Source organism: Paenibacillus sp. Y568, assembly GCF_059445545.1.
The window spans coordinates 173,015-265,714 of the sequence record NZ_JCAIUM010000007.1; the positions used below are offsets into that span (position 1 = coordinate 173,015).

Here is a 92,700-nt window from a genome sequence, read left to right on the forward strand (position 1 = left end):
AGCCCAGGTGCAATGTTCCAACCTACCATCGCCGCCTCGACTAAGAGTGTACCTGAACCGCAACATGGGTCATAGAAAGGTCTGGACGGGTTCCAACGGCTTAATTGAATAAGAGCTGATGCCATTGTCTCTTTCAATGGTGCCTCTGTTACGAGCTTACGATAGCCACGCTTATGAAGACCAGATCCTGTCGTATCTAGCGTGATCAAGGCAACATCATTTAACATAATGACCTCAACAACATAACGGGGTCCATCTTCAGGGAACCATTCCGTATGGTAAGTCTGATTTAATTTGTCGACGATCGCCTTTTTAACGATCTTTTGACAAGCAGGTACGCTACTTAATTGTGACTTAAGTGAACGTCCTTCAACTGGGAATTCACCATTCTGTGGAATGACATCCTGCCATGGTAAAGCCTTGACACCTTCAAACAATTCATCGAAAGTGAGGGCAGTGAATTCGCCCATCAAAATCAACACACGGTCTGAGGTACGAAGCCACAAATTACAACGACATATATCGATTAAGTCACCACTAAAGATGACACGTCCATTCTCGACCGTTAAATCATGATACCCCAGATCTTTTAATTCACGAGCAACAATTGATTCTAATCCCATTGGTGCAGTAGCAATAAGTTGCAAATTAGCCATGCTTTACAATTCAACCCCATCCGGCCAGTCCTGTAGCCATATGGCCACATTAGGAGACCTATAAATTTAACGAGCCTTGCCGGTTTTCGACAAAACACATACAATAATTACATTAGTCACACATAACGATACAACCAAACATCCATTATAAAACAAATAGGCTTATATGGAAAGTTAGTTCGAGGAGGAAAAGGCAGTGAATCTCACCCCTGATGAATATGTTAACCAATTGTACGAAGAAGATGAGCAATTAAACCGTGTGAAAGAAAGTATTAGAGAAAAGGACATGCCTGAAGTGTCCGTAGCGCCAGCCTATGGTAGACTTTTAACCTTATTGGTTCAGACGTCCCGTGCTGAGAGCGCACTTGAAATAGGTGCTCTAGGTGGATATAGCGGAATATGCCTAGCTAGAGGACTCCCTGCCAATGGACAATTACTCTCACTGGAGTTGAAGGAAGAGTATGCGGAATTAGCGAAGGGTAATCTTGAATCTGCTGGTTTTGGAAATTGCGTGAATTATATGATCGGGCCAGCACTTGATAGTCTGGAGGAACTTAAACAGTCTGGAAGAACATTTGATTTCTTTTTTATTGATGCGGATAAAGAGAACTACCCCTTGTATTTAGATTATGCCATTCAGTTATCCAAGCCGGGATCATTGATTGTAGGGGATAACTGCTTCTTGCGCGGGCGCACTTTGAACTCGGATAAGAATGGTCCTGGGGTGCAAGGGATGCGCAGGTTCAATGAGCAAGTGGCTTCGGATGAACGGCTTGTTAGCACATTACTTCCAGACTATGATGGATTATCCATCTCTCGGGTGAAATAAAAAAAGATCTACGCTTAATGAAAAAGAGACTATCCGTTAGGGTCTAATATGGACCTTAGGGGGTAGTCTCTTTTTTTTCTCTGGAACGCTCGTTCTAATGGAATTGACGTTGTTTATCATTGTGGGCATAGAGCTTAAATCTGACCCACACCATATTCAGAAGTAGTAAGCAACCGGATGTAATAAACAAGCCTTCAATTCCAATAAACCCAGATAGGAGTCCTCCAATAACGGCCCCAAGCATATTACCTAAAGCAAGCGTACTGCTGTTGAAACCGAAGGAACGACTCTCCATCCCATCAGGAGTATAGGAGCGGATGAGTGCATTTACACTCGGTAATAAACCTCCCATAAAGATACCCATGAGGAACCGGACCGTGATGAGCTGCCATACACTTTGGACGAAGGCTTGAGGGATCAACGTTAGGGCTGTGCCTATTAATGCATAGGTAAGGATACGGTGTGCACCAATTTTATCACTTATCTTACCAAGTATAGGGGAGGAGATCATATTGGATACACCTGTTACTGCTATAACTGCACCTGCCCAAAAAGCAATGTCTACTGTAGAATTATGGAGTTTTTGTACATACAACGGTAACAATGACATGGGACTTACCATTGCGAATTGTAAGAGAAATGTCACTGCAAATAAAGCGGGTAGCTGAGGGATGTTCGATAGCTCTTTAAGACCCTGCAGGACAGTTACCTGTGGGACATGCGATGCTTCTTCGCGATTAAAGTTTTCTTTGACTAAGAATAGGGCAAGGAAAGAGGCAATAAGAATTAAAGTTCCTGTGATATAGAAAATAGGACGAAATCCTACGAAATCTGCCAAACTACCGCCAATTAATGGCCCTAGAATGGTACCTGCTACTACGCCGGATTGCATCATTCCCATAGCAAATCCCATTCGGGCTTTAGGAGATGTACCGGATACAAGTGAGATCGCAGCGGGATTGAAGCCAGATATAGTACCGTTTAATAGACGAAGCAACAGCAATTCCCAAGGGTTTCGTGCGAAGCCCATAAGTACAATCACAATGGCCATACCAAAACCAGATCGTAACAACATAATTTTACGTCCATATTTGTCAGCCAATTTACCCCAAATAGGTTGAAAAATAAAGGATGTCAAGAAATTCGCAGCAAATATGAGTCCAGCCCAAATTCCAATTTCATGTTCTCCTTGAACTCCTAAATCTTGAGAGAGGTATAAAGCCAAAAAGGGTGTAATCATCGTTGTGCCAGCATTGACGAGAAATTGCCCAATCCACAGGACAATCAGGTTTAATTTCCATGTTTTCAAAAGTGGTGCACTTCCTTTCTAAGTTGCCATGATAATCCATCTTCAAAGAAATAGTTATATAGTATATCACATCTTGATTTGTCTCTTCTGATAGGAATGTCATAGTATTGTCATGACATCACACGCTGTGAGAGTTGTTACTTACTTTTAAAAAGGGCATAATATATATAAAGGGAAACTAACTATACTGGGGGCCTATGAATGACCTACAATGATACTTTTATAAGAGCTTGTTATAAGCAAGATGTAAACCACGTACCTGTCTGGTATATGAGACAAGCGGGGCGTTACGACCCTGAATACCGTAAAATTAAGGAGAAATATAGTCTTCTTGAAATATGTCGTCAACCTGAACTTGCGGCGCAAATCACGATGATGCCTGTCCACAAATTAGGTGTTGATGCAGCTATTCTATACTCTGATATTATGAATCCCGTAGCTTCGCTTGGTGTGGATTTCGATATTGTTAAGAATATTGGCCCTGTCATTGAAAATCCGATTCGCTCGGCAGCTGATATTGAAGGTCTTCGTCCTATTGATGTAGATAAAGATCTAAGTCATATCATGGAGACGATTCGTATTCTTGATAAAGAATTAAACGTACCTCTTATTACTTTTGCAGGTGCGCCATTCACGATTGCAAGTTATCTTATTGAAGGTCGCCCTTCTAAAAACTATATCCTTACCAAGACGATGATGTATAGTGAGCCACATCTTTGGTCAGCTTTAATGGACAAGCTTGGAGATATGGTTATTACATATGTTAGGGCTCATATTGCCAATGGTGGGAAAGCCTTTCAACTATTTGACAGTTGGGTAGGGGCACTTGCTCCTAAGGATTTCGAGAAGTATGTGCTTCCAACAGTTACTCGTATCTTTGCCGAAATTTCTGATTTGAATGTACCCAAAATTTATTTTCCTGGTGTAAGTTCTGGAGAACTCTTACCTGTGCTTAACAAGGTCCAATGTGATGTAATTGGGCTTGATTGGAGAGTGTCTATTTCTGAAGGACGACGAAGAACAGGTGGTCGATTTGCTATGCAAGGCAATCTTGATCCATATATCTTGACGGCTCCTATGAATGTTATTAAACAATATGCCAAAGAAATTATCGATAACGGCATTCAGGAACCTGGGTATATATTTAATCTTGGACATGGATTGTTTCCAGAAGCATCCATTGATAAATTAGCCGAGCTAACACAATTTATTCAAGAATATTCGGCTTCTCAATTGAAATCTTAACGATCAAAGACAACATTACATTTTGACATAGGGGTGAACTGTTCGTGAAATCAAAAGTAGGCGTCTTAGTTATGTCATATGGAACACCGGAAAGCCTAGAAGGAATAGAAACGTACTATACACATATCCGCAGAGGGAATGCTCCAACTCCGGAACAGCTTCAAGATTTAGTGAGTCGTTATGAAGCTATTGTTGGAGGAGTATTCCCCCTACGTGAGAATACTAACCAACAAGTAAGCACGCTGGAAGCGACGCTTAATCAAAATGGTGATCAAGCCGAGAATGAGTTCGTATGTTACCAAGGATTGAAGCATGCTGCACCCTTCATCGAAGACGGTATAGAACAAATGGCTAAAGATGGCATTAAACGTGCTGTTGGTATTGTATTGGCACCACATTATTCCGTTATGAGTGTAGGGTCTTACATTAAACGTGCTCAAGCGAAAGCAACAGAGCTAGGTATAGATATGTCCTTCGTGGAGCATTATCATCTCCATCCCAAATTGATCCAGGCTCTGAGCCAACGTGTAAGTGCGAAGTTAGATCAGTTTGAGGAAGCGGGAGCTAATCGAGAAGATGTACGGGTACTTTTTAGTGCACATAGCTTACCTAAACGAATTGTTGAGATGGGAGATCCTTACCCGGATCAATTACTAGAGACCTCACGCGCTATTGCAGAGCAGACAGGAGTTACCTCTTGGCAATTCTCATGGCAAAGTGCTGGACGCACAGCAGAGCCATGGCTAGGTCCAGACATTCTCGATACACTTCAGGAACTTAGTGCCGAGCAAATTGAGAATGTGTTAGTAGCACCTGTAGGTTTTGTATCGGACCATTTGGAAGTATTGTATGACTTGGACATAGAGGCTCAAGCCATCTCTAAGGAACTTGATATGCGCTTAATGCGTATTGATTCGTTAAATAGCGATCCTCTCTATATGGAAACACTTCGTGATGAGATACTGAACCGTTTAGCGAAAAGCGATGAATCATGACAGGTGCAGTTATGAGGGATAGGACTTCCTGGCTGTATTAAACAGGCCAAAGAGGTAGCCACTCGGATGGCTTCAACAACGTATGCCTAAAGAGATATGGTATTCAATAGAACTCCCGACGATTCGGGGGTTCTATTTGTTTAACTGAACCTGATATAATGAACACTAATACTAGTTTATACATTTTTACAGATGTAAGAAGGAGTGAATAATGTATCCACCACGTTCCGAAAAGGGAAAGGCTGCAAGAAGAGTAAAGAAGATGCGTTTTCGTAAGTTACGGACATTACTTAATTTATTTTTATTTTCCTTGATTGTAGTATTATTCTCTTATTACTTGATAACTAAGGATGATAAACTAGCTGAACCATTGCATGTAACAGACACTATTGTAACTGGGAATTCATCAACAGAAGGTAGCGACCTGGTGGACGCAGATCGTTCTCTTGATGCTAATCTAGAGGCAGAACAATCTAGTCCAGAAGAGACTCTGAAACAAACAGGAGTAGTAGCGAAGATTACAGAACCAACAAAGGTTGCTGAAACAGATATTGAACAGATTAAGAACACGGTTAAGGATACTCCCAAAGAATCACCAAAAGCTGAAGAGCGTAAGGAATCTACAAATCCTGTAAAACAAACGCTAAAGGATCAATCGAATGATGCCAGCGAGATCGTTCCTAATGCAGATACGATTCTTTCGTTTCACTTTGTCGGGGATATGATATTTTCGGGAAAAGTGGAGGGGATCCTAAGTCAGAAAGGGTATGATTATCCTTTTAAATACGTAGAGGAACTCTTTAAAAAGGACGATTTAACCTTCGCTAACTTAGAAACGCCAGTAACGACAGCAGGGGTTGGAGCAACAAATAAACAGTATGTATTTAAGTCCTCTCCTAAGGCTCTAGATGCTTTGAAAAAGGCAGGGATGGATGGTGTAAGTCTAGCAAACAATCATATCCTAGATCAGGGTGTTTCAGGATTGTTGGATACGTTAACCCATTTAGATGAGAGTAAGATTAAGTATGCAGGTGCGGGAAAGAATGCAGATGAAGCTTACGCACCAGAATATTTCACACGTCAAGGGATAAAAATTGCTCTTGTGGCCGTTAGTCGAGTTGCACCAGATACAGATTGGTTCGCTGAAAAGGGGAAACCAGGTGTAGCACAAGTATATAGTCCTGAAGTTGCTTTGAAGTCGATTAAAACAGCTCGTAAAAATGCAGACATTGTTATCGTCATGGCACATTGGGGAGAAGAGCGAGCTTTGCTTCCTAATGTGAAACAGACACAGCTTGCTCACCAATTTGTGGATGCGGGTGCAGACCTTGTTATTGGATCACATCCTCATGTCCTTCAAGGACTTGAGCAATATAAGGGTAAATGGATCGCTTATAGTACAGGGAATTTCATATTTACGAAATCGGCCACACCAGCGACTTGGAAGACAGCAGTCTTTGCAACAACCTGTACACCTAAGGGAGAGTGCAAGATAAAACTTATTCCTTACCACGCTGAGCTGGGTCAACCGGTACCTATGTCAGAACAAGACGGACAACGACTGTTTCAAGAAATGCAGGAATTGTCTATAGGTGGTGTGACCATTCATAAAGACGGTACAGTTGTTAAACCTAAATCATGATTCTCGTTAGTCTGTTTGGGAGGTTAAAGAAGAGTTGTGAATAATTTATGCGTAGCCCATAGAGGGTTTTCATACAAAGCTCCTGAGAATACAATGGCAGCAATAAGAATGGCTATGGCAGAGTCTTTTGTGCAATGGGTTGAAATCGACACACAACTATCGATGGATGGAGTACCCGTCGTCATTCATGATTTCAAGCTGAATCGGACGACAAATGGTAAGGGTAAGGTGAAAGATTACACGTGGGAACAATTGCAGCAATTAGATGCGGGGAGTTGGAAGGGAAGTGCTTTTAAAGGAGAAGTAATCCCTTCTCTAGATGATGTACTTAAACGATGTTGTGGGCGTCTTCGCCTGAATATTGAGCTTAAGACGCTGGGCGATATGTACCCAGGTCTTGAGCAAGCGGTTATAGATCGAGTTCGGTATTATAATATGGAGCATGATGTAGTACTAACCTCATTTGATAGTGATGCATTAAAAAGAGTGAAAGAGATCAATCCTGATATGAAAACGGGGCTGATCATTGATGCAAGACCTCTGGACTTGCTGGATCGACTTCAAACATTGCAATGTACCTTTCTGTCCATCGGAGCTTCGCATTTGGATAATACACTTGTATCTATGCTTGTCACTCAAGGGATTACAGTCATGGCATGGACTGTGGATGATGTTAGGAGTATGAAACGGCTGGCATCCATCGATTCAGAGATCATGATCTGTACCAATCGTCCTAATGTATGGAGCGAAACCTTTCTAGAACGTAAACAATCATTTTGGCAATGGAAATTCAAAAAAAAGGACTGATATAACTCATGAATTCAACCCTTCGTAATGTTTATTGTGTTGGTCGTAACTACAGATTGCATGCAGCAGAACTTGGTAATGATGTACCAAAGGAACCGATGATATTCATGAAACCTTCTCATGCGGTTATCCCACTAGATCAAAGTGTTATTACTTTGCCTAAGGATCAAGGTGAAGTACATTATGAAGGAGAACTTGTTATCCATATTGAGCGGGATTATGAACAAGGGGTTAGTGTCAACGACTTAGTGGATGTCATGGCATTAGGGATTGATTTCACTTTGCGTGATGTGCAGCAAGTGATTAAGGAAAAGGGACACCCATGGACAGCAGCTAAAGGGTTCAAGTCGTCTGCACCTCTGACCTCATTTGTCCCTTTCCCAGGGACGGATGAACTAACGTCGCAGGATTTCACGGTTGTTAAGAATAAAGTTGAAGTACAGCGTGGTAATGCGAGCGATATGATTTTTTCACTACAAAATATTGTGGATTTCATTGGCCTACATTATGGATTAGGTAAAGGTGATATCATCTTCACAGGGACTCCAGCAGGTGTTGGACCTGTGTCTTCTGGAGATCAATTTGAACTTTCGTGGGGAGATCAGCAGCTGGGAAGCTGTGTTATTGGTTAACTCATGCTGTGGATTGTGGGTAGTATATGCGCCATGATCGTGTCTGTTCTGGCTTATTGGAAGAAATCACTGGCAGTGTCAGGAGCCGTTGCAGCAACCATCATGGGAACAGTTTACTTTGCGGCAGGAGGCTTATTCTGGTTCGGTATTTTACTGGTATTCTTTGTCTCTTCCTCCGTGTTATCCAAGTTCCGGCAGAGCCATAAAGCTGAGATGGAGAAATCTTATGCAAAGACCGGACGACGTGACGCAGGGCAAGTACTAGCTAATGGTGGAATAGGAATGGTGCTATGTATTCTAAATGCGATATGGCCACATGTTGAATGGATGTATTTATTTATAGGTATTATGGCAACAGTGACTGCCGATACATGGGCAACAGAGATCGGAAGTCTAAGTTCTAAATCTCCACGATCTGTTCTGAATGGGAAGGTATTGACGGTTGGAACTTCGGGTGGCGTATCTCTCTTAGGGAGCACTGCAGCAGCTGTCGCTGGAGTTATGATCGGAGGAATGGCTTGGTTTCTACAAGTCTTAACTGGATCTTTAGATATTCAATTACATGGACTTTTGATATGGGTACTCATTGGATTAGTTGCTGGATGGGTGGGAGCATTTACAGACTCCATATTAGGCGCATCTATTCAAGTCATGTACAAGTGTCGTGTGTGTGGTAGAGAAGTTGAAGTATTACATCATTGCAGCCAACCAACAGAACATATACGTGGGTGGCTCAGAATGAATAATGATGCGGTAAACATATGGAGTTCGATCTTCGGAGGATTGGTAGGATATCTCATTGGCATTGCGATGGGGTTATAAATGAGGGTCTATAAGTGCTACAATAGAGAAGAACGCCAAGAACGATCAAATAAGAAAAGTTAGTAGGGAAAATTAAAGATGAATATATTGACTGTTGAACATATAAGTAAAAGTTACGGAGAAAAAGTGCTATTCCAAGATGCTTCATTTGGTATGGAAGACCAAGATAAGATAGGAATTGTAGGTGTGAACGGGACGGGGAAGTCAACCTTCTTACGCATTATTGCGGGATTAGAGAAGGCAGATGAAGGTCAGATTTCTATTGGGAATGCGGTTAGAATCAGAACGCTAGCTCAGAATCCTGACTTCGATCCAGAGATGAACGTTCTACAGCAAGTGTTTCAAGGTAATGATCCACAAATGAAGGTCGTACGTGATTATACCGAAACGATGGACTTATTAGAACTTGATCCTACCAATGAAACAGTGTTGGAGAGACTTCTAGATCTTAATCAAGAGATGGATACTCTTCAGGCTTGGCAACTTGAAAGCGAAGCGAAGACCATTCTGAATAAACTCGGTATTACACAGTTTGATGCTTTGATGGGTACGTTGTCTGGTGGACAACGGAAGCGTGTAGCTTTAGCTAGTGCATTGATTCAACCTTGCGAGTTGCTAATTCTAGATGAACCTACGAACCATATCGATACAGATTCGGTGGCATGGTTAGAGCAATATTTACAGAAGCGACGCGGTGCTTTGCTCATGATTACCCATGATCGTTATTTCCTCGACCGGGTGGCTAACGTTATGTTGGAGTTAGATTATGGGCGACTATTTCGATATCAAGCCAATTACTCAGCATTCTTGGAACTGAAAGCGGATCGCGAAGAGAGAGAGGCTTCAACAGAACATAAGAGACAGAATTTGCTTCGTACGGAGCTTGCCTGGATGCGTCGGGGAGCCAAAGCGAGAACTACCAAACAGAAGGCACGGATTGATCGATATGAAGAATTGAAAGATCAACAAGGCGTACAGCGTGCTGGAGCCATGGACATGTCGGTAGCTTCTAGTCGTCTTGGTCGCAAAATATTAGAAATTGACCATTTGAGTAAGACGAGTAATGGCATGACCCTAATAAAAGATCTTACTTATATTGCAGTGCCAGAGGACCGAGTAGGGATTGTTGGACCCAACGGAAGCGGGAAGTCAACCTTACTGAATCTTATCGCGGGTAGACTTCAGCCCGATGGCGGGGAACTAAGTCTTGGTACTACGGTGAAGATTGGTTACTTTACGCAAGAACATCAAGAGATGAATGAGAAGCAAAGAGTAATTGAATATATCAAAGAAGAGGCGGAAATTATCCGCACATCTGATGGAAGTACCATTACTGCGGGACAAATGTTGGAACGGTTTCTGTTTCCACCAACACTTCAATGGACACCGATCGCGAAATTATCCGGTGGAGAGAAGAGACGTCTATATTTGCTAAGAGTTCTCATGGGAGCTCCGAATGTTCTTTTACTGGATGAGCCGACCAATGATCTGGATATCCAGACGCTAGCAGTCTTGGAGCAATATTTGGATGAGTTTCCTGGCGTCGTATTCTCCGTATCCCATGATCGATATTTCTTAGATCGTACGGTAGATAAGATTGTTGCTTTTGAAGGAGATGGGAATCTCAGAGTTCATGTAGGGTCTTATAGCGAATATGAGGAATGGTTGGCTAAGAACGTGTCCAAAGGATCGGTTCCACAAAGCGTTAATCAACCTTCCGAACCCGTAATTAAATCCAAACCTGAGCCTGAGCTCAAACCTGAACCTCTAAAACCAACGGGATCCGTATTGTCAACGGAGAAAATTAAGTTCAGTTTCAAAGAACAACGTGAATATGAACAGATTGATAGTCTTATTCAGACGGCTGAACAGAATATCGTGGATATCAATCGTAAGATGGAGGAAGCGTATAGTGATTCTGCCCTTCTTCAGGAACTTATGTTGAAGCAACAGAAAGCACAACAAGAGCTTGAACTTCTGATGGAGCGTTGGACCTATTTAAATGAATTAGCAGAGAAGATGTAAGGGACTGACCACTTATTAATGATTTGTATCAAAAAAAGGCGCAGTGCTCAAGAGCACTGTGCCTTTTTATAATGTATGGAATTGTATCTGATTATTTCAAGTAAGCTGCAAGTAATTTCATGGTATTGATAACTGCTTGCTTATGTGTACGTTCCATAGCATGAGAAGCATGTACGCCTGGACCGATTAGAGCAGCACGAATGTTAGCTCCGGCTCTTAGTGCTGCAGAGGCATCTGATCCATAGTGTGGATACACATCGATAGCATATGGAATGTTCTCAGATTCAGCTAGTTCTATTAGACGGCTTGTCATATCATAATCGTAAGGTCCGGAAGAGTCCTTAGCACAGATCGATACATCGGTTTCTTTACAACTTAGATCATCACCGATACATCCCATATCTACTGCAATCATTTCCTGGATATCTTCAGGAATAAAGGCAGCACCGTGTCCAACTTCTTCATAATTAGAGATAAGAATCTTAACCGTATGGCGTGGTTTCCAATTCTCACGTTTCATGGATTCAAGTAATCCGAATAGAGCAGCAACACTAGCTTTATCATCAAGATGACGAGATTTAATATATCCACTGTCTGTGATGATAGCTCTTGGATCAAACGATATGAAGTCACCTACAGCAATTCCTAATTTCTTCACATCTTCTTTGGATTCTACAAGTTCGTCAATACGAACTTCCATATGTTCTTCTTGGCGTTTGAAATCGCGGGCATCGCTATAAACATGAACAGAAGGATGGATACTTAATATCGTTCCGGTATAAGTCTTACCACTACGTGTATGTATGGTGCAGTATTCGTTCTCGATAGCTTGAAGCATGAAGCCACCGACTAATGTAAGTCGAAGCGTCCCTTCAGACTTAATTGCACGAACCATTGCGCCTAAGGTGTCCACATGGGCACTCAGACCTATCGCACGGCTGTCATCATGTCCTGGGATGGTTAATATAGCTCCACCTTTATGATTCCATGTGAGGGGCACCTCAAGGGCCGTAGCTTCTTCTTCGATCCATTTCATGACTTGAGCGGTATAACCGCTCGGACTAGGCGTGTTTAGTAACTTCTGAAGGAAACTCAGAATATATTTCTCATTGGGTTGGATTGACAAGGGGTTCAGCCTCCTTATGATTTTCGTTATTGGGTGATGTAGTGGATGATTCGTTGGAATATCCCGTTTCTGTGATAACATGATTTAACTCATTAGATAAACGTTTGATTTCTCTTTGCAACTTATACTGCCTGAAGATCCCATATGAACCAACGATGATACCGCCTATGAGCGTACATCCCAGAATGAGCAGAATTAAAGGGATATTTACCACGTTGAAATAGAAATTAACTTCAACAGGATTAACATTAATGACTGCGAACAAAGCTGTTAATAGCGCAAACACAAGTCCAGCAATCAATGACCATTGCATTTTCATCATAACACCTCCTAAAATTTTTTTGTAGCATCACTCACAGTTAATCATCGTAAAAAAATTGCATCGAAAGCATAACCTCGGAAGCATAACCTCGGAAGCGTAGACTAAAGTTTTTTGTAGCGTAGCCCTTCAATGACAGTATAAAATCCCTTGACCTAATGGACAAGGGATTTTATAACAATAGATTATATTACTTCGTTAATTGCTCCATTTGCGTAATTAATTCTCCGAATACACTCATGGCTTCTCGGATTGGTTGAGGTGAGGACATATCCACACCTGCCTTCTCAAGAATGTTTATGGAGTAGTCACTGCCACCACTCTTAAGGAATCCAAGGTAACGATCAACCGCGGGTTGCCCTTCCTCCAAGATCTGTTTGGAGAAGCTAGTCGCTGCAGAGAATCCTGTTGCATATTTATATACATAGAAGCTGTTATAGAAGTGAGGAATACGCGCCCATTCCATACCAATCTCTTTATCTACAGCCATGTCTGGACCATGATATTTAACGTTCAGGTCATAGTAAATGTCGGTTAAGGCTTGAGGAGTAAGAGATTCACCTTGCTCAGCATGCTCATGTATGATCTTCTCGAATTCAGCAAACATCGTTTGTCTAAATACGGTTGTACGGAACTGGTCCGCATAGTAAGTTAACAGATACATTTTTTCTTTAGGATCTGTCGATTTCTTTAATAAGTAATCCATCAATAGAGCTTCATTCGTCGTAGAGGCCACTTCAGCTAAGAAAATAGTGTATTGGGCATCACGGTAATTCAACGTATTATCTGAATAATATGAGTGTAATGCATGACCCATCTCATGGGCTAACGTGAACATACTATTTAAATTTTCTTTGTGGTTCAGTAGGACGTAAGGATGAGTACCATAAGCTCCCCAACTGTAAGCGCCAGTTCGTTTACCCTCATTCTCATAGACGTCAATCCATCCGTTATCATAGCCATCTTGTAATGCAGTTAAATAATCTTCTCCAAGTGGTTTCAGACCTTCTTTAACTGTCTTCTTAGCTTCTTCATAGGTAATGTCCATTTTGTACTCATCCACAAGTGGAGCAAACAGATCATACATATGTAATTCATCGACGCCAAGTAGTTTCTTACGAAGTTTCATATAGCGATGTAGTAAAGGTAAGCTTTCATGGATCGTATCGACTAGATTCGTATAGACTTCCTTCGGAATGTTATCCCCATATAGAGACATTTCAAGCACAGAAGGGTACTTACGAACACGGGAGTAGAAAATATTCTTATTGACGTTAGCGCTTAATGTTGCAGCGATTGTATTCTTTTGTTTACCATAAGTTTCATATACCGCCTTGAATGCACGACTACGAACTTCACGGTTAGGGCTTTCAAGATACTGAATATAGCTACCGTGTGTAAGCTCAACTTCTTTGCCGTTCTCATCTTTAATCTTAGGGAATTTCATGTCCGCATTGTTAAGCATGCCGAAGATATCCTTTGGTGCTTGAGATAAATTTCCAACTTGTGCAAGAAGGGCTTCTTCAGTCTTTGTTAGTACATGAGCTTTTTCACGTTTCATTTCTTGAAGTGTGAATTTATATTCGCTTAAAGCTGGATCAGCAATGAATGCATCAAGTGTAGCATCTGGAAGTGCCAGAAGTTCTGGTGTTACGAAAGATAATGCTTCGCTTGCATTAACGCTTAATTTTTTTGCCTTTTCAGTTAGTGCTTGGTATGTAGGGTTAGTTGTATCCTCATCAAGATGCATATGGGCATATACATAAAGACGTTCCACGTGGTAGGAAATATCGTCGTCTAAGGCAAAGCATTCTTTTACGGATTGAACTGACTCTAGCTTACCTTGATAGTCAGATGCTTTGGTAATTTTCTTCTTCACTTCATTGTAAATTTGGTCCCAAGCTGCTTGGTCTTTAAATAAATCATCTAATTTCCATTGATTATCCTTAGATACTTCTGAGCGTTTCAATAATTGGTCCATGGGAATCCTCCTTAAGTGTGTGTTTAAAGGTTGGGCTCCTTGTAAAGCTTCAATTGATGAAGAAAAGGGACTGGACAAAATACTAAGGGCCATGATGAGCGATACAGACTTGGTTGAAATAGCCAAAGTTGTACCTCCTTTACATATGCGATCAGCCCATAGTATATCCAGTCCTACCCATGTTTATTAATATTTTCTCATCAATTTAGGAACCCATGTTTAGAAAACTGAATATTATTAAGATAAAGGCAATGAGGATCATGACGATGGCAGTAAGAGCCATCCAACGCCTTAATGAAGGCGGGACGGAGTTCTTGCCCATGACTAGGACAGCACCTAAAGCAAAAGCTACAATGATAAAGATGAGAGTATCACTTGAATCCATTGATAACTATACTCCTTTAAAAGCAGCCATGATCTCGCGCCACTCATCTTCTTTATCCTTATACTCTTCTTTAGGAAAACGATTGTTAGCCCAATGCATTAGCGCAGGCCGACTAAGAAACGTTTGCGTTTCTTCTCCCCATTGATCTGAGATCTCGCGAAGGACAATATACTTTCCTTGAACTTCGATGGTCATCATATTCCAGTTGTCTTTTTTGTATATTTCATGTTTTTTTATCATATGCACATATCTCCGTTTGCTCTTTTGATAAAATGATAACGCAGACCTACTTATAAAAGCAAATAAAAACGGAGATATCATAATATTGGTTGCGAAAACAATGATAAAAATCATGAGGTATCATTTTCACAATCGCTTTCATTGGCGGTATTTTTAGGAGGTTGTTCATTTGAAGGGAACAGTTAAATGGTTTAATGCGGAAAAAGGGTATGGTTTTATTCAGGTGGAAGGTGGCGAGGATGTATTTGTTCACTTTTCTGCCATTCAAGGTGAGGGTTTCAAGACGCTAGATGAGGGTCAATCGGTTGAATTCGAAGTCACTGAAGGCAATCGAGGACCTCAAGCAGCTAACGTGATCAAATTATAACAATCAAATCTGATGTTTCGAATGATATAATATCGGTAGTTTGCACAATTTTCTTCATTGAGAATTGTGCTTTTTTGTTGCTTTTAGTGGGAAAGGTATCAATCCTACTTTGACCGATTCTACAACAGAATGATACACTGTAAGGGATGAAACATACAATTTTATAGGGAGCGCTACCGTTATGAAGTTTAAATTATTTAAAGATCGCAAAGGGAAAGCAGATCAGGCTAAGAATAATAAATTCGTAAAGCTTGGCCGTGAAATTTATGTACAAGCACGTAAGGGTGGGCCTAATCCAGAAGCCAATTTCGGATTGAAGACAGCTATCCATAATGCACGTCAGATTAATATGCCTGTTGATAACATTGAACGTGCTATCAAAAAAGCTACGGGAAATGGTGACAACGTAGAGTATGACGAAATTTATTATGAAGGTTACGGCCCCGGCGGTGTAGCAATCATGGTGAAATGTCTAACAGACAACCGTAATCGTACGGCTGCTGATGTAAGATCGATTTTTAATAAGCGTGGTGGAAACATGGGTGAGTCGGGTTGTGTATCATACATGTTTGACCAAAAAGGTATGCTTGTTATTGACCGTGAGAAATTTGAAGATCTAGATGAAGATACACTTATGTTGCAAGCGATTGATGCTGGAGCAGAAGACGTAATCACCAATGAAGAGAGCTTTGAAGTGTTAACTCATCCTCATGAGTTTGAAGCGATCAAGGGTGTTTTGGAAGGGGCTAATCTTGAATTTAGTAGCTCTGAAGTACGTTGGATTCCACAGAACACCATTGATGTGGAAGGCGAGAATGCGGAGAAATTGCTACGTATGATGGATGCTTTTGAAGATAACGATGATGTACAAGATGTTTATACGAACTTCGAAATCAGTGAAGCAGAGATTGAACGTATTGGATAAGGATTTTTTTAAGATTACAACAAATGCACTGACCCTTGAGAATGAAAAGGTCAGTGCATTGTTGTGTCTTCTAATGATGCTTTAACGTGTGTCGTTTGTGATTTAGGGAAGGCTCTCTGCTAGAACGTCGTATAACGATCCACACGATGGACAATTCTGCGAGTAATCCTAAGGATTGCGATATTGCGCCGACCATTCCATTCCATCCTGGAGAGAAAAATACGAGAATACATAAGACAATAATTGTACATATAGCATTAGCTGTCTGAGAACGGAACATCGTCTTTGTCTGTCCTCGAAGGAGAATTAGCCCATTCCCATAGTCAAGCCACGGCATGACCAGTGGATATAACACAAAGGCACGCAAGGTAAGAAGACTTTCAGTGAGCAGATCACCGGTCACATTCATCAAATGTTCTAACACCCAAGGACCAAGAGGGGTATAAGCGGTACTTACTAGTAAGAAGAATGGAATAAATCCTATGCTAAGCGCGAACTTCTTCACCAGAGCAGGATTATTATAATGGAAATTGAGTACGATTTGATGAATATAAGTGAAGAAACTCAGCATTAATTGCATCAAACTACTAGCAACGGTAAATGCAGATATGGCCAAAATAATACCTGTTGTTTTTCCAAGCATGATATTAATAACAGGGCCAATAAACATAGCAATGAAAGATGATAGCAGCAAAGGTTTATAGAAATCGAAGACGTGACCTTTGGTCTCTATAGGATGATCTACCTGCTTCTTTGGCATTTTGCGTACGATATGATGGCCTTCCCAATAGCTAACAGCGGCTTCAATGATCATACCTGCTAAGAAGATAATAGCTCCAACACGTCCACTAGAAATATTATCCGAAAGAACAAAATATAAAGATAAAATATACATAACAGAAAGGCGAATAGCCATCCCGATCGTTAGCCATTTTGTGCGATTATGGGTTATTATAACACCTTGATAAATATTACGAATAACAGAGAAGACACTAACAAACATAAGAATCTGATACACATCGATCACAGAGGATAAGAGACTAGGGTCCACTCCAAATAAATATTTAAAAATACCATGTCCAACAGGGCTATAAACGATAATGAATCCTATAAGCATAACAAAGGCTAAGAATGCTTTGGTTATATAGTTCACGGCTTGGAAGGATATACGATCTCTTACAAGTGCTGAACAAGTCTGCCTTAACAATGTAGATGGACGTTCAGTTATCGTTAAAAGGCTGCTGGCGATGGCATAACTCGCTATAACGGTTTCTGGATTTGCAGCTCGAGCGAGAGTACCATTAATGATGACATGTGATATGGTTACAAGTGATGCTGATATCCCAAGGGGTATAAAAAATGTGAACAACCGCCTCCAAGAGAGTGGTTCGTCAATCGACATAGGAATAAACTCCTTAAAGTTGTAGTTATAAAGTAGCGATAGTATATCATATTCATGAAAAAATGGATGTGATTTACTGGATTTCGACAAAATTCTGAATCTATAATAATAAAATGTGAAATGGTGATTTGGTTTATTTGTACAAAATGACGGTACATATTATAATAATGATGATTTATAGGACTAAGTAGATAAATAATGTGGAGGCACCGTCATTGAAAGATAATGAGCAACGCCTAAATCAAGTTCCTCGTAATCCATTAAGTCTAATGAGTCGGGTATATAAGCATATTTTACCAGAGGTGCGTAAGGAATTAAGTGCTTGGCGTCATACGGCAAGCGAGATACCGGATCCAGAACTACGGACTCAGGCACTAGCTAGCATTGATACGAAACAGTTTCATTGCCAAGGTGGTGCAGTGTATGCAACGATTGACTTACCCGATAGGAACGTACTAATACGTCTCATTGTGTCTTTTCAGACGATTAGTGATTATCTTGATAACTTATGTGACCGAAGTACATCCATGGACGCAGAAGATTTCAGGTTATTACATCAGTCCATGTTAGATGCTGTTAATCCTGATGCTAAGCAACATGATTATTATGCTTTGCACAAGGAATTAAATGATGGAGGTTACCTATCTGACCTAGTGGAGACTTGCCAGAACTGTGTACGAATTCTTCCAAGCTATGCCGTTGTAATGCCATATATAATCGATTTGGTAAGCCTATATACGGATTTACAAGTGTACAAGCATATCCACCCGGATGATCGAGAGGATGCACTATTGAATTGGTGGTCGATACACAAACACCGCACTCCTCATTTGGAGTGGCAGGAATTCGCTGCTGCTACAGGGTCGACGTTAGCTGTTTTTATGCTGTTTCTTGCTGCAACTGATACCGGATTATCCGATGATGGAGCAGCTTCCATTCATAAATCTTATTTTCCACATGTATGCTGCCTACATATTATGTTGGATTATTTAATTGACCAGGAAGAGGATCAATCGGGCGGAGATCTTAATTTCTGTAATTATTATAAAGATACAGAAATGTTGCTAGAACGGATCACCATGATTGCAGAGTCTGCAAGAAGGGACGTTACAGCAATTCCTTCTTCTCCGTTTCATCGGATGATTATTGAGGGACTATTGGCCCTCTACTTATCTGATCCTAAAGTTAGTGAGCAACAGGAAGTTATTTTTGCCTCAAGACAATTGATGAAGGGGAGTCCGCTTACCCGGATATTCTTTTTCATGAATAGTCGCTGGATTCGTAAACGTTTATAAAGATAAAAGGAGGAGAGAGAAATCATGTCAGTAAAAAAAATAGCAGTATTAACAAGTGGTGGCGATTCTCAAGGGATGAACGCAGCAGTGCGTTCAGTTGTGCGTAGTGGATTGTATTATGGTCTAGAGGTGTATGGTGTTCAACGAGGTTATCAAGGACTACTAAATGATGATATATTCTCGATGGATCTACGTAGTGTAGGGGATATCATTCAACGTGGGGGAACGGTTCTTCAGTCCGCTCGATGTAAAGAATTTATGACACCTGAAGGTCAGCAAAAGGGTGCAGATATTCTTCGTAACCGTGGGATTGACGGCCTCGTAGTTATCGGTGGTGATGGTTCGTATCATGGTGCTAATAAGTTGAGTAAACTTGGAATCAACACAATGGCTCTACCAGGCACCATTGATAACGATATTTCTTTTACAGATTTCACAATCGGCTTTGATACATCAGTAAGTATTGTAGTGGATGCAATTAATAAACTAAGAGATACGATGTCTTCTCATGAGCGTTCGTCCATTGTGGAAGTTATGGGTAGACATTGTGGAGATATCGCGTTACATGCGGGTCTTGCATCAGGAGCAGAGACGATCATTGTTCCTGAGGTACCTTTCGACATGGATGAAATTGCTGAGCGTATGAAGCAGAATTTCGCGCATGGTAAACGCCACAGTATCGTAATCGTTGCTGAGGGTGCAGGTACTGGTGAGGATGTAGCTAGACAACTAGTAGAGCGTTGCCCAACATTGGAACCGAGAGTTACAGTACTTGGTCACATTCAACGTGGAGGTACGCCAACACCTGCAGATAGAAACCTTGCGAGTCGTTTAGGAGATTTCGCTGTGCGTATGCTTATTGCCGGCGAATCGGATAAAGCTTGTGGTATTATTAGAAATGAATTAGTTCTTACTGATATTGATAAGGTTGTTAACAGTAAAAAAGATTTCAATATCGAATTGTATGAACTAGCAGCACGTTTATCTCAATAATTTGTACTAAGAGTGTTAGACGGAATGGAAATGGCAGACCAAGATGTTATCTTGGTCTGCCATTTTTTGTATGCATTATTTTGATATCGTAGTCTCAAGTATAGGTATAGCAATGGTACTCAAGATACAGTGACTGTATCACGACGCTGAATATAGATAAGCCTTCTAAGGAGAAGGGTCGCTCCAATCGCCAATCCAGTGATCAAGCCCAACCAATAGCCGTCTGCTCCAAGAGATGCATAATTAGCTAATACATAGCCAACAGGAAGACCGATCACCCAGTAAGAGATAAAGGCAATAATGAAAGCAGGAGTTACATCTTTATAACCACGTAATACCCCCTGTGTGGGTGTCGCAATCGCATCTGATATTTGGAAGAAGATCGCATAGATTAAGAAATGTTGAATGAGTTCAATGATATGACTTTCATCTGAATAGAGAAAGGCTACCTGTTTACTAGCAAAGATAAGTATAACGGCGGTTACAAGGGATAGAACAACAGCGCTGCCGATTCCAAGAAACGCATATTGTTTGGCATCTTTAGTTCGCCCCGCACCTTTTTCAAATCCGACCAAAATAGTAAGACTCATACATATACTTAAAGGAATCATGTATAACGTCGTCGCGAAATTCAGTGCGGCCTGATGTGCCGCAATCGTAGCCGTATTAAATTGACTCATTAATAAGGTTACTGCAGCAAAGACAGCTGTTTCAAAAAAGATGGAGAATCCGATAGGTACACCTATCTTTAATAATTCTCTCCAGGCTTTTAGAGATATTCTATGGAATTTGTGAAATATGCCTAAGGAAGCAAATGATTGTTTACGATGAACAAGCCAGATCGCAATGATAAATATACACCAATACGTAATACCTGAAGCGATACCTGCTCCTGCACCACCAAGACGAGGAAAGCCCCATTTACCGAAGATCAATAGATAATTAAGGCTGACGTTAATAGGTAATGCAATAAGCGTAATGGTCATTGATATGCGGGTCTCGCCTAGTGCATCAATTAAGCTTCGTAATACTGTGTACCCGAACAAAGGGATAATTCCAATAGAGATACCTATGAGGAATCGAAAAGCAATATCGCGTACACCGGATTCTAAGTTCATCGCATGCAGCACGGGTGAAATGAGGGATCCTCCGATGAGTAATACGAGTATACCGAGAAAAATAGAGAGCCAAAGGGCTTGTATAACTTGATAGGAAACTCTATTCGATTGGTGGTTTCCTATTAGTTGAGACACGATGGGGGTTAGTCCCATGAGAATTCCGCTAAGTCCAACTTGAATAGGTACCCAGAGACTAGAACCAATGGCAACCCCAGCAAGATCAATGGAGCTAGACTTACCTGACATATTCGTGTCAAAGAAAGTGATAGCTGATAATGTAATTTGTGTAATTAAAATAGGTATTAGGATGACTAGAAATTGTTTGAATTTCTCTTTTATTGTTAAGGTTGGTTTCATACGTATCCCTTTCTAGATTACCAAGCTAATGAACTTGTAATACGTTAGATATATTCATATGCAAAAGGCCCAGGTTAGAATAACCGGGCCTTTTTGGCAAAGATTACGGCACATGTAAACTATTTGTAAGTTACACCCTTACTATATCTATTATTAGCATTCCATAAAAGATATTCGTTCACATTCATTTCTTTCATTGCGCGAATTTGCTCTTCAACTTCATGTTTACCATATTTGCTATAGTGTCCACTTCCGAGCCAACTAGCGGTGAAATCTTGAATCCAAGGTCGAATAATCGGTTTCTGCTCTCCGAGCGTCTCTAATTTCTTATGAGTGTCGACCATCGAACCTTTGATAGTCTTATAAGGTTCTTTATCTGGATTTGTAGCACCAAACCAACCTGTGGAATAATGACTTGGGTATACCATAGGTGCAATGACATCGACATTTCCTGAAATTTTGACCATATCTTGTCCAATTCCTTCAGCAGCAGGAACGGATGCAGCATACCCAAAAATATCAACCGACACACGAATGCCGAGCGGAGCCAATTCTTGGCGTGCATATTTTACGAATTCAGTGATGATATCGACACGAGATGCATCATTTTTAACATAAGTCATGGAGTCGGCACGTTTCTCAAATCCTTCTGGAAAACGAACGTAGTCAAATTGGATCTCCTTGAATCCTAGCTTTGCTGCCTCTTTAGCTAGTTCGATGTTGTAATCCCATACTTCCTTGCTATAGGGATTGACAAACGCGTCTCCGTTTCCATTCTTCCATAGTGTTCCATCCTTTTTCACAAATGAAAGTTCTGGATTCTTCGTAGCAAGGATCGTGTCCTTAAATACGACAATGCGTGCAATAGGATATACTTTATGTTTCTCTAACCGCACCATAAGTTTCTGAATATCACCAATGAAAGGTTGAGGTTTACCCAGTTCTTGAAGGATTGGGTTTTCGGTCTTATACGTTATGTATCCAGCATCATCTTTAAGGTCAATAACCATGGCATTGAGTTCAGTTGAATCAATCAGATCAAGTAACTCGGTCATTCGTGATCCACCAGCACTATAAGCTGTGACATAAATCCCCTTAACAATAGGAGCATCCGTCTGCGGGTCAACTTTGACAGTTGGTTTAGATGGATCAATTGTACCTAAGGTTGTTTCGGTCCCTTTACCTTGTGCTGCAGCTACAACGGAATGAATAGATGATTGCAACGTACTTAATGAGCCCGGGTTCTCTGCTTGCTGACCCGTCGTACTTCCCATTAATAAAACCATTAAAGCCCAAATGATGTTCATTATGTATCTCTCCCTTGGCGTATGCGTTCTCACTTTTATGATTATATAGAAATCGTGAGTAATTAAAAACAACATCTTTGTAACATTCAGTAATCTAAAACAACCTATTGTCGTTTTTAACCGTAAATGCAAGAAATAAAACAAAGATAAAAGATAAAATGCCGCCTATTCCGCCAAAAATGGGGAAGAGACGGCATGAATAACTAACTAACTTCTGTTAATGAAGATGTGCAAGATTCTGGTGTTCACAAATACTAATTTGAATAATCTCCATAGCATCATGGGGTTCAAGAATACTTAGTCCGTCTCGTAACATAATGAGGGAGTTAAGTTCTTTTTGTTTTAAGAAAGGTAACATATCAGGATACCAGCGCTTAACAATCTGAGACAGTTTGACCGATTCCATTTCCACAAAAATCACCCTTTCTCCTTTGAATTCTTACCATCAAATTTCTTGAGTAGCGAATAGGAAAAATCTTTCGACCTTAGCTGTAAGGGGTGAATCAGAATCATGGATATGAACGGAAATAGCGCATCTCTAATATACCACATTATGTGAAGACATCATATGGCATTCCGTAAAAATCATCTCCTGCGGAATGATCCCATAATGCCTACCGTTTCTACAATATTAACAAAAGCATTCGGATCTGATTGTTTGATAATTCGTTTCAGTTCTGCTAGCTCGTACTGAGTTGTAACGGTCATCAGCATATCTCGGGGTTCATGAGAGAATGCACCCTCCGTCTTGATCTTGGTAACACCACGTGGAATTTTAAGTAATTTAGAAAGTAGATCTTCGGTCTGATTGGTCACAATATATACTGTTACTTTGATGTGACTAATGTGGATGAGATCCAATACCTTACCACTGATGTAAATGGAAGCCATAGAAGCTAAGGCAACATTCCAATTGTCATTTAAATATCCTGCCGCAAGAATGACCATGCCATTCATTCCAACGATAATATTTCCAACTGGGAAATCCCTGTAACGTGTGACAAGCGAGCCAATGATGTCAAATCCTCCTGAAGATCCTCCTACTCGGAAGGACACGCCGCTTCCTAAACCAACGAGAACCCCTCCAAATACACTAGCGAGAAGATAATCCGTTACAATAAGCTTCACTGGAATAAGGGTTAGGAACCATGTGGTTGCCGCAACGGAAAGAATACTGAGACCAATGAAACGTTTGCCCAATTTAAACCAACCTGCAATAAGAATAGGGATATTGATCACTAAGTACAAGGTACTTAGACTGAAATCACTGAAATAACTGATTAGTAAGGATACTCCAGAAACACCACCACTTAATAATTGGTGCGGAATAAGAAATAAATTAAAACCGCATGCTATAGCTACGGCGCCGAGAATAACAACAAATGCATTCCAACCATCTTTTAACAAAATAAACCACCTCTTAATGTCAGCTTTATGCTAAATTTTTAAAAAACAGAGTAACTTAGTAGTAATAACAATTTGTTTTGTGATATAATGTATTGGATGTTCTTGAGTAGGGTTGTACAATAGTATTATTTTTGCATTATTTCGGCTAAATAATAACCGAATAGTCATTTAAAAGGTTAAAAATCCGGATAAAAGGTATGAACATTCAACCATTCGTTCATACAATATTTACGGCATGTATGGCTACCCTATACGTATGCCGCTACTTAAGAATACAGAGATGAATGTGGAATGTCTACTTGAACGACAAAGTGGAATGTCCACTATATAGAAGGAGCATGAATATATTTGAAAACATTTGCAGAATTTGGCTTGGAGCCTAAGATCCTCCAAGCAATTACGGAGCTTGGATTTGAAGAATCTACGCCAATTCAAGACCAAGCTATTCCTATCGCTATGTCAGGAAGAGATCTGATCGGTCAAGCACAGACAGGTACCGGAAAGACAGCAGCATTTGGTTTACCTTTGATTTCCAAAATCCCTAAAGAAGAAGAAAGAATTATGGCGTTGATCATGACCCCAACTCGTGAGCTTGCAATTCAAGTAGCAGAAGAAATCGGTAAGCTTTCTCGCTTCAAAGGAATTCGTTCATTAGCTATTTACGGTGGTCAAGATATTAGCCGTCAGATTCGTTCCCTTAAGAACAAACCTCAGGTTATCATTGGAACACCTGGACGTCTTCTTGATCATATTAACCGTAAAACAATTAAATTGACTGATGTTCAAACTGTTGTATTGGATGAAGCAGATGAAATGCTTGATATGGGTTTCATGGATGATATCCAATCCATTCTGAAGTTGGTTCCAGCAGAACGCCAAACGATGTTATTCTCTGCAACGATGCCTGCTAACATTCAGAAGCTTGCTCAGCAGTTCTTGAATAACCCTGAACACGTATCTGTTATTCCTAAGCACGTAAGTGCTCCACTTATCGATCAAGCGTACATTGAAGTTCCAGAACGTCAAAAATTCGAAGCACTTAGCCGTCTAATTGACATGGAATCTCCTGAACTTGCTATCGTATTTGGACGTACTAAACGTCGTGTTGATGAATTGTCTGAAGCTTTACAGAAACGTGGATATTCAGCAGACGGACTACATGGTGATTTGTCACAGAATCAACGTGACGCAGTAATGCGTAAGTTCCGTGATGGAAGTATTGATGTTCTTGTTGCTACAGACGTTGCAGCACGTGGACTTGATGTTTCGGGTGTAACACATGTTATTAACTTCGATCTACCTCAAGATCCAGAAAGTTATGTACACCGTATCGGTCGTACGGGTCGTGCCGGTAAAGAAGGAACGGCTTGGTCGTTCGTAACACCACGTGAAATGGATCATTTCCACTTCATCGAGCGTGTTACTCGTCACCGCATTACACGTAAACCACTTCCAACAATGGCTGAGGCTATTGAAGGTAAACAACGCGTTACAGCTGAAAGATTGCTTGAAACGTTGGAGAATGGTGATTTGAACGAGTACAAAGGCATTGCAATTCAATTGTTGGAACAATATGATTCCGTTCAATTGTTAACTGCAGCTATGAAATTATTGACTGGTGAGAAAAAGGATACAGATATCCATTTGACTCCAGAAGATCCAATGCGTGCGAAACGTCGTAAACCAGACATTCGTAACGGTCGTAAACCATCAGGTAGCTACGGTGGTTCACGTAATGGATCAGGTTCAGGTGGTAGCGGTAGTGGTAATTATCGCCGTGATCGTGATAGCAGTGGTGGCGGAAGTCGCGGTGGATACGCAGGTAAAAGCAGCTACAACAAAGATGGTGGAGCTAGTCGTGATTCTTCTGCACGTACGAACAAACCACGTCCAAGCAGTAGCAACACTAGCCGTCCAGCTAAACGTCCTGACAGTTCTTTCGAATAATAGGATGATCATAAATAAAAGACGAAGAGTATTATACACTTCGTCTTTTTCTTTATGCTCAATAATTACATGAGATAGCATATACATAACTAGAAATTGGGAGATCTAAAGTACCTAACGTATCTTTTGAAATTAGACACTGGTATTGTTCATACTAAATACGGTATATTATTATGTACAAGCTTGTTTACTGAGGAGGAGAATTCTTGGAATTTAAAGGAACCATGGGAGGAATCTATAAATTAACAGAATGGATTACGAGGATTGCGTATAGTAACATTCTGTGGCTAGTCTGTTCGTCGCCATTTCTACTTGTATTATTACTTAAATTTATTATGCTTCAGCAGACGGAAGCGACGGCAAATGATCACGTATTGTTAAATTGGGTTATGGGTATCTTGGCACCGTTTACATTGTTCCCGGCCATTTCTGCTTTATTTAATGTCGTACGTAAATGGGTAATGGGTGATTCAGATGTGCCAATCTTTCGTACCTTTTTTAAGGGGTATAAAGATAATTATAAACAATCGATGATTGGTGGTATCTTTTATACATTACTAGTAGTGATTATGTGGGTAGATTATAAGGTTTATATGACCATGGATAACCTGCAGTTAATTGGTGGAGTCATGCTCCTTCTGTTATTTGTACTACTTGTATCCATGTTTAATTTCTTCTCTATGGTTGTCCATTATCACATGGGTATTTTACTTATTATTAAAAATGCTGTTCTTCTAACGATTATTCGTCCATTTCGAATGATTGCTACGGTATTGGGGACAGGGTTATTGTTATACATTTCTTCAATGTACCCAGTAGTAATCATCTTCTTCAGTATCACGATCATCGCTTTGTGGGCGTTCTTTAATTTCCATGGATCTTTCCTGAAGATGCAGGAGCAAGCAGAACGTTTGAGATTGTTGGAAGAAGAGAAACAAGAAAAGATTGCCGAAGAGAATGAAATAGAAGTATCTTCTATTGAAGAAAATATGACTGGACATAAATCATAAACAGCGAAATGAAGTTGTAATAAAATGGATTGAGAAAACGGCTTCATTTGAGTTTACTTTTATATTCATTGGGATTATAATAAAATCACATCCTGCGATGTTCGCCACGGTTAATCGTTATTTTGAACCAATGATGATGTCTAGGGAGATCAATAAGAAGCGTAGCTGAAACGCCCTGTCTATATGACATGGGGACTTCAAAAACATTTCTGCGGTCACCCACCTGCTACTGCAGGTTCAGAAGACAATTTAACCGGACGGCATAAGCGGGATTCCTTTTATTTATAATGATTTTGTTAGTAGCATTCCAATGTCGAAGATTTATCGATATTGGAATGCTATTTTTGGTTGGATTATGAGATTCTGTAGTCAACCTCTTTTGTTCTGAAGAGTTCAATGTTAAACTATTAGGTATTGATGGATATATATAAAGGGGGAACGGTCTTGTCGTTAAAGAGAGTTTTAGTGGGGATCATACGTAGTCAAGAAGGAACGGGTGACCGAGCGAAAGATCCTAAAATGAAAACGCGCTATTACAATTTATCGAAAGACAAGGCATGGGAGGAAATTTCGTCCACGCTCAAAAAAATTCCAGGGTACAAAGTTCTGCATGAAGTTCCATCTGTTGGAGAGATTATTCTAGAGAAAAAGACTTCTTTTGGACGTACTGTGGACATTACTGTATCTATTCTTTCGGTTGGTCCTGTGCGTAGTGCTGTGGATATATATTCTGCCTCTAGAGGTTCGCTTGGTGATTTGGGAGCGAATTATCGATTCATTCTACATTTATTTGGTACGTTAGATAAGAAGTTGGCTAAATACAAAGTATCGCAATAATTTGTACACGTTATATGAAGAAAAAAGCGGGAGAAAGATAGTCTCTTTCTCCCGCTTTTTTAAAACGTAAATTACAGCAATGATTTAACAGCTGCTACAGCAGCTTCATAATTTGGATGTTCAGTCATTTCAGCAAGATATTCAACATAAGTGATCTTATCGTTTTTGTCGATTACAAAGATCGAGCGCATATCAAGACGGAATTCTTTGATTAGTACACCATAAGCTTCTCCAAATGAAGCTGACTTATGGTCAGATAGTGTTACAATGCGTTCTACACCTGCTGCACCGCACCAACGATCTTGTGCGAATGGAAGGTCCATACTGATCGTAAGGATGATAACGTCGTCACCTAATTTGTCAGCTTCTTCATTGAAACGATGAGTCTGTGCATCACATACTCCTGTGTCTAGAGAAGGAACAACACTGATAAGTTTGATTTTTCCTGCATAATCTTTAAGTGAAACATCTTCAAGAAGATTCTTACTAACTGTGAAGTCAGGAGCGGAATCACCTGCTTTTAATTTAGGTCCAACCAATGTAATAGGGTTACTCTTAAAAGTTGCAATACCAGTACGTTCTTGTGCCAATGTGATTTTCCTCCTTGATATTTTGAATTAAGTAAAGACTGTCAAAGTAATTATAGTCTTTTTGGAATAGCATTACCAATGCTTATGTTGTTAGTATAGAGTAAAGGAAGGGTACTATGATATTTATCCGATATGAAAACTGGAAAAGTTATTTGAAGTATTACCCTGTAACATCGCTATTGTTGTTGGCTAACATTATTATGTTCTTCGTTTTAACTTTCAATGGCGGATCTACCAATCGAGAGACGCTGTATAAGTTTGGTGCGTTGGTATATGAAGGAGAAAGCTGGAGGTTTGTGACCTCAATGTTTCTTCACAATGGGTTTGAGCATCTGTTGTTTAATTGCTTTGCTTTATTAGTATTTGCGCCACCTCTTGAACGACTACTGGGTTGGTGGAGATATGCTGTGTTGTATATGTTGAGTGGCATTATAGCAAATGTTCTATCATCTGCTTACTTCACTCAAATAGGTGAGTTGTTTATATCTGTAGGAGCCTCAGGGGCTATTTATGGGGTGTACGGTGCTTTCTTGTACATTGCATTGTTTCAACGAAAAATTATGGATGAGGCCTCACGCAAGACATTGTATGCTATGCTTATGTTTGGAGTTGTATTTTCATTCGTTGTTGCAAGTATCAACTGGATGGCACATCTTGGCGGTCTAGTTGGAGGTTTCTTCATATATGGACTTATTATCAGATTGCTTAAATTACGACGACGATAACTAAAGATCAAGATCATACATTCTAGAATGGAGAGATCACCCGCGTGGAACTGAGACAGTTGCACTATTTCATGAAAGTTGCACAGAAAGAGCATGTAACTCAAGCAGCCGAGGAACTTCATGTAGCTCAGTCTGCTGTGAGTAGGCAGATCCATCAATTGGAACAGGAGCTAGGCGTAGATTTGTTTATGCAAAAGGGAAGAAATCTGCAATTAACTCCTGTTGGTCATTTATTCTGCAAACGTGTTGAGAGTCTGATGAAGGATTTAGATAAGGCTGTTGCTGAGGTCCATGAATTCCTGGATCCTGAGCGAGGGGAGATCCGCATTGGTTTTCCACACAGTCTAGGTATTCATCTGATCCCATCGGTGGTGTCAGAATTTAAAAAACGTTATCCTAATGTGAAATTTCGATTCAAACAAGGAATGTATCCATCACTGATAAAGGACGTTATATCTGCTGAAGTGGACCTTGCATTCATATCTCCATTTCCTGAAGGTCATGATCAGGTAGAGGGAGATGTGGTCCTAACTGAAGAGATGTACGCTATTCTACCTCTCAACCATCCACTGGCTCAAGAAGAGTCTATAACATTGGATCAATTGAAAGATGATAAATTCATTTTGTTTAGTAAGGGCTATTCTTTACGTCCCATTGTTTGGCAAGCTTGTCTTGAAGCTGGATTTACACCTCAGATAGCATTTGAGGGGGAGGAAACAGATACCATTCGTGGGCTTGTTGCAGCGGGGATGGGTGTTAGTCTTTTGCCAGGAATGGCTTTCTTTCAAAGTAATCCACTACAACCTGCACGAGTTAAAATAAGTGAACCTAGAGTCACACGTACGATTGGATTAATTCATAGATCAGATGACAAGCTCCCTTTAGTTGCTCAGGCATTTCGTAATTTCTTACTTCATTATTTCGAACTTATAACTACAAATAACAAAACCCCGTTCGGTTCTTAACCGATCGGGGTTTCTTTTGTTGTAACTATTAATCGCGACTACTAGTGAACATCATGATATATCGAATTAACTCAAGAAGAGAGATTAAAGCAGCGGCCACATAAGTTAAAGCAGCGGCATTTAATACTTTGGCAACACCACGTTCTTCATCGTTCGTAATGTAGCCTTGTTCTACCATAATGTTACGAGCGCGACTGCTGGCATTGAATTCAACAGGCAAAGTAACAACTTGGAAGGCAACAGCAGCGGAGAAGAAAATGATCCCTAGACCAATTAGATTGGTGTAAGAAAAAATAATTCCTGCAATGAGTAAGAATGGTGCTAATCCTGAAGCGAAATTCACGACAGGGAACATCCGATGTCTCAAGACTAACATGGGATAACTTTCTTTGTGTTGAATGGCATGGCCGATCTCATGGCAGGCTACTGAGACAGCTGAGATAGTGTTCTCGTAATACACCGGTTCGGATAAGCGTACGACTTTGTGGATAGGGTCATAATGATCGGTTAGTGAACCTCTTACAGGTTCGATCGGTATATCTTGTAGACCGTTTGCATCGAGCATGCGTCGAGCAGCTTCATATCCTGTAAGACCGTTATGATTCTCTACCTTTGCCCATTTATTAAATGTACCTTTAACTCGAAATTGCGCCCATAGTGAGAAAATAAACGCAATAATGATGAGAATAAACATGGAATTAGAATTCATTTACTTGACCTCCTATTAATAGTTATACCTCGAATTGTTCTGAAGGATTCACATCAATGGTCCGTGATCCAATAAGAGCTTCAATGCTTCTATGCAAGCTGCTCCCGAAGGGAGCAGCTGTGTCAGCATGCGTTTAGCTTGCACAGGCTTCATTTGTTCAATGAAAGGACTGAGTTCCTTAACCTCTTTCTCTAACTGCAGCATACACTGTTCTAGATGGGTTAGTTTGTCCGATACCTGAGCTTCCTCGGTGATCGTGTTCCATTTGTCGAGTTTTTCCTTTATTTCTTCCAAAGTATACTTCTCTTGTTTTAATTGATTAATACGCATTAAACGCGCAGAGGTTTCAAAGCTATAAAGGCGATAATTTTTCTCTGTTCGACTTTCAGGAGTAATTAATCCTAATTTAGTATAGTAGTCGATTGTTCTTTGGCTAACGCCGGCTACCTTTGCTAACTCTCCGATCCGGTACAATATCATATCCCCAATGTGAATCACCCCGTTTAATATAAAGTATGATTGAAACTCTCATCATATCCATTAAATTATGATACCTGATGGATAACCATACAGTCAAACGTTATGCTCTCTAATGTAAGTTGAATCAAGACAATACATAACATGAATTGTTAGATGATAAATATTTTAAAAAAAGTCTTGTCAAAAATAACCCGTTTTGCTTATAATGGCAATAAGAGTTTCATCCTGTGTAAGCATATATAACATATAAATACATTAGAGGGAGTGGGAATCATGAAAAAGAGAATGTTGGGGATTGCTTTTGGAATGCTTGCGCTGTTGGCTTTTCCTTTGAGTGCTTTTGCAGATGACGGTGCAACGAATGCACAATTACAAGCGGGAATTAATTCGGTCTTCGTTTTTCTAGCGGTTATGCTCGTGTTCTTCATGCAAGCTGGATTTGTACTATTAGAAGCTGGATCAGTTCGAATGAAGAATGCCGGTCACGTTGCAGGTAAAACAATATTAACTTTAGGAATTTCCGTTATTGTTTTCTGGGCCGTTGGATTCGGTCTAGGGTTTGGTAATGGTAATGGAATTATTGGTACAACAGGCTTTTTCTTAAGTGGAGAAGATATGGCTAGTTCATTCGATTCCCTCGCTTTCTCGGATGTATCTTTAACCGTTAAGTTCCTATTTCAATTATCTTTTGCAGCGATCGCATTAGCTATTGCCTCAGGTGGTATGGCGGAACGTGCTAAGCTGAGTGTTTATATTATCTTTGGTACATTGTTCATGCTTGTCATATATCCAGTCGTAGCTCACTGGGTATGGGGTGGAGGATGGCTTGGAACAATGGGTATGCAAGACTATGCCGGATCAACTGTAGTTCATTTGACAGGTGCAACAGCGGCTCTTGTAGCAACATTCTTATTGAAACCACGTCTAGGGAAATATAATAAAGAAGGTAAACCAAATGTTATTCCAGGACATAACCAGGTATATACTGTACTGGGTGTTATTATTCTCTGGATTGGTTGGTTTGGATTTAATCCAGGTAGTGGGTTATCAGGGTTAGGCGATTTCTTCGGATACGTATCCCTTAACACTAATATTGCAGCTGCTGGAGGAGCACTCGCGGCACTTGCAATCTCATGGTTGGTATTTGGTAAGGGTGATATTCCAAGTATGCTAAATGGTGTACTTGCTGCATTGGTAGCTATAACAGGTTCTTGTGCTTTCGTTGAACCTTGGGCTGCAGTTCTCATTGGTGCAGTTGCGGGTACGATAGCATTCTTAGCAGGTCAATGGTTAGAACGTGCTGGTCTAGATGATCCGATCTACGCTGTATCTGTTCATGGTATTGCAGGGATCTGGGGAGCTATTTCAACAGGATTATTCGCAACAGCAGAATTGGCTGAATCGACGGGTGTAGGTCAAGCGGGATTGTTCTATGGTGGTGGTCTTCACCAATTAGGAGTTCAAGCGTTAGGTGTTGCAGGTACCTTCGCATTTGTATTAGTGATCTCAGCTATTATTCTTGGAGTTATGAAAGCTACGATGGGAATTCGTGTTACAGAAGAAGAAGAAATGATGGGTCTAGATATTAGTGAGCATGGAACTTATGGATATCCAGAGCAAATGAAATTGCTTACAGATGCTGAAGCTTTATCCCGTCTGAATAAATCGACTCCCCCTGTGAACTAAATGGAAATCATGTCCTGATATTCTGGTTGAAATACAGATCAGAATGCTCGGAGGAGAGGGGCGTACAACATGAAATCGCTGACTTCAATGGATCCCAATTTAGATTTTACAGGGATTACAGATGCGAGCTCGTGGGACCAATTAAAGGAACAACGTATCGCATACCAGAGTCATCTTCAACAGTTGAGGACTATCATGCCGGTCTCGGAGTGGTTGTTACTTATTAATCAGATGCATGATCTAATTACAATTAGAGCATTGAACCTTTGTGAGAAAGAGATGATGGAGGGCGGACATGGTCTGCCTCCCGTTGTTTATTCTTTTATCGTATTCGGTAGTGCAGGACGCATGGAATCTACCATGTGGAGTGATCAAGATAATGGTCTTGTTCTGAGTGATGAGTCACACGACTATAAAGATCAATATTTTGAATTGTTTTCTAACCTTTTATGTGATCAATTAGCGTACTTAGGATATGACAAATGTAAGGGAAAGGTCATGTGCTCGGAACCACTTTGGAGGAAATCCTTGAAAGAATGGGAAGAGACTTTAACAAATTGGCAAAATGATCTGAGTTGGGAACCTATTCGTTATCTAATTATTGCTGCGGATATGCGTCACATTGCTGGAGATCAGAGCTTAGCTGATGGGTTGAAAGAAGTTTTCTATCGCGGGTTCAAGAACGTTCCTAACCTTCATGATGCTATATTACGGAATACGGTCAGGCACAAGGCAACATTAAACGTACTAGGACAAGTGGTGACTGAACGTTTTGGTGAGCATGCTGGTGGTTTTGATATTAAATACGGGCTGTATATCCCATTAGTAAATTTCGTGAGGTTCATGGCTTTGCAATTTGGTGTGAGAGAAACCTCCACTAAAAAAAGATTAGAAAAGTTATTATCTTTGGACTCTGACAATGTGTTGCTAGAAAGCTGTCAAATGGCTTTTGAAATATCTGTGAAACGAAGGGTGAGTACGCCATTTATAGTATCAGATGGGCTGTACATCAGCAGTAACTATTTATCAGAGAAAGAGCTTAAGAAAAAACCGCTAATGCAAGAACTTCGTGAATGCTTAGGTGTAGTTAAAAGGACACATAGAGCACTACAACGTCAGTTGCGTTACGCGGAAAGGAGAAATAAATGAAGGAGCCGGTACGGGGTAACAATGGATTATGGAGCACGTTTCGGCAGGGAGGTATACCTTCTGCTATAGCGTCTGTAATGGGAGCCCCTACCGCTCAACATATGGCATTTATTCGTTCATTAATGAGAGAACAACGTAGACCTGAGGTTCTTAGTGTTCCTTTATCTAAACTCGAAACCGTTGTATTCGATCTTGAAACGACAGGTTTCGCTCATCAACACGGGGATGAAATTTTATCTTTCGGTGCTGTTAGAATGGTGGGTGAAGAGATTATAGAAGAAGAACAGTTCTACTCATTGGTGAATTGCCGTAAGCTTGTTCCGGAATCTATTACTGAATTAACAGGAATCACACAGGAGATGACAGATGGCGCTCCAACACTAATGAATGGTCTGCATGACTTTATGTTTTTTGTCGGGGGAAGAGTGCTCATCGCTCACGGTAGCGCTCACGACAAGGCATTCTTGAATGCGGCTTTGTGGAAGACGTCAAAGGTAAACTTAGGCCATCGTGTGATTGACACGATGATGATCGCTCGCTGGCTTGAACCGCAGCGAGGAGGATATGGTCTCGATGAATTACTAATGGATCATGATATTCCCATTAAAGGAAGACATCATGCTTTAGAGGATGCATTGATGACAGCCAAGCTCTGGCAATCTTATATGGAGGATCTTTCGAAGCGCAGGGTAGACACCCTGGGAGATCTATATGCTTACTTAAGTCAGTGTTAACTGGGTGGGTGTGAGACCATAGATTTGCGTTGTTTCTGTATTAGAGTGATAGGTAGGATGAACGATACGATAGGCCTGGATGTTAATAGATGTGCCATCTTGAATAGGTGAACAGATCAAATATACATCCAATAAATGTCCATACGCATGTAGATGGGTTAAATCATCTTGAGAAGGGATGGGAAGTGAATGGGGATGGGAATGTACAATTCCTATTAACTTTTCAGATTTCAGACAGATCGGAATCCATTCTTCTGGATGGAAAGTGAATGCGTGCAGCGGGTCTGGCGCTACGTTACGGATGGGTTGAAATTGCTCAATTCGTATGCCGCCCGCTGTAGCAGTACCCAGTAAGACCCCGCAAGCTTCTCGTGGTAGCTGAAGAAGTGTGTGCGCTGTAAGCTCCCGAGCTACGGCAGCATCAATAAACATTTCATCATTTACTGGAAGTTTGGTCATTTTGATTTACCCCTCTCTCTTCTTTGGCTTCTGCGTTCTCGCAGAAGTCCTTTTTATATATAATTTAAGCTTATATTTCAACGCTAAACGTTGCTTTGCGGCTAAAGAACGGCGAAGCCGGTTAGACTTGTTTATGGATAGTATGAATCAATTGTAAGTTCTTGAAGAAAGAGGGTAGAATAATAGGTAACAACTTAACGTAAAGGAAACGATATGTCATGAAACGTAATGGTTATATTGTCATCGCTGCATTAATTCTGATAGCGATCGCTATTTTTCAGAATACAGGTTCAAGTTCGAGGATTCAAGCTGTATTTCAGATGGATCGACCTCTTCCTACGGAGACAGGCCCACAAGCGGGATTGTTAGCTCCTCCGTTCTCCTTAGAAGGATTGGATGGGGAGAAGTATCATGTAGGTGGCGAGCAAGAGAAAGCTGTTATTGTGAACTTCTGGGCTTCGTGGTGTGACCCTTGTCAGGAAGAAGCTCCTGAATTAATTAAACTGGCGGATACGTATCAAAAAGAACTTACCATACTTGGAGTAAATGTTACCAAGTATGATAATAAGAAGAATGCTGAAAAATTCGTAGATAAATATCATATCGATTTTCCAGTGATGCTGGATTTAGAATCAACGGTATTTGATCAATACAAAGGGGCAGTATTTCCTACGAATGTATTGATTGATAAGCACGGCGTTATTCAAGAGATTATTCTTGGTATCGTATCTGAGAAAGATTTAGAGAAAAAGGTGAAAAAGCTAATTCAATCATAACTGTTGCTAAAAAGCACGGTAGCCACCTGGCTACCGTGCTTTTTATGAAAACATTAGAACATTTCGTAACAGTTAATGATTAACAAGGCCATGTTGCCCGTTGTTGTCCATTTCTGTTGCATTTTGTGGACTTTGACCTAAGAGGGCATAGCGAATACTATCGACTAACGCTTCCCAACTGGCTTCAATGACATTGCCTGACACTCCAACGGTATTCCATGTACTATTCACATTTTTGGATTCGATAAGGACACGTACTTTAGCTGCTGTGGCATCTTTCTCATCTAAGACGCGAACTTTATAGTCAGAAAGGTGCATTTCTTTGAGGATTGGAAAGGATTGCACAAGAGCCTTACGTAGCGCATTATCAAGTGCATTGACGGGTCCATTTCCCTCTGCAGCGGTATAGACGCTCTGACCATCAATGTTTAATTTAACAAAAGCTTCAGATACAACAGGTTTACCTGCACTTTTCTCAACAAGCATCTTGAATGATTCGAAGCTGAATAGTTCAGATATCTGTCCATTAGCTTCACGCAGAAGTAACTCCAATGAAGCATCCGCTGCTTCGAATTGATAGCCTTGATGTTCTAGATCTTTTATCTTATCAATGACCTTACGGGATTGCTCGTTACTTGGATCGAATTCTAAGCCCATTCCCTGTGCTTTAGATAGGATGTTACTCTGACCAGCTAATTCGGATACAAGGATCCGTTGTTTGTTACCAACAAGTTCTGGTGAAATATGCTCATAGGTGCGTGAATCTCTAAGGATTGCCGAGACATGAATGCCCCCCTTGTGTGCAAATGCTGCATTGCCTACGTAAGGTTGGTTCACAGGCATGTGAACATTAGCAATTTCACTTACAAATCGAGCAGTGTTAGATAGTTGAGATAATGAAGTGGGTTCGATACAGTCGTATCCCATCTTTAGCTGAAGAGTAGGGATAATCGAACATAGATTGGCATTTCCACACCGCTCACCATACCCATTAATAGTACCTTGAACTTGACGCGCTCCTGCTTGAATAGCACTTAGTGTATTGGCTACAGCAAGTTCACAGTCATTGTGTGTATGAATACTTAATTTCGCTTGTGGAATCTGTGAGACTACTGAGGATACGATATCATGAATCTCATGTGGTAATGTTCCTCCGTTCGTGTCGCACATCGTTAACCAATTAGCGCCCGCATCTTGTGCTTTCTTGAGAACCGCAATGGCATACTCCGGGTTATTCTTGAATCCATCGAAGAAATGTTCTGAATCAAACACCACTTCAAGTCCATTGTGTTTCAGATAAGCAATGGAATCGTAGATCATAGCAAGATTCTCTTCTAATGTTGTCTGTAGTGCGGTATGAACATGGAAATCCCATGACTTACCTACGAGGGTTGCAGCTTGTGCACCGGAATCAATAATAGATTGTAAATTCCGATCTTGTGCTGCTTCTGTGTTTTTACGTCTAGTGTTTCCGAATGCTGTTATTTTTGCGTTAAGGCCTAAAGCTTGAACTCTCTTAAAAAATTCGATATCTTTGCTGTTACTTCCTGGAATACCACCTTCAATATATTCAACACCCAAATCGTCTAGTTTTTTGGCGATTTTCAGTTTATCATCAGCTGATAAACTGACTCCTTCACCTTGGGTGCCATCTCGTAAAGTTGTATCAAATATAGAAATAGATGTAGACATGGTATCCTCCTTGGAAGTCTTTCCCTAACGTGATTTTTATAGTTCAACATTATATCACTTCTATGCTGGAATGTAACAAAGAATTCAATATTTTGTCTTAGCATGATCCCTTGACCTGTAGTTTAACGGGGGTTATGCTGACATTAAGTTCATTTATATAATAGATGAAGAAAGGATTTTAGTGTGAGAAACCTTGATGAATATTATCCGGCTAAAGGCAGGGTTATACTTCATGTTGATATGAACGCATTCTACTGCTCCGTACATGAAGCGGAAGAACCCCATATGTACCGTGGGAAGCCAACCGCTGTAGCAGGAAGTGTTGAACTCCGTAAAGGAATTATCGTGACGTGTTCTTATGCTGCAAGACGTTTAGGTATTTCGACAGGAATGTTAGTGAATCAAGCCTTGAAGAAATGCCCTCATCTTATCGTTATACCCCCAGATTTCAATGCATATCGTAAATATTCGAATGCTTTTATGGAGATAGCTTATGGATACACACCTTGTATGGAAGCGACATCTATTGATGAATGTTATTTAGATATTACAGGATCCAAACAATTTGGTACACCTGAGGAGATTGCTACAATCATTCAGAAGAAAATTTATGAGGAGCTCGCTCTTCCTTGTTCTATCGGGATTGCTCCGAATAAATTGCTTGCAAAGATGGCTTCAGATATGAATAAACCTAACGGTCTTACTATACTCCGCATTCGTGACGTTCCTAAAGTGCTGTGGGATAAGCCATGTGATCAATTATTTGGTATTGGTGGTAGAACGGCAGATAAATTGCGTAAATTAAATATTCATACGATAGGACAATTAGCTAAAAGTGAAGAAAACTTACTAAAACAGGCCTTCGGTATACTTGGTGTATGGATGAAGCAGGCAGCGAATGGAATAGATCACGCTCCTGTATTGGAGATTCGTGAACAGAGCAAGTCCATCGGACATACTACAACACTTCCTTCGGATATCTATCTCAAAGAAGATGTGAATCGTGTTCTTCTCAATCTGAGTGATCAGGTTGCCCGTAGGCTTCGGCGTAAGCAGTTAGTTGCTGGAGGGGTACAGATCACCATTCGTACACCAGATATGAAGACGATTACGCGAACACATACGTTGAGTGCTCCGACAGAAAACACAGAGGATATTTATACGGAAGCATGTAAATTATATAATGAACACTGGAGCTGGGATAAGCCTGTCCGATTATTGGGTGTTACTTTGCAACAACTTACGTCAAAAGAAGAATCAGCCATTCAATTAGATCTGTTTAATTATGAACAACAACCTAAGAAAGAATCACTAACCAAAGCAATGGATCTATTACGTAATAAATTTGGCGAGAATGCTGTCCTGACGGCGGGTATGTTAGGGGATGACCCATCTGTATTACTTAGAAATCATAAAGTTAGAGGTACTTCATTACAAATGGATTTCAGGGATAAAGAGGATGGAAATTCAGTATAATTGTTTGAACATTTAGCAAATATGTCGAAAATGATTTGAAAATTCATTTTTTTTGGTTTAATATTATGGCTAAATGATATTAAACTCACAGTCAGTAATGAATGGGTACACAGGAGGAAGAGGAAATTATGGCTAAATATACATGGGTAGAGAAGGATACATGCATTGCATGTGGAGCGTGTGGTGCAACAGCGCCAGATATTTACGATTATGATGATGAAGGTATTGCTGAAGTCATCTACAAGGATGATGCTAATCATGGTGTGACAGAAATTCCAGAAGAGTTATTTGATGATCTCGATGATGCATGTGATGGATGTCCAACAGATTCCATTAAAATTGCAGACGTTCCTTTTAATAAAGAGGGTTAAATCGTTAGTTTTGAATGAATGAAATCCATAAAATGGTTAGATAGGTATTTTCCACATGGACAATCTGTGAGGGAGGTGCCTATTTTTTTTTGTCTAATGTGCCGATATAATAATTAAAACAAGTTTTTGGAGGTCCAGATGAAGGATTCGTTATACCTCAAAAAATATGTACAGATGCATCCTGAGAATAAAATGGGATGGTATTTATTGGGTAAGGAATATGAAAAAAATGGTGAAGAGGGAAAAGCAAATTATTGCTTTAACCAATCTAGTGAAGTATATGAGGCTTTCGAACATAGTAAGGTTCCAGATGATTTGTGGGAAGAATATCAGTATAGATTATTACAGCTTACACGTGATAAAGAACGACGTTCGAATAAAGCTCGTATCTTGTTACTAGCTCTTATGATGATGCTGTTAATCTTTATACCTACAACAATAGATGCGCCAGGCCATCAACCTATCGTTACTGTGGATCAAGATGTAATAGGTGAAGTAGAGGAACAATCAGAGATAAAGGTCGATAAGAAAGCAACGCTGAATTCTGATGTTGTTGCGACTCCATTATTTACTGCGCGAGCTGTAGGTTCCTTACAAGAAAGGGAACGTATTTTATCTCATATGTTGTCTCGTCCTGCAACAATACCTGTCAACCTTGTTGTTCTAGGTATGGAAAAACAAAATCAGTGGCTCTTATGGAAAAGTAGTATGCCTATTGCGTATACATTAAACAGAAATGAAGATAAAACAGTGACGTATCAATCCTATGATCCGGCTGAATGCGAATGTGAACCATCTGAGGATTCGAAGGTCAAAGCTGCTGGACGTCTGTGGATAAAAAAACAGGAGGATCTTCTAGTCCTCTCGAAGGCTATCCGATCTTTCGCACTACAAGAAGGGCGACCTCCTATAAGTCTGAGTGAATTGGTACAACCTTTCCCTCGGAATTGGCTATCTGGATCTACAGAAGTTATGAGGAGTCACTTTGGTGAACTTAATGCAGCGTATGCTAGTGAATTATCGAAAGCACAGCCTTCGTCACCTTCGGGGACTACGAAGGGAAATGAAATTACACCATTGGCGAGCGCGATAGGGAATGATGTCTATTTCAAAGAACCACTAGAAGTCATTGTTGATGTACAAAACCATCGATTGGCTGTCGTTAGTGGTAACATCATGTTACGTAATTATAAAGTGGGATTAGGTGGATCCAAAACGCCAATAGCTGAATTCGTTATTACAGATAAAGTGGTAAATCCGAATGGTAAATCTAATGGTGAATTTGGTAGCCGTGGCATGCAGTTATCTGATAGTAGGTATGCTATTCACGGAACGAATGAACCTGATAGTATTGGACGGGATGAATCCAATGGGTGTGTCCGTATGTCGAAAGAAGATGTAGAGGAGTTATTTGATCTTATTCCTATGGGGACAAAAGTGAAGATAGTGAAGGGGGCCTTGCCTGATGGCTTGCTGGTTCCAACAGAACGTTATCAAGCACAGCATAGGCATGATCAGACGAACCCCCGCAAAACATACCGCTGGCTTTAACCGTTTACAATAAGTAAAACGATCATGACTATGATGATCAAAGCTAGGCTAAGACCAACCCATAAAACCGCCTTTTTATTCACTTCCTGTTTACTGTTGTGATGGAGTGTCGGTGGTTTGCGTTTGGTTGTCATAATGATCAACCCTCTTTCTATCATTTTTAGTAGCGTAACCCAATTGTAATAGGTTTATATGTAAATTGCTATAGCGCTATTTAAGAGATATTGTGGAACTCTAGAAGGTGGATTTACTTTCTTTTTAGTCCGTAAAAGGCTAAACTGTACTATAGAGAAAACAGTGGATGGAGTTGAAGATAAACCTGTGTTGTACAGAAATGTGGCTAAACCGTTATTTTTCAAAATAGATCCAGAGAAAGCACATCATCTTGTCGTTGGAGGTTTACATACGGTTGGCTCCATACCGGGTGCACCCCATGCATTAAGTAGTATGTGGGGAGTTAAGGAGACTCCGGATTTGGCTGTTGATTTGTTCGGATTACATTTTCACACACCGGTGGGTCTTGCAGCTGGATTAGATAAGAATGCAGAATCTGTAGATGGGTTCTCCTCTATTGGTTTTGGATTTATGGAAGTGGGAACTGTTACACCTAAAGGACAATCAGGGAATGACTTGCCACGGCTGTTCAGACTTCCACCAGATGAAGCGCTTATCAATCGGATGGGCTTTAATAACGAAGGCGCGGAAGCGATGGCACAAAGACTTTCAGTCATTCACAACCGTCGAATTCCTGTGGCAATAAATATAGGGAAGAATAAGTTGACACCAAATGAAGAAGCTTATATGGATTATCAGCAATGCATTCGTGTATTATTTCCTTACGGTGATTTCTTCGTTGTGAACATCAGCTCACCGAATACTCCAGACCTGCGTAATCTGCAATATGGTAATGAACTCTCGTCTCTTCTTGATCATATTATGGAAGAAATGAAGGAACAAGAACGTAAACATGGTGTTAGCAAACATATTCTGGTTAAAATTGCTCCGGATGTTAGTGATTTGGAACTCGAATCTATGGTAGAAGTTCTTGAAGCAAGTGGCGTTTCAGGAGTCATAGCATGTAATACGACATTATCTCGTGAAGGATTGAATCATGGTAATGCGAAGGAAAGTGGAGGACTGAGTGGCAAACCACTGCGCACCAGATCCACTGAAATTATATCTCGGATCTACAGCCAGAGTCAGGGTCGCCTGCCTATTATAGGTTCAGGGGGGATCTTTACTGGTAAAGATGCTTACGAGAAAATTAGAGCAGGGTCAAGTCTGGTTGAAATCTATACATCCCTTATCTATGAGGGTCCAGATGTGAATCGGAAAATACATGCAGAGTTAAGAAATTTGCTTCGTCAGGATGGATTCAGTCATATATCTGAAGCAGTAGGTGCTGATCATCACTGAGGATGGAGAGACAGGAGGCACGTTGAAATATGGGGATGGACAACAGGGATTGGGGCATGTTTTTGCTCCCATATGAACAGACAGTAGAGGAACTTAAAGTTAAGTTTAAAACGATGCGATCTGAATTGAAGAAGCGTGAAGAATATGCTCCGATTGAATTTGTAACAGGTAGAGTTAAGAAAATATCCAGTATTCTCAATAAGGCAAAACGCCTTGATGTTCCTATGGATCAACTTGAGAGTGGGATTGAGGATATTGCTGGAATTCGGATTATGTGTCAATTCGTAGAGGACATACGACGCGTAGCTGAATATATACGTAATCGTAAAGATCTGAAAGTATTGTATGAGAAGGATTATATTACGAATTATAAAGAGAGCGGATATCGAAGCTTTCATATGATTATTGAATATCCGGTACAGACGGCTCTTGGACAAAAGATTGTTCTAGCTGAGATTCAAATTCGTACATTGGCTATGAACTTCTGGGCAACCATAGAACATTCCCTAAGTTATAAATACCGGGAAAGCTTACCTGATAATATCCGTAAACGATTGAAGAAGGCTGGAGAAGCGGCATCGATATTGGATAGTGAGATGTCGAGTATCCGTGAAGATATATTAGAAGCTCAGAAACAATTCGAAGAAGACTCCAATGTGACAACACAAGTGTTATCACTTATCCACCAGTTATACTTTTATCATCTCGTTAATGAGGCGATAGGCTTCCAAGATCGATTTAATGACATCTGGCAGCGACATGAAATGGATGAAATGAAGTTGCTATTGGATGAAGTGAAGCAACTGATTGCTGCAACCAAAAAAGGTGAAGATCCGGATGAAATATGAGAAGCTATACATTTTCTACCTCATTTATTTCAATCGTGACCAAGATTACTTCGAATGTCATGAGGTATTAGAAGAGTTATGGCTTCATAATAATCGTGATCCACTATATAAAGGACTACTGCAGATAGCGGTTGGACTATATCATTTTCGCAATCATAACATTAGTGGCGGTAGAAAAATGATGCATAGTGCAGCAGAACAACTGGAGAAATACCCATCCATTACACTTGGTATTGAATTGGGTTCATTAGTGAGTCAAGTTCGCCAATATGACAAGGCGTTAGAGCAATATGAGGAGTCTCCATTTCCTTATTATGACCTATCCATTGTGATTGTTGATCCAGAACTTCGACAAGCGGTAGAGGATGCTGAAATTAATCTTAAACCTAATATTCCACAACGTAGGGGACCTGAGCGCAGTCGGAACAAGAAGGAGACACATGACGGTAAATAGCTTTAATGATCTGAACCAATGGCATGAGTATTGTCTTTGGAATAATGAAAGGAGCAACCCGCTATGTACATAATAGCGGGTTGCTTCGTTAAATGAATGCGTATGTATGAATTTTCCTTTGCGAGAAGGATTGGACAAGGAGCCATATGTATGAGAGACTTGTAAATTACTTAACAAGTATAAATATATGGGTACGTAATCGTAGGTTGGAGGTGGCATGACCATGAGTGGAGGGAAACGGAAGACACAAAGAATTGACAAAATTCTAGTTCATCTGGGCCACGGTTCAAGAAGTGATATCAAGAGAATGGTGAAACAAGGAAATATTAAGGTCAACGGAACCATCGTGAAGGATAGCGGATTGCATGTGGATCCTTACAACGATGCTGTGGAGTTAGATGGAGAAATCATTGAATATAAGGAATTTATTTATCTTATGATGCATAAGCCTCCTGGTGTTGTATCAGCAACGGAAGATAAACGAGAGGCTACAGTTCTAGACCTATTAGATCCAGTGCATGCTGTGTTTGAACCGTTCCCTGTGGGTAGACTAGATAAAGATACGGAAGGTTTGTTACTTCTTACGAACGATGGGAAGTTTGCACACAATTTATTATCCCCACGAAAACATGTTCCTAAGACGTATGAGGCATATGTGGACGGGGATGTTGGATCAGATGATATAGAACAGTTCGCTATGGGTGTCACGCTGGATGATGGGTATAAGACATTACCAGGGGAGCTAGAAGTGCTTAGTCATGAACAGAAAGAAGATCAGGTCATTTCGAGAATTTCGCTTACGATACATGAAGGGAAATTTCATCAGGTCAAACGCATGTTTGAGGCTGTAGGTAAAAAAGTAATATATCTCAAACGTGTTCAGATGGGAGATCTTCATCTGGATCCTATGCTAGAAATAGGGACATATCGAGAACTGAGCCTGGAGGAATTATCCTTGCTAGTCAAGGAATCACAATAAATAGAAATAGATAAATATAGAGATAGTAAAGGATGGATGAGAAATGCAATACAAATTGATTGCACTAGATCTAGATGGCACACTATTGAATGATGATCATGATATTAATGAGCAGACTATGAAAACTGTTAAAGCTGTATCTGATGCGGGTGCAGAAATCATTGTTTGTACAGGTCGAGGACCTCAGAACTCCATTCCTTTTATGGAAAAGATGGGGTTACAGGGATACGTTATTAGTCATAATGGAGCAGCGACTGCAAAAGTTGAAACAAGAGAGATTGTTCACCAATTTCCAATGGACCCGATGATCTTAAGCCCATATATAGATTATTGTCGAGATAAGGGGATTCATTTCGATGTAAATACGGCATTTGAAATGTTCGTGGATAATGTAGATGGACTAGATGAAGTAGTACGTAGTATGTATGAGAATTATCTGACATTACCAGAGAATTTGCCAGCATGGTCAGATTTTAAAGAGCCTATCGTCAAATTTACGATGTTTGGTGAACCAAAACAATTGGATGATGCATTTAAGGAATTAAGTACATGGACACATGAAATTAATATGCTCCGCAGTGGAGAGTTTTTCATTGATCTAATGAACAAAGAAGCCTCCAAAGGGAACGCTCTTAAACAACTTGCTATGAAGAGAGGTATTCAACAGGAAGAGATTCTAGCTATAGGGAATTATTATAACGACATTACAATGCTTACTTATGCAGGTAAAGGAATTGCCATGGATAATTCGCCGATTGAAGTTAAAGCAGCGGCAGATGAGATCACGTTATCCAATAATGAGGATGGCGTACATGCAGCGCTCGTTAAATATTGTCTTTCTTAATTGTATGTGAGAGCTAATTAACTACAAATAGACTACCTTTGCAACCACACTCGTGGACAGAGGTAGTCTATTTCTATTGTATAAATGATTTGTTGATTTGCTATTGCTATTCTCATAATAGTGTTGTAAAATTTAATTGTGCACAACTAATATAATTTGGATAGGGGATAATAACGATGACAAAGACATTATTTACAACAACAGTAACGGTTGATGGAGGAAGAGAAGGAACGGCTAGATCTGAAGATGGAAACTTTACAGTGGATATTGCAATGCCTGGAACCCCTAGGGCAAAAGAAATGCCAGAAGCAACGAATCCTGAACAATTATTTGCAACGGGTTATGCGGCTTGTTTTGATAGTGCTTTGCAGACCGTCGGAAGAGTTGAGCGTGTTAACTTTGAATCCCAAGTTACTGCAAGCGTCAGCCTAATGATGGGTGAAATGAACGAGTACAACTTGGCTGTAAAGTTAGCCGTAAAGGGTTCTGGAGTCGATAAAGACACATTTGAAGCATTGGTTCATAAAGCACATCAAATGTGCCCATATTCAAAAGCGATCAGCGGGAATGTTGATGTCGCGTTTGAAATTAATGTAGATTAATCCTCGGCATACATTTATATATAAACAACAAAAGAACGCTTGAGATGATCTCAAGCGTTCTTTTGTATTTGGTTAGAATGACTGTAAAGTTTGTAGTAACTGAAGAAGGGAAGCTTTCAGTTCTTCAACGGTTTTCTTATCATCACCAGCCATCTCTGCAATGGTCTTGGGAATGAGGCAAGCCTCTTCTTGTAGACCAAAGCCTTTGTCTGTCAGTTGAACCATAACAGATCGTTCATCTTGAGAAGATCGCTTCCGAATGATTAGACCATTGTGCTCCATTCGTTTCAGCATAGGGGTTAACGTTCCTGAATCTAGAGAAAGTAGTTCACCTAACTTCTTAACTGTCAGTGTATCTTGCTCCCATAGGAGAAGAAGGACAAGATATTGAGGATACGTGATATCAAGCTTCTCAAGCAACGGTTTATACTTTTTTGTCATTTCCCTCGAACTTGCATACAGAAGGAAACATAATTGATTCTCCAATACATGTTCAATGTTATTTTTCATCATATCACCAGCTAATCGTAGTCCATCTGATATGTGAGCATATCAAACTTATCTTTAATATAATCTTTATACTTTATAAAATAAAGCGAAATTACTCTATACCTAGTTAATGACGTCAGATAGGTTCTGATTTGGCTTCTTTTTTTGAAGATGGGGTGTGAAAAGGTGAGACTTTATTCTTACCTGTTGTTTTGGAGCGATACATCGCCTGATCCGCTTGGGATATCAATTCATCTGCAGTAACATTCTTTCGGAGACTACTGTAGCCTACACTGATCGTCACGATCGTCTCATGTTCTACACGGGCTCGGATACTTTCTGCGATCTGACTTACTTTAGCTCGTTTGTCCACTAATGCCGCTACGAGTTCTTCTCCTCCATATCGGCCAGTTAGCCCTACTCCAGATACTTCTTCCTCCATGATGGCGGATACTTGCTTCAGTACTTGGTCAGCCTTACCATGTCCCTGCGTATCATTCAATTTCTTGAAATTATCAATATCACAAAAGATAACAGAGACTTTCAACCCTTGATCCACATATCGCTTCATATTCTTCATGAAAAAACGTCGGTTATATAGATTGGTTAAACCATCTGTAATCGAAGAACGATAGATGGATTGCATCTGCTCAACAATTCGTTCAAATAAGATAAAGAAAATGACGGTGTAATACGTCAGAGGAAGAAATAATCTCACGGTATTAAAAGTACTACTTAAGTCGTCAGCATAGCGATAGATGATGTTCATGATGACCCAGATAAGACTGATTAATATACCTGTGATGTATTTACTTCGTTGCCCAATGCGTGGCGAGATGACGCAGAGACCGATAATAATAATAACTCCTTGATACAAACTGAGATATAGATGTTGGCCTAAACTTGTGTCAAATAGAGGCAGTCCTGTCGCAAATAGCGGCACAAGAAATAGGATGATCATAAAACCAAGAAAGATATAAGCTCTTCGGTTCATTTTGCGATACAGTAAAAAGACAGATACGTTTAAAAGAAGAAATGAGAAGACCTGCATTCTAGCTGACCAAATGGAAAATTCCGATCCGCCACTTGAAAGGTTGAAATGGATGTTCAGTCCTTCATATGTCATAATAAAGAGGAAAGCAAGCACCATATAAAGATAAGCTTTTTTGCGTTGTTTGCTGTACATAATGAAGCACATTACCGTCATAATGAGTACTATGTATAGACCACTTGCTGCGGCGATCCCCGGTATGACAGGGGACGACCATGGAGAAGATACCATCAAAATTCCCCGTTCCTAAAGAGTAAGTATATTCTAAATATACCATAAATCCACAGATTCTGAATAGGTAAAGACAGAATAGAAAGAAGGAATAATCCGATGAAATTGCTGCAAGCACTTTTCTTTCCACCAGAACAACCAGGTGGTGTATCTTCTATGATTCCCTATATGCAGGAACGTTTCAGCTCTTCTCGTTGGGAGATGGAATTGTTCTGGCTTCCCAAAAGACTGCGGAATAAAGGTAAAGAAGATGTTGTATTTGATACGTTCGATTGGACTCAGTATGCAGAGAGCGATATCGTTCAGAAATATATTCAGACTTACAGGGATTATCTGTGGTGGAGCCGTATGCGTATGCAACATTCCTTTGAACTCATTCATGCACATCATCCGATAGCTGGACTCGCATTAAAGCAAGTATTTCCTGATACGCCACTCATCCAAACGATTCACTCAAGTTATGAGCGTGAACTGATTCTTAATGGTCGTATTCAAGAGAATGGGCTAGAACATCAATTTCTAGTGTCCTTGTATCGAGAATTAGAAAATAAGAGTGAGTCATTAATTACAGTCTCTGATTCTTTTGCGAAATACATGTCACCTTATGTGGATCATCCTGAACATATTAACGTTATTCCGAATGGATTTGATGAGAAACGTTTCAAGCCTGTCCCTCACGAGAATGAAGTTCCACAGCTCGTAACGGTATGTCGTCTAGTTCCAGCTAAAGGGTTAGATATTCTATTAAAAGCCTGTGCGGAACTTAAAAATCGGGGTTATGATTATGTACTTCATATTATTGGAGATGGTCCCTTTCGTAAGGAATTGGAAGAGCTGGCTAAGGAATTGGGCATTTATAATGAAACGATTTTCTATGGATATACACTACATCCAGAAGAATTTGTTCCTTTTTTTGACATATTCGTATTGCCATCTAGAGCTGAAGCATTCGGTTCCGTATTTGCCGAAGCTGCCCTAAGTTGTCTTGCGCTAGTAGGAAGTGATGTAGGTGGGATTTCTGAACAAATAGAAGACGGCGTTAATGGGCTTCTTGTTCCTTTAGAAGACTACGTTGCGCTTAGTGAAGCTCTTGAGAAGATGATTAGTGATCCTTCCTATCGCTATGAATTGGCTCGTTCAGCTTGGGAGAAGGCGAAGAGCCACTATTCATTGACCCGTGTGGTCAACGAACTCAAAAAAATGTACTTACAATTCGACAATAGAAAGAGTGAGGAATAATGATTCCTTTTCGATTTATTCATAGTGCTGATCTTCACCTTGACAGCAAATTCGCTGGAATGAGAGGGTTGTCGGAAGCTATTCGCCAACATCTAAGAGAATCAACCTTCACGGCATTGCGTCATTTAATAGAGTTAGCTGTGGCTGAACAAGTGGATTTCATTGTTATCAGTGGTGATATTTATGATGCGGCAGATAGCTCACTAAGAGCTCATTTGTCCTTACAAGCTGCATTTGAAGAACTGGGGAACCACGGTATTCACGTGTATCTTATTCACGGAAATCATGATCCCTTAGACGGGCCAAGGCTGCAAATAAAGAATGCGGGTCATGTACATGTATTCGGTACTGAGGTGGAGAGTTACACGGCTACACGTCGAAGCGATCAACAAGAGGTTGCTATCATAAGTGGGATTTCATATCCCACGGCCAAGGTATCGGAGAATACGGCGCTAAAGTTTCATAGAGATCCAGCGGTTCCTTTATTTCATATTGCGGTACATCATGCCAATCTAGATGGAGATCCCACTCATGAGACATATTCCCCATGCACTCGCAAGGAGCTAGAAATAACAGGTTATGATTACTGGGCGTTAGGTCATATTCATCAGCGTAGAGTTATTCAAGAATATCCTCATATCGTATACGCAGGAAATATTCAAGGTAGAAGCGTGAAAGAGACTGGACCTAAGGGATGTTATGTTGTTGAAGTGAAGGAAGATGCCTCTCTTCAATTGACTTTTCATGAATTAGACAGTGTGCGTTGGTTCCGAGAGGAAGTATCGATTGAAGGTATTGATAACGAAGATGAATGGAGAATTCGTGTAGAAGATAAAGTGGATGATATTCGGAAACAGCGACCTGAAGAAATGAGCATCGTGCGCTGGATTATTACTGGGCGCAGTTCAATGCATCGAGCTCTAGAAACCGGACATGTTACCGATGATCTGGAGCAAGAACTTCGACGGAGAGAAATAGGAAGAGCAGAGAGTGGACATTGCGAAGGACTAGTATGGAGCGAAGGCTTCTCAATTCAATCTGGAATCGAGATTGATGTAGCTGAAATGATACTTGAGGAGAGCTTTCTAGGTGATTTGTTACGTCTGGAGGACCGAGCTGAGCAGGATCCTGTATTGGCGAAGGATATTATGGAGAAAGCCTTGGCTCCCCTTATGAGTAATCGAGAGATTAGACGGATGATTAGCGAGACTAGTGAACAAGAGAGACAGGAGTGGTTACATCGCGCTGGAGAGCTTGGTGCAGTACTGCTTCTCGACAAGTCTGCTGATGGAGGCAGTAAGTGATGATCATTGAAAGGATTCAGATTCATGGATTCGGACGTATTAAGGAACAAGATATAACGATCCCGTCAGGAATTACAGTGTTTATGGGACCGAATGAAGCAGGCAAAAGTACAATTATGCAATTTGTACGAGCCATGTTGTTTGGAATCCCAAGTCGTACATACCCTACGGAAAGATATGAACCGCTTAGTGGTGGCGTGCATGGCGGCGTATTGAAGTTAATAGACGAAGCGGGTGCAAGATGGAGCATTTCGCGATTCACATCATCTGGTGAGGGGAATGGATCTGGAAAGAGCGCAGAGAAACTTAAGATTGTCAAAACGGATGAGAATGGCCAACTTCATGAGTTAACGCAGCAGGATATGGAGCGTGACCTTCTTGGAGGTATGTCCCGGGAAATATTTAATCAGTTATTTGCCATTTCGCTAAGTGAATTGCAGGAGATTCGTACACTTCAATCGGATGAGATGAGTAGTTACTTATTCCATGCAGGAATCGGTGGCGGTGCAGCGATTGTTCAAGCGGAACGGAAGCTTGTTCAGGATATGGACAAAATCTATAAGCCGAAAGGTCGTGTACAAGAAATTGCAAAAATATTGCAATCCATGGAACAATTAGAGAAAGAAATAACGGAGAGCCGTTCCTTTCTTCAGCGATACAATGTAAATACGTTAACTTTGAATGAAGCTGTAAACGTCTTAGAACAACTAGAGGTTGACCGTTCCATTCAATCGGCTGAATTTCAACTTCTTAGAAAGGCTATAGAAATCCGGCCGATGTGGTTGAAATGGACCGAAGCGGAGTTGGAACAATCTACACTTCCAACGATCATGTCCTTTCCGGTGAAGGGATTGCAAAGATGGGATTCACTTCAAGGAGAGTGGGATGTCATTGATGGAAGACATACACAACTATTACGAAGTAAAGAAGAACTACATACTCAATTGATTCATTTACCTTATGATCAGGAACTTGAGGAACAAGGTACTCTTATTGAGCGGTTAAATAATCGTAGAGAATCTTATGAAGCTAGAAAAAAAGATTGGCAAGAAGCTGAAGCTGAGGCAACAGCCATGGATACGCGATTAACTCATATTTTACGACAGATTAATCCGGGTTGGACGAGAAGTGAACTTCAGACATTCTCTACTTCTGTGGGTGAACGTGAATCGGTCCGCAGATATGCATTAGGATTCGCAGCGTATGATCGAAGAATTGAAAGTTTGGCACTAGAGACGCAACAATTGCGACGACAGATGGATCTAGCAGAGGACGATTACCGTAATTCCCAAAAGAGAACCAAGGAAGAGGTAGAATTAGGTCGGAATCGCTTCGTCATGATGGTACCTCAGAGTTCTCAAGAAATGGCTAGCCTGTGGAATGAGCTACAGGGAGCTGTTGAACGATGGCGTGAGAATCGTATCCTAAGACTTTCATCCAAAGGACAAGTAGATAGTGAAATAGCTGTACAACGGCGTGTACAGAAGCTATATCTTCAATTTCTCTGGGGTAGTGGAATTCTAACCGTAATCATACCTATTCTATTATTGTGGAGTATGAAATCTGTAATTGCAGCTGTGTCCATGGCGATACTGTTATTGCTAGTAGATATCCTTCTATTCTGGAAGGGGGTTATAAAGTCTCCGCGACAGCGCGTTAAACGATCTGAGTTAAGCCTTGCTACTGATGAAAAGGATGAACTTGAACACATTCATAAGCTCATGTCTAAGCTTATTTCAGATCCTTGGAACGCTGCGGGACATGAAGGTTATATGAAGGGCGTTAATGATGCGGGTGAAGTCGAATCTAGTGTACGTGAAATACGTAAAATGATGGATGTATGGCAAACATGGCAGCAAAGTCTGGATAAATTCTACGCAGAACAAAAAGCATGCCAAGAACGGATTCATGTCCTGTCTCGTGAATTGTCGCGGGTTGGAGAAAGTATGGCGAAAGAAGAAAGAACATTTGAAGAGCTTGAGAACAAGTGGGAGAACTGGCTTGAAGAACGGGAGTTAAATGTTCATCTCTCACCAGAAGCTGTGATCGATATGTTTGGTCTTGCTGAACAAGGGTTGGAGTATATAGATAACCTTGATAAAATACGTCGAAGAGAATCCCAAATGCAACAGGATTGCCTTGAATATGAAAACGAATGTAGAAGCATGTTACCTGAAGGTTCAGACCGTTTAGAGATATCTATTGTTGCGTGGATTGAGCTAAAGAAGAAAGAATGGGATGAGTATGAAGAAGTAGTCCGTAAACGACATATGTTGCAAGCGCGAATAGAAGCAGTCGAAGAAGATACACAAGTTGTTCGAGGGGAATTGCAACGAACGACATCTCTGAAGGAAGAGCTGATCAGGGACGGAGCAGCAAATAGCGGAGAAGATTTCTTGCAACGAGGAAGAATATATCAACGTTGTGAAGAGTTAAAAGCAAACAATCGCCAATTAGAAGTTGCGATGTTCAGTGGCATAGATGATCGTCGTAGAAAAGATCTACTAACGATATTAAATACGCAGGATGAGAATGAGTTAACACTGGCGTGCCACAACCAAGAACAGAAGATGAATGAGATTGAAACCCGATGGAAAGAGTTACAGCAACAACACGGTAGATTGTTACAGGAAAAAGACCAATTGGAATTATTATGTCTACATGATTCTGCATTACAGCACCTTGAAGATCAGAAAGCGGCTCTAAAAGAAATGACTACAGAATATGCAGTGATGTCCATTTGCGCGGAACTCATCTCCAGAACTCGCCTGATCTATGAGGAAGAGAAGCAGCCACAAGTATTGAAGATGGCTTCTAACTATTTCGAACATTTAACCCAAGGTGCCTATACTCGCATTGTTATGAAATTAGGAGCGAAGGAATTACTTGCTGAACATTGTCATCTTGGCCTGATAGAAAGTGCCAAATTGAGTCGTGGGACAGCAGAACAAATGTATTTGGCTATGAGATTTGCTCTTGCCAGTACAATGAATACAAAGACCTCAATTCCTCTAATCTTTGACGATATTTTCGTTAATTTCGACGAGGAGAGAATGATAGCGTCATTATCTCTACTGCAGGAGATTGCAACAACACGCCAGATTATTATGATGACTTGTCATCCATACATGGTTAAGCATATTCGAAATATGATTCCGAACGTCAATGTTATTTCCTTACAACCATCAGTTTGACCACCCATAATAAACTAAGGGAACCGAACAAGGGATATAGAACGGATAATAAATTACTGAATCCGAATTGGCTGAATAGATAACATAACATCATAACGAATATAGCGATGATTTTGGGCGAATAAGGAAAATGTTGCTGTAATTGTAAGGTTACTCCGTAGATATCTGCAACGAATGTTGTGAATATCTCTAGAAATATGAGTAGGACATAGATCATTTGCACGACAACACCCAATTGAAAGGCTATGCTACCCATGGGGATTTCATATTGCATAATGCCAGGCATTTGTGCAGACATAGCAAAATGAGCTGCCATTAACATGAAGCCAACGCCAAATCCGCCCAATATGCCTCCCCATTTGATAGCCGAGATACTTTCCGTATGACTACCCAAAGGTACCAGCACTGCTTGAGCCATCACAAGATTAAATGCTGTATATAAAAGTGGCGATAACCATGCTATACCTAGATTACGATCTGTTGATAAGATCAGGAAACTGTCAGCGTTCGGCATGTGTAATGTATTCGAGATAATCAGTAGTGAAAGAGTAAGCATCATCGGTACGACAATACTATTCATGTGCATAATAGAACTCATGCCTTTATTCAGCAAGAAGAAGGCGGCAATCACTGTAAGAATAAGTCCCGTTTGGTAATGTAGATTAAAGTGCTGGACAAATACGGAACCGGCGCCGGCTAACATAATACTATTTACACCTATAAGAATAAAGAGCATAGCAATGCTTATGTAACCCCCTGATTTAGCTCCAAATAGATGCTTATTGAGATCCTCATACGATTTAGCATGAATTCTACGTGAGATGATCATCATTTTGGTACCTAACCAAATAAAGAGAACTGTTGAGAGTATGATGGTCAATGTCGCCCATTTGCCGTATTGGGTGAAGAACTGGAGAATTTCCTGTCCTGTGGCAAATCCAGCGCCAACTACGGTACCTATGTAAGTGAATGCAATTTGCATTGTACGGACTGTATTTTTCATCCTTTTCCTCCTTGAACCTATACTCGCATTAGTACAAGGTATGTTGGAAATCGATAGGACATGACTGTAACCTGTCCAAATTTACTTGATGTACGGGTTAAAACTATGGTACTTTAACGTCAAAGGATTGGCTTGGGAGGGCAAACGATGATGGAACTACTAAAACAAAGAATTATAGAAGAAGGCGTAATTGTATCTGATCAGGTGTTAAAGCTGGATGGATTATTAAATCACCAAGTGGATCCACAACTTACGATGGCCATGGGACGTGAATTCGCCTCAAAATTTGCGGAAGCGGGTATAACACGAGTAGTAACAGTAGAATCCTCAGGGATTGCGGTTGCTTTTGCCACAGCTTATGAATTAGGAGTACCTCTCGTATTTGCACGACGTAAAAAGACACTTCTGGCAGATCCAGATGCATATTGTGAACGCGTACCTTCTTTTACGAAGGGGATTGTGACAGACATTATGTTATCGCGGAAGTACTTAAACAGTGACGATCGTGTCCTATTTATCGATGATATTATTGCGAATGGCGATGCAGCAAGAGGATTAATAAAGATTATCGAACGTTCAGGAGCAGAATTGATTGGCTTAGGTATCGTCATCGAGAAATGTTTTCAAGCGGGTGCACGAACAATACGTGAACAAGGTATCGTTTTAGAATCACTTGTAAAGATTAAATCTCTTGCAAACGGGACGATAACTTTTGGCGAATAATTTCTGAAGAAAGCTTAGCCCAATTTTAGACAATGGCTTTCCAGCTTCTATTTTATCGCTTATAATAAAAAGTATAAGAAGGAGAGAGGAGGCAACACAATGGGGAAAGAATCGGTATCAGAACAATTCTTTATTGATAAGTTGGCCACAGCAAAGGATCATTTTGAGCGAGCATTAGATTGTAAGCACACAGAGTTTGATGATCTATATCCCTATATGCTTGAACACCCTCAATTTTTTTGGTATAAACGTTATGTCGCCTGGTCGGAATTATTGACCATTGTTAGCTTATGTGAGGAACTCGCCTTCTCATGGAAGGAAATGTTTACCCCACAACAATTTGAGTACTTGAACAGTCGAGTGATGTCAGCTACGGTGTTAGATTTCTGGTTTGAGAAGAACGATAGTAAAGAACATGCCCAACGATAGTCATGGAATAATCATTTAACTTTCCTTAATTATAGAGAGTAAATAATAATGGCCTAAATGAAACTGTTTAGGTCTTTTTTTTAATATGAGAAGTTCACTTGATACAGCGGGACAGATCTAACGGGGGTGAGTATAGATGATTAGTGATGAAGAATTGGATGCTTTTCGTGTGGGTGGCGAGAAGGTAAGAGTCGTACGAGATTCAGAGAGAAGTAATGATGTAAGAGGAATTGTGGTTGCTTGGGATGCTGAGCAGGTACTCATTCGGAGACCCAATCGGAATGTGGTAAAGTTAGATCGGAATTACTTGTACCAATTAGCAAGTGAACCACGTCCTGAATTGGAATAAGGGACAAGCATAAGTACTTAATATCACAGGCGCTACATGTCCTTCGTCAGAGATGATGATCATGTAGCGTTTTTTACTGTATGAAGATAAAGATTTGATTCATTGTTCTGTGGCAAACGAATAAAGACGCAGTCATCATCATATTTTACGCCTGAATCATAAAATCCGAACCATCCATAAAATTTGATTGCATTGGTATTTTGCATTTTTACTTCAAGTGTTATAGGTAAAGATGTGCCATCAGGAAATGTTTTAATTTTATCTAAGGCTTTTTGAAAGGCCTTTCTTCCAATTCCTTTATTCTGGTAACGATAATCAATAAAAAATCCGATCACTCTATAAGCAAAATGATATGGTCCAAGAACTGTGGGTTCATGTTCGCGAACTTGACTTTGTCCAATAAGAATTACTCCAACGGGCTCATTTTCATAATAAATGACACAACATTCACCTGGACACTGTTCGTTTATCCCTGCATAAGCTAATGCTATTGTTGTAGATACATCCTCTACATAAGTTTTTTGATGTTCCTCTGGTTTTAATTGTAATACCTTATGAACATTCTCAAATGTAACATTCCTTAATTCAACCATTTTGTTAACTCCTTTATGTGGCGTGGCAAGATAACATCGAACTACATAATTTTACCATACAGGTAGGATTTTGGATAAGGTATATATTAATTGTTTCAGATGGTTCAAAATATACCAATTGTTTAAATGTCTTTTATACTCTGAAAAGTGAGGAATGGAGATATAGAAAGGAATATTACTATGAAATCTGAGATACCTACTGTCCAAGTCAAACCTGGCATTTCCATCGGAGATGAATTTAGGAATGAGTATGAGTGAAATTGATAGACTAACACAGAATTCGCCACTCTTTTTCAAGGTTGAATACAAAGATGATAAATGTTCCTTTATAGATTTATTTAAAGGTGCAGAGATTGAATTCGTCTGTATGTATGAAGGATTAGATCTGTTCAACACTAAAGTATCTACATTGATTCCGATAATTGATACAATCTCTCCTTATGATCGGGAAAAATCAGATGGTTATATTTATTATTTTCTGAAATTGGACTTTCATTTTGGAGAGATATGAATTTAACCGAGGAGAATATGGAAGAAAAATGGTTTAAAGATATGTCACCTGAAAATCAAGAAGATACAGCGAAATACTTGTATTTTGAATCTGTCGGAGTGTATAATCCGTTATATAGTTAGCAATAATGTAGAAGTTAGGGTCCGATAAACCCTTACGTAGTATGCGGTCATGGCGGAATTGGCAGACGCGCTAGATTCAGGTGACGATGTTCACTCCGGTACCATGCGGTATCCTTGCGGAAGCCATACGTAATAAGGAGTTACAGTGTATTATACGATGAAATCAAACGTTCATACTCGGTCAATTTATGGCGCATTTAAGCGCTAATTAAACGGAGTCTTACGATGCGCTTTCGTCCAATCTATGTGAATATAACTCGGAAGTTACACGCCTTCTCTACGCGTAATAATCGTAGTGGAGGTGTTTTTGTATTGGCGCAAGCTAAACGTACTAGGCGGCCCAATCTAGTCCGCGCAGAAGTAGCGGATGATGGTGAGAGTAAATATCCGCAGGAAGCGCTAAGTTTCGAAGTTGCGACAGAAACGTTCCTGCGTGATTGCCGCGTTAAGAATCTCAGCCGAACGTCAATCGTATATTACTCAAACGCGTTAAAGGAACTCGCTAAGTTCTTGCGTGTAATTGGCGTGGAAAGACCGTTAGAAGTAACTGAGGATAATTTTAAAACGTGTATACTCGCGAAAAAAGAATCCGGTGTTAAGGACTCTACAATAAATAGTAATCTGCGGGGATGGCGCGCGTTCTTCCGTCATATGCACGAAGAAGGATATATACCGACTAATCCTACGGAGCGTGTTCGCTTATTGAAAACGGAGCGTCACATTATTCAGACGTTTACTCGCGAACAGATACGTGCGTTATTATCACAGCCGGACTTGTCTACCTTTACGGGATACCGCGATTACGTATTCCTACTTACATTGTTGGAAACCGGTGTTAGAATATCGGAAATAGAAGGCGTACAAGTTACGGATATCCTGTGGAAAGAACGCGTTATTAAAGTCCTCGGAAAAGGACGCAAAGAGCGATATGTTCCGTTTCAGGCTACGCTAGAAAAAGAGTTGAAGAAGTATGTTAATTATCGCGGATTACTCGATCACAATTTCCTGTTCGTTAACATCGATAATACTCCGATGAAGAAACGCACGATGCAACAGAATATGAAACAATTCGGAGAACTAGCGCAGATTAAAGGAGTTCGCGTTAGCCCTCATACAATGCGCCATACGTTCGCTAAGCTATATATTATGAACGGTGGGGACGCCTTTACCCTATGTAAGATACTCGGTCATACAACGCTTGAAATGACGCAGACATACGTGTCTATGTTTAGTACGGACGTATCGAAGCAGCATCGTAAGTTTTCGCCATTGGAACGGTTAAATGATATGCAGTAAAAGTGGGACAAGCGCCCGCCTCGAAGAGTGAACGCTGTTTATATACAGTATACAGTATAGACAGTCCGTCATAAGCGTGTTAATATCTTATTGAAATCGCGAACGCACGCGTAAATTAGTCACATCGGAAAGCATTCGGTGTGGCTATTTTTTTGTTCTATTTCCGGTATAACGAGGATGCTTCGTTAATCAACGTGGTAACGTGCGTGCGAAAAATTAACGTAGACATGCTAATTACGAGGATGTTATACTCGACTTCGTTCGTACATAACGTTAAATTAACGGAGGTAAGAGATGACATCACGAAAACCATACGAGAAGAGTTTGAAACAAGAAATGATTCAGCGGTTGGCTGCGGGAGAATCGCCCGAGGCACTACATGAGGAGAGCAAAGTCCCTTTGAGAACGCTTAAAGACTGGAAGAAGCTCATCATAAAACCGGTTGACGTACACACAAACAGTTTGAACGTGGTGGGCGATGATTTAAGATATAAGATACTCATAGAAGAAAACAAGGCGGCTGAATTGAGGTACAAAATATTGAAAGAAGAAAGCAATTCGCGTAAAGAAGAAAACAATATTCGTATTATAGCTCTATTAGAGCAATTGGTGATGCGCTAACATGTAACACAAATAAGACCGCAGCCCATTAAGGGTTAGCGGTCTCTTTCATTGCGAGGATGTGGCCATTTCAAGTGAGATCATCAAACGTCAGTACACGCGCCTTCATTCCATCCAGTAGCGAAGTCAACCGGTTTCTTCGATGTTCACTCGAAGTCACGTACAGTATTTCCGGAAAAGGACCGTTCTTAGCTTGCCAACGTCCCGTAGAAAATAACTCGCGATAAAGCCGTATCTTCCGTTCATTCTCCGACATAGGCTGTAGGTGGTCCACCTCTAGCAACGTGAATATCCCGTCTTTCTTAAACAACGCATCCGCAACGATAGACTTCTCATCCCATTTTAACGTGTATTCTTCGCGATATACATCAAGCGGACCCATCGCGATATACACTTCGGTTCTTAAAAGGCTGTGTCTTACGTGTGGAGTACGCCTCCTAACGTTTACACTCCCGATTTCCTTGCGTCCCTTCGCATTAAGGTAATAGACAAGCTCGTTGTCACGGAAGCTACTTAGGTACTCGCGCATGTCATTTAGAATCCGGATGGCATTGCGACTACTACTAAGCGAGTGTAACTTTCTTATCTGCGATGTTGTTAGATATCCGAATCGATCACAACTCGATAAAATTGCTAGATGGCGTGAAATCTTCGCTTGTGTCCGGCTCACTGTTAACGACATATTCCGTTACCTCCTCGACTACTTTCTGCGGTAAAGCATTTATTATCTTCCTGGCATCCGATGCGGTAAGGTACGGAGCCTGCAGAACCTCATTATATGCGGTCTGATAAATCAACCTTCCAGGAATGTCCGGCAATGACTCCGCGCTAGTATCATCGAGGATAATGCGGCTTTGAACGCCGTCTCGAGTTCTGAAACATAGGGACGCTGCGATATTACCCTTTATCAAACCGTCCAACACGGTAGCATCCGGTCTTTGAGTAGCTAATAGTAATAATACTCCCGCGGCTCTTCCTTTAGCCGAGAGACGTATTAGTGAGCTCTTTATAGCGTTCTTCACTTTGGTGTCGGGATCGCCCGAGCGTATTCGGAAGTCCGAAAGCTCATCGCAGACTAATACCACCTTACCGCCTTCCCATTCCTGGGATGAGTTCGCTGCCATGATACGATACCTATCGCGCATTATTCGTTCTAGGGACTCAATAAGACCGAGCGCTTCTTCTAAAGTAGACGCAAATCCCTTAACACTTTCTAAGTTGCGGAAAATTCCCAACTCAACGCCGTCTTTGAGGTCTAGAAGATATAACTCCGAATCGGAGTTAGAAGCTAAGGTGCATAATATGGTGCGTACAGTGCAACTTTTACCACCGCCAGAAATTCCACCTATAAGGAGGTGAGGGTACGGACCGTTCCAATCGTACCATCGCTCCTCACCGCGCCTATTCACGCCTATTAGTACCTTACACGCAGATGTATCCGGCACCTTATACGGGATATTATCGGGCATAGCAACCGTAAATATATCGATCACTAGTCCATCGTTTTTATACGTCATTTCGATATCATCGATATCAACGCGTAAGGATTCCGCGATAGCTTGTTTTTGATCGAGGACTTTCTGCGAGGATAAACCCGAAGGTAATCCGACTATTAACCGTTTCCCCCATGGATGGGGATATGTCGCGTTCACCTGGGGCAAAGCCACCTCATCGCCGTACTGTACCGATAGTCCGAGGGTTCTGCAGGTAGAAACAAACTGTTTGTTCAGATCAAAAGAAGAAGAGAAAGATAAAGATTTAAATAATACATAGACAGATGAGCAAATTAATCCAATCCCAATCTCAATCATAATAAAGGTGGCCTCCTCGTAACCCTAAGGTTCTTTCAATCCGTCGGTACAGTGACGTACGAGCCTAAACCGTTGACGCGACAATAAACGTTCCATTCCGGTCATTCATTCTATTGCGGTATCCTATTCGGAATAGTAATCGGAATAAACAATGGTATCAATGGATGCGGATTGGTGTGGCGGTTTCCGTTACATTCGGAAGGGTAATCGGAACGGTTGGCGGTTAGTGTAACAGCCCGATCCAAGACTGTATAAGCGACCCGGCGATAATACCGCCAGTCACAAGGAGAAATACGCGTCCGAATCTACGGGATGCCAGCGCTCCGTTAACATTGCCGGATATTCTGCAGCGTGACTCAATGAATGCCGATCCAATAGCGATAATAACGATTGTTCCGTACGTAATCATGCTTTCAGCTCCTAAACGAATATTCCGCGGTAGGATCGTGCGGTATGTTGGATTATATGGGGTACGGCTTGGTCATAATTCGGAAAACTTTCCGAAGACTAGTATTTTTTATGAGAGCTTGGACATCATAAAGAATATAGGAGATGATCGACATGTTGGGATTGGGAAAGCCTAGAACACCACTAGGGAGATGGATTGATCGTAAGGGGATTACTCAGGAGGAACTTTCTAAATCAGCGAAAATAAACAGGGATACTGCAGGTGCTGCTTGTTCGAAAATTGGATATATACCGTCACCAACCGTGATGAAAAAAATATTAAAAGCCCTTCGCGAAGTCGATTCATCAGTAAGAGCAGACCAATTTTGGGATATATAAGCATTACATCGAAAGACGCGTAGGACGATGTTTCGTAGTAGCTAAGTAAAGTATTTCGGAAACCGATGTTTGTTTTATATGGAATTACAATCCAATACTTGTTAAACTAAGGGCAATTCAATTCATACATAAGGAGGAGCTTTGATTGGCTAAATTACTTAATACTCTAGGAATTATTTCAATAATTGGTGGAATCATAATCGGAATTATTTACGGCATTAAAGATGACCCGATGGCTGAACTACTAAGGTTAGACGACAGTTCCCGGATTGCAGTGGCTTTGTCGTGGTGGGTTAGTGGTGCTATCTCCGGTATACTATTTCTAGCATTCGCTAAGATGCTTGATCTATTAGAAGCCAATAACACTATGCTCGGAGAGCTTGTGAGAAGAACAAATGTGGATGTTCCGCCTACTCAACGCAAGACAATGGGTAAAAGTAAAGCGTCATTAGATTCAGCCGCTGGGTATAAAATGAAATCATTGGATTAACAAAAAACAGTAAAAGGACCGCGTTCCCGTAATGGGTTGCGGTCTTTTTGTATTTATTCGTCATCCTCAGCTGTATATTGAATTCCAAGTGAGTTCGCCATATTGAAAAACTCGGCTTCCTCCGTTTCAACAAGTGTCATTATCTCGCGGATATCCGTAATATTGAGTGCCGTTGCAATTTTAGCAATATGGTGGAGCGATACCCTTTCGGGATATCCTCGACAAATGTTCGTAATCGCACTCGGTCGTAATCCAGTCATCGACGCTAACTCTTTTTGTTTTATTCCACGTTTTAGTAGTGTTTCCCTCAAACGAAACTCTACTACGTATGATACTGGATCGTTTGGGTCACGTGGTGTAGCAGCACTCTCAGCAGCTTCCTTTCCGATTTTCGAGAATGGGCCTTTCATTAAAAAACCTCCAATTAAGTGTCTATAAACCAATATAAAATATATTTAAAAATAACGCAAATATGTTATTTACAAAAATAACGCTTATGTGTTATATTGTGATTAGTTAATAACGTTTATGTGTTATTTATAACGATTTGAGGAGGTTTTAAAATGATACAAGCTATCTCGAAAGAATTACGTTTCACATTCCCACAGTTATCTGCTTATGAGTCACCATTACATAAAGGTTCCTACCCGATATCATTTCGCATCAATCCGATTCATATGCGCAACTATCCAATACCGTAATCCCCAGCAAGTGGGGAAAGAACGCTGTCCTTCGTGATTGTTTTAAACTCGTTTGCACTAGGCGGGTGAATGAGTGACCGGTCAAGGTCTTTGAATAACGGTTATAAACGGCTCGAACCGTTGTAATCGGCTGGATAGCGTCAACTATTCGGCAATAGTCGCGTCTCGAAACGTGGCTAATGTTTTACTGCCCTCGGTCTGCGTCAACATTCCGGCGGCATTATTATATGGAGCGAGGTGTTGTTACGTGGAGTCTATTAGAATAATCGGGTATTACGTAGAACCATTGTGGGGAATTAACGAGCGAAGCGAGGAGAAGGGTTATTTAATTTCGGAAGATATCGCAGTTACGCAGGACATCGGCACCATCTACTTTCTTCGCGTTAGTCCTTCGGAAGATGAACCGGGCGCTTACGATGATAACGGAATCCTATGCGATATCTGTGTACTAAACAATCACGATTTTGATATCGCTAATCTACCGGTTGAGGCGTTAACCTTTGCGTTATGGGCTTCGAAATCAGCGGAGCCGATCGCATTAGCTATCTGATTATTCGTAGGAAGGGCGCTCTACTTTCGCAGCAAACGTGGTTGAGCGTCATTCTTATACATCGCAATGCGAACGTACGTTCCAAATGTTTCACTATTTCGAAAATAAATTACGTGTAGATGTACCGACGCTCTTATTAACCTCGTATACCACTATATAAGGCGAAAATAATTCGCGAGAAGTTGTGTCAATCGCAATCGGCAAACGTTACTAAGGTGTAAGCACAATTACGAAGGGAGGCGAAAACAGTAACTTAGGGTGTGCGAAGTTAATCCGAATATACCAAAGTAAGACCAAATTTAAATAATAGGGAGACGATGAGAAATGAAATTACACGAACTTAACAAAGATCAGGAGTCCGGATTAGAAGAAGTAACCTCAGCGCGTGAATTGCTTTATAAACGAAGAGGTATCCTGGTTGGGGATATGTTTAATGACGAAGGTCTAGTTTATTACAGCGAGGATATGCTTAACAACAATCTTATCATATGTGAGAGGACAGTTTGGCTAGAGAATGATGGGATTGGAATGTGTGTTGTTATCAAACACTTTAACGATGAAGATGCAGGAGATTGGTACCTGTACTGGGGTGAACTACTGTCTCCTATCCAAGTCTATAGAATCGTACTAGATATCTTCGAACTATATACCAGTCACTCATTAAATGACTTCTTACGTACGATAAGCGAATTAAGTACAAGCAGTATTTCTGCAGCAGTACAACATATTCAAAAGAATAGAGACGAGTTAATGGAAGGTATAAGAGCAGAAATAGAAAGTCTGAAATAGGCACGATTAACGCGCGGTGGCTTCGATCGGCTGCCGCTAATATTTTACGAGGAGGTTTGAAAGTGAAAACGTATTTCTTCTGTTATGACGCGGCATTAAGCCGGAAGTTACGAGATGGCGGACTCAAACATATCACGGTCGCTATACATCCGAGAACTCGTAAACTATTTTGGCTATACGAACAGACTATCGAATTATCGGAGGCTCTTTATACTATAAAGTAGCGGAGGGAGCGCGATTAAACAGTGAGTAAAATAATAGACAAGATATTTAAGCTCTATCTCATCCAAAGTTACCACTATCTCCTTCAATACAAGGGCGGTCACTACGCAACTCAGGGGCGACGCGATAAGCCGCTTAGAATATACCAGTTACAGGCGCACCTTGAGGGTAAATGGACGGTCGGCACGTTCGCTGGTTCGTATTTTACGAAGTTTATCTGCTTCGACGTCGATTACCGCGATCCAGCTACTGCGAAATGGATTACATACAAGTTGGCGGACGCACTCGATAGCCTGCGGATTAATGACTACGTTGTATCGTATAGCGGAGGCAAGGGCTATCACGTTGAGATATTCCTAGACGAAGCCATCACGGTAGAATCGGCGCGTAAATTCTATAATTACATCATCGATCTAGCGGATATCCGCAGTACCGAAGGTGGCGAGGTTGAATATCGTCCGTCCGATACACAAGGCGTTAAATTACCGCTCGGCATTCATCAGAAAACGGGGAACTATTGCGGATTCTGTACGGTGGGCGATGAACTCCGCGTAATGAACGCCGAAGAATCAGCCGCATATTTCCTCGCGATCCAACAAACGGACCACTTAGATATACTCGATATCATCGATGAATACGTATCATACGATAATCGCGTCGCATCGGATATGGAGAACGCCATCGGGCGCCATAAGCCGCTAGAAATCTACGATCAATCGGAGAGTTACACGTTATCTCACGCAGCCGACCGATATCACAAGGGATTAACGGGACCGGGTCAGCGTCATAAGTCGTTCTTATTGTTGGCGCGACTAATGAATCATAACGGAGTTGAACGAGCGGACGCGTTGGTAACGTTGACGGAGTGGTTCGGCTGGCAGGACAAGCAGTTTTACGCGTCAGATTGGGGTTTCTGTATACGCGATTTACGGGAATGCGTCGATCACGTTTACGATAACAATAGTACGCTAGTAGCTGAACAACGGGATTTAACGGTTACCTTTGCCGAAGTGGACGCGATTATCTGTAGATGTCCGAAGATAGGGCAGAAGGCGCTGACGTACGCGATGCTAGTTCACTCGAAGCGATGGGCGGGCGATAGTGGCGTATTCTATATGACTTCGTTACAGATGAGCGAGGCGGCCGGCATGTGCTTACGGACAGCAAAGACGAATATTGACCTACTGGCGAAATTAGGAGTAATCGAGATAGTAAGGCGAAATCAAGCGCAGCGAGGTACGTTTATGAAGAAGCCGAATTGTTACCGGATGACACTGATAGATGGAACGTGCGCGGACAAGGGTAGTTACGAGATTACGGAAGCCGCGGATTTAGGGGAATGCCTGCGATTCTTCTATACAGATACAGAATTACGGAGGTTGTTGCCGCGGAGACAGAGTGCGGCTATATTAACGATATCCTAGCCCTTATCCCATACAAGTAATATAAATATACCTATTAAGTGCAGAAACGTACACAGTTATCCCATTATGTATATCTACAATAATAGCGGCATTTAAACAATAAGTCAATTAAACAGGGGGAATTTAAATGATTACAAAAAATGAAGCGTTAAAGAAGATCCAAGAATTTATTATCGGGAATAAGGACGCGCCAAATGCGTGGCGTTCCGGGCTTGTACAGGGCTTAACCGATGAACTAGAACGCGACGGGGTTGTACCTGCGTTATACTGGTTGTGGACGATGCGACATCCTGCATTACTTAAGAAAAGTGCACCACGTCAAACGATCGGGGAAATCCTAGCGGACTTCATCCTCAACATAGATGAAATTGCAGAACGTAACGCTGAATATCCGGTACGAGGTCCGGAGAAGGCATACCGTGAATCCAACCGGAGTGAAGCATGCGAGTCTCTACTTCGATTCGAGCGCGATGAGGAAGACGCTGACTATCAGCCGCGGGGAACAGTGTTCGAAGACTCAATTACCTCCGGGAATCCCGTAGAGGAATTACTGTTTGGTGAACGGTCGGAATTGTCCGGCGAGGAACTGACCGGTCGGCTGAACGTTATCAAACGTAACCCAAGCAAGTTCATCGCTAAATATGCGGACGGCACCGAGTGGAACCGTGAAACGCAGGACAAGCGTAGGACAGTGGCGAATGTTGCCGAAGCTATCTCGAAAATTGAGATTAAGCGTGTAAGAGTATGTACTGTTTGCGGAAGTGGATTCTACTCGCATAGCTCGCAGCCAGGACGTGTTAAAGTCTGCGATATCATAGCCCATTTGAAATTTAAGCCGAAATCTCAGTGCCAGGTTGAGCGTGATAGAGTGCTCGCAGTTCTTCGTAAAAGACGAAAGAAAACTGCAGACGTAATCGAACCATATTCCAATACTATATAGGACGGGTAAACCGTCATACGGTCGTTTTTATTTGGAGAGTTAGTAACAAAAAGGTTATAAAAAGGAGGTTTGTAGTTGTGAATGCACAAACAGTAAAGGCAATTAGATTGTCTAAGGATATGAGCCAGGAGCAATTCTCCGAAGTACTGCGCGTTTCGAGATCATGCATTACTGCGGTAGAGAGTGGGTATCGCCCTGTCTCATCAAATCTACGCATCAAGATAGCACAGACATTTGGAACAGGCCCCGATATTATTCAGGCGATTGAGCGAGCAAAGGATTCTATCCAATTGGCGTGATTTCATTGCGTCTTTTATTTGTCTAAACGCTTTAACACTTTCCAGCGTCAATGTACTAACGACCTACGATATGTCGCAAAACTGACGGAGCTCGACGCAGGCCACAATAATTAGACGGACGCCACTGCCGATCCGCAACGGGAATTGATACGAAATGTCCACTAGCCAACAAACACGCACTCTAGCACGTTCATCATGCGCTTCATTCGACCCTACCACGAAGGATCAATGCCTATTCGATGGAAAATGCGTATTTTTCAACGAAAACGGAGAGAACGCTCGCTGCCGGTACTTTGAACGTAGCGTCCTTCCGATGGATACGAAGCTTGAGCGCTCCTACCACGCACAGAGGGCGCTAGGCACCGGTAATAAAACCGCGATATGTAAGAGCTGCGCCGTCCCATTCGCACGTACCTCCGGACGACAACTTTATTGTACGCAATGTGGGACGGATGAGGCACGTAAATTACGAAACAAGAGAGCCCGCGAGTTTAGATACCGGAAGCTGCTCGAAAGTAACGGAGGAACTAGCAGTCAAAGTAACGCCTAATACGATTTATCACAGTGTTATTGCCGCCTAGCGCTCGATTAGACGGGTCTTTAGTGCGTTATGGAACATTCATACCAATACGCGATTTAACACGGTTAAGGCGTTACTATTGCAGGCTAAATCAAGGGGGAAACGTAGTGAGCCAGTTAGATGATACCCGGAGGCGAGAGAACGCTAACTATTGCGGATTCCTTGCGAGTGATAAAACATGTCCGATAATGGCCGGGTTAAAGAAAGAAACGGACGCAACGTGCAAGTGCTGGCGTGAGATACCTCAGGATTGTAAATATCTCAGGCTTCACGTTATGAAGAGTCCTAAAAGGGGGCGGAGATAGTGGAACGAAGAAGATTTTCCGTAGATTATGGCGCGTCGCGTCCGTTAGACTTCCAACCGTACGTTATAGACAGCTACGAAAAAGAGGATTTATTCGATAGAATCGTTAGCTTCGTTAATTGCGAAATGAATATCGAGACGTACCGAAGCATGGACGAGGTTAAGGCGTGTAAATTAATCGAACGTATCGCCATTTTGTTCTGTAAAGCCGAGGCACCTACGCAAAATTACGGAGTCAGGAAGGCAGAAATAAGAGACGCGATCCTGCAGGCGCTCGACATACTCGGAGGTGAATTAGCACCATGGGAAAGATCCAAGTAATCGCGATCGAACCGATAGGCTATCAACGAATTGTTCATATGGAGAATACGGAGACAGGCGCTATTTACACGATGACTTTCGGTGATAGCGTAACGGAGAAATGGACTCGTTATATCGCGCCTATGCTCGTGAATACCAAAACTAAAAAGAAAAAGGGGAAAAACAAATGACTTTTTTAAATTCTACGACCTGGAAGGGCCTTGATGACACAACTATGACAGAGGTTTATTCTAAAATCGGCCCATCAATCCGCAAGAGCCCGACCGCTAAAACTCCATTACGCGTGAAAGCAGATACAAATCGTAAATTCGGTACCGTAGCCCACTATAATACGTCCAAAGCATTCGGATTTATCGCGGAAAAAGGCAGTCCTGATCTGTTCTTTCACATTTCGGAAGTAGTTTCAGAATCGTTGTACTTAAGTCCCGGTGATTCTGTCTCGTATGAAATAGGCACTAAACGCGACGGCAAGCCGACAGCGCTCAATATTCAGATAATCTAACGGAGGGATCAACGTTGAAATACACCTTATATATCGCGGTCAATAAGTAACCTACTCGGTGGAATAACGTTGATCGAGGGTCAAATCACTAACTTGTCAAACTAAATCTTAGGGGGAATTATTAAATGTCATATCAAAAAGCAAAAAGCAGTCTTGCAAGAATGCGGGAAATTGAACAATCATCGACGAACATCATGCTGAGTGTAAAACGAGCTCTTACTACGGAGTTGGAGAAGATTGAAGCCGACCGGAGGCTAACGGATGAAGGAAAGCAGGAGTCGAAAAGGGATGCCAGACAGAAATATGCCATCGAGTTCCTGCAGCAGTCACACACTATGAAGCAGGAATATGTCGCCAACATGAAGAAGGCGATTCGCGAATCCGAAAAAGTAATCTACACACCACCGCGCAAGCCGGACATAACGAAACTCGGCCGTTTCGAGGACGCATTTAAGACGCTGAAAACGGAGCTTATGTTCGCGACGTCCCAACAATCTGCCTACGATAAGCTTCGCGAGTTTAACGGCAAAATCGACGATCCATACCTCGCGAGTCGTGTCCGTGAAGACTTTGCGGAGTTGACTACAAAAATCCTCGCAATTCCCGGCGATAGTACGTTCATGCGTGGGACTGGCGCAGCAACAGTTGCAACGAATGCACGGACGGAACTTGGCGACTTATATAGTGGACTGATGAAACCGTTCGAGAGCGACGACCTTAAGGGAGCACGCGATGTTCTTGAAATTACACAGATGCTTGAAGAAGATTCGAGAGTCCACCGCTCGTATCTCGTGATTGACTCCGCACAGGATTCGTTTGGTAGGGATTACTCCCGTTATATCAACGATACGGACTCCTTCTTCGCGGCGCATCCGGAACACACGCCGGCTCCGTTTGTTGACACAGAAGGCGAACGCATTTCTCAGACAACATCTGATATTTCATGGGTATATAAGGAGGAGGTATAAATATGAGTGAGGAACTGCTAGAGTTCGCCAACCAGCGCCTGATTCGTGCGCATTTTCTTGTTGAGTCACGGAATGCCGGGATTCGTCCGGAAGCATTGGACGCTGCGTTTAAACTGGCGGATTTATCCGGCGTATCTATTGCTGACGATGGCCGCGTTTTTGGCGTAGACGATGCAATCGAGGCGCTGAGAACGGAGAGTGACTTCGTGTTTATGCCAGTGGTAGCGCCACGACCTAGATCGCTTGGTGGAGCGTCAGGACCAAGTGAATACTGAAATATAAACGAAAGAGTCAGCGGTTAATATTTGCGCTGGCTCTTTTAATATTAAAACGGAGGCTAAAATTATGAATTTACCTACAAATGTTAAGGCGGCTGTTGATAAGTTTACAGTAGAAAACAATAAGGCTCTTGCTTCTGCTAACATTCAGGTTCAGAGAATAGAAGCCATCAAAGCCGTAATCGCGACTAAACAAAAGGAGCTAGAAGTCGCGGAAAAGATACACCTCGCTGACCCGACTGAGGAGACCATTGAAAACGTGGCCGAAATCGTATGCGATATTGGGACATATGAGTTTGACATAGAAGCCGCAGAAACTACTGCGGGCAATATTATCACTCTCGCATCACCACAGACTAACGCCCTCGCTAGAACAGCCGTACTACTAGCACAGAATGAGTCGGTGACATACTTCAATACCGCCTCGGTAGCGGCATTAAAAGCCGTAGAGGACGCAAAATGGGCGTACCTCAAGACCTTAGTCGCGATCCACACGTTAAAACTAGATTCGCAAAGTATTTATACGCAGACGGTCGCTCAGACTATCGCTCAGCCGGATATCTCACCACCTAATATGTCCGTAATCAATCCGTTTTACCGTCAGGGCGTGCAGCTACATGGTATTAATGACAGGGAAATTAGAGCGGCGTTAAAAGGAAAAATAGAAGCCGGATCAGTCGCGAAGGGTAGAGAGATAAACTAATCGGATAAACTGCGAAATAAGAACGGGAGCCGGCGAATAATCGTCGGTTCTTTTTGTTGCGGAATGGAAGGGGGTGATTACATGGATGAACGGATTACAGAAACGGAAGGACACGCTATATTACGGTTACAAGACGGGGTTACCATCCTCGCGCAGATATTAGAGGGTGCGAAGTGGATCGAGTCGGATCGTAACGCGTGGGTAACAGCTGCAAAGTGCCTCACGAAGTCTAAGGTCGCTACCGTCCGTAACTTTGGATATAGCGCAGCTAAAATGGCGGATGTTATTACGCGGGCTAACGGATCGAGAAAGAGTAACGCACGAGTAAGTGATTCGGCGCAGAGATTATGGAGGAGTTACGAAAAATGTATGAATAAGGAGGTGAGATAATTGTCATTCAATTTAGATGGTAAAATACGCATCAAAGACGACGGAGCTAGCAAGACATTCAACAAGATAGAACGAGCCACTGAAAAACTTAATTCAGCTATGAAGTCGTTATCGGGTTCCAGTAAAGCGCTTAGCACGCACCAGCGAACTATTTCTTCAACGTCAAATCGCGCACAAACTGCGATGAGAGGGCTCGGAAATAGCGCTAAAATTGCAGGTACGTCGATGAAAGCCACTGGTAGAGGCGCTTCCGGATTAGTCGGGAGCATTGGGTTAGTTGCTGGAGCATATGCGGCCGCTCGCGTATCAGCGGGATTATTCAACAAGACGGTGGGAGCTGCGGCTAACTACGAGATGAGCGCAATTACGGTAGATGCGATGTTCGGTAAGAAGAACGCCGCCGCCGCGAAGAATTACTTTGACTACGTTGAAAAGCGGTCTTCTGAGTCGATGTTCGACCAAAGCGAGTTTTTGACGGCGGGGAAATCGTTCATACCGACATCGAAGAATAATAAGCAACTAGAGAAGATGTTGAACCTAGCGGAACGTCTCGGTGCGATTGATCCCGAGCAAGGGCTCGAAGGTGCCGCTTATGCACTCAAGGAGATGTTCAGCGGTGACGCGGTATCACTTGTCGAAAGATTTGAGCTACCACGCGCCGCCATGAACGAAATTAAGAAATTACCACTAGAGAAACAACTTAAAGCGCTGGATAAGTACCTCGATGGAATTGGTGCGACTAACGAGTTGATTGGTGCACAGTCTAATTCAACGATGGGCCAATACAAAAAGTCACTAGCGCAGATTAACAAAGCATTCAGGGAAATCGGGACAGGTGCGTTAACCTCGATTAATCCGCTGCTTAAGGATTTTAATAAATGGCTTAAGTCCGCAGATTTCACACGCTTTAAAAGCGCAGGTATAAACGCGATGACCGGGTTCTTCGACGGAACGGTTCGTATGGTACGGAAATCAGCGGACTACTTAAACACGCATTTCATAAGCAATCCGAAGTTTGCGCAGATACCGGATATCCCCGGTAAGATTAAATTCGTCTACGAGGACATAATGAAAACGTTCAACAATTATATGAGTTCGGGCGGATCACAAAAGATAGCAGCCATATCACAACGCGTGATTGACCTATTGGCCACCGGAATGAAGAACAGCCAACCGCTTGTCGAAGCCGCTATACGTCTTGGATCAAGTATCGGTGAGGGAATACTTCAGGGTATCCTGTCCGTTAAAACCCTTCAAACTCTACTCGGTAAAGACGGGGCTGCGATGACATTAGCAAAGAACGCGCGCTATGAGCAGCTGTACGGTGGCTACCGTGTTCCGAAAGCCGCATCACCAGCCGCCGTGCCCGCGACCTCATACTCACCACCATCCGTACTTTCCGGTAATAAGTTTCCAACGTCGATATTGAACGCGACTGGATTCGATAAGAAGGCGCTCGGTAAAAGCGGAGGTATCGATATGGTCCCGTTCAATAACTACCCTGCGCGACTCCACTCGGGAGAGGCCGTGTTGACTCGCGAGGAAAACAAGGATTATCGCGAAGGTAATAGCGGTAAGTCAGCGCCATCCATCGTAATCCAAAACGTAAGTATACACAACGGAATGGACTATCAAGCGTTCGTAGGACGGTTAGCGCGTGATCTAGCGTACTAACTAGTAAATGGCGGTATCACTCGGGAATCTCCGTTTGGTGCCGCCTCTTTTTACTATGTAAACGGAAGGAGGACGTAATCATGGCTACGAGGAAGAAACGTAGGAAGAAGCGCGTTAAACCGCCCTTAGATGAGCGTCATTATAAGGCCATCGACTTGCTGACGGCCACTCCGAGAATGAACCGTGCTGTCATCGCGAGGGTATGCAAAGTGAGCAGGCGTACATTGCTGCGATGGGAGAATCGTCAGGACTTCGAGAAGGAGCGCCTTAAGGTAATTAATAGCAAGATGGAGGATATAAGCCGGAAGATTAAACGTGCTAGACGTCCGTTAAATAGCGTGGATGATATCGAGTGGACACTCCGCATAAATAAGCTGTTATAATCGAGCAGAGTCCGATAGTGTTACATTTCACATAGTATACGTAATATCGCGTAGGAATCCACTATTGGCGCGGTTTTAACGGTTACATTACGTAACATATATCGTGTCACATTACTGTACGAAACCGGACTTTTTCCTACTCGCGACTCCGGACGTAAGGGGGGTCCCGAAACTTTTGGCGCATCTACTGGCGGCTCCGACCGGAAGCCCTCGCTGAACTCAGGGGGTCTCCGTAGCCTCTCTCGCCTTCAATGCGCGATATAACGTAGCCTTGGTCACGCCAGTAAGCGCGGTTATCTCCGCTACTGTGTGCGCCTGTGTATCGTATAGTTTAACAGCCTGCGTTACCTTCTTAGTATCCGTTGGCGGGCGTCCACCTACGCGACCACGCGCTCTACTAGCGGCTAATCCCGCGCGGGTACGTTCTACTATTATATTGCGCTCGAACTCGGCGAAAACCGCTAGCATTCCGAATAGCGCTTTACCTGCAGCCGTAGTCGTATCTATCTTATCGGATACACTGACGAACTCGGCGCCTTTAGCGGTGATATCGCTGAGCGTATTGATGAGCTTAATCGTTGAGCGCGCTAACCGATCTAGTTTATATACTACGAACACATCGCCAGGACGTAGGTTATCAAGTGCCTTCGCTAGTTCAACGCGATCATCCTTAGCACCGCTGGCTACCTCCGTGTATATACGTTCACATCCGTCAGCATTGAGCGCGTCTAACTGTAAATCAAGCGATTGGTCTGCGGTTGATATCCGAGCATATCCGATTCTCATAACGTTGATCCCTCCGTTTCTAATTAATACCATTGTATCACAAACACGTACGTTAATGCAACGTTGAATATGTAACGGGTTATGAAACGGTAATTGACGGATATGAGGGCGCGATTACGTGTGTTTCAAAACGTTCCGTATACATTCGTTTGTGGAACGGTCATGAGTAGATACTTTAGCGATGTGACGCGTTACCCCCATGTACCCCCCTCGCCGAGGCTGCAGCAACCCCACACTAAATCCGGATATCATTTTTTAACTCGGGGTGTTAATTTATGTAAGTTGCACCAATATAGGTCGCGTTGACTCGTCTTTTATAGAGTGATAATATTAGTCTTGCGTAGAGTATGCGCGCTAGATTAAATTACGACGCACCATTTACGAGTTCCATACGCTATCCTTACGTAAGCCTTTCGTATGCGCTCGGAAAAAATCTAGCGAGTAACTTCGATTATTACGCATAGAAATACACCGATAAACCCTTACGTAGTATGCGGTCATGGCGGAATTGGCAGACGCGCTAGATTCAGGTTCTAGTGGTGTAACAACCGTGGAGGTTCGAGTCCTCTTGGCCGCATGATATTAGAAATAATTAAATCTGTTTTGGAAAAGTTAAACCACTTTCTTATCATGAAGCTACATTCATGGTATTGAAGTGGTTTTTTTGTTGCTGAAGTAATCAACATTTATCATGTGTAAGCGAGGTAGATGACTCACACCTATGGTTATGTCAGGGTGATCATGTAAACAATGAACAACAATCGTATGAACGGCATTAAAAGATTTACACAAGAACGCCTTACAGCTAACAATAAGCAAACATTCCTTTGTTACTCTGAAGTAGTTAGGAATATAAAATATAACCAAGGGAGTTTTCAAATGACACTTTTATTCAAAAAGGTTACGAAACCTGTTCTATCCGTTATCATGGCATTTACGCTGATGGGTTCTGGTGTACCTGCCTTTGCCGATGATGTTACACCTACAGATCCTACTACCCGTACTGAAGTAAGCAGCACTCTGGTAACGCCTCCTGTGGAAGGTGAAACAAGCAGTACACCAGCAGCGTCCCTAGTGGAATCAACTATTAATGAAGTAACGACTCTTGCTACTGAGGGACTGGAAGTACTTGCAACTCCTGCAGCTATAAATAGAGTGACCGTAACGTTTAACGGGGATACAACAACTGCTAAAGGATTTACCTGGTATAGCGTTGTTGATTCTGTATATAGCGATTTACAGGTTGTCGAGCTGCAGGACATTCAACCTGACTTCACATCCTCACAACATTTCATAGCTCGCTCATCCGTAGCTAAGAACTCGAGCAATGATAAAATGTATAAGGCGGAAGCTACGAATTTGAAGCCTGATACCTCCTATTATTTCCGTATCGGTAATGAATCGCTGAATAGTTGGAGTGACGTGGGTACATTCCGTACTGCCCCAGTGAGTGGTGCATTCACCTTCATCGATCTAACCGATACGCAGGCAAAAGATGAAGATGAGGCTGATCTCTCAGCACAGACGATTGCAAAGGCAATGACAACCATCCCAAATGCGAATTTTATCTTACATAGTGGTGATATTGTCGATAACGGGACGAAAGAGGAACAGTGGAAGTGGCTCCTAGGCCATGCACAACCAAGTTTAATGAATATTACTATAGCTCCGGCTGCCGGTAATCATGAAGATAAAAATTATGGTTATTATGAGCATTTTAATGTAAAAGAAGCGACGGATTCCAACACGGAGACAGGTGCTTATTACTCATATGATTACAGCAATACTCATTTCATTATTATGAACTCGAATGAGAATTCGGAAGAATATGCGAATTTCACACCAGCACAGGTGGCATGGCTAAAAGCTGATGTGGCCGCTGCTCGCACAGCCGGTGCGAAATGGATTATTGTGAATTTCCACAAAGGACCATATACGACTTCGAATCATGCATCCGATAAAGACATCATGGGAACGAACGGCGTACGAAATAAAATTGCCCCAATTATGGCGGAGCTTGGCATCGACTTCGTTGTACAAGGTCACGATCATATCTATGCACGCAGTAAACCCATTAATAAAGAAGGCAAAGCAACAGAAGCCGAAATGATCACTGAAACGTTAAACGGACAAGAAATGAAGTATACCGTGAATCCAGATGGCACAATCTATATGATCCCAGCAACAGCCGGACCTAAGGTATATTACAAAAATACAAAAATGGACGATACTTACTATAGCTTCTTTAATGTGGCAGATGAGAATCATGCGGCTAAATATGGAGCAGATCCGGGCGACAGTTCGCGTCCACTGCGTGGTCAGGTTCAGAACTTCGTGGGAATTACCATTGATGAGGATAAGTTGACGGCAGTATCTTATGAAATTGATCAGAATGTAGATGGCGGGAAGCCTTATATTATTGATCAATTTGGTATTAAGAAACAATCTACAGATAGTGGCACTGGAAGTAATCCTGGAAGCGGTACTGGAAGTAACCCAAGTGGTAATAACGGAAGTTCTCCGGGTAGTAGCACAGGTAGTACAACCGGAAGTACTACTACAGGAAGTTCCACTACCAGCAGCACAACAGGGAACAGCGATACAGGTACTACGACAACACCAATAACTCCAGTTGTTCCAGTAGCGACCTTCTCAGACATCAACAACCATTGGGCAACAGATGTAATTAAGCAGGCAGCAAGTCTTGGATTCATTACTGGATATGCTGACGGAACATTCCGTCCAGATCAAATGGTGAATCGTGCAGAGTTTATAACCATGCTAGCTAAAGCATTAGCGTTAACGGACACGGGTAAATCATTGGATTTTAAAGATAACAAGCAAATCCCGGTCTATGCTCAGACATTTGTGGCTCAGGCGGTACAAGCGGGGATCGTAAGCGGGTATGATGATCATCAATTCCGCCCTATTCAGCAGATTAGTCGGGCAGAAATGGCAGTATTGATTGGCCGTGCTATGGGTATTCAGGTTAATCAGGCGGCGAAACTAACTTTTGCGGATGCGAGTGAGGCTCCGAAATGGGCAGTTCCTTATATCGCAGCCGTAACCGAAGCGGGCCTTGTCCATGGCGTTGGCGGCAATCGCTTTGCACCGAATCAGAGTGCAACCCGAGCAGAGGCAGCGACATGGATTATATCTTTATTACAGCATAAGTAAAAGTTCAACAAACAAGTACACTGGAATAGTGACTTAACTAAGCCAAGGCCGTCCTTCTGGGGAGAGGCCTTGTTTTTAGTTGTTTTAGAAAAAGAAAGAGAGGGTATACCTTTCCTGCATTGTTGTTGTATGAAATGGAATGGAATATGGCGTGCATTTGACTAGTGTTCTATTGGAATTAGTATAGATGGAATATTAGGAATCGTAGGACACTATATATAATTCATAGGATCTAGATTGATCTATAGAGTGTAAATGATGATATCACGGAATTATTTTGTGTAAGGGCTTACAGTTGGCGAGGAGGAATCCTAAATGGGAAATGATGATTTCCGTAAAAATCCTACGGTCGTATTACTCGGTACTTTTGATACCAAAGGAACGGAGTACGCCTATATCAAAGATCGGTTAAATGAGAGTGGCGTTCATACCATTCTGATTGACTCAGGTATATTGGGAGAGGCACTTACAGCAGTAGACTTTTCTCATCATGATGTTGCTGAAGCGGCGGGCACCAGTATATCGGAGTTGGTTGCCTCCAATGATCGAGGGGCCTCTATCACAACAATGGCACAAGGAGCGGGTGTTATTGTTCAACGATTATATAAAGAGGGCCGGATGAATGGGATTTTGGGACTAGGAGGTTCAGGTGGGACGGCACTTATCACACAAGTTATGCGAGCTTTGCCAATAGGAGTACCAAAGTTAATGGTATCGACGATGGCATCAGGGGAGACTCGTCCCTATGTAGGAGCAACTGATATTACCATGATGCATTCGGTTGTGGATATTGCTGGAATCAACCAGATATCGGCTACAATTCTAACCAATGCAGCTGGGGCGATGTCGGGAATGGTGAAGATTGCGCTACCGTCATTGATCAGTGAAAAACCTCTTATCGGCGCTACTATGTTTGGGGTGACGACTCCATCTGTAAATGTGGCAAGAGAAAGACTAGAACAACTTGGATATGAGGTTCTAGTCTTTCATGCGACTGGAACCGGTGGACAATCCATGGAGTCTTTGATCAAAGATGGGTTCATTACGGCATCGCTGGATGTGACTACGACGGAATTAGCTGATGAACTTGTGGGTGGGGTACTTTCGGCAGGACCGCATCGCCTGCTATCAGCAGGTGAGACAGGTATTCCACAAGTGGTTTCCCTTGGTGCGCTGGATATGGTCAATTTTGGTCCGATGGAGACCGTACCGACCAAGTTCAAAGATAGACTACTTTATAAACATAATGACACCATTACTTTAATGCGTACAACACCTGATGAGTGTACGGAATTAGGCCGAAGTATTGCGGATAAGCTTAATGCATCGAAAGGTCCGATTACACTTTTTATTCCACTCCAAGGAAACTCTATAATCTCAATAGAAGGTCAAATTTTCTATCATAAAGAAGCTGATCAAGCGCTCATCGATGCACTGAAGGAATACCTTGATCCGAATGTGGTGGAGATTATTGAAATGGACACAGATATTAATAACCCGAAGTTTGCAGAAGCCATGGCTGACCGCCTACATGAGCTTTATCAAGAGTGGATTTCACAGTCGCAGTAGTATGAGTACAGTGTAAATAGACTAATTGAATTTATTAAAAAAGGGAGGATGACATGGCTACTAGGCGAGAATTACTTGATCGTATGCGCAATGAAATTGCAGCAGGTAACCCCATTATCGGATCAGGGGCTGGAACCGGTCTTTCGGCGAAAAGCGCGGAAGCTGGGGGTGCTGATCTTATCATTATTTATAACTCGGGCCGTTACAGAATGGCAGGAAGAGGTTCGCTAGCTGGACTTATGCCATATGGGGATGCTAATGCCATTGTTGTAGATATGGCAAGTGAGGTTCTTCCCATAGTTGAAAAGACACCTGTGCTGGCAGGCGTTTGTGGCACGGATCCTTTTCGGGTCATGTCCGTATTCTTGAAGCAGATTAAGGAAATGGGATTCGCAGGGGTACAGAACTTTCCGACGGTGGGCCTCATTGATGGTGTATTTCGCGCCAACTTGGAGGAAACGGGCATGGGCTACGACCTTGAGGTCGACATGATTCGGCTGGCCCACGAAATGGATCTTCTGACAGCACCTTATGTGTTTGACGAGAAACAAGCGATCCAAATGGCTCAAGCCGGAGCAGATATTCTAGTCCCACACATGGGGCTGACTACAAAAGGAACGATTGGGGCACAAACGGCGATTACACTGGAAGAAGCAGTCCAACGTGTACAGGCTATGCACGACGCAGCGAAATCGGTCAATCCCGATATCATCGTTCTCTGTCACGGTGGACCTATTGCTACGGCAGAGGATGCAGCCTACGTACTTAAGCATACGAATGGCATTGTGGGTTTCTTTGGAGCTTCCAGCATGGAGCGTCTCCCATCTGAACTTGCTATGACATCGAATATGGTTCAATTCAAATCCATTCTTGGAGGGAATCACAAATGACAAATATCGATAAAAGTATTATTCCAACGCATTCTTTTGACTGGGGTCTGATTAAGTGGTTTGTAACGCCGGATAGCACAGAGGGTGCAAAGGTAACCTGTGGAGAGGTTGTGTTGTTGCCAGGAAAGGGGCATGATCGCCATAATCATCCGGAATCTGAAGAAATCCTGTATGTTCTTTCAGGTGAAGGAGTACAGACACTTAATGACGGTGCTCCTTTTTCCGTAAAAGCAGGAGATATCATTCATATTCCTACAGCTGTGTTTCACTCGACCTACAATATTGGATGGGAGCCTCTGAGACTATTGGCCTTTTACAATCCAGGGGGTGCAGAGATTGGTCTAACCGGGTTACCTGACTTTAAGGAGTTGTCTCCAGGTCAAATTCAAGGGTATACGCGCTCATAAGTAGAATTTCCGTGTATTGATCGGTTGAAATACGTCAAGAATGAGGATGAGGTGAATGTGATGAAGTTACTTATCATTCTTGGCAGTATTTTTTTTCCCATCGTTATGGTCATTATACAAAGGCTTTGGATCAAATGTCGGATTGTCTTTAACGTCGTTTCTATTGGATCGGCCGTTGTCTTTGGAGATATAGCTGCTTTAGCCATCTATGAAATCATAAAAGATAACACAGTATTCATGACAAACATACATGCGATTTTTCTAAATCCGCTCTTCCTTATTACAGGTGCTTATCTTGGACTGTACTTTCTATATCGATTGATGTTAGTTGCTACCAAAGAAAATTAAACAAGATCTAAATTCAAGGATAGATAAAGTGGAATCGACTTCACTTTATCTATCCTTTGTTGTATTGAATTACATCAACGATTCATTAACGGCTTCAAGGGCTGTACTCATGCCTAAATTCAAAGTTATTTCTTTTTCTGTCGCGGATACATATTTAGTCCCTCTTACTCAAACAATGAAAGCAAAGGTAAGAAAGGGTGAACGTTATGAGAACAATTTGTAGTCACTTGTTTAAAGATAGACGTTTTTTGAGAAAGCGTAACTGGGTAATGGGTTGTCTTAGCTTGAGTATGGTGTGGAATATGAATGTCGGGTATGTAGATGCATCAGAGGTGGAAGCTAATATATCGGAATCGCAAGCTAAACCCAAAGTGGCCATTATTATAGATGACTTCGGTAATGGGCAAAAGGGGACGGAAGAGATGTTTAAAATGCCGGTCAAATTAACTGTAGCCATTATGCCATTTCTGCCTACAAGCCATACTGATGCGGAGCTAGCCCATAAGCAAGGACATGACGTGATTGTGCATATGCCGATGGAGCCAAAGACGGGTAAGTCCAGTTGGATGGGTCCAGGAGCGATCACAGCTGACCTTAGTGATGCAGAAGTTCGTAAGAAGGTGGAAGCAGCGATTGATGACATTCCATATGCGGTTGGGATGAACAATCATATGGGTTCCAAAATAACAGGTGACGATAGAATCATGTCTATTGTGCTTGCAGTATGCCAGGAAAGAGGATTGTTTTTTGTAGATAGTAAAACCAATTATCACTCCATTGTAAGTCAACTTGCAGTCCAGAGGGGAATGCCTCCTGTAAATAATAACATTTTTCTAGATGATGCTCACACGATTAGTCACATCAGCAAACAATTACGTGAGGTTGAATCATGGGCTGTGAAGAATCGATATTGTATCACGATTGGTCATGTGAGTGCGGCAGGTGATAAGACCGCTGAGACAATTAGAACCCGAATTCCACAGATGAAAGAACGTGTGGAATTCGTTGGGATCCGTGATCTTGTGAAAGATGTCTGGGGCTGGAATCCTTCACCTATGTTACCGTCAGATAACCAATAATACCTGCAACGATGGCTTCGGCTATTGCTAATTGTTTGCGTGGGTTACACAACATAGCGCGGTCTTCAGCGTTACTTATAAATCCCATCTCCACAATAACAGCGGGGTCTTTCACATAGTTAAGAAGGTAATAAGGTTTACCATAAACAGGTTGTAGTCGAGTGCCATATAACGGATTTAATTGTTGTTGGATCACATTGGCAAGAAGGAAACTGCGGCCTTCATTCTGGTAAAGTACTAACGGTCCTCGATTCTGAGGTCTTTTCCCCCAATTGACATGTAGGCTTACTACTATCTTTGTAGGAACGGTACGACTTAACTCTTTACGTTGTGCTAAATCGCGTTTGTGACGTGAGGAATTGTTCAACCAATGATTCTCATCACTAAGAGCATAATCCCCTGAGCGATTCATTGCGGCTTCGTAGCCTTGGCTTCTTAGAAGCAGGAAGACTTTTTTAGCAACACTTAGGTTAATATCCTTCTCAATAATGTCTTGAAAAGATGTTCCCCCGTCTATTCCCCCATGACCGACATCAATGAGAATAATTTCCTTGGGAAAGGCTGGGAGAAATGGATCTTCGGTTGGTGCTGCGAACAAGGGGCTTAAATGGAATAGAGAACAGATAAGTTGACTCATAACTAAGATGGAGATGAGTAGGTATTTCTTCCTTGGGTATGTGATCATGAAGTGATGTGCCTCCCGGTTGAATTAAGCTAATTTGGTAAAAGCAATTAAAAGTTAGAATGTACAAAAATGGGAAAAAAATTCATCTGAATGTTATTTAATTTAATTGGTAACCTTTTCCTCAGTCTTACGTAATACCTTCTATAATGTGTAGTCGTTCTAGAGGGGAGAGATTATATTGAGTTTCATGGAACCAGATAACAACCCACAAGCTAATCGCAACAAAGGGTTTAAGTTCTCGGATTTAAAGCCGGGAGTCATTAAAAAAGTCGTTATTGGTATTGCAGTAGTGATCCTAATCTTTGTAGGTTCAACCTCGTTCTATACGGTACAAGAGCAAGAGCGTGCAGCCATACTGACATTTGGTAAGTATTCAAATGAGGCGAAGGCAGGATTACATTTTAAATGGCCTAATCCCATCCAACAGGTTATTACCGTACCGGCGGAACTGACGCAACGAATTCATATCGGTTATCGTCAAGAGAATGGTCAGAGTGTTCCCGTTGAAGAAGAAGCGATGATGATCACTGGCGATGAGAATATCGTCTCAGCGGACGCAGTCGTGCAATGGAAAATAAGCAATATTGAAGATTTCCTGTTCAATATCGATGACCCAGAGACATTCCTACGTAATGCCGCAGTCTCCTCTATACGTTCGGTCATCGGATCAGAGAAATTAGACTATGCCATTACAGATGGTAAGACTGTTATTCAAGACAAGGTTAGAATTCAGTTATTAGAACTTCAGAAGAAATACCAAACGGGTATTCAGATTATCGATATTAAATTCCAGGATATTGAACCACCCAGTGGGCAGGTATCCGAAGCTTTCCGTGAAGTAACCAATGCTAGGGAAGAGAAAAATACGAAGATCAATAATGCCGTGAAATATGAGAATGACATCATTCCGAAAGCTCGTGGTGAAGCACAGGCTCTTCTTGAAAATGCTGAAGGTGAGAAAAAGTCGCGGATCTTGAATGCACAAGGTGATGTAGCTCAATTTAATGCCATTTATGAAGAGTATAAGAAGAGTTCAAGTGTTACCGAAAGTCGACTGATATTAGAGACGTTAGAGAAAATTTTACCTAATGCCCAGATTATTATTACGAACTCTAACAGCGATACGGTTAATTATCTACCCTTAAATGAACTGCTTAGTGGTTCAAAAAGTGTAACAACTCCAACCACCAGTTCAGCTACAACAACGGCTCCAGCAGGAGGTAACGGACAATGAAAAATAAATGGATAGCATTTATTTCTATCGTACTCCTAGTCATTTTGGGATTTGGGTCGATGTACATCGTTAAGGAAGGAGAGTATAAAGTTGTTCTAAGATTTGGTGAAGCGATGAGAGCTGTAGAAGAACCGGGATTGAAGTTCAAGATTCCATTTATCGAGAATGTATCCATGCTACCCAAATATCAGATGACATATGATAGCAGTCCTACGACAATTCTTACGAAGGATCAGAAGCCTATTGTGGTGGATAATTATACCGTTTGGCGTATTAAGAATGCTTCCCAATTCTTAAAAACGGTTCAAACCGTTAGTGGCGGTGTTTCACGAATAGATGAAGCTGTATATAACTCTGTTCGTCGTAAGTTATCTGAAGTGAATTATGAGAATATCATCAGCGAAGAAACAGAACGTGGCAACATCAATGATGAGATCACAAAGGATGTTATTGATGCATTAACGCGTGATGATTATGGTATTGAGATTATTGATGTACGCATTAAGCGTACGGATTTACCGGAGGAAAATAAACAAAGTGTATATAATCGAATGATTTCGGACCGGCAATCCATTGCAGCTCGTTATTTATCCGAAGGGGATGAGGAATCACGAAAAAGAACGTCTAAGGCAGATCGTACATCGACTGAGCTTCTTGCCCAAGCGGAAGCCGATGCTAAGAAGATCATTGCCGAAGGTGAGGGAGAAGCAGCCAAAATCTACAATCTTGCTTATGGCAAAGATCCCAAATTCTATAGTCTATATCGGACATTAGAGAGCTATGTGACGACCTTGAAGAATGAACCTGTTATCATGATCCCGATTGATTCACCTTATGCCAAAGTTTTATTAGGTCAGTAATAACCATGAACCGCGTGCTAGCCGTGTATCGGTTAGCACGCGGTTTGTTGTGTATTTATATCATTCGTTGGAAGTTTAATTTTGCGCGAAACTGCGCAAGCTATAGATAAGGTTACCTTACACATCTTACTAATCACAAGATAGAGGGGATGAACGGTTATGGGTGATGAACTGAAATTAGTGAAATACATTACAGAGCAAGTAGTGACATACATTGAAACGCCACGAGAAGAACGGCATACAACTGTAAAAGAACCCTGGACGACGAAATGGTTCGGTATGATTCCGATTAGTCTTAGCTTGTGGAGAACAAATACACGTTCAGCCATTGAAGATTCATGGCAAGAGGAAAGTCATAAAGAGCAAGAACATGTGAATTAGCTAGAACATAAGAAGGGACTATCCCAGAAGTCAATGTAGTTTGACAATTGGGATAGTCCCTTCTTTCTTGTGTTTATTATTTCGTTGCAGTAGAAAAAGCATGGAATTCACCTTGAGCTCGTAGGACGGATAGAGGGAGGTAACGCTGCCCACTAAGACCTGTCCCTGCATATATGGTCTGTTCTGAAACACCTTGATTCGAATGCCACTTCTGAAAGCCTGATATGGCAAAGGGTCCTCCATACTCATCATTACGGTTAGGTGAGGTGAAAATTAAGGAGTTGTGTTGATTGATGTAAGATTCAAACTCTTGGTCCGAATACACAGCTAACTTAGGTGATGTAATCCACATTAGATTCTTTAATGGGTCTCTCTGTCCTTTTCGCAATATCGCTTGCGAGGAAGTGTAAGAGGCATCCGTTATAGAGAAATGGGCGCCACTTAGCTCAGTGTTCTGCATACTGAGTTTCTTCCAGTGTGATTCATCCCATGGTAGAACCTCCATAGTTAGTGCGTTCAGGTATAATGTTTCCTGCTGTCCATATGACACTTTCCATAAGGGCAGAAGTGGAGAGTATAGAGGTTCAATGGTGATTGGATGTAAGGTCTTTTTAGAAGAAGAAGATGATATGAGTTCTAACTGCTCCAGGGTCTGGTGCAGTGATGTTACATGATAGGGTACGGATGCAGAAGTTCCATATTCGCTGAGAACATATTCCTCAGAATCCGTGTCTTTTGCTGTGAGAATAAGATATCCAAGCTCTTTATCATCCTTAGATACCGTTACGAGCCAACTATGTGTACCAGGACCGAGTGGGAAATATTGAAGCTCAGAATGGGCCCACGACGTAAATACTTGTTGCTCAGAGAGTTGTTGCACGATGGTCTCGGAGAATGTCTTTAATAGCGTAGGAGCAGGATTCAGAAGACTCTGATCCATGGAAAGTGCCCCATCTTTGGATAGTTCAACGATAGTCGGACTAGGACTCGATATGGAATTGTCAGCTGCAGATACAGGTGCAAAGGCTTGAATAGCTGGCATTAACATGTGAAGACTAAGTAGGACGATAATCATTTTAGATGTTGAAGGCAAGGATTTCATACAATCCACCTTTCTATATAGGTAACTTATTACAGTGTAACGGACAAGCTTTAAAAAGAGTGTTACAAACTGTCACGAGGACCCTCGAAAGAGAGGGCTTTTTTTGCCCTCTTTTAGCGATGAAGGTCATACTAAGCCTATTGGATTGGTCTAAGGTGAAATAGACCGCAGGTTATGGCGGATATTTTCACTTTCGGCTCGTATTGCCATGTCATTTCACTGCGTCTGCAAGTATATTGCTCACGGATATGATCATTCTTCTCTTCTTCAGGTTCATTCATCATATTCTCATAATACGCATCGATAATCGCGAGCTCGTCCTTTAATCGTTCTTGAGCTTGATCTGCCCATTGATAATCAAGCTGGTTAAGCTTAGATGTTAGGCTGGATTGTAATATCTCAGCAGCTTTAGTCACGGATAACTCTGCGGGATTGATGTGAACGTTCTCTGGAAGTCTAGGACTTAGATTCTTTCCTACCAATAAGTGGCGAAAGTCATCGGTAATTTCTCCACTCAATAATGAAATGCCCATGAAATGAAGTTCTTCCTTCTTCACATCACAAGTCATTTCTACTTTGAAACAAACAGCGAGCCAAGGTTCATAGGCAGCAGAGAACAAAGCTCGGCGTTGAAGGTCACCGGGTTGTTCAAATAAGTAAACATAGGAGCCATCTTGGCGAGCAGCATCCCATATTTGTTGAAGTCTCCGACTACCATAACTCACATCTTCACGTTGGATTCGTCCAGGACCAATTCGGGGTGCCGTAGGCGTTACTCCGAAATAACGAGACAGGATGCTGTCTTGCGGTCCACCATTGGGAGCTGGATTGACCGGCACATCTGGAACTGTGTAACGTTCAGGATCAAATACAAAGGTGAAGGACAGAGTCTCAGGTTCAACTCCCGTCCGTTCGACAAATCCCCAATAATAAGGGCGATTCGTTAATTGCTTATCCGCTTGGGGGGACAGCTTCGCCGTGATATGGAAGGGAGACTTCTCGATGACTTGACAGTCGGTTACCTCTAAATAAGTCATGACATGTTGTTGTACTTGATCTGGGGACATACTCATTTCAGGCTTCTTCCTCTCTTACGACCTCGACTTCATCTTCGACTTGTCTCTTTACTTCATCTAATGACTGTCCTAACGAATTCACTTTTTGACGGATTTCCTCATCCGACTGTGACTCTAATACGATCTTATATAAGCTCTTCTCTAGAGATTCTTTCTTTTCGAAACGTTCTAGTATGACATCTAATCCACCAATGACCATTTCGAACATATTAATTTTTTCGTGTAGCAGATTTAGAATATGTTCTTCAATCGTACCGGTGGTAGATAAATTGAATATCTTCACATCATTCTGTTGACCCAATCGGTGGATTCTCCCAATTCGTTGCTCTACACGCATAGGGTTCCAGGGTAAGTCGAAGTTGATCATGTTATGGCAGAACTGTAGATTAATACCTTCGCCGCCGGCTTCCGTCGCAATCATGACTTGCACACGACCGCGGAATAAATCCATCATCCAGTCTTTTTTGCCACGGTTCATCCCCCCACGATAAGGAACACAAGAAATCCCATTGGCACGAAAATACTGTAATAAATACTCTTGTGTGGCACGGTATTCCGTAAATACAATGACTTTTTCGTCCATTTCGCGAATGAGCTCTATCGTTTTTTCCGCTTTGGTGTTGGCCTTAATTTCTTTGATCATATAGACAAGATCCCAGATCTTAGCTCGTTGAGGAGAATCCTCAGCCATTTTTTTGGTCAAGTTAACCAATGTAACGAATACAGCATCACGACTGCTACAGACTTCGCGTTGAAGCGTAACTAGCGATAGCATACTGCTTAGATTACCTCCTGCAACCTGATACTGATCTTTGACATATGAAGTTACCCCATCATATAGTGCTTGTTCTTCAGGGGATAGTTGCAGATTAACGTTCCGAACAGTCCGCTTGGTGAAAATAGTAGGTCCTTCTCCACGGCGATTTCGAATCATGATCTTTGAAAGTTCATCCTTTAATTGCCCTTCATTCTTAGCTATACGCTTATCAACAACAAAGTTCGATGAGAACTCTCCTTGTTTCCCTAGTTGCCCCGGTTTCAGAAGTGTAATCAGGTTAAACAACTCCCCGAGATCATTCTGAACAGGTGTTGCTGTGAGTAGAAGACAGTATTTCTTACGTAATTTTTGAATGAACTGGTAATTGGATGTTTTCTTATTCTTGAGTTTGTGAGCTTCATCAATGATCAGCATGTCGTATTCTTGGTCTAACAAAATATCTTTATGTGGATCTCTCTTCGCTGTATCGATGGACGCAACAACGATATCTGAACCCCAGGAATAGGCCTTTTTCTGTGCGATGGCAGGAACACCAAATTTACTATTCAACTCACGAACCCACTGGAGCACGAGAGAGGCAGGTACGAGAATGAGTACTTTAGAGACAAGTCCACGAATGATATATTCTTTAAGAATAAGTCCGGCTTCTATCGTCTTCCCAAGACCTACTTCATCAGCCAAAATAGCTCTCCCGGACATTTCAAACAACACTCTACGAGCCGTATCAATTTGATGGGGAAGAGGCGTTAGATCCTGCAGATATTTAACACATTGTAATTCATCAAAGCTGGTAACCAAGCGAGACTCTTCACCCTGAATAGCCATCTGGAACAATCGCCAATCGCCCCATGGCCCTCCTTTATCAAGACGGTTCTCCAGATTCTCAAGCCAGCTGTTGTCTATTTCTAGTGGAATGGGTAGAGCGTATGCTGTCTTCATATGTTGAATGGATGGAGAATTCATGGTTCAGCCCTCCTTATTAGAATCTTGTAAAGTGTAGTATGCACGGAAGTTGTTAAGTTCATAACTATAGATATCCATAGGTTGTTCATATTTTAACTTCATGGTAGCCATGAATCCCTAGCGCTGTATGAGTTTGAGTGAATTTTCAATGTTTTTTCTTAATCTATGGGTAAAAAAATGAGAAAATTGAAGAAAACTGAAGATAGTCTAACATGGATGGGCTTTCTTGCCTTAAATTTCGCTAATGAAAGATAGAGTACCAAGATGTAGTGTAGTATAATGGTATGAGTACAATATATTGAGGAATATCGGTCTTGGTTATCCTTATTAAGTTTTTATAGCAATATATTAGGAGGGTGTTTTTTTTGAGTGATTTACAGCGTACAAGTCGATTAGAGGGCTTAAGTGAGAAAATATTTCTAGATAGATATGCTTGGAAAGATGCGGATAGTAATAACGCCAAGGTAGGCGATGTTGTTCTTGTCTTGACGAAGGATGATCCAAAGTTCCCTACAAAAGAAGTGGGGGAAATTGTAAAACGTGAAGGTAGAATTGCAACCGTAAAAACACGGAGCGGAGAGCTCGTTGAGTCAGACATAGATAAACTTACATTAAATATTGAGAAGACTCCTGAAGAGATGTGGGACCGTTTAGCACAGGCGATGTCAAGAGCAGAGGCAACACCTGAACTTCAAGCTGAATGGGAAGACAAGTTCCGTTATCTATTGGATGATTGGAAGCTGGTACCGGGAGGAAGAATTGCTGCAGGTGCGGGTGCGAGTGAAGAGTTAACACTGTTTAACTGTTATGTGATACCTTCTCCGCAAGATAGTCGTGGTGGCATTATGAAGACCCTATCTGAAATGACGGAGATTATGGCGCGTGGTGGTGGCGTAGGGATTAATTTATCTTCTCTTCGTCCGCACAGAGCTATTGTTAGAGGTGTGAATGGTTCTTCAAGCGGTGCAGTATCTTGGGGAGGGTTATTTAGTTATACAACAGGCTTAATTGAACAAGGCGGAAGCCGACGTGGCGCGCTGATGTTGATGATTAATGATTGGCACCCCGACGTTCTAGATTTCATTACCGTGAAACAGACCATGGGACAGGTGACGAATGCGAATCTCTCTGTGTGTGTGAGTAATGGATTCATGAAGGCCGTTAAGGAAGATTTAGATTGGGAATTGGTATTTCCAGACACTACGGAGCCTGACTACAATGAAGTATGGGATGGCGATCTAGAGAAATGGAAGATAGCAGGTCGTAAAGTTATTCCTTATCGTACGGTGAAAGCACGTGAAATATGGAATACGATCATTGAAGCAGCATGGAAATCTGCCGAACCTGGTGTTGTCTTCATGGAACACTATAATGATATGTCGAATAGTTGGTACTTTAATCCGATTATTTGTACGAACCCTTGTGGTGAGCAAGGTCTACCGGCTTGGGGAGTATGTAATTTATCTGCGATTAATTTATCCAAGTTCTACGATGAAGAGAAACATGATGTAAATTGGGACGACCTAGCAACAACGACCCATTATTCAGTACGCTTCTTGGATAATGTTATTAATACAACACCTTATCACTTTGATGAGAATGAGAAGAACCAGAAGAATGAACGACGTGTAGGTCTGGGTACGATGGGCCTTGCAGAGTTAATGATTAAGTTAAACATACGTTATGGTAGTCCAGAATCTTTAGTTTTCTTAGATAAAATCTATGGATTTATGGCTCGTGAAGCTTATTTGGCGTCAGCGGATATTGCGGCTGAGAAAGGTTCTTTCCCAGCATTTGATGCGGAGAAATACCTACAGAGCGGATTTATGCGTAATATGACAGAGGAGTTCCCAGAAGTAGGGGAAGCTATTAAAAACAAGGGAATGCGTAACGTTACCGTGATTACCCAAGCTCCTACAGGCAGTACAGGAACGATGGTTGGTACATCAACGGGTATTGAACCGTACTTTGCTTTCAAATATTTCCGTCAGAGCCGCTTAGGTTACGATGAGCAATTCGTGCCGATCGCGCAAGAATGGCTTGAAGCACATCCTGGTCAAGCCTTGCCAGATTATTATGTAACAGCAATGGATCTATCTGCAAAAGATCACATTCGTGTACAAGCAGCGATTCAACGCTGGGTAGATAGTTCTATTTCAAAGACAGCCAACTGTCCTTCGGACTTTACAGTGGAAGAAACAGCAGAGTTGTATGAGATGGCATTCGATCTTGGTTGTAAAGGCGTGACGATCTACCGTGATGGTAGCCGCGATCAACAAGTCTTAAATACGAGTAAGAAGGAAGAGCCAGAAACAGCAGATGTTTCGGTATCTGAAGAGCAAGCAGAACAGCAGGCTGCAGATCATTTCGCAGGAGAAGATGCAGCGCTTGAATCATTAAGTGGTAATCTAACTGTTGAGAAGAGTGTAGAATCCACAAGTAAGAAAGTGCTAGATAAGCAGTATAAGAGTCGCCCACAAGTTCTTCGTGGTGCAACTTATAAGATCAACACACCATTCGGAATGGCATATATAACTATTAATGATCTGGATGGTATTCCTAGCGAGATATTCTTGAATGTAGGTAAAGCGGGTTCTGATGTATTTGCTATGGCAGAGGCCTTAGGCCGTGTATGTTCCTTGTTCCTTCGTTATGGAGACCATGGATTTAAAGTAGAACTTCTAATTAAGCATCTCAAAGGAATCGGTGGCTCCGGTGCTATCGGCTTCGGTGTGAATCGCGTAGAATCGATTGCGGATGCTGTAGCCAAAGCATTGGAAGCTCATATTCAGATTGATGTGGGTAGAGAACATGATCCAGCACCAGTAGCAGCAACGCTTGCGATGGAATCGACCGTGAGTCACGGAAGTGGAGACGGTGGTCATAAACATAGCGCTGTAGAAACATCACGTGACCTGTGTACAGCCTGTGGTACGGCATCTTTGATTAATGTCGAGGGATGTAAGACGTGCAGTAACTGTGGGTATAGTAAGTGTTCGTAAGCTTCGAGTGAATTTACAATAGGCTTAATGTTGTTGTGATGGATCATGAAAGCTGCGAAAATATCTACAAAAGTTGCGAAAAGTGAATCATAGAAACTAATAAAAGTTAACATTATACATTTGGTTGTATAAAAATACTGATGGTTGAGCATACGCCTACAGATCTAATGATCTGTAGGCATTTGTTTAATGGTTTCCTTTTAATGAAGTTGTAGACTGATTTCTTATTTTTAAAACCTTGATGGGGGGATGATCGTTTTCAAAAAGATTACTACAAATTTCTCAAATGCAATTCAGCAAAATTAAGGAGGATTATCCCGAGATTCTTTCGGAATTATGTCTTTTATTAAAAAAACTTATTCACGGCTTAATGGGTGAACCAAGTCTGCATGACCCATTAGACTTTCAAGTGATTCTCCATCGACAAGCAGATCGATGCTGTGAACTTCCTCAAACTGAAAAAATGTTTCTCTAAGTGCATCTAGAGCTAGAAGCTCTCCTCCAGAACCTAATCTTGCTTCATCCGGAATATGCACATCTAATATCAACATTCCTTGATTGAATTTTGTTGATAGTAAGTCAATCTTGTTCCACAAGGAGATCAACCCG

The 92,700-nt window shown here is 41.6% G+C and carries 98 protein-coding genes, 1 tRNA gene, 1 other RNA gene and 1 pseudogene (1 of these 101 running past the window's edge); 69 read left to right on the top strand and 32 right to left on the bottom strand.

Translation table 11 applies throughout. From position 1 onward, the window contains the following. Nucleotides 1-656, bottom strand: the 5' portion of a protein-coding gene (locus tag AC1D7X_RS12115; RefSeq protein WP_495455496.1) for a THUMP domain-containing class I SAM-dependent RNA methyltransferase. It extends 502 nt beyond the left edge of the window; only the first 656 of its 1,158 coding nucleotides appear in the window; its start codon is at nucleotides 654-656; the stop codon falls past the left edge of the window. Between the two features lie 196 nt (nucleotides 657-852). On the opposite strand from AC1D7X_RS12115, the gene AC1D7X_RS12120 reads away from it, so the two are divergent. Continuing rightward, entirely contained in the window at nucleotides 853-1,485 is a 633-nt protein-coding gene (locus AC1D7X_RS12120) for an O-methyltransferase (protein ID WP_495455497.1), read from the top strand. 94 nt (nucleotides 1,486-1,579) lie between these two features. Here the strand turns inward: AC1D7X_RS12120 and AC1D7X_RS12125 are convergent, their stop codons facing one another. Further along, entirely contained in the window at nucleotides 1,580-2,794 is a 1,215-nt protein-coding gene (locus AC1D7X_RS12125) for an MFS transporter (RefSeq protein ID WP_495455498.1), read from the bottom strand. Nucleotides 2,795-2,995: 201 nt separating this feature from the next. On the opposite strand from AC1D7X_RS12125, the gene hemE reads away from it, so the two are divergent. The 7 genes from hemE (at nucleotide 2,996) to AC1D7X_RS12160 (ending at nucleotide 10,962) form a co-directional block, all read left to right on the top strand. Beyond that, nucleotides 2,996-4,039, top strand: a complete 1,044-nt coding sequence (gene hemE / locus AC1D7X_RS12130; RefSeq protein ID WP_495455499.1) for a uroporphyrinogen decarboxylase — start codon at nucleotides 2,996-2,998, stop codon at nucleotides 4,037-4,039. 44 nt (nucleotides 4,040-4,083) lie between these two features. Further along, entirely contained in the window at nucleotides 4,084-5,034 is a 951-nt protein-coding gene (gene hemH / locus AC1D7X_RS12135; RefSeq protein WP_495455500.1) for a ferrochelatase, read from the top strand. 211 nt (nucleotides 5,035-5,245) lie between these two features. Beyond that, nucleotides 5,246-6,676, top strand: a complete 1,431-nt coding sequence (locus AC1D7X_RS12140; protein ID WP_495455501.1) for a CapA family protein — start codon at nucleotides 5,246-5,248, stop codon at nucleotides 6,674-6,676. 36 nt (nucleotides 6,677-6,712) lie between these two features. Then, nucleotides 6,713-7,483: a glycerophosphodiester phosphodiesterase gene (locus tag AC1D7X_RS12145; RefSeq protein WP_495455502.1), complete on the top strand. Its 771-nt coding sequence runs from the start codon at nucleotides 6,713-6,715 to the stop codon at nucleotides 7,481-7,483. Between the two features lie 8 nt (nucleotides 7,484-7,491). Continuing rightward, a complete protein-coding gene (locus AC1D7X_RS12150; RefSeq protein ID WP_495455503.1) occupies nucleotides 7,492-8,115 on the top strand; it encodes a fumarylacetoacetate hydrolase family protein in 624 nt (207 codons plus the stop codon). A 3-nt stretch (nucleotides 8,116-8,118) separates the two neighbouring features. Then, nucleotides 8,119-8,937 carry a DUF92 domain-containing protein gene (locus AC1D7X_RS12155; protein WP_495455504.1) on the top strand — a complete coding sequence of 273 codons (819 nt, stop codon included), beginning with the start codon at nucleotides 8,119-8,121 and terminating at the stop codon, nucleotides 8,935-8,937. A gap of 78 nt (nucleotides 8,938-9,015) precedes the next feature. Then, complete coding sequence (locus AC1D7X_RS12160) at nucleotides 9,016-10,962, top strand: ABC-F family ATP-binding cassette domain-containing protein (protein WP_495475299.1); 1,947 nt, start codon at nucleotides 9,016-9,018, stop codon at nucleotides 10,960-10,962. Between the two features lie 91 nt (nucleotides 10,963-11,053). Here AC1D7X_RS12160 and AC1D7X_RS12165 read toward each other — a convergent pair whose 3' ends face one another. The 5 genes from AC1D7X_RS12165 to AC1D7X_RS12185 form a co-directional block, all read right to left on the bottom strand. Further along, nucleotides 11,054-12,088 (bottom strand): M42 family metallopeptidase, encoded by a 1,035-nt coding sequence (locus tag AC1D7X_RS12165; protein WP_495475300.1) that lies wholly within the window; start codon nucleotides 12,086-12,088, stop codon nucleotides 11,054-11,056. Further along, nucleotides 12,069-12,407 carry a LapA family protein gene (locus AC1D7X_RS12170; RefSeq protein ID WP_495475345.1) on the bottom strand — a complete coding sequence of 113 codons (339 nt, stop codon included), beginning with the start codon at nucleotides 12,405-12,407 and terminating at the stop codon, nucleotides 12,069-12,071. Before AC1D7X_RS12170 ends, AC1D7X_RS12165 begins: the two co-directional genes overlap by 20 nt. Nucleotides 12,408-12,597: 190 nt before the next feature. Further along, nucleotides 12,598-14,388 (bottom strand): oligoendopeptidase F, encoded by a 1,791-nt coding sequence (pepF, locus tag AC1D7X_RS12175; RefSeq protein ID WP_495455507.1) that lies wholly within the window; start codon nucleotides 14,386-14,388, stop codon nucleotides 12,598-12,600. Between the two features lie 205 nt (nucleotides 14,389-14,593). Continuing rightward, nucleotides 14,594-14,773: a hypothetical protein gene (locus AC1D7X_RS12180; RefSeq protein ID WP_495455508.1), complete on the bottom strand. Its 180-nt coding sequence runs from the start codon at nucleotides 14,771-14,773 to the stop codon at nucleotides 14,594-14,596. Nucleotides 14,774-14,779: 6 nt separating this feature from the next. Further along, on the bottom strand, nucleotides 14,780-15,013 hold the full coding sequence (locus tag AC1D7X_RS12185; protein WP_495455509.1) for a hypothetical protein: 234 nt from the start codon (nucleotides 15,011-15,013) through the stop codon (nucleotides 14,780-14,782). Nucleotides 15,014-15,182: 169 nt separating this feature from the next. Here AC1D7X_RS12185 and AC1D7X_RS12190 point away from each other — a divergent pair, with 169 nt between their 5' ends. Beyond that, nucleotides 15,183-15,380, top strand: a complete 198-nt coding sequence (locus AC1D7X_RS12190) for a cold-shock protein (protein ID WP_495455510.1) — start codon at nucleotides 15,183-15,185, stop codon at nucleotides 15,378-15,380. A gap of 181 nt (nucleotides 15,381-15,561) precedes the next feature. Further along, the gene (locus AC1D7X_RS12195) at nucleotides 15,562-16,305 is read left to right on the top strand and encodes a YebC/PmpR family DNA-binding transcriptional regulator (protein ID WP_495455511.1); all 744 of its coding nucleotides are present in this window, start codon (nucleotides 15,562-15,564) and stop codon (nucleotides 16,303-16,305) included. Between the two features lie 70 nt (nucleotides 16,306-16,375). Here the strand turns inward: AC1D7X_RS12195 and AC1D7X_RS12200 are convergent, their stop codons facing one another. Continuing rightward, nucleotides 16,376-17,707, bottom strand: coding sequence for a multi antimicrobial extrusion protein MatE (locus AC1D7X_RS12200; protein ID WP_495475301.1), 1,332 nt, complete (start codon nucleotides 17,705-17,707; stop codon nucleotides 16,376-16,378). Between the two features lie 269 nt (nucleotides 17,708-17,976). On the opposite strand from AC1D7X_RS12200, the gene AC1D7X_RS12205 reads away from it, so the two are divergent. Continuing rightward, nucleotides 17,977-19,002, top strand: a complete 1,026-nt coding sequence (locus tag AC1D7X_RS12205) for a tetraprenyl-beta-curcumene synthase family protein (protein WP_495455683.1) — start codon at nucleotides 17,977-17,979, stop codon at nucleotides 19,000-19,002. A 21-nt stretch (nucleotides 19,003-19,023) separates the two neighbouring features. Further along, nucleotides 19,024-19,995, top strand: coding sequence for a 6-phosphofructokinase (gene pfkA, locus AC1D7X_RS12210; protein ID WP_495455684.1), 972 nt, complete (start codon nucleotides 19,024-19,026; stop codon nucleotides 19,993-19,995). Nucleotides 19,996-20,114: 119 nt separating this feature from the next. On the opposite strand, the gene AC1D7X_RS12215 is transcribed toward pfkA, so the two are convergent. The 4 genes from AC1D7X_RS12215 to AC1D7X_RS12230 all read right to left on the bottom strand — a co-directional run bounded on the left by AC1D7X_RS12215 (nucleotide 20,115) and on the right by AC1D7X_RS12230 (nucleotide 24,184). Then, on the bottom strand, nucleotides 20,115-21,470 hold the full coding sequence (locus AC1D7X_RS12215) for an MATE family efflux transporter (protein WP_495475302.1): 1,356 nt from the start codon (nucleotides 21,468-21,470) through the stop codon (nucleotides 20,115-20,117). Nucleotides 21,471-21,589: 119 nt separating this feature from the next. Then, nucleotides 21,590-22,777: a putative glycoside hydrolase gene (locus tag AC1D7X_RS12220; protein WP_495455514.1), complete on the bottom strand. Its 1,188-nt coding sequence runs from the start codon at nucleotides 22,775-22,777 to the stop codon at nucleotides 21,590-21,592. Nucleotides 22,778-22,994: 217 nt separating this feature from the next. Continuing rightward, complete coding sequence (locus AC1D7X_RS12225; RefSeq protein WP_495455515.1) at nucleotides 22,995-23,183, bottom strand: hypothetical protein; 189 nt, start codon at nucleotides 23,181-23,183, stop codon at nucleotides 22,995-22,997. A 179-nt stretch (nucleotides 23,184-23,362) separates the two neighbouring features. Next, on the bottom strand, nucleotides 23,363-24,184 hold the full coding sequence (locus AC1D7X_RS12230; protein ID WP_495455516.1) for a YitT family protein: 822 nt from the start codon (nucleotides 24,182-24,184) through the stop codon (nucleotides 23,363-23,365). A gap of 348 nt (nucleotides 24,185-24,532) precedes the next feature. On the opposite strand from AC1D7X_RS12230, the gene cshA reads away from it, so the two are divergent. The 4 genes from cshA to AC1D7X_RS12250 all read left to right on the top strand — a co-directional run bounded on the left by cshA (nucleotide 24,533) and on the right by AC1D7X_RS12250 (nucleotide 27,978). Next, the gene (gene cshA / locus AC1D7X_RS12235; RefSeq protein WP_495455517.1) at nucleotides 24,533-26,131 is read left to right on the top strand and encodes a degradosome RNA helicase CshA; all 1,599 of its coding nucleotides are present in this window, start codon (nucleotides 24,533-24,535) and stop codon (nucleotides 26,129-26,131) included. A 206-nt stretch (nucleotides 26,132-26,337) separates the two neighbouring features. Next, complete coding sequence (locus tag AC1D7X_RS12240) at nucleotides 26,338-27,141, top strand: YesL family protein (RefSeq protein WP_495455518.1); 804 nt, start codon at nucleotides 26,338-26,340, stop codon at nucleotides 27,139-27,141. A gap of 86 nt (nucleotides 27,142-27,227) precedes the next feature. Further along, nucleotides 27,228-27,418, top strand: a non-coding RNA gene (gene ssrS, locus AC1D7X_RS12245) — 6S RNA. A 167-nt stretch (nucleotides 27,419-27,585) separates the two neighbouring features. Further along, nucleotides 27,586-27,978 (top strand): DUF1499 domain-containing protein, encoded by a 393-nt coding sequence (locus tag AC1D7X_RS12250; RefSeq protein WP_495455519.1) that lies wholly within the window; start codon nucleotides 27,586-27,588, stop codon nucleotides 27,976-27,978. 71 nt (nucleotides 27,979-28,049) lie between these two features. On the opposite strand, the gene tpx is transcribed toward AC1D7X_RS12250, so the two are convergent. Continuing rightward, a complete protein-coding gene (tpx, locus tag AC1D7X_RS12255) occupies nucleotides 28,050-28,568 on the bottom strand; it encodes a thiol peroxidase (RefSeq protein ID WP_495455520.1) in 519 nt (172 codons plus the stop codon). Between the two features lie 116 nt (nucleotides 28,569-28,684). On the opposite strand from tpx, the gene AC1D7X_RS12260 reads away from it, so the two are divergent. Together AC1D7X_RS12260 and gltC are read left to right on the top strand one after the other, a co-directional pair. Continuing rightward, a complete protein-coding gene (locus AC1D7X_RS12260; RefSeq protein ID WP_495455521.1) occupies nucleotides 28,685-29,293 on the top strand; it encodes a rhomboid family intramembrane serine protease in 609 nt (202 codons plus the stop codon). Between the two features lie 44 nt (nucleotides 29,294-29,337). Beyond that, a complete protein-coding gene (gltC, locus tag AC1D7X_RS12265) occupies nucleotides 29,338-30,258 on the top strand; it encodes a glutamate biosynthesis transcriptional regulator GltC (protein ID WP_495455522.1) in 921 nt (306 codons plus the stop codon). Nucleotides 30,259-30,286: 28 nt separating this feature from the next. Here gltC and AC1D7X_RS12270 read toward each other — a convergent pair whose 3' ends face one another. Together AC1D7X_RS12270 and AC1D7X_RS12275 are read right to left on the bottom strand one after the other, a co-directional pair. Then, nucleotides 30,287-30,967: a zinc metallopeptidase gene (locus AC1D7X_RS12270; RefSeq protein WP_495455523.1), complete on the bottom strand. Its 681-nt coding sequence runs from the start codon at nucleotides 30,965-30,967 to the stop codon at nucleotides 30,287-30,289. Nucleotides 30,968-31,015: 48 nt separating this feature from the next. Further along, nucleotides 31,016-31,447, bottom strand: coding sequence for a MerR family transcriptional regulator (locus AC1D7X_RS12275; protein ID WP_495455524.1), 432 nt, complete (start codon nucleotides 31,445-31,447; stop codon nucleotides 31,016-31,018). Nucleotides 31,448-31,720: 273 nt separating this feature from the next. Here AC1D7X_RS12275 and AC1D7X_RS12280 point away from each other — a divergent pair, with 273 nt between their 5' ends. The 3 genes from AC1D7X_RS12280 to AC1D7X_RS12290 all read left to right on the top strand — a co-directional run bounded on the left by AC1D7X_RS12280 (nucleotide 31,721) and on the right by AC1D7X_RS12290 (nucleotide 35,016). Then, nucleotides 31,721-33,133 (top strand): ammonium transporter, encoded by a 1,413-nt coding sequence (locus AC1D7X_RS12280; protein ID WP_495455525.1) that lies wholly within the window; start codon nucleotides 31,721-31,723, stop codon nucleotides 33,131-33,133. Nucleotides 33,134-33,202: 69 nt separating this feature from the next. Then, the gene (locus AC1D7X_RS12285; protein WP_495475303.1) at nucleotides 33,203-34,282 is read left to right on the top strand and encodes a DUF294 nucleotidyltransferase-like domain-containing protein; all 1,080 of its coding nucleotides are present in this window, start codon (nucleotides 33,203-33,205) and stop codon (nucleotides 34,280-34,282) included. Beyond that, a complete protein-coding gene (locus AC1D7X_RS12290; RefSeq protein WP_495455527.1) occupies nucleotides 34,279-35,016 on the top strand; it encodes an exonuclease domain-containing protein in 738 nt (245 codons plus the stop codon). The genes AC1D7X_RS12285 and AC1D7X_RS12290 overlap by 4 nt, the downstream gene beginning before the upstream one ends. Here the strand turns inward: AC1D7X_RS12290 and AC1D7X_RS12295 are convergent. Next, nucleotides 35,002-35,475: a M67 family metallopeptidase gene (locus tag AC1D7X_RS12295; RefSeq protein WP_495455528.1), complete on the bottom strand. Its 474-nt coding sequence runs from the start codon at nucleotides 35,473-35,475 to the stop codon at nucleotides 35,002-35,004. The two genes, AC1D7X_RS12290 and AC1D7X_RS12295, sit on opposite strands and share 15 nt — an antisense overlap. A gap of 218 nt (nucleotides 35,476-35,693) precedes the next feature. Here AC1D7X_RS12295 and AC1D7X_RS12300 point away from each other — a divergent pair, with 218 nt between their 5' ends. After that, entirely contained in the window at nucleotides 35,694-36,251 is a 558-nt protein-coding gene (locus tag AC1D7X_RS12300) for a TlpA family protein disulfide reductase (protein WP_495455529.1), read from the top strand. 72 nt (nucleotides 36,252-36,323) lie between these two features. Here AC1D7X_RS12300 and cimA read toward each other — a convergent pair whose 3' ends face one another. Further along, a complete protein-coding gene (gene cimA, locus AC1D7X_RS12305) occupies nucleotides 36,324-37,943 on the bottom strand; it encodes a citramalate synthase (RefSeq protein ID WP_495475304.1) in 1,620 nt (539 codons plus the stop codon). 183 nt (nucleotides 37,944-38,126) lie between these two features. On the opposite strand from cimA, the gene AC1D7X_RS12310 reads away from it, so the two are divergent. The 3 genes from AC1D7X_RS12310 to AC1D7X_RS12320 all read left to right on the top strand — a co-directional run bounded on the left by AC1D7X_RS12310 (nucleotide 38,127) and on the right by AC1D7X_RS12320 (nucleotide 41,341). Continuing rightward, a complete protein-coding gene (locus AC1D7X_RS12310; protein ID WP_495475305.1) occupies nucleotides 38,127-39,419 on the top strand; it encodes a DNA polymerase IV in 1,293 nt (430 codons plus the stop codon). A 128-nt stretch (nucleotides 39,420-39,547) separates the two neighbouring features. After that, nucleotides 39,548-39,790: a ferredoxin gene (locus AC1D7X_RS12315; protein WP_495475306.1), complete on the top strand. Its 243-nt coding sequence runs from the start codon at nucleotides 39,548-39,550 to the stop codon at nucleotides 39,788-39,790. A gap of 138 nt (nucleotides 39,791-39,928) precedes the next feature. Further along, nucleotides 39,929-41,341 (top strand): L,D-transpeptidase, encoded by a 1,413-nt coding sequence (locus AC1D7X_RS12320; RefSeq protein ID WP_495475307.1) that lies wholly within the window; start codon nucleotides 39,929-39,931, stop codon nucleotides 41,339-41,341. On the opposite strand, the gene AC1D7X_RS12325 is transcribed toward AC1D7X_RS12320, so the two are convergent. Then, the gene (locus AC1D7X_RS12325) at nucleotides 41,338-41,475 is read right to left on the bottom strand and encodes a hypothetical protein (protein WP_495455534.1); all 138 of its coding nucleotides are present in this window, start codon (nucleotides 41,473-41,475) and stop codon (nucleotides 41,338-41,340) included. The two genes, AC1D7X_RS12320 and AC1D7X_RS12325, sit on opposite strands and share 4 nt — an antisense overlap. 187 nt (nucleotides 41,476-41,662) lie before the next feature. Here AC1D7X_RS12325 and AC1D7X_RS12330 point away from each other — a divergent pair, with 187 nt between their 5' ends. From AC1D7X_RS12330 to AC1D7X_RS12355, 6 genes are all read left to right on the top strand, one after another. After that, nucleotides 41,663-42,757 carry a quinone-dependent dihydroorotate dehydrogenase gene (locus AC1D7X_RS12330; RefSeq protein WP_495455685.1) on the top strand — a complete coding sequence of 365 codons (1,095 nt, stop codon included), beginning with the start codon at nucleotides 41,663-41,665 and terminating at the stop codon, nucleotides 42,755-42,757. A gap of 35 nt (nucleotides 42,758-42,792) precedes the next feature. Continuing rightward, nucleotides 42,793-43,605, top strand: a complete 813-nt coding sequence (yjbM, locus tag AC1D7X_RS12335) for a GTP diphosphokinase (RefSeq protein WP_495455686.1) — start codon at nucleotides 42,793-42,795, stop codon at nucleotides 43,603-43,605. Continuing rightward, entirely contained in the window at nucleotides 43,595-44,059 is a 465-nt protein-coding gene (locus AC1D7X_RS12340; RefSeq protein ID WP_495455535.1) for a DUF309 domain-containing protein, read from the top strand. The genes yjbM and AC1D7X_RS12340 overlap by 11 nt, the downstream gene beginning before the upstream one ends. 223 nt (nucleotides 44,060-44,282) lie before the next feature. Then, on the top strand, nucleotides 44,283-45,038 hold the full coding sequence (locus AC1D7X_RS12345) for a pseudouridine synthase (protein ID WP_495475308.1): 756 nt from the start codon (nucleotides 44,283-44,285) through the stop codon (nucleotides 45,036-45,038). A 43-nt stretch (nucleotides 45,039-45,081) separates the two neighbouring features. After that, a complete protein-coding gene (locus AC1D7X_RS12350; RefSeq protein WP_495455537.1) occupies nucleotides 45,082-45,882 on the top strand; it encodes a Cof-type HAD-IIB family hydrolase in 801 nt (266 codons plus the stop codon). A 176-nt stretch (nucleotides 45,883-46,058) separates the two neighbouring features. Further along, nucleotides 46,059-46,484: an Ohr family peroxiredoxin gene (locus AC1D7X_RS12355; RefSeq protein WP_495455538.1), complete on the top strand. Its 426-nt coding sequence runs from the start codon at nucleotides 46,059-46,061 to the stop codon at nucleotides 46,482-46,484. A 72-nt stretch (nucleotides 46,485-46,556) separates the two neighbouring features. Here AC1D7X_RS12355 and AC1D7X_RS12360 read toward each other — a convergent pair whose 3' ends face one another. Together AC1D7X_RS12360 and AC1D7X_RS12365 are read right to left on the bottom strand one after the other, a co-directional pair. Continuing rightward, on the bottom strand, nucleotides 46,557-46,994 hold the full coding sequence (locus AC1D7X_RS12360) for a MarR family winged helix-turn-helix transcriptional regulator (protein ID WP_495455687.1): 438 nt from the start codon (nucleotides 46,992-46,994) through the stop codon (nucleotides 46,557-46,559). A gap of 115 nt (nucleotides 46,995-47,109) precedes the next feature. Next, nucleotides 47,110-48,255 carry a GGDEF domain-containing protein gene (locus AC1D7X_RS12365; RefSeq protein WP_495475346.1) on the bottom strand — a complete coding sequence of 382 codons (1,146 nt, stop codon included), beginning with the start codon at nucleotides 48,253-48,255 and terminating at the stop codon, nucleotides 47,110-47,112. 99 nt (nucleotides 48,256-48,354) lie between these two features. Between AC1D7X_RS12365 and AC1D7X_RS12370 the strand changes: the two genes are divergently transcribed. From AC1D7X_RS12370 to AC1D7X_RS12380, 3 genes are read left to right on the top strand one after another with little or no spacing between them, the layout of a single operon-like run. Continuing rightward, nucleotides 48,355-49,494 (top strand): glycosyltransferase family 4 protein, encoded by a 1,140-nt coding sequence (locus AC1D7X_RS12370; protein WP_495455539.1) that lies wholly within the window; start codon nucleotides 48,355-48,357, stop codon nucleotides 49,492-49,494. Then, complete coding sequence (locus AC1D7X_RS12375; RefSeq protein WP_495455540.1) at nucleotides 49,494-50,798, top strand: metallophosphoesterase family protein; 1,305 nt, start codon at nucleotides 49,494-49,496, stop codon at nucleotides 50,796-50,798. Before AC1D7X_RS12370 ends, AC1D7X_RS12375 begins: the two co-directional genes overlap by 1 nt. Then, the gene (locus tag AC1D7X_RS12380; protein WP_495475309.1) at nucleotides 50,798-53,992 is read left to right on the top strand and encodes an AAA family ATPase; all 3,195 of its coding nucleotides are present in this window, start codon (nucleotides 50,798-50,800) and stop codon (nucleotides 53,990-53,992) included. The genes AC1D7X_RS12375 and AC1D7X_RS12380 overlap by 1 nt, the downstream gene beginning before the upstream one ends. Here AC1D7X_RS12380 and AC1D7X_RS12385 read toward each other — a convergent pair. After that, on the bottom strand, nucleotides 53,967-54,995 hold the full coding sequence (locus AC1D7X_RS12385) for a YkvI family membrane protein (RefSeq protein WP_495455542.1): 1,029 nt from the start codon (nucleotides 54,993-54,995) through the stop codon (nucleotides 53,967-53,969). The genes AC1D7X_RS12380 and AC1D7X_RS12385 overlap by 26 nt on opposite strands. A 150-nt stretch (nucleotides 54,996-55,145) precedes the next feature. Here AC1D7X_RS12385 and AC1D7X_RS12390 point away from each other — a divergent pair, with 150 nt between their 5' ends. The 3 genes from AC1D7X_RS12390 (at nucleotide 55,146) to AC1D7X_RS12400 (ending at nucleotide 56,496) form a co-directional block, all read left to right on the top strand. Then, nucleotides 55,146-55,718 carry a xanthine phosphoribosyltransferase gene (locus tag AC1D7X_RS12390; RefSeq protein ID WP_495475347.1) on the top strand — a complete coding sequence of 191 codons (573 nt, stop codon included), beginning with the start codon at nucleotides 55,146-55,148 and terminating at the stop codon, nucleotides 55,716-55,718. A 99-nt stretch (nucleotides 55,719-55,817) separates the two neighbouring features. Continuing rightward, a complete protein-coding gene (locus tag AC1D7X_RS12395; RefSeq protein WP_495455543.1) occupies nucleotides 55,818-56,147 on the top strand; it encodes a hypothetical protein in 330 nt (109 codons plus the stop codon). Between the two features lie 136 nt (nucleotides 56,148-56,283). Further along, complete coding sequence (locus tag AC1D7X_RS12400; RefSeq protein WP_495455544.1) at nucleotides 56,284-56,496, top strand: hypothetical protein; 213 nt, start codon at nucleotides 56,284-56,286, stop codon at nucleotides 56,494-56,496. A 59-nt stretch (nucleotides 56,497-56,555) separates the two neighbouring features. Here AC1D7X_RS12400 and AC1D7X_RS12405 read toward each other — a convergent pair whose 3' ends face one another. Next, on the bottom strand, nucleotides 56,556-57,089 hold the full coding sequence (locus AC1D7X_RS12405) for a GNAT family N-acetyltransferase (RefSeq protein WP_495455545.1): 534 nt from the start codon (nucleotides 57,087-57,089) through the stop codon (nucleotides 56,556-56,558). A 244-nt stretch (nucleotides 57,090-57,333) separates the two neighbouring features. Here AC1D7X_RS12405 and AC1D7X_RS12410 point away from each other — a divergent pair, with 244 nt between their 5' ends. The 3 genes from AC1D7X_RS12410 to AC1D7X_RS12420 all read left to right on the top strand — a co-directional run bounded on the left by AC1D7X_RS12410 (nucleotide 57,334) and on the right by AC1D7X_RS12420 (nucleotide 59,639). Beyond that, on the top strand, nucleotides 57,334-57,600 hold the full coding sequence (locus tag AC1D7X_RS12410; protein ID WP_495475310.1) for a hypothetical protein: 267 nt from the start codon (nucleotides 57,334-57,336) through the stop codon (nucleotides 57,598-57,600). A 347-nt stretch (nucleotides 57,601-57,947) separates the two neighbouring features. Next, nucleotides 57,948-59,018 (top strand): tyrosine-type recombinase/integrase, encoded by a 1,071-nt coding sequence (locus AC1D7X_RS12415; RefSeq protein ID WP_495475311.1) that lies wholly within the window; start codon nucleotides 57,948-57,950, stop codon nucleotides 59,016-59,018. 294 nt (nucleotides 59,019-59,312) lie between these two features. Next, nucleotides 59,313-59,639, top strand: coding sequence for a hypothetical protein (locus tag AC1D7X_RS12420; RefSeq protein ID WP_495475312.1), 327 nt, complete (start codon nucleotides 59,313-59,315; stop codon nucleotides 59,637-59,639). A 70-nt stretch (nucleotides 59,640-59,709) separates the two neighbouring features. On the opposite strand, the gene AC1D7X_RS12425 is transcribed toward AC1D7X_RS12420, so the two are convergent. The 3 genes from AC1D7X_RS12425 to AC1D7X_RS12435 form a co-directional block, all read right to left on the bottom strand. Then, nucleotides 59,710-60,321, bottom strand: coding sequence for a replication-relaxation family protein (locus AC1D7X_RS12425; RefSeq protein ID WP_495475313.1), 612 nt, complete (start codon nucleotides 60,319-60,321; stop codon nucleotides 59,710-59,712). Beyond that, nucleotides 60,254-61,450: an FtsK/SpoIIIE domain-containing protein gene (locus tag AC1D7X_RS12430; protein WP_495475314.1), complete on the bottom strand. Its 1,197-nt coding sequence runs from the start codon at nucleotides 61,448-61,450 to the stop codon at nucleotides 60,254-60,256. Before AC1D7X_RS12430 ends, AC1D7X_RS12425 begins: the two co-directional genes overlap by 68 nt. Before the next feature lie 223 nt (nucleotides 61,451-61,673). Next, nucleotides 61,674-61,859 carry a hypothetical protein gene (locus tag AC1D7X_RS12435; RefSeq protein WP_495475315.1) on the bottom strand — a complete coding sequence of 62 codons (186 nt, stop codon included), beginning with the start codon at nucleotides 61,857-61,859 and terminating at the stop codon, nucleotides 61,674-61,676. A gap of 152 nt (nucleotides 61,860-62,011) precedes the next feature. Here AC1D7X_RS12435 and AC1D7X_RS12440 point away from each other — a divergent pair, with 152 nt between their 5' ends. Both AC1D7X_RS12440 and AC1D7X_RS12445 read left to right on the top strand, forming a co-directional pair. Next, nucleotides 62,012-62,236 (top strand): helix-turn-helix domain-containing protein, encoded by a 225-nt coding sequence (locus AC1D7X_RS12440; protein ID WP_495475316.1) that lies wholly within the window; start codon nucleotides 62,012-62,014, stop codon nucleotides 62,234-62,236. A gap of 145 nt (nucleotides 62,237-62,381) precedes the next feature. After that, a complete protein-coding gene (locus AC1D7X_RS12445) occupies nucleotides 62,382-62,726 on the top strand; it encodes a hypothetical protein (protein WP_495475317.1) in 345 nt (114 codons plus the stop codon). Between the two features lie 53 nt (nucleotides 62,727-62,779). Here AC1D7X_RS12445 and AC1D7X_RS12450 read toward each other — a convergent pair whose 3' ends face one another. Continuing rightward, on the bottom strand, nucleotides 62,780-63,136 hold the full coding sequence (locus AC1D7X_RS12450) for a helix-turn-helix domain-containing protein (RefSeq protein WP_495475318.1): 357 nt from the start codon (nucleotides 63,134-63,136) through the stop codon (nucleotides 62,780-62,782). 153 nt (nucleotides 63,137-63,289) lie between these two features. Between AC1D7X_RS12450 and AC1D7X_RS12455 the strand changes: the two genes are divergently transcribed. From AC1D7X_RS12455 to AC1D7X_RS12530, 16 genes are all read left to right on the top strand, one after another. Then, nucleotides 63,290-63,427: a hypothetical protein gene (locus AC1D7X_RS12455; RefSeq protein WP_495475319.1), complete on the top strand. Its 138-nt coding sequence runs from the start codon at nucleotides 63,290-63,292 to the stop codon at nucleotides 63,425-63,427. 247 nt (nucleotides 63,428-63,674) lie between these two features. Continuing rightward, a complete protein-coding gene (locus tag AC1D7X_RS12460; RefSeq protein WP_495475320.1) occupies nucleotides 63,675-63,977 on the top strand; it encodes a hypothetical protein in 303 nt (100 codons plus the stop codon). A 324-nt stretch (nucleotides 63,978-64,301) separates the two neighbouring features. Beyond that, complete coding sequence (locus AC1D7X_RS12465; RefSeq protein ID WP_495475321.1) at nucleotides 64,302-64,766, top strand: hypothetical protein; 465 nt, start codon at nucleotides 64,302-64,304, stop codon at nucleotides 64,764-64,766. A 62-nt stretch (nucleotides 64,767-64,828) separates the two neighbouring features. Continuing rightward, nucleotides 64,829-64,990, top strand: a complete 162-nt coding sequence (locus tag AC1D7X_RS12470; RefSeq protein WP_495475322.1) for a hypothetical protein — start codon at nucleotides 64,829-64,831, stop codon at nucleotides 64,988-64,990. A gap of 21 nt (nucleotides 64,991-65,011) precedes the next feature. Continuing rightward, nucleotides 65,012-66,412 carry a TOTE conflict system archaeo-eukaryotic primase domain-containing protein gene (locus AC1D7X_RS12475; RefSeq protein WP_495475323.1) on the top strand — a complete coding sequence of 467 codons (1,401 nt, stop codon included), beginning with the start codon at nucleotides 65,012-65,014 and terminating at the stop codon, nucleotides 66,410-66,412. Nucleotides 66,413-66,692: 280 nt separating this feature from the next. After that, a complete protein-coding gene (locus AC1D7X_RS12480) occupies nucleotides 66,693-67,352 on the top strand; it encodes a hypothetical protein (protein WP_495475324.1) in 660 nt (219 codons plus the stop codon). 77 nt (nucleotides 67,353-67,429) lie between these two features. Next, on the top strand, nucleotides 67,430-67,651 hold the full coding sequence (locus AC1D7X_RS12485; RefSeq protein ID WP_495475325.1) for a helix-turn-helix transcriptional regulator: 222 nt from the start codon (nucleotides 67,430-67,432) through the stop codon (nucleotides 67,649-67,651). 154 nt (nucleotides 67,652-67,805) lie between these two features. Continuing rightward, a complete protein-coding gene (locus AC1D7X_RS12490; protein WP_495475326.1) occupies nucleotides 67,806-68,201 on the top strand; it encodes a cysteine-rich VLP protein in 396 nt (131 codons plus the stop codon). Between the two features lie 636 nt (nucleotides 68,202-68,837). Further along, a complete protein-coding gene (locus tag AC1D7X_RS12495; RefSeq protein ID WP_495475327.1) occupies nucleotides 68,838-69,026 on the top strand; it encodes a hypothetical protein in 189 nt (62 codons plus the stop codon). Continuing rightward, a complete protein-coding gene (locus tag AC1D7X_RS12500) occupies nucleotides 69,023-69,358 on the top strand; it encodes a cold-shock protein (RefSeq protein WP_495475328.1) in 336 nt (111 codons plus the stop codon). The genes AC1D7X_RS12495 and AC1D7X_RS12500 overlap by 4 nt, the downstream gene beginning before the upstream one ends. A 125-nt stretch (nucleotides 69,359-69,483) precedes the next feature. Next, nucleotides 69,484-70,326, top strand: coding sequence for a hypothetical protein (locus tag AC1D7X_RS12505; protein ID WP_495475329.1), 843 nt, complete (start codon nucleotides 69,484-69,486; stop codon nucleotides 70,324-70,326). A 2-nt stretch (nucleotides 70,327-70,328) separates the two neighbouring features. Then, nucleotides 70,329-70,601: a hypothetical protein gene (locus tag AC1D7X_RS12510; RefSeq protein ID WP_495475330.1), complete on the top strand. Its 273-nt coding sequence runs from the start codon at nucleotides 70,329-70,331 to the stop codon at nucleotides 70,599-70,601. A 70-nt stretch (nucleotides 70,602-70,671) separates the two neighbouring features. After that, nucleotides 70,672-71,307, top strand: coding sequence for a hypothetical protein (locus tag AC1D7X_RS12515; RefSeq protein ID WP_495475331.1), 636 nt, complete (start codon nucleotides 70,672-70,674; stop codon nucleotides 71,305-71,307). An 81-nt stretch (nucleotides 71,308-71,388) separates the two neighbouring features. Beyond that, the gene (locus tag AC1D7X_RS12520; RefSeq protein ID WP_495475332.1) at nucleotides 71,389-71,697 is read left to right on the top strand and encodes a hypothetical protein; all 309 of its coding nucleotides are present in this window, start codon (nucleotides 71,389-71,391) and stop codon (nucleotides 71,695-71,697) included. Continuing rightward, a complete protein-coding gene (locus AC1D7X_RS12525; protein ID WP_495475333.1) occupies nucleotides 71,698-73,371 on the top strand; it encodes a hypothetical protein in 1,674 nt (557 codons plus the stop codon). An 80-nt stretch (nucleotides 73,372-73,451) separates the two neighbouring features. After that, the gene (locus AC1D7X_RS12530; RefSeq protein WP_495475334.1) at nucleotides 73,452-73,754 is read left to right on the top strand and encodes a hypothetical protein; all 303 of its coding nucleotides are present in this window, start codon (nucleotides 73,452-73,454) and stop codon (nucleotides 73,752-73,754) included. A gap of 219 nt (nucleotides 73,755-73,973) precedes the next feature. On the opposite strand, the gene AC1D7X_RS12535 is transcribed toward AC1D7X_RS12530, so the two are convergent. Next, complete coding sequence (locus AC1D7X_RS12535) at nucleotides 73,974-74,540, bottom strand: recombinase family protein (RefSeq protein ID WP_495475335.1); 567 nt, start codon at nucleotides 74,538-74,540, stop codon at nucleotides 73,974-73,976. Nucleotides 74,541-75,033: 493 nt separating this feature from the next. Here AC1D7X_RS12535 and AC1D7X_RS12540 point away from each other — a divergent pair. The 7 genes from AC1D7X_RS12540 (at nucleotide 75,034) to AC1D7X_RS12570 (ending at nucleotide 82,010) form a co-directional block, all read left to right on the top strand. Continuing rightward, nucleotides 75,034-75,117: transfer RNA gene (locus AC1D7X_RS12540), tRNA-Leu, on the top strand. A gap of 302 nt (nucleotides 75,118-75,419) precedes the next feature. Next, nucleotides 75,420-77,717 (top strand): S-layer homology domain-containing protein, encoded by a 2,298-nt coding sequence (locus tag AC1D7X_RS12545; RefSeq protein ID WP_495475336.1) that lies wholly within the window; start codon nucleotides 75,420-75,422, stop codon nucleotides 77,715-77,717. Between the two features lie 315 nt (nucleotides 77,718-78,032). Beyond that, complete coding sequence (locus AC1D7X_RS12550) at nucleotides 78,033-79,286, top strand: Tm-1-like ATP-binding domain-containing protein (protein WP_495475337.1); 1,254 nt, start codon at nucleotides 78,033-78,035, stop codon at nucleotides 79,284-79,286. 53 nt (nucleotides 79,287-79,339) lie between these two features. Further along, nucleotides 79,340-80,176: a phosphoenolpyruvate hydrolase family protein gene (locus tag AC1D7X_RS12555; protein ID WP_495455549.1), complete on the top strand. Its 837-nt coding sequence runs from the start codon at nucleotides 79,340-79,342 to the stop codon at nucleotides 80,174-80,176. Next, a complete protein-coding gene (locus AC1D7X_RS12560) occupies nucleotides 80,173-80,583 on the top strand; it encodes a cupin domain-containing protein (protein WP_495455550.1) in 411 nt (136 codons plus the stop codon). The genes AC1D7X_RS12555 and AC1D7X_RS12560 overlap by 4 nt, the downstream gene beginning before the upstream one ends. 60 nt (nucleotides 80,584-80,643) lie before the next feature. After that, the gene (locus AC1D7X_RS12565; RefSeq protein ID WP_495455690.1) at nucleotides 80,644-80,931 is read left to right on the top strand and encodes a transposase; all 288 of its coding nucleotides are present in this window, start codon (nucleotides 80,644-80,646) and stop codon (nucleotides 80,929-80,931) included. Nucleotides 80,932-81,137: 206 nt separating this feature from the next. Beyond that, nucleotides 81,138-82,010 (top strand): divergent polysaccharide deacetylase family protein, encoded by an 873-nt coding sequence (locus AC1D7X_RS12570; protein ID WP_495475338.1) that lies wholly within the window; start codon nucleotides 81,138-81,140, stop codon nucleotides 82,008-82,010. On the opposite strand, the gene AC1D7X_RS12575 is transcribed toward AC1D7X_RS12570, so the two are convergent. Beyond that, nucleotides 81,985-82,695 (bottom strand): N-acetylmuramoyl-L-alanine amidase, encoded by a 711-nt coding sequence (locus AC1D7X_RS12575; RefSeq protein ID WP_495455552.1) that lies wholly within the window; start codon nucleotides 82,693-82,695, stop codon nucleotides 81,985-81,987. The two genes, AC1D7X_RS12570 and AC1D7X_RS12575, sit on opposite strands and share 26 nt — an antisense overlap. A gap of 187 nt (nucleotides 82,696-82,882) precedes the next feature. Between AC1D7X_RS12575 and hflK the strand changes: the two genes are divergently transcribed. The 3 genes from hflK to AC1D7X_RS12590 all read left to right on the top strand — a co-directional run bounded on the left by hflK (nucleotide 82,883) and on the right by AC1D7X_RS12590 (nucleotide 85,170). Next, nucleotides 82,883-83,929, top strand: coding sequence for an FtsH protease activity modulator HflK (hflK, locus tag AC1D7X_RS12580; RefSeq protein ID WP_495455691.1), 1,047 nt, complete (start codon nucleotides 82,883-82,885; stop codon nucleotides 83,927-83,929). Continuing rightward, on the top strand, nucleotides 83,926-84,789 hold the full coding sequence (hflC, locus tag AC1D7X_RS12585) for a protease modulator HflC (protein WP_495455553.1): 864 nt from the start codon (nucleotides 83,926-83,928) through the stop codon (nucleotides 84,787-84,789). The genes hflK and hflC overlap by 4 nt, the downstream gene beginning before the upstream one ends. A 159-nt stretch (nucleotides 84,790-84,948) precedes the next feature. Continuing rightward, nucleotides 84,949-85,170 (top strand): YqzE family protein, encoded by a 222-nt coding sequence (locus AC1D7X_RS12590; protein WP_495455554.1) that lies wholly within the window; start codon nucleotides 84,949-84,951, stop codon nucleotides 85,168-85,170. A 76-nt stretch (nucleotides 85,171-85,246) separates the two neighbouring features. Here the strand turns inward: AC1D7X_RS12590 and AC1D7X_RS12595 are convergent, their stop codons facing one another. From AC1D7X_RS12595 to AC1D7X_RS12605, 3 genes are all read right to left on the bottom strand, one after another. After that, entirely contained in the window at nucleotides 85,247-86,272 is a 1,026-nt protein-coding gene (locus AC1D7X_RS12595) for a hypothetical protein (protein ID WP_495475339.1), read from the bottom strand. Nucleotides 86,273-86,409: 137 nt separating this feature from the next. Continuing rightward, the gene (locus AC1D7X_RS12600; protein ID WP_495475340.1) at nucleotides 86,410-87,345 is read right to left on the bottom strand and encodes a YqhG family protein; all 936 of its coding nucleotides are present in this window, start codon (nucleotides 87,343-87,345) and stop codon (nucleotides 86,410-86,412) included. A gap of 1 nt (nucleotide 87,346) precedes the next feature. Further along, nucleotides 87,347-89,089, bottom strand: a complete 1,743-nt coding sequence (locus AC1D7X_RS12605; RefSeq protein ID WP_495475341.1) for a DEAD/DEAH box helicase — start codon at nucleotides 89,087-89,089, stop codon at nucleotides 87,347-87,349. 365 nt (nucleotides 89,090-89,454) lie between these two features. Here AC1D7X_RS12605 and AC1D7X_RS12610 point away from each other — a divergent pair, with 365 nt between their 5' ends. Next, nucleotides 89,455-92,091, top strand: a complete 2,637-nt coding sequence (locus AC1D7X_RS12610) for an adenosylcobalamin-dependent ribonucleoside-diphosphate reductase (protein ID WP_495455558.1) — start codon at nucleotides 89,455-89,457, stop codon at nucleotides 92,089-92,091. 356 nt (nucleotides 92,092-92,447) lie between these two features. On the opposite strand, the pseudogene AC1D7X_RS12615 reads toward AC1D7X_RS12610, so the two are convergent. Next, nucleotides 92,448-92,700: pseudogene (locus AC1D7X_RS12615) on the bottom strand (GerMN domain-containing protein); the annotation flags it as partial.

Excerpts from the sequence above, each read along its gene's own strand:
- AC1D7X_RS12595 (WP_495475339.1), bottom strand. The coding sequence starts at position 86,272 with ATGAAATCCTTGCCTTCAACATCTAAAATGATTATCGTCCTACTTAGT.
- AC1D7X_RS12605 (WP_495475341.1), bottom strand. The coding sequence starts at position 89,089 with ATGAATTCTCCATCCATTCAACATATGAAGACAGCATACGCTCTACCC.
- AC1D7X_RS12375 (WP_495455540.1), top strand. The coding sequence starts at position 49,494 with ATGATTCCTTTTCGATTTATTCATAGTGCTGATCTTCACCTTGACAGC.
- AC1D7X_RS12430 (WP_495475314.1), bottom strand. The coding sequence starts at position 61,450 with ATGATTGAGATTGGGATTGGATTAATTTGCTCATCTGTCTATGTATTA.
- AC1D7X_RS12205 (WP_495455683.1), top strand. The coding sequence starts at position 17,977 with ATGAGTCGGGTATATAAGCATATTTTACCAGAGGTGCGTAAGGAATTA.
- AC1D7X_RS12405 (WP_495455545.1), bottom strand. The coding sequence starts at position 57,089 with ATGGTTGAATTAAGGAATGTTACATTTGAGAATGTTCATAAGGTATTA.
- pepF (WP_495455507.1), bottom strand. The coding sequence starts at position 14,388 with ATGGACCAATTATTGAAACGCTCAGAAGTATCTAAGGATAATCAATGG.
- AC1D7X_RS12295 (WP_495455528.1), bottom strand. The coding sequence starts at position 35,475 with ATGACCAAACTTCCAGTAAATGATGAAATGTTTATTGATGCTGCCGTA.
- AC1D7X_RS12340 (WP_495455535.1), top strand. The coding sequence starts at position 43,595 with ATGAAATATGAGAAGCTATACATTTTCTACCTCATTTATTTCAATCGT.
- AC1D7X_RS12325 (WP_495455534.1), bottom strand. The coding sequence starts at position 41,475 with ATGACAACCAAACGCAAACCACCGACACTCCATCACAACAGTAAACAG.
- AC1D7X_RS12480 (WP_495475324.1), top strand. The coding sequence starts at position 66,693 with ATGCGACATCCTGCATTACTTAAGAAAAGTGCACCACGTCAAACGATC.
- AC1D7X_RS12455 (WP_495475319.1), top strand. The coding sequence starts at position 63,290 with ATGATACAAGCTATCTCGAAAGAATTACGTTTCACATTCCCACAGTTA.
- AC1D7X_RS12440 (WP_495475316.1), top strand. The coding sequence starts at position 62,012 with ATGTTGGGATTGGGAAAGCCTAGAACACCACTAGGGAGATGGATTGAT.
- AC1D7X_RS12560 (WP_495455550.1), top strand. The coding sequence starts at position 80,173 with ATGACAAATATCGATAAAAGTATTATTCCAACGCATTCTTTTGACTGG.
- AC1D7X_RS12275 (WP_495455524.1), bottom strand. The coding sequence starts at position 31,447 with ATGATATTGTACCGGATCGGAGAGTTAGCAAAGGTAGCCGGCGTTAGC.
- AC1D7X_RS12160 (WP_495475299.1), top strand. The coding sequence starts at position 9,016 with ATGAATATATTGACTGTTGAACATATAAGTAAAAGTTACGGAGAAAAA.
- AC1D7X_RS12555 (WP_495455549.1), top strand. The coding sequence starts at position 79,340 with ATGGCTACTAGGCGAGAATTACTTGATCGTATGCGCAATGAAATTGCA.
- AC1D7X_RS12500 (WP_495475328.1), top strand. The coding sequence starts at position 69,023 with ATGACTTTTTTAAATTCTACGACCTGGAAGGGCCTTGATGACACAACT.
- AC1D7X_RS12215 (WP_495475302.1), bottom strand. The coding sequence starts at position 21,470 with ATGAAACCAACCTTAACAATAAAAGAGAAATTCAAACAATTTCTAGTC.
- AC1D7X_RS12260 (WP_495455521.1), top strand. The coding sequence starts at position 28,685 with ATGATATTTATCCGATATGAAAACTGGAAAAGTTATTTGAAGTATTAC.
- AC1D7X_RS12195 (WP_495455511.1), top strand. The coding sequence starts at position 15,562 with ATGAAGTTTAAATTATTTAAAGATCGCAAAGGGAAAGCAGATCAGGCT.
- AC1D7X_RS12420 (WP_495475312.1), top strand. The coding sequence starts at position 59,313 with ATGACATCACGAAAACCATACGAGAAGAGTTTGAAACAAGAAATGATT.
- AC1D7X_RS12200 (WP_495475301.1), bottom strand. The coding sequence starts at position 17,707 with ATGTCGATTGACGAACCACTCTCTTGGAGGCGGTTGTTCACATTTTTT.
- AC1D7X_RS12280 (WP_495455525.1), top strand. The coding sequence starts at position 31,721 with ATGAAAAAGAGAATGTTGGGGATTGCTTTTGGAATGCTTGCGCTGTTG.
- AC1D7X_RS12300 (WP_495455529.1), top strand. The coding sequence starts at position 35,694 with ATGAAACGTAATGGTTATATTGTCATCGCTGCATTAATTCTGATAGCG.
- AC1D7X_RS12350 (WP_495455537.1), top strand. The coding sequence starts at position 45,082 with ATGCAATACAAATTGATTGCACTAGATCTAGATGGCACACTATTGAAT.
- hflC (WP_495455553.1), top strand. The coding sequence starts at position 83,926 with ATGAAAAATAAATGGATAGCATTTATTTCTATCGTACTCCTAGTCATT.
- AC1D7X_RS12290 (WP_495455527.1), top strand. The coding sequence starts at position 34,279 with ATGAAGGAGCCGGTACGGGGTAACAATGGATTATGGAGCACGTTTCGG.
- AC1D7X_RS12545 (WP_495475336.1), top strand. The coding sequence starts at position 75,420 with ATGACACTTTTATTCAAAAAGGTTACGAAACCTGTTCTATCCGTTATC.
- AC1D7X_RS12370 (WP_495455539.1), top strand. The coding sequence starts at position 48,355 with ATGAAATTGCTGCAAGCACTTTTCTTTCCACCAGAACAACCAGGTGGT.
- AC1D7X_RS12590 (WP_495455554.1), top strand. The coding sequence starts at position 84,949 with ATGGGTGATGAACTGAAATTAGTGAAATACATTACAGAGCAAGTAGTG.
- AC1D7X_RS12425 (WP_495475313.1), bottom strand. The coding sequence starts at position 60,321 with ATGTCGTTAACAGTGAGCCGGACACAAGCGAAGATTTCACGCCATCTA.
- AC1D7X_RS12320 (WP_495475307.1), top strand. The coding sequence starts at position 39,929 with ATGAAGGATTCGTTATACCTCAAAAAATATGTACAGATGCATCCTGAG.
- AC1D7X_RS12270 (WP_495455523.1), bottom strand. The coding sequence starts at position 30,967 with ATGAATTCTAATTCCATGTTTATTCTCATCATTATTGCGTTTATTTTC.
- AC1D7X_RS12450 (WP_495475318.1), bottom strand. The coding sequence starts at position 63,136 with ATGAAAGGCCCATTCTCGAAAATCGGAAAGGAAGCTGCTGAGAGTGCT.
- AC1D7X_RS12315 (WP_495475306.1), top strand. The coding sequence starts at position 39,548 with ATGGCTAAATATACATGGGTAGAGAAGGATACATGCATTGCATGTGGA.
- AC1D7X_RS12355 (WP_495455538.1), top strand. The coding sequence starts at position 46,059 with ATGACAAAGACATTATTTACAACAACAGTAACGGTTGATGGAGGAAGA.
- AC1D7X_RS12400 (WP_495455544.1), top strand. The coding sequence starts at position 56,284 with ATGATTAGTGATGAAGAATTGGATGCTTTTCGTGTGGGTGGCGAGAAG.
- AC1D7X_RS12360 (WP_495455687.1), bottom strand. The coding sequence starts at position 46,994 with ATGAAAAATAACATTGAACATGTATTGGAGAATCAATTATGTTTCCTT.
- AC1D7X_RS12600 (WP_495475340.1), bottom strand. The coding sequence starts at position 87,345 with ATGAGTATGTCCCCAGATCAAGTACAACAACATGTCATGACTTATTTA.
- AC1D7X_RS12495 (WP_495475327.1), top strand. The coding sequence starts at position 68,838 with ATGGGAAAGATCCAAGTAATCGCGATCGAACCGATAGGCTATCAACGA.
- AC1D7X_RS12220 (WP_495455514.1), bottom strand. The coding sequence starts at position 22,777 with ATGAACATCATTTGGGCTTTAATGGTTTTATTAATGGGAAGTACGACG.
- cimA (WP_495475304.1), bottom strand. The coding sequence starts at position 37,943 with ATGTCTACATCTATTTCTATATTTGATACAACTTTACGAGATGGCACC.
- AC1D7X_RS12345 (WP_495475308.1), top strand. The coding sequence starts at position 44,283 with ATGAGTGGAGGGAAACGGAAGACACAAAGAATTGACAAAATTCTAGTT.
- AC1D7X_RS12155 (WP_495455504.1), top strand. The coding sequence starts at position 8,119 with ATGCTGTGGATTGTGGGTAGTATATGCGCCATGATCGTGTCTGTTCTG.
- AC1D7X_RS12565 (WP_495455690.1), top strand. The coding sequence starts at position 80,644 with ATGAAGTTACTTATCATTCTTGGCAGTATTTTTTTTCCCATCGTTATG.
- AC1D7X_RS12435 (WP_495475315.1), bottom strand. The coding sequence starts at position 61,859 with ATGATTACGTACGGAACAATCGTTATTATCGCTATTGGATCGGCATTC.
- AC1D7X_RS12510 (WP_495475330.1), top strand. The coding sequence starts at position 70,329 with ATGAGTGAGGAACTGCTAGAGTTCGCCAACCAGCGCCTGATTCGTGCG.
- AC1D7X_RS12465 (WP_495475321.1), top strand. The coding sequence starts at position 64,302 with ATGAAATTACACGAACTTAACAAAGATCAGGAGTCCGGATTAGAAGAA.
- AC1D7X_RS12530 (WP_495475334.1), top strand. The coding sequence starts at position 73,452 with ATGGCTACGAGGAAGAAACGTAGGAAGAAGCGCGTTAAACCGCCCTTA.
- AC1D7X_RS12170 (WP_495475345.1), bottom strand. The coding sequence starts at position 12,407 with ATGAAAATGCAATGGTCATTGATTGCTGGACTTGTGTTTGCGCTATTA.
- AC1D7X_RS12575 (WP_495455552.1), bottom strand. The coding sequence starts at position 82,695 with ATGATCACATACCCAAGGAAGAAATACCTACTCATCTCCATCTTAGTT.
- AC1D7X_RS12180 (WP_495455508.1), bottom strand. The coding sequence starts at position 14,773 with ATGGATTCAAGTGATACTCTCATCTTTATCATTGTAGCTTTTGCTTTA.
- AC1D7X_RS12535 (WP_495475335.1), bottom strand. The coding sequence starts at position 74,540 with ATGAGAATCGGATATGCTCGGATATCAACCGCAGACCAATCGCTTGAT.
- AC1D7X_RS12410 (WP_495475310.1), top strand. The coding sequence starts at position 57,334 with ATGAGTATGAGTGAAATTGATAGACTAACACAGAATTCGCCACTCTTT.
- AC1D7X_RS12550 (WP_495475337.1), top strand. The coding sequence starts at position 78,033 with ATGGGAAATGATGATTTCCGTAAAAATCCTACGGTCGTATTACTCGGT.
- AC1D7X_RS12520 (WP_495475332.1), top strand. The coding sequence starts at position 71,389 with ATGGATGAACGGATTACAGAAACGGAAGGACACGCTATATTACGGTTA.
- AC1D7X_RS12150 (WP_495455503.1), top strand. The coding sequence starts at position 7,492 with ATGAATTCAACCCTTCGTAATGTTTATTGTGTTGGTCGTAACTACAGA.
- AC1D7X_RS12505 (WP_495475329.1), top strand. The coding sequence starts at position 69,484 with ATGTCATATCAAAAAGCAAAAAGCAGTCTTGCAAGAATGCGGGAAATT.
- AC1D7X_RS12185 (WP_495455509.1), bottom strand. The coding sequence starts at position 15,013 with ATGATAAAAAAACATGAAATATACAAAAAAGACAACTGGAATATGATG.
- AC1D7X_RS12395 (WP_495455543.1), top strand. The coding sequence starts at position 55,818 with ATGGGGAAAGAATCGGTATCAGAACAATTCTTTATTGATAAGTTGGCC.
- hemE (WP_495455499.1), top strand. The coding sequence starts at position 2,996 with ATGACCTACAATGATACTTTTATAAGAGCTTGTTATAAGCAAGATGTA.
- AC1D7X_RS12490 (WP_495475326.1), top strand. The coding sequence starts at position 67,806 with ATGTCCACTAGCCAACAAACACGCACTCTAGCACGTTCATCATGCGCT.
- hflK (WP_495455691.1), top strand. The coding sequence starts at position 82,883 with ATGGAACCAGATAACAACCCACAAGCTAATCGCAACAAAGGGTTTAAG.
- AC1D7X_RS12285 (WP_495475303.1), top strand. The coding sequence starts at position 33,203 with ATGAAATCGCTGACTTCAATGGATCCCAATTTAGATTTTACAGGGATT.
- AC1D7X_RS12225 (WP_495455515.1), bottom strand. The coding sequence starts at position 23,183 with ATGGAATCGGTCAAACTGTCTCAGATTGTTAAGCGCTGGTATCCTGAT.
- AC1D7X_RS12515 (WP_495475331.1), top strand. The coding sequence starts at position 70,672 with ATGAATTTACCTACAAATGTTAAGGCGGCTGTTGATAAGTTTACAGTA.
- AC1D7X_RS12570 (WP_495475338.1), top strand. The coding sequence starts at position 81,138 with ATGAGAACAATTTGTAGTCACTTGTTTAAAGATAGACGTTTTTTGAGA.
- AC1D7X_RS12415 (WP_495475311.1), top strand. The coding sequence starts at position 57,948 with ATGCGCTTTCGTCCAATCTATGTGAATATAACTCGGAAGTTACACGCC.
- AC1D7X_RS12140 (WP_495455501.1), top strand. The coding sequence starts at position 5,246 with ATGTATCCACCACGTTCCGAAAAGGGAAAGGCTGCAAGAAGAGTAAAG.
- AC1D7X_RS12390 (WP_495475347.1), top strand. The coding sequence starts at position 55,146 with ATGGAACTACTAAAACAAAGAATTATAGAAGAAGGCGTAATTGTATCT.
- AC1D7X_RS12365 (WP_495475346.1), bottom strand. The coding sequence starts at position 48,255 with ATGGTATCTTCTCCATGGTCGTCCCCTGTCATACCGGGGATCGCCGCA.
- AC1D7X_RS12380 (WP_495475309.1), top strand. The coding sequence starts at position 50,798 with ATGATCATTGAAAGGATTCAGATTCATGGATTCGGACGTATTAAGGAA.
- yjbM (WP_495455686.1), top strand. The coding sequence starts at position 42,793 with ATGGACAACAGGGATTGGGGCATGTTTTTGCTCCCATATGAACAGACA.
- AC1D7X_RS12385 (WP_495455542.1), bottom strand. The coding sequence starts at position 54,995 with ATGAAAAATACAGTCCGTACAATGCAAATTGCATTCACTTACATAGGT.